The sequence below is a fragment of the Pseudomonas sp. 50_B genome, assembly GCF_017491625.1.
Lineage (GTDB): Bacteria > Pseudomonadota > Gammaproteobacteria > Pseudomonadales > Pseudomonadaceae > Aquipseudomonas > Aquipseudomonas danubii.
Genome location: NZ_JAFGYX010000002.1, coordinates 1 through 114,666 on the forward strand (window position 1 = coordinate 1; position 114,666 = coordinate 114,666).

At 63.5% G+C, this 114,666-nt stretch carries 97 protein-coding genes and 2 pseudogenes (1 of these 99 only partly in view); 57 read left to right on the forward strand and 42 right to left on the reverse strand.

Going from position 1 to position 114,666, the window contains the following annotated elements:
- Positions 1-351: 351 nt before the first annotated feature.
- Positions 352-1,239: a threonine/homoserine exporter RhtA gene (rhtA, locus tag J5M73_RS03075; RefSeq protein ID WP_102860986.1), complete on the forward strand. Its 888-nt coding sequence runs from the start codon at positions 352-354 to the stop codon at positions 1,237-1,239.
- Between the two features lie 158 nt (positions 1,240-1,397).
- Positions 1,398-1,679 (forward strand): hypothetical protein, encoded by a 282-nt coding sequence (locus tag J5M73_RS03080; protein WP_102880366.1) that lies wholly within the window; start codon positions 1,398-1,400, stop codon positions 1,677-1,679.
- 9 nt (positions 1,680-1,688) lie between these two features.
- On the opposite strand, the gene J5M73_RS03085 is transcribed toward J5M73_RS03080, so the two are convergent.
- Positions 1,689-2,258 carry a TetR/AcrR family transcriptional regulator gene (locus J5M73_RS03085; protein WP_102860984.1) on the reverse strand — a complete coding sequence of 190 codons (570 nt, stop codon included), beginning with the start codon at positions 2,256-2,258 and terminating at the stop codon, positions 1,689-1,691.
- 92 nt (positions 2,259-2,350) lie between these two features.
- On the opposite strand from J5M73_RS03085, the gene J5M73_RS03090 reads away from it, so the two are divergent.
- Together J5M73_RS03090 and J5M73_RS03095 are read left to right on the forward strand one after the other, a co-directional pair.
- Complete coding sequence (locus tag J5M73_RS03090) at positions 2,351-3,091, forward strand: SDR family oxidoreductase (RefSeq protein WP_102860983.1); 741 nt, start codon at positions 2,351-2,353, stop codon at positions 3,089-3,091.
- A 35-nt stretch (positions 3,092-3,126) separates the two neighbouring features.
- Positions 3,127-3,720, forward strand: coding sequence for a 2-hydroxychromene-2-carboxylate isomerase (locus J5M73_RS03095; protein ID WP_102860982.1), 594 nt, complete (start codon positions 3,127-3,129; stop codon positions 3,718-3,720).
- Positions 3,721-3,791: 71 nt separating this feature from the next.
- Here the strand turns inward: J5M73_RS03095 and J5M73_RS03100 are convergent, their stop codons facing one another.
- The 4 genes from J5M73_RS03100 to J5M73_RS03115 form a co-directional block, all read right to left on the reverse strand.
- On the reverse strand, positions 3,792-5,600 hold the full coding sequence (locus tag J5M73_RS03100; RefSeq protein ID WP_102860981.1) for an aminopeptidase P family protein: 1,809 nt from the start codon (positions 5,598-5,600) through the stop codon (positions 3,792-3,794).
- Positions 5,601-5,655: 55 nt separating this feature from the next.
- Complete coding sequence (locus J5M73_RS03105; RefSeq protein WP_207815012.1) at positions 5,656-6,825, reverse strand: aminotransferase class V-fold PLP-dependent enzyme; 1,170 nt, start codon at positions 6,823-6,825, stop codon at positions 5,656-5,658.
- Between the two features lie 210 nt (positions 6,826-7,035).
- Positions 7,036-7,650, reverse strand: a complete 615-nt coding sequence (locus J5M73_RS03110) for a LysE family translocator (protein ID WP_102860979.1) — start codon at positions 7,648-7,650, stop codon at positions 7,036-7,038.
- 103 nt (positions 7,651-7,753) lie between these two features.
- Positions 7,754-8,014: a hypothetical protein gene (locus tag J5M73_RS03115; protein ID WP_207815014.1), complete on the reverse strand. Its 261-nt coding sequence runs from the start codon at positions 8,012-8,014 to the stop codon at positions 7,754-7,756.
- Between the two features lie 399 nt (positions 8,015-8,413).
- Here J5M73_RS03115 and msuE point away from each other — a divergent pair, with 399 nt between their 5' ends.
- The 4 genes from msuE (at position 8,414) to J5M73_RS03135 (ending at position 12,573) form a co-directional block, all read left to right on the forward strand.
- On the forward strand, positions 8,414-8,977 hold the full coding sequence (msuE, locus tag J5M73_RS03120) for an FMN reductase (protein ID WP_102860977.1): 564 nt from the start codon (positions 8,414-8,416) through the stop codon (positions 8,975-8,977).
- A gap of 9 nt (positions 8,978-8,986) precedes the next feature.
- A complete protein-coding gene (gene ssuD / locus J5M73_RS03125; protein ID WP_102860976.1) occupies positions 8,987-10,126 on the forward strand; it encodes an FMNH2-dependent alkanesulfonate monooxygenase in 1,140 nt (379 codons plus the stop codon).
- Between the two features lie 134 nt (positions 10,127-10,260).
- On the forward strand, positions 10,261-11,448 hold the full coding sequence (locus J5M73_RS03130; protein ID WP_207815016.1) for an acyl-CoA dehydrogenase family protein: 1,188 nt from the start codon (positions 10,261-10,263) through the stop codon (positions 11,446-11,448).
- 24 nt (positions 11,449-11,472) lie between these two features.
- On the forward strand, positions 11,473-12,573 hold the full coding sequence (locus J5M73_RS03135; RefSeq protein WP_102860974.1) for a sigma-54 dependent transcriptional regulator: 1,101 nt from the start codon (positions 11,473-11,475) through the stop codon (positions 12,571-12,573).
- Here J5M73_RS03135 and J5M73_RS03140 read toward each other — a convergent pair.
- Positions 12,570-12,932 (reverse strand): antibiotic biosynthesis monooxygenase, encoded by a 363-nt coding sequence (locus J5M73_RS03140; RefSeq protein ID WP_102860973.1) that lies wholly within the window; start codon positions 12,930-12,932, stop codon positions 12,570-12,572. The two genes, J5M73_RS03135 and J5M73_RS03140, sit on opposite strands and share 4 nt — an antisense overlap.
- A 108-nt stretch (positions 12,933-13,040) precedes the next feature.
- Between J5M73_RS03140 and soxR the strand changes: the two genes are divergently transcribed.
- Positions 13,041-13,514, forward strand: coding sequence for a redox-sensitive transcriptional activator SoxR (gene soxR, locus J5M73_RS03145; protein WP_102860972.1), 474 nt, complete (start codon positions 13,041-13,043; stop codon positions 13,512-13,514).
- A gap of 90 nt (positions 13,515-13,604) precedes the next feature.
- Here soxR and J5M73_RS03150 read toward each other — a convergent pair whose 3' ends face one another.
- The 3 genes from J5M73_RS03150 to J5M73_RS03160 form a co-directional block, all read right to left on the reverse strand.
- Complete coding sequence (locus J5M73_RS03150) at positions 13,605-14,375, reverse strand: MetQ/NlpA family ABC transporter substrate-binding protein (protein ID WP_115580601.1); 771 nt, start codon at positions 14,373-14,375, stop codon at positions 13,605-13,607.
- An 82-nt stretch (positions 14,376-14,457) separates the two neighbouring features.
- Positions 14,458-15,123, reverse strand: coding sequence for a methionine ABC transporter permease (locus J5M73_RS03155; RefSeq protein WP_102860970.1), 666 nt, complete (start codon positions 15,121-15,123; stop codon positions 14,458-14,460).
- Positions 15,124-15,127: 4 nt separating this feature from the next.
- Positions 15,128-16,351: an SfnB family sulfur acquisition oxidoreductase gene (locus J5M73_RS03160; protein WP_207815024.1), complete on the reverse strand. Its 1,224-nt coding sequence runs from the start codon at positions 16,349-16,351 to the stop codon at positions 15,128-15,130.
- A gap of 282 nt (positions 16,352-16,633) precedes the next feature.
- Between J5M73_RS03160 and J5M73_RS03165 the strand changes: the two genes are divergently transcribed.
- From J5M73_RS03165 to J5M73_RS03210, 10 genes are all read left to right on the forward strand, one after another.
- Positions 16,634-17,101 (forward strand): VOC family protein, encoded by a 468-nt coding sequence (locus J5M73_RS03165; RefSeq protein ID WP_207166315.1) that lies wholly within the window; start codon positions 16,634-16,636, stop codon positions 17,099-17,101.
- A gap of 319 nt (positions 17,102-17,420) precedes the next feature.
- Positions 17,421-18,644 (forward strand): PepSY domain-containing protein, encoded by a 1,224-nt coding sequence (locus tag J5M73_RS03170; RefSeq protein ID WP_060840345.1) that lies wholly within the window; start codon positions 17,421-17,423, stop codon positions 18,642-18,644.
- Positions 18,641-19,180 carry a hypothetical protein gene (locus tag J5M73_RS03175; protein ID WP_060840346.1) on the forward strand — a complete coding sequence of 180 codons (540 nt, stop codon included), beginning with the start codon at positions 18,641-18,643 and terminating at the stop codon, positions 19,178-19,180. The genes J5M73_RS03170 and J5M73_RS03175 overlap by 4 nt, the downstream gene beginning before the upstream one ends.
- Entirely contained in the window at positions 19,180-19,518 is a 339-nt protein-coding gene (locus J5M73_RS03180) for a hypothetical protein (protein WP_102860965.1), read from the forward strand. The genes J5M73_RS03175 and J5M73_RS03180 overlap by 1 nt, the downstream gene beginning before the upstream one ends.
- The gene (locus J5M73_RS03185) at positions 19,515-20,087 is read left to right on the forward strand and encodes a DUF6162 family protein (protein ID WP_060844244.1); all 573 of its coding nucleotides are present in this window, start codon (positions 19,515-19,517) and stop codon (positions 20,085-20,087) included. The genes J5M73_RS03180 and J5M73_RS03185 overlap by 4 nt, the downstream gene beginning before the upstream one ends.
- A gap of 35 nt (positions 20,088-20,122) precedes the next feature.
- Positions 20,123-21,052 (forward strand): metal ABC transporter substrate-binding protein, encoded by a 930-nt coding sequence (locus J5M73_RS03190; protein ID WP_102860964.1) that lies wholly within the window; start codon positions 20,123-20,125, stop codon positions 21,050-21,052.
- Positions 21,049-21,792, forward strand: coding sequence for a metal ABC transporter ATP-binding protein (locus tag J5M73_RS03195; RefSeq protein ID WP_207166319.1), 744 nt, complete (start codon positions 21,049-21,051; stop codon positions 21,790-21,792). Before J5M73_RS03190 ends, J5M73_RS03195 begins: the two co-directional genes overlap by 4 nt.
- 13 nt (positions 21,793-21,805) lie before the next feature.
- Complete coding sequence (locus tag J5M73_RS03200; RefSeq protein ID WP_115580605.1) at positions 21,806-22,705, forward strand: metal ABC transporter permease; 900 nt, start codon at positions 21,806-21,808, stop codon at positions 22,703-22,705.
- Entirely contained in the window at positions 22,706-23,689 is a 984-nt protein-coding gene (locus J5M73_RS03205; RefSeq protein ID WP_207815033.1) for a zinc ABC transporter substrate-binding protein, read from the forward strand.
- 541 nt (positions 23,690-24,230) lie between these two features.
- Positions 24,231-25,058: a class I SAM-dependent methyltransferase gene (locus J5M73_RS03210; RefSeq protein WP_207166321.1), complete on the forward strand. Its 828-nt coding sequence runs from the start codon at positions 24,231-24,233 to the stop codon at positions 25,056-25,058.
- Positions 25,059-25,621: 563 nt separating this feature from the next.
- Here the strand turns inward: J5M73_RS03210 and J5M73_RS03215 are convergent.
- The 4 genes from J5M73_RS03215 to J5M73_RS03230 form a co-directional block, all read right to left on the reverse strand.
- Positions 25,622-25,846 carry an MbtH family protein gene (locus J5M73_RS03215; protein WP_016965112.1) on the reverse strand — a complete coding sequence of 75 codons (225 nt, stop codon included), beginning with the start codon at positions 25,844-25,846 and terminating at the stop codon, positions 25,622-25,624.
- An 82-nt stretch (positions 25,847-25,928) separates the two neighbouring features.
- Positions 25,929-27,341 (reverse strand): aspartate aminotransferase family protein, encoded by a 1,413-nt coding sequence (locus tag J5M73_RS03220; RefSeq protein WP_207815035.1) that lies wholly within the window; start codon positions 27,339-27,341, stop codon positions 25,929-25,931.
- A gap of 327 nt (positions 27,342-27,668) precedes the next feature.
- On the reverse strand, positions 27,669-28,994 hold the full coding sequence (locus tag J5M73_RS03225; RefSeq protein WP_115580608.1) for an ATP-binding protein: 1,326 nt from the start codon (positions 28,992-28,994) through the stop codon (positions 27,669-27,671).
- The gene (locus J5M73_RS03230) at positions 28,995-29,672 is read right to left on the reverse strand and encodes a response regulator (protein WP_016965114.1); all 678 of its coding nucleotides are present in this window, start codon (positions 29,670-29,672) and stop codon (positions 28,995-28,997) included.
- A gap of 154 nt (positions 29,673-29,826) precedes the next feature.
- On the opposite strand from J5M73_RS03230, the gene dsbD reads away from it, so the two are divergent.
- The 3 genes from dsbD to dsbG are packed head-to-tail and all read left to right on the forward strand — an operon-like array spanning position 29,827 to position 33,184.
- Positions 29,827-31,578: a protein-disulfide reductase DsbD gene (gene dsbD / locus J5M73_RS03235; protein ID WP_207815037.1), complete on the forward strand. Its 1,752-nt coding sequence runs from the start codon at positions 29,827-29,829 to the stop codon at positions 31,576-31,578.
- On the forward strand, positions 31,578-32,441 hold the full coding sequence (locus J5M73_RS03240) for a TlpA disulfide reductase family protein (RefSeq protein ID WP_115580610.1): 864 nt from the start codon (positions 31,578-31,580) through the stop codon (positions 32,439-32,441). Before dsbD ends, J5M73_RS03240 begins: the two co-directional genes overlap by 1 nt.
- Positions 32,417-33,184 carry a thiol:disulfide interchange protein DsbG gene (gene dsbG, locus J5M73_RS03245; protein WP_207815039.1) on the forward strand — a complete coding sequence of 256 codons (768 nt, stop codon included), beginning with the start codon at positions 32,417-32,419 and terminating at the stop codon, positions 33,182-33,184. Before J5M73_RS03240 ends, dsbG begins: the two co-directional genes overlap by 25 nt.
- A gap of 110 nt (positions 33,185-33,294) precedes the next feature.
- Here dsbG and J5M73_RS03250 read toward each other — a convergent pair whose 3' ends face one another.
- From J5M73_RS03250 to J5M73_RS03270, 5 genes are all read right to left on the reverse strand, one after another.
- Positions 33,295-34,107: an alpha/beta fold hydrolase gene (locus J5M73_RS03250; protein WP_207815041.1), complete on the reverse strand. Its 813-nt coding sequence runs from the start codon at positions 34,105-34,107 to the stop codon at positions 33,295-33,297.
- A gap of 108 nt (positions 34,108-34,215) precedes the next feature.
- Positions 34,216-34,572: a hypothetical protein gene (locus tag J5M73_RS03255; protein WP_207815043.1), complete on the reverse strand. Its 357-nt coding sequence runs from the start codon at positions 34,570-34,572 to the stop codon at positions 34,216-34,218.
- A gap of 886 nt (positions 34,573-35,458) precedes the next feature.
- Positions 35,459-36,508, reverse strand: a complete 1,050-nt coding sequence (locus J5M73_RS03260) for a hypothetical protein (RefSeq protein ID WP_108546040.1) — start codon at positions 36,506-36,508, stop codon at positions 35,459-35,461.
- A gap of 148 nt (positions 36,509-36,656) precedes the next feature.
- Positions 36,657-37,694 (reverse strand): ParB/Srx family N-terminal domain-containing protein, encoded by a 1,038-nt coding sequence (locus tag J5M73_RS03265; RefSeq protein ID WP_207815045.1) that lies wholly within the window; start codon positions 37,692-37,694, stop codon positions 36,657-36,659.
- A gap of 141 nt (positions 37,695-37,835) precedes the next feature.
- A complete protein-coding gene (locus J5M73_RS03270; protein ID WP_207815047.1) occupies positions 37,836-50,852 on the reverse strand; it encodes a non-ribosomal peptide synthetase in 13,017 nt (4,338 codons plus the stop codon).
- A 375-nt stretch (positions 50,853-51,227) separates the two neighbouring features.
- On the opposite strand from J5M73_RS03270, the gene J5M73_RS03275 reads away from it, so the two are divergent.
- Entirely contained in the window at positions 51,228-51,776 is a 549-nt protein-coding gene (locus tag J5M73_RS03275) for an RNA polymerase factor sigma-70 (protein ID WP_011062465.1), read from the forward strand.
- 40 nt (positions 51,777-51,816) lie between these two features.
- Here the strand turns inward: J5M73_RS03275 and J5M73_RS03280 are convergent, their stop codons facing one another.
- From J5M73_RS03280 to J5M73_RS03290, 3 genes are all read right to left on the reverse strand, one after another.
- Positions 51,817-52,170: a pyoverdine biosynthesis protein gene (locus J5M73_RS03280; RefSeq protein WP_102861009.1), complete on the reverse strand. Its 354-nt coding sequence runs from the start codon at positions 52,168-52,170 to the stop codon at positions 51,817-51,819.
- 95 nt (positions 52,171-52,265) lie between these two features.
- Positions 52,266-53,060: a transporter substrate-binding domain-containing protein gene (locus tag J5M73_RS03285; RefSeq protein ID WP_115580617.1), complete on the reverse strand. Its 795-nt coding sequence runs from the start codon at positions 53,058-53,060 to the stop codon at positions 52,266-52,268.
- 96 nt (positions 53,061-53,156) lie between these two features.
- Positions 53,157-53,780 (reverse strand): TetR/AcrR family transcriptional regulator, encoded by a 624-nt coding sequence (locus tag J5M73_RS03290; protein ID WP_102880406.1) that lies wholly within the window; start codon positions 53,778-53,780, stop codon positions 53,157-53,159.
- A gap of 178 nt (positions 53,781-53,958) precedes the next feature.
- On the opposite strand from J5M73_RS03290, the gene J5M73_RS03295 reads away from it, so the two are divergent.
- The 8 genes from J5M73_RS03295 (at position 53,959) to J5M73_RS03330 (ending at position 63,246) form a co-directional block, all read left to right on the forward strand.
- A complete protein-coding gene (locus tag J5M73_RS03295; protein ID WP_102860946.1) occupies positions 53,959-55,749 on the forward strand; it encodes an acyclic terpene utilization AtuA family protein in 1,791 nt (596 codons plus the stop codon).
- Between the two features lie 10 nt (positions 55,750-55,759).
- Positions 55,760-56,629 (forward strand): SDR family oxidoreductase, encoded by an 870-nt coding sequence (locus J5M73_RS03300; protein ID WP_102860945.1) that lies wholly within the window; start codon positions 55,760-55,762, stop codon positions 56,627-56,629.
- Between the two features lie 3 nt (positions 56,630-56,632).
- Entirely contained in the window at positions 56,633-58,249 is a 1,617-nt protein-coding gene (gene atuC / locus J5M73_RS03305) for a geranyl-CoA carboxylase subunit beta (protein WP_102860944.1), read from the forward strand.
- A 41-nt stretch (positions 58,250-58,290) separates the two neighbouring features.
- Positions 58,291-59,448 carry a citronellyl-CoA dehydrogenase gene (gene atuD, locus J5M73_RS03310; protein WP_102860943.1) on the forward strand — a complete coding sequence of 386 codons (1,158 nt, stop codon included), beginning with the start codon at positions 58,291-58,293 and terminating at the stop codon, positions 59,446-59,448.
- Positions 59,445-60,242, forward strand: coding sequence for an enoyl-CoA hydratase-related protein (locus J5M73_RS03315; RefSeq protein WP_102860942.1), 798 nt, complete (start codon positions 59,445-59,447; stop codon positions 60,240-60,242). Before atuD ends, J5M73_RS03315 begins: the two co-directional genes overlap by 4 nt.
- A gap of 57 nt (positions 60,243-60,299) precedes the next feature.
- Positions 60,300-62,285: an acetyl/propionyl/methylcrotonyl-CoA carboxylase subunit alpha gene (locus tag J5M73_RS03320; RefSeq protein ID WP_102860941.1), complete on the forward strand. Its 1,986-nt coding sequence runs from the start codon at positions 60,300-60,302 to the stop codon at positions 62,283-62,285.
- Positions 62,286-62,347: 62 nt separating this feature from the next.
- Positions 62,348-62,887: an exonuclease domain-containing protein gene (locus tag J5M73_RS03325; protein ID WP_102860940.1), complete on the forward strand. Its 540-nt coding sequence runs from the start codon at positions 62,348-62,350 to the stop codon at positions 62,885-62,887.
- Positions 62,888-62,961: 74 nt separating this feature from the next.
- Positions 62,962-63,246 (forward strand): pyrimidine/purine nucleoside phosphorylase, encoded by a 285-nt coding sequence (locus tag J5M73_RS03330; protein WP_102860939.1) that lies wholly within the window; start codon positions 62,962-62,964, stop codon positions 63,244-63,246.
- Between the two features lie 81 nt (positions 63,247-63,327).
- Here the strand turns inward: J5M73_RS03330 and J5M73_RS03335 are convergent, their stop codons facing one another.
- The gene (locus tag J5M73_RS03335; RefSeq protein WP_102860938.1) at positions 63,328-64,131 is read right to left on the reverse strand and encodes an MOSC domain-containing protein; all 804 of its coding nucleotides are present in this window, start codon (positions 64,129-64,131) and stop codon (positions 63,328-63,330) included.
- A gap of 94 nt (positions 64,132-64,225) precedes the next feature.
- The gene (locus J5M73_RS03340; RefSeq protein WP_102860937.1) at positions 64,226-65,161 is read right to left on the reverse strand and encodes a chemotaxis protein CheV; all 936 of its coding nucleotides are present in this window, start codon (positions 65,159-65,161) and stop codon (positions 64,226-64,228) included.
- Between the two features lie 563 nt (positions 65,162-65,724).
- On the opposite strand from J5M73_RS03340, the gene J5M73_RS03345 reads away from it, so the two are divergent.
- From J5M73_RS03345 to J5M73_RS03355, 3 genes are all read left to right on the forward strand, one after another.
- Entirely contained in the window at positions 65,725-66,162 is a 438-nt protein-coding gene (locus J5M73_RS03345) for a hypothetical protein (RefSeq protein WP_102860936.1), read from the forward strand.
- 534 nt (positions 66,163-66,696) lie between these two features.
- Positions 66,697-67,590 carry a sensor histidine kinase gene (locus J5M73_RS03350; RefSeq protein ID WP_102860935.1) on the forward strand — a complete coding sequence of 298 codons (894 nt, stop codon included), beginning with the start codon at positions 66,697-66,699 and terminating at the stop codon, positions 67,588-67,590.
- The gene (locus J5M73_RS03355; RefSeq protein WP_102860934.1) at positions 67,587-68,246 is read left to right on the forward strand and encodes a response regulator transcription factor; all 660 of its coding nucleotides are present in this window, start codon (positions 67,587-67,589) and stop codon (positions 68,244-68,246) included. The genes J5M73_RS03350 and J5M73_RS03355 overlap by 4 nt, the downstream gene beginning before the upstream one ends.
- A 1-nt stretch (position 68,247) precedes the next feature.
- On the opposite strand, the gene yegS is transcribed toward J5M73_RS03355, so the two are convergent.
- On the reverse strand, positions 68,248-69,147 hold the full coding sequence (gene yegS / locus J5M73_RS03360; RefSeq protein ID WP_102860933.1) for a lipid kinase YegS: 900 nt from the start codon (positions 69,145-69,147) through the stop codon (positions 68,248-68,250).
- Positions 69,148-69,374: 227 nt separating this feature from the next.
- Here yegS and J5M73_RS03365 point away from each other — a divergent pair.
- From J5M73_RS03365 to J5M73_RS03375, 3 genes and pseudogenes are all read left to right on the forward strand, one after another.
- Positions 69,375-69,542: pseudogene (locus J5M73_RS03365) on the forward strand (sugar transferase); the annotation flags it as partial.
- A complete protein-coding gene (locus J5M73_RS03370) occupies positions 69,543-71,000 on the forward strand; it encodes a mannose-1-phosphate guanylyltransferase/mannose-6-phosphate isomerase (RefSeq protein WP_102860932.1) in 1,458 nt (485 codons plus the stop codon). It abuts the pseudogene before it with no gap.
- A 245-nt stretch (positions 71,001-71,245) separates the two neighbouring features.
- Positions 71,246-71,500, forward strand: coding sequence for a hypothetical protein (locus J5M73_RS03375; protein WP_102860931.1), 255 nt, complete (start codon positions 71,246-71,248; stop codon positions 71,498-71,500).
- A gap of 54 nt (positions 71,501-71,554) precedes the next feature.
- On the opposite strand, the gene glp is transcribed toward J5M73_RS03375, so the two are convergent.
- A complete protein-coding gene (gene glp / locus J5M73_RS03380) occupies positions 71,555-72,781 on the reverse strand; it encodes a gephyrin-like molybdotransferase Glp (protein WP_102860930.1) in 1,227 nt (408 codons plus the stop codon).
- Positions 72,765-73,304 carry a molybdenum cofactor biosynthesis protein B gene (moaB, locus tag J5M73_RS03385; RefSeq protein ID WP_102860929.1) on the reverse strand — a complete coding sequence of 180 codons (540 nt, stop codon included), beginning with the start codon at positions 73,302-73,304 and terminating at the stop codon, positions 72,765-72,767. The genes glp and moaB overlap by 17 nt, the downstream gene beginning before the upstream one ends.
- Before the next feature lie 284 nt (positions 73,305-73,588).
- Between moaB and J5M73_RS03390 the strand changes: the two genes are divergently transcribed.
- The gene (locus tag J5M73_RS03390) at positions 73,589-73,810 is read left to right on the forward strand and encodes a YgdI/YgdR family lipoprotein (RefSeq protein ID WP_102860928.1); all 222 of its coding nucleotides are present in this window, start codon (positions 73,589-73,591) and stop codon (positions 73,808-73,810) included.
- Between the two features lie 72 nt (positions 73,811-73,882).
- Here the strand turns inward: J5M73_RS03390 and J5M73_RS03395 are convergent, their stop codons facing one another.
- The 4 genes from J5M73_RS03395 to J5M73_RS03410 form a co-directional block, all read right to left on the reverse strand.
- Positions 73,883-74,773, reverse strand: a complete 891-nt coding sequence (locus tag J5M73_RS03395) for a pseudouridine synthase (RefSeq protein WP_102860927.1) — start codon at positions 74,771-74,773, stop codon at positions 73,883-73,885.
- Between the two features lie 78 nt (positions 74,774-74,851).
- Positions 74,852-75,172 carry a transcriptional regulator gene (locus J5M73_RS03400; RefSeq protein ID WP_102860926.1) on the reverse strand — a complete coding sequence of 107 codons (321 nt, stop codon included), beginning with the start codon at positions 75,170-75,172 and terminating at the stop codon, positions 74,852-74,854.
- A 40-nt stretch (positions 75,173-75,212) separates the two neighbouring features.
- Positions 75,213-75,659, reverse strand: a complete 447-nt coding sequence (locus J5M73_RS03405) for a S24 family peptidase (protein ID WP_102860925.1) — start codon at positions 75,657-75,659, stop codon at positions 75,213-75,215.
- Positions 75,660-75,771: 112 nt separating this feature from the next.
- Entirely contained in the window at positions 75,772-76,008 is a 237-nt protein-coding gene (locus J5M73_RS03410; protein ID WP_102860924.1) for a glutaredoxin family protein, read from the reverse strand.
- Positions 76,009-76,307: 299 nt separating this feature from the next.
- On the opposite strand from J5M73_RS03410, the gene J5M73_RS03415 reads away from it, so the two are divergent.
- Positions 76,308-78,263, forward strand: a complete 1,956-nt coding sequence (locus J5M73_RS03415; RefSeq protein WP_102860923.1) for a monovalent cation:proton antiporter family protein — start codon at positions 76,308-76,310, stop codon at positions 78,261-78,263.
- Positions 78,264-78,313: 50 nt separating this feature from the next.
- Here J5M73_RS03415 and J5M73_RS03420 read toward each other — a convergent pair whose 3' ends face one another.
- A complete protein-coding gene (locus tag J5M73_RS03420) occupies positions 78,314-79,522 on the reverse strand; it encodes an ammonium transporter (RefSeq protein WP_102861007.1) in 1,209 nt (402 codons plus the stop codon).
- Between the two features lie 333 nt (positions 79,523-79,855).
- On the opposite strand from J5M73_RS03420, the gene J5M73_RS03425 reads away from it, so the two are divergent.
- The 10 genes from J5M73_RS03425 to J5M73_RS03470 all read left to right on the forward strand — a co-directional run bounded on the left by J5M73_RS03425 (position 79,856) and on the right by J5M73_RS03470 (position 97,071).
- Positions 79,856-80,170 (forward strand): YqjD family protein, encoded by a 315-nt coding sequence (locus J5M73_RS03425; protein ID WP_011062506.1) that lies wholly within the window; start codon positions 79,856-79,858, stop codon positions 80,168-80,170.
- Between the two features lies 1 nt (position 80,171).
- Positions 80,172-80,561, forward strand: coding sequence for a phage holin family protein (locus J5M73_RS03430; protein WP_102860922.1), 390 nt, complete (start codon positions 80,172-80,174; stop codon positions 80,559-80,561).
- Entirely contained in the window at positions 80,558-80,899 is a 342-nt protein-coding gene (locus J5M73_RS03435; protein WP_102860921.1) for a hypothetical protein, read from the forward strand. Before J5M73_RS03430 ends, J5M73_RS03435 begins: the two co-directional genes overlap by 4 nt.
- 212 nt (positions 80,900-81,111) lie before the next feature.
- A complete protein-coding gene (locus J5M73_RS03440; protein WP_102860920.1) occupies positions 81,112-82,275 on the forward strand; it encodes an EAL domain-containing protein in 1,164 nt (387 codons plus the stop codon).
- Between the two features lie 139 nt (positions 82,276-82,414).
- Positions 82,415-83,746, forward strand: coding sequence for a deoxyguanosinetriphosphate triphosphohydrolase (locus tag J5M73_RS03445; protein WP_102860919.1), 1,332 nt, complete (start codon positions 82,415-82,417; stop codon positions 83,744-83,746).
- An 822-nt stretch (positions 83,747-84,568) separates the two neighbouring features.
- The gene (locus tag J5M73_RS03450) at positions 84,569-86,236 is read left to right on the forward strand and encodes a ShlB/FhaC/HecB family hemolysin secretion/activation protein (RefSeq protein WP_242553952.1); all 1,668 of its coding nucleotides are present in this window, start codon (positions 84,569-84,571) and stop codon (positions 86,234-86,236) included.
- 101 nt (positions 86,237-86,337) lie between these two features.
- Positions 86,338-91,296, forward strand: a complete 4,959-nt coding sequence (locus J5M73_RS03455; protein ID WP_102860917.1) for a hemagglutinin repeat-containing protein — start codon at positions 86,338-86,340, stop codon at positions 91,294-91,296.
- Between the two features lie 249 nt (positions 91,297-91,545).
- On the forward strand, positions 91,546-92,172 hold the full coding sequence (locus J5M73_RS03460) for a response regulator transcription factor (protein ID WP_102860916.1): 627 nt from the start codon (positions 91,546-91,548) through the stop codon (positions 92,170-92,172).
- A 43-nt stretch (positions 92,173-92,215) separates the two neighbouring features.
- Entirely contained in the window at positions 92,216-93,937 is a 1,722-nt protein-coding gene (locus J5M73_RS03465; RefSeq protein WP_207815048.1) for a response regulator, read from the forward strand.
- Positions 93,938-94,122: 185 nt separating this feature from the next.
- Complete coding sequence (locus tag J5M73_RS03470; RefSeq protein WP_207166337.1) at positions 94,123-97,071, forward strand: HD domain-containing phosphohydrolase; 2,949 nt, start codon at positions 94,123-94,125, stop codon at positions 97,069-97,071.
- Between the two features lie 6 nt (positions 97,072-97,077).
- On the opposite strand, the gene J5M73_RS03475 is transcribed toward J5M73_RS03470, so the two are convergent.
- A complete protein-coding gene (locus J5M73_RS03475; RefSeq protein WP_207815050.1) occupies positions 97,078-97,560 on the reverse strand; it encodes a GAF domain-containing protein in 483 nt (160 codons plus the stop codon).
- Positions 97,557-98,447: an ATP-binding protein gene (locus J5M73_RS03480; RefSeq protein ID WP_102860913.1), complete on the reverse strand. Its 891-nt coding sequence runs from the start codon at positions 98,445-98,447 to the stop codon at positions 97,557-97,559. The genes J5M73_RS03475 and J5M73_RS03480 overlap by 4 nt, the downstream gene beginning before the upstream one ends.
- A 165-nt stretch (positions 98,448-98,612) precedes the next feature.
- On the opposite strand from J5M73_RS03480, the gene J5M73_RS03485 reads away from it, so the two are divergent.
- Positions 98,613-100,934 carry a response regulator gene (locus J5M73_RS03485; RefSeq protein ID WP_207815053.1) on the forward strand — a complete coding sequence of 774 codons (2,322 nt, stop codon included), beginning with the start codon at positions 98,613-98,615 and terminating at the stop codon, positions 100,932-100,934.
- Here J5M73_RS03485 and J5M73_RS03490 read toward each other — a convergent pair.
- From J5M73_RS03490 to msrB, 3 genes are all read right to left on the reverse strand, one after another.
- Positions 100,918-101,379, reverse strand: a complete 462-nt coding sequence (locus tag J5M73_RS03490; protein ID WP_115580629.1) for a MarR family transcriptional regulator — start codon at positions 101,377-101,379, stop codon at positions 100,918-100,920. The two genes, J5M73_RS03485 and J5M73_RS03490, sit on opposite strands and share 17 nt — an antisense overlap.
- On the reverse strand, positions 101,376-101,861 hold the full coding sequence (locus tag J5M73_RS03495) for a glutathione peroxidase (RefSeq protein WP_102860910.1): 486 nt from the start codon (positions 101,859-101,861) through the stop codon (positions 101,376-101,378). The genes J5M73_RS03490 and J5M73_RS03495 overlap by 4 nt, the downstream gene beginning before the upstream one ends.
- Positions 101,862-101,964: 103 nt before the next feature.
- On the reverse strand, positions 101,965-102,357 hold the full coding sequence (msrB, locus tag J5M73_RS03500; RefSeq protein WP_102860909.1) for a peptide-methionine (R)-S-oxide reductase MsrB: 393 nt from the start codon (positions 102,355-102,357) through the stop codon (positions 101,965-101,967).
- Positions 102,358-102,580: 223 nt separating this feature from the next.
- Between msrB and J5M73_RS03505 the strand changes: the two genes are divergently transcribed.
- On the forward strand, positions 102,581-103,792 hold the full coding sequence (locus J5M73_RS03505; protein ID WP_016965070.1) for a pyridoxal phosphate-dependent aminotransferase: 1,212 nt from the start codon (positions 102,581-102,583) through the stop codon (positions 103,790-103,792).
- 304 nt (positions 103,793-104,096) lie between these two features.
- Entirely contained in the window at positions 104,097-104,984 is an 888-nt protein-coding gene (htpX, locus tag J5M73_RS03510) for a protease HtpX (RefSeq protein WP_016965069.1), read from the forward strand.
- Positions 104,985-105,049: 65 nt separating this feature from the next.
- Here the strand turns inward: htpX and J5M73_RS03515 are convergent, their stop codons facing one another.
- Positions 105,050-105,718: a thiopurine S-methyltransferase gene (locus tag J5M73_RS03515; RefSeq protein ID WP_102860908.1), complete on the reverse strand. Its 669-nt coding sequence runs from the start codon at positions 105,716-105,718 to the stop codon at positions 105,050-105,052.
- A 101-nt stretch (positions 105,719-105,819) separates the two neighbouring features.
- Between J5M73_RS03515 and J5M73_RS03520 the strand changes: the two genes are divergently transcribed.
- Complete coding sequence (locus tag J5M73_RS03520) at positions 105,820-106,587, forward strand: class III extradiol ring-cleavage dioxygenase (RefSeq protein ID WP_207815055.1); 768 nt, start codon at positions 105,820-105,822, stop codon at positions 106,585-106,587.
- Between the two features lie 138 nt (positions 106,588-106,725).
- Here the strand turns inward: J5M73_RS03520 and J5M73_RS03525 are convergent.
- Positions 106,726-108,433, reverse strand: a pseudogene (locus J5M73_RS03525) (DEAD/DEAH box helicase).
- A gap of 76 nt (positions 108,434-108,509) precedes the next feature.
- Here J5M73_RS03525 and J5M73_RS03530 point away from each other — a divergent pair.
- Both J5M73_RS03530 and J5M73_RS03535 read left to right on the forward strand, forming a co-directional pair.
- Positions 108,510-108,725, forward strand: a complete 216-nt coding sequence (locus J5M73_RS03530; RefSeq protein ID WP_162884077.1) for a hypothetical protein — start codon at positions 108,510-108,512, stop codon at positions 108,723-108,725.
- A 95-nt stretch (positions 108,726-108,820) separates the two neighbouring features.
- Positions 108,821-109,612: a crotonase/enoyl-CoA hydratase family protein gene (locus tag J5M73_RS03535; protein WP_102860906.1), complete on the forward strand. Its 792-nt coding sequence runs from the start codon at positions 108,821-108,823 to the stop codon at positions 109,610-109,612.
- A gap of 52 nt (positions 109,613-109,664) precedes the next feature.
- On the opposite strand, the gene J5M73_RS03540 is transcribed toward J5M73_RS03535, so the two are convergent.
- Positions 109,665-110,420, reverse strand: coding sequence for a spermidine synthase (locus tag J5M73_RS03540; RefSeq protein WP_102860905.1), 756 nt, complete (start codon positions 110,418-110,420; stop codon positions 109,665-109,667).
- Between the two features lie 160 nt (positions 110,421-110,580).
- On the opposite strand from J5M73_RS03540, the gene J5M73_RS03545 reads away from it, so the two are divergent.
- Positions 110,581-111,927 (forward strand): 3-deoxy-7-phosphoheptulonate synthase class II, encoded by a 1,347-nt coding sequence (locus J5M73_RS03545; RefSeq protein ID WP_102860904.1) that lies wholly within the window; start codon positions 110,581-110,583, stop codon positions 111,925-111,927.
- Positions 111,928-111,994: 67 nt separating this feature from the next.
- Here the strand turns inward: J5M73_RS03545 and J5M73_RS03550 are convergent, their stop codons facing one another.
- A complete protein-coding gene (locus J5M73_RS03550) occupies positions 111,995-113,209 on the reverse strand; it encodes a winged helix-turn-helix domain-containing protein (protein ID WP_102860903.1) in 1,215 nt (404 codons plus the stop codon).
- Between the two features lie 65 nt (positions 113,210-113,274).
- Positions 113,275-113,496: a DUF1127 domain-containing protein gene (locus J5M73_RS03555; RefSeq protein ID WP_102861006.1), complete on the reverse strand. Its 222-nt coding sequence runs from the start codon at positions 113,494-113,496 to the stop codon at positions 113,275-113,277.
- Between the two features lie 97 nt (positions 113,497-113,593).
- Here J5M73_RS03555 and J5M73_RS03560 point away from each other — a divergent pair, with 97 nt between their 5' ends.
- Positions 113,594-114,448, forward strand: coding sequence for a LysR substrate-binding domain-containing protein (locus J5M73_RS03560; protein ID WP_102860902.1), 855 nt, complete (start codon positions 113,594-113,596; stop codon positions 114,446-114,448).
- Here the strand turns inward: J5M73_RS03560 and J5M73_RS03565 are convergent.
- Positions 114,438-114,666: the 3' portion of a sulfite exporter TauE/SafE family protein gene (locus tag J5M73_RS03565; protein WP_102860901.1), read on the reverse strand. Its footprint extends 521 nt past the window's final position; 229 of the gene's 750 nt are visible here — the last part of the coding sequence; its start codon lies off the right edge, out of view — the gene reads right to left on this strand; the stop codon is at positions 114,438-114,440. The genes J5M73_RS03560 and J5M73_RS03565 overlap by 11 nt on opposite strands.

The following is a 114,666-nucleotide window of genomic DNA, read 5'->3' on the forward strand; positions in this document are numbered from 1 at the left end:
AACCGCTTTCGACCGAGAGGATCGAATCGTTAATAAGGCGAAAACACACTGCCTTACCAACTGCTTCTGGCTTCGATGAACTGAAGCGCAACCGCTGCCGAAAACCGCGTAACTCGTTGAATCTCAAGGAGTTTTCCGTTTCGACTGCGCCGGAAGTGGGGCGAATTATAGACCTGTAGAATCTGCCGTCAACACTTAATTTGCATTTTCTATGATTCAACGCAAAAAGCCCTGCCGGCAGCGTCTATATAGAGGCGCAAAAAAGACTTTGCGCACTATATTGCTCATTGAGCATTAGTTAAGCATCATGACCCACGCGCTCCTCCCCTCAGACTCTGGATGACTCTCCGCATGAACGACCAACCGCGCAGCCTTGCCTCGACCTTGTTTCCGGTGGGGTTACTGCTCATTGCCATGGCCTCGATTCAATCAGGCGCCTCCCTGGCCAAGAGCATGTTCCCCGTCGTTGGCGCCCAAGGCACGACCACCCTGCGCCTGATCTTCGCCAGCATCATCATGCTGCTTCTATTAAGGCCCTGGCGCGCCAAGTTCACCGCCAACACGCTGCGCACCGTGATTGTCTACGGCATGGCCCTGGGCGGGATGAACTTCCTCTTCTATATGTCCCTGAGAAGCGTGCCCCTGGGAATCGCTGTCGCTCTGGAGTTCACCGGCCCATTGGCGGTGGCCATCTACGCCTCACGCAAGGCTATCGACTTCCTGTGGATCGCCCTGGCCATCGTCGGACTGCTACTGCTGATTCCCACTGGAGCTACCGAAACCGCCATCGACCTAGTGGGCGCAGGCTACGCACTCGGGGCTGGAGTCTGCTGGGCACTGTACATCCTGTTCGGGCAAAAGGCCGGGGCCGAAAACGGTATCCAGACCGCAGCCCTGGGAGTCATGATCGCGGCACTCTTCGTCGCTCCTATTGGCATCGTCCACGCCGGCGCCGCACTACTCACACCTTCCTTGATCCCCGTAGCCCTGGGCGTGGCCATCTTGTCTACCGCGCTTCCCTATAGTCTGGAGATGGTCGCCCTGACTCGCATGCCCGCGCGCACCTTTGGCACCCTGATGAGTATCGAACCCGCTTTCGGTGCACTTTCCGGCCTGCTATTCCTGCACGAATACCTTTCCCTCGCGCAATGGATGGCCATCGCCTGCATCATCCTTGCTTCCGTAGGGGCAACCCTGACCATGCGCCGCGAGTCCAAACCATTAGTTGCGGTTGATTGAGATTCAACTCTGGTAATTGCCGTTCAATTAGGCCATGTTTAGTCGGCTACTCAACGTCAGCCATGGAGTTGTCAGACAGGGATATCGCAAACGCAAAAGACCATAGCTAATGCAGTCACACTCGGGCGTTAGATCCGGGGCTAGCGATAAGGACGGGGATGAAACGATTTTTGATAATGTTGGCCGTACTTGCCATTGCAGGCTGCGCTGCGACCGCGAAAACTGAAGTCAAACGGGGTAAGAAAGGACTCCACATCAACTGCTCGGGTTTGTCTTCTTCCTGGGATAAGTGCTACACCAAGGCCACCCAGTCCTGCGGCCCCAAAGGCTACAAGGTGATCGCCAAATCTGGTGATGCCGTGGAGGACCCGGGGGATTACCCCTTCGGCCTGAACCCAGCCGGTTACACCAGCCGCAGCATGATCATCATCTGCAAATAGTGGCACCGTTCAATCTTCGGGCAGCCCTTCCAGCTGCCCAATGATCTGTTCATGGCTCGACGCCAGCACCTGCTGCTGGATACTCGGGCTCACCAGCATTCGCGCCACCACCAACGCGCCGACACACTGCGACAGAATCGACCAGGCCAGGCTGTCGCTACCTAAAGTCTGCGCCCAAGCCTGATGCAAACGGCAGATCCAGTCTTGCGCCTCCTGTCGGACTTCGACACTGCCCCGAGCAATCTCCGCACCCAACGCTGGCAACGCACAGCCCGCTCCCGGCTGCTGCAGATGCGCCACACTCAAATACTGCTTCAGACAGCGCCGCAGCTTTGCCTGATTCTGCCGCCCCTCACCGCCCAGGCGCTCCAGGCTCTGGCTCAACTCGCGCTCGACGATGGAACCGAACAACTCGTCCTTGGACGTGAAGTGCGTATAAAAAGCCCCGCCACTGAGGCCGATGGCCTTCATCAACGCATCCACACCGACAGTAGAAAAACCGTTGTTCTTGGCCTGGGTGGCACTGCTCTGCAGTAGGCGTTCACGGGTTTCCTGCTTATGGCCGACTGAATAACGCATTCCTGATGGACTCCCCTGCTCGCTTGACGACAGAAAAATCATAGCATAACGTTCGTTTAGTTAACGATCGTTTACCCAATAGCGAGCCTCCCATGACTACAGCCTCGAACAAGAACAAAGTCGTACTGGTGGTCGGTGCCGGTGATGCCACCGGTGGTGCCATTGCCAAGCGTTTCGCCGCAGAAGGCTTTACTGCCTGCGTGACCCGACGCAGCGCGGACAAACTGCAGCCGCTGGTGGAGGCCATCCAGCAAACCGGTAGCCAAGCCCATGGTTTTGCCTGCGATGCGCGTAAAGAAGAAGACGTGGTGGCACTGATCGAACAAATCGAAACCCAGATCGGTCCGATCGAAGCCTTCGTCTTCAACATCGGCGCCAACGTGCCCTGCAGCATCCTTGAGGAAACCGCACGCAAATACTTCAAGATCTGGGAGATGGCCTGTTTTTCGGGCTTCCTCAATGCCCGCGAGGTGGCCAAGCGCATGGTCACCCGCAAGCGCGGCACCATCCTGTTCACCGGCGCTACCGCCGGGGTCCGCGGCGCTGCGGGCTTTGCCGCCTTTGCCGGCGCCAAGCACGGTATCCGCGCCCTGGCCCAGAGCATGGCCCGGGAGCTGGGGCCCTTGAACATCCACGTCGGCCACATCATCGTCGACGGCGCCATCGACACCGACTTCATCCGCACCAGCTTTCCCGAGAAATATGCCCTCAAGGATCAGGACGGCATCCTCAACCCCGAGCATATCGCCGAGAACTACTGGTACCTGCACAGCCAGCCCCGTGATGCCTGGACCTTCGAACTGGACCTGCGTCCCTGGAACGAACGCTGGTAATCCCCTTCCATAACAACAATCAGGGAATCTGCATCATGAATAAAAAGGTGGAGTTCTTCTTCGACCTGGGCAGCCCGACTTCATACCTGGCCTACACCCAACTGCCGAAGATCTGTGCCCAGACCGGCAGCCAACTGGTGTACCAACCCATGCTGCTGGGCGGCGTCTTCAAGACCACCGGCAACGCATCCCCCATCAGCGTCCCCGCCAAAGGCCGCTACATGCTGCAGGACCTGGCGCGCTTCGCCCAGCGCTATCAGGTGGAGCTCAATTTCAACCCGCACTTCCCCATCAACACCCTGCTGCTGATGCGCGCCACGACCGGAGTGCAGATGCATTTACCGGAACGCTTCATCGATTTCATCGACTGCCTGTTCCGCGCACTCTGGGTCGACAAACGCAACCTCAACGACGCCGCCAGCGTCGCCCAGGTCCTGGAACAAGGCGGTTTCGACCCACAGCAGATCCTCGACCTGAGCAATGCCGAGGACGTCAAGACCGCTCTCAGGAACAACACCGAACAGGCCTTGCAGCGGGGAGTATTCGGTGCTCCCAGCATGTTCGTGGGTGAGGAATTGTTTTTCGGTCAGGATCGGCTCGACTTCGTCCGGGAAGCCTTGAGCAAGTGACCACCAGCATCTGCGGCGACGCTTGAGTCGCCGCAGCCACCTCACCCGCGTTGCGCGGGTGAGGCCTTGCATCAGATCGCCGCAGTGCGCGCCTGCAACCACTCCAGCGCCGCCCCTTGCAACAGCGGACTAAGGCGCCGGCGAACATCACCGTGATAAGCGTTGAGCCACTCGCGCTCATCCTGAGTCAGCAACGACGGTTCCAGGCAACGGCTGTCGATCGGGCACAACGTCAGGGTTTCAAACTTCAGGAACTCACCAAACTCGGTCGTACCTGCCTCACGGTTCAAGACCAGATTCTCGATCCGCACCCCCCAACGCCCGGGACGATAAGTCCCCGGTTCGATGGAAGTAATCATCCCCGGCTGCATCGCGGTTTGCGGCGCCGGTGCGGCCTGATAGGCAATCACCTGCGGCCCCTCATGCACATTCAGGAAGTAGCCGACACCATGCCCGGTGCCATGTCCGTAATCCACGCCTTCGGCCCAGATCGGCGCACGAGCGATGGCATCCAGCAGCGGCGAAAGAATGCCCCGAGGGAACTGCGCCCGGGACAAGGCGATAACCCCCTTGAGCACTCGGGTGCAATCGCGCTTCTGCTCGGCACTTGGTGTACCGATCGGCACCATGCGGGTGATATCGGTGGTGCCGCCCAGGTACTGGCCGCCGGAGTCGATCAGCAACAGGCCATCGCCCTCGATCACCGCGTGTTCTTCAGGCGTGGCGTGGTAATGAGGCATCGCCCCATTGGCATTGAATGCGGCAATGGTATTGAAACTCAGGGAGACATAACCCGGACGCCGCTCACGGGCGGCGGTCAGGTGTTCATCAATGGTCAGCTCGGTGACTCGTTCACGCCCCAGGGCACTCTCCAACCAGGCGAAGAACTCACAGAGGGCCGCGCCGTCCTGCTCCATGGCCTGACGAATGTGCTCGGCGTCCGCCAGGCTCTTGCGCGACTTGGACAAGGTAGTGGGATTGAGCCCTTCCAGCAGCTTCACCCCGGGAAGCAGATTGTCCAGCAGGCCGCTGGTGACCCGTGCCGGATCAATCTGCAAGGTCGCGTCTTCAGGCACTGCGCGCAGCGCCGCCGCCACTTCCGAATAGTCCCGCAGGCTCACGCCATCCGCCTCCAGCACCCCACGCAGCGGGTCATCGACCTTGCTCAAGGCCACGAACAAAGTGGCCTGCTGCTGGCTGATCAAGGCGAAGGACACAAACACCGGGTTGAACGAAACGTCCGCCCCCCGCAGGTTGAACAGCCAGGCGATATCGTCGAGGGTGGCGATGAAATGCCAATCCGCGCCACGCTCCTTCAGGGTTTCCCGCAGCTTGCCGAGCTTCTCCACCCGGCTCTGCGTCGCCTGCGGCGGCACGTGTTGATACACCGGCTGATCCGGCAACGCGGGACGATCACTCCACACTTCCTGAAGCAGATCGATGTCGGTCCGCAGACGGGCTCCGCGCTCCTGCAACTTGGCGCTCAGGGTGCGGGCCGAGGCCACAGCCATCACCGCGCCATCTACCGCCACCACCGCGCCTTGCGGAGTCTGCTCCGCCAGCCAGTCCAGGGGGCCAGGCTGGCCCGGCTGCAACTTCACCAGTTCGATACCACTGCCCTTGAGCTCCTTGCTGGCCTGTTCCCAGTAACGGCTGTCGGCCCAGACCCCGGCAAAATCCGCGGTCACGATCAGCGTGCCCACCGAGCCATGGAAGCCCGACAGCCACTGGCGCCCCTGCCAGTAACCCGGCAGGTATTCCGACAGATGCGGGTCGGCCGACGGCACCAACAAGGCATGAATGCCCTCGCGGCTCATCAACTGACGGACGTGCGCCAAGCGCTGGGGGACCACTCCCTGGGTCGAAGGCTGGGTACTCATTGTGTCTCCTTAACCGGCTTATTCATTGTTATGGAAGATCGAGATCACTCGACCTTCAAGACTGGGCTCCGGCCCAGAACGCCGGAGCAGTGGCGCATGACGCCTTGATCAATTGTGCGGCGCGATCCACATCCTCCTCGGTGGTAAAACGCCCGAGGCTCAAGCGAATGGTGCGACTGGCCTGCAATGCATCGTGCCCCAATGCCAGCAGCACATGGGAAGGCGCATTGCTTGCCGAATTGCAGGCCGAGGTCGCGGAAAACGCCAGGGACGCACTCAGAGCTGCCGAATCGAAGCCCCCCTCGCTGAAAGTCAGGCTCAAGGTATGGGGAATGCGCTGGCTGACACTGCCATTCAAGCGCAGGCCGGCAATGCCCGCCAGTTGCTCCAGCAGTCGCTGGCGCAGACGGACGATGGCCGCGGTTTCTTCCTCGAACAACTCACCCGCCAGGGCAAAGGCCGCGCCCATGGCGGCGATCTGATGGGTGGCCAGGGTCCCGGAACGCAATCCGCCTTCGTGACCGCCACCATGAATCTGCGCCAGCAGCCGCTGCTGCGCCCGCGGCCCGACATACAGCGCGCCGATGCCCTTGGGGCCATACACCTTGTGCGCGGAGAACGACATCAGGTCCACCGGCCAGCGCCCAAGATCAATCGCCACCTTGCCGGCACCCTGGGCCGCATCCACATGCAGCAGCGCACCTCGCTCACGCACCACCTGGCCAATCGCCGGGATGTCGTTGAGGGTGCCCAGTTCGTTGTTGACCAGCATCAACGACACCAGAAAAGTGTCGTCGCGCAAGGCTTCACTGACCGCCTGGGCGGTGATCAACCCGTCGGCGTCGGGCACCAGATAGGTCACCGCCACGCCGGCTTCCTGCAACTGGCGGGCGGTGTCGAGCACCGCCTTGTGTTCGATCTGGCTGGTGATGATGTGCCCACCGCTCAGGCCCCGAGCCTGCATCACGCCCTTGAGCGCCAGGTTGTTGGATTCGGTGGCGCCGGAAGTCCAGACGATCTGCTCCGGCTGCGCCCCCACCAACTGTGCGACTTGCTGCCGGGCGCGCTCGACACTGCGCCGCGCCTCCTGGCCAAAAGCATGGGAACTGGACGCCGGGTTGCCGAAATTGGCGTTGAAACCCAGACATTCCAGCATGACCTGGATGACCCGCTCATCCACCGGCGTGGTGGCGGCGTAGTCGAAATAAAGAGGACGCTTGTTCATGACTGAAGACCCGCAGAGCTTGTTCCAGGATCGGCATTGGCTCAGAGAAGATGATGCACAAGCGCGCCGTACAAGAACGGCGCGTCAACAGCGGGCACTGAGCAATACGCGATCGGATGCAGTTAAAGAAGAACACCTTCGTTTAAAAGTGCGTAGGAACGCTCCTGGGACGCAGCTTAACAGGCTCGGGGCAACGCGTTGAAGCGCCGCTTAACTGATGTTTTCCAGCAGCAAGGGCGCCAGGGAAATCACCAGCAATCCGGCCATTCCCAGATTGAACAGGCGCAGCCAGCGAGGGTTGCGCAGCACATTGCGCAGCAAGCTGCCGCACGCGGCCCAGAGGCTGACCGTAGGGGCGTTGATCAAAGCGAACACCGCCGCGATCACCAGCACATTGGTGAAATAACCCTGTAGCGGGGTGTAAGTGCTGATGGCCCCCACCGCCATCACCCAGGCCTTGGGATTGACCCACTGGAACGCCGCAGCCCCCCAATACCCCAAAGGTTGCCCCTGGCCCTGCTGCTCCTCGGACATGGGCCCGGAACGGGCGATCTTCCACGCCAGGTACAGCAGGTACGCCGCTCCGACATATCGCAGCACGCTGTACAGCAACGGATAAGCCTCGAACACCGCCCCCAGGCCCAGGCCAACCGCCAGCACCAGAACGAAAAAACCGCAGCTGATGCCCAGGATATGAGGAATGGAACGGTTGAAGCCGAAGTTCACCCCCGAGGCCAGCAACATGGTGTTGTTAGGGCCGGGCGTGATGGAAGTGACCAGGGCAAACAGGGCGAACGCCAACAGCAGGTCAACGGAAAGGGTCATGAATGCAAGGTCCTGGGCAAGGGCGATCAGGCCTCGACCCTAACTCAGGGCCTGCCTGAAACCCACGGACAGTTACGCAAAACTTCGACCCGTACAGTTCTCTTCAACTGGCCGGATGGTGTCGACTGATATTGCGCTGGGCGCTCATCTCGCCCTGGTGATCGAACGCCGCAGGACGGCCAAGCAGCTCGGCCTTTTTCTGCTGGTACTCATCGAACGACAAGCCGCGGCGATTCAAGGCTTCCAGCGCCAGTTCGCGGGTTTCCTCGGCCGTGTAGGGACGCAGCTCAGTAGTGCCCGGGCTGGCGCAGCCGGCCAGCACGCTAAAAACCAACATCGACAGAACAACGGAGGAAGCCTTCATGGCGAGCACCAGGAGCGGGTTGCGAACAATGAACAAAGGCTACTCCCGCACCGGCACTGGCAAAAATCATCCAGCTCGATAGTCGCTATTGACCGTTCCAAGGCCTTGGCAGCCACCCCTCATATTCCATAAAGACCTATAAATATGGAAACAAGCTCTTTTGAGGAATAACAGCAAGCCTTTATAACAGCTGCATTGCGTTGCCCAACTGTTGCCCTGGCAACTGTTCATCCGGCAACAGTCGATCAACAAAACAGTGCCTGCGCAACAGCAGCCAATCCGCACCGGATCGCCGGAAAGCCCCGTAATACAAGGCTTTAACGGGTTGGTACAGCTCTTGCTCCCGATCCAGGACACCTGCCATTGCTCGTAGAGCCACTGTTTAAAAAGGAACCGATCATGTCCCGTCCCTTGAACGTCGTTGCCCTCTCCGGTGGAACCTGGCGCCCGTCCCGCACCCTGGTGCTGACCCAGGCCCTGCTGGACGAACTGTCCGGGCACCTGCCGATCAACAGCCACCTCATCGAACTGGGCGATATTGCCCGTCCGCTAGGCGCAGCCCTGTCGCGCCAGGAACTGCCCGCCGAGGTCGAGGCCGAGCTCCAGGCCATCGAAAACGCCGACCTGTTGATCGTTGCCGCCCCGGTCTATCGCGGCTCCTACCCTGGCCTGCTCAAGCACCTGTTCGACCTCATCGACCTGAACGCCTTGATCGATACCCCGGTGCTGCTGGCCGCCACCGGAGGCAGCGAGCGCCACGCCCTAGTGCTGGATCACCAGTTGCGTCCGCTGTTCAGTTTCTTCCAGGCCCTGACCCTGCCGATCGGCGTGTACGCCACCGAAGCCGACTTCAGCCATTACCAGATCACCAGCGAACTGTTGAAAGCCCGCATCCAGCTGGCCGCCGAACGGGCCGCGCCGCTGTTTGGCGCTCACCCGAAAAACCTGCTGAAAATCGCTTAAGGACCTGTCATGGATGTGTTCTGGTTTCTTCCGACCCACGGCGACGGCCACTTCCTGGGCACTGCCCAGGGCGCCCGCCCGGTCACCCTCAACTACCTCAAGCAAGTGGCCCAGGCTGCGGACAGCCTGGGCTATCACGGCGTGCTGATTCCCACCGGACGCTCCTGCGAAGACTCCTGGGTCATCGCCTCGGCCCTGGTGCCGCTGACCGAGCGCCTGCGCTATCTGGTGGCGATTCGCCCGGGGATCATCTCCCCCACTGTTTCCGCGCGCATGGCCGCCACCCTGGACCGGCTGTCCAACGGCCGCCTGCTGATCAATGTGGTCACCGGTGGCGACCCGGACGAGAACCGTGGCGACGGCAGCTTCCTCAGCCACAGCGAACGCTACGAAGTGACTGACGAATTCCTGCAGATCTGGCGCCGGGTGCTGCAAGGCGAAGCCGTGGACTTCGAGGGCAAGCACCTGCATGTGCAGAACGCCAAGGCCCTGTATCCACCGGTGCAGAAACCCTATCCCCCGCTGTACTTCGGCGGCTCCTCCGAGGCCGCCCACGAATTGGCTGCCGATCAGGTGGACGTGTACCTGACCTGGGGCGAGCCTCCGGCGGCGGTAGCCCAAAAGCTGGCCGACGTGCGCGAACGCGCTGCGCGCAAGGGCCGCAAGGTGAAGTTCGGCATTCGCCTGCACGTGATCGTCCGCGAAACCGAGGACGAAGCCTGGAAAGCTGCGGACAAACTGATCGGACACATCAGTGACGACACCATCGCCGCCGCCCAGCAATCCTTCGCGCGCTTCGACTCCGAAGGCCAGCGGCGCATGGCCGCCTTGCACGGCGGTCGCCGCGATCAGTTGCAGATCGCGCCCAACCTCTGGGCCGGGGTCGGCCTGGTGCGTGGTGGCGCCGGCACCGCCCTGGTAGGCAACCCACAACAAGTGGCCGAGCGCATCAAGGAATACGCCGACCTGGGGATCGAGAGCTTCATCTTCTCCGGCTATCCGCACCTGGAAGAGGCCTACCGCTTCGCCGAACTGGTGTTCCCACTGCTGCCGGAACCCTATGCCAGCCTGGCCGGCCGCGGTCTGACCAACCTGACCGGGCCGTTCGGCGAAATGATCGCCAATGACGTGTTGCCCAACAGCCGCTGAAATCCCCAAAGCTGTTGTAGGAGCCGGGTTGCCGGCGAAGGCGATCTTCCGGCCCTCTTCGCTGGCAAGCCAGCTCCTGCAGCTCGCAGTACCTTTTCCCGGCCGCCGCAACGGCCACCCACGAGGAACACCGCGTGACTGCCAAACCGCAAAGCGCCCTGTTGTCCCCCTTGCAGACCGCTCGCCAACTGACCGCCGAGTTTGCCCTCACCGCCGTCGAACGCGATGAACGTGGCGGCACCCCCAAAGCCGAGCGTGATGCCCTGCGCCACAGTGGCCTGCTGGCCCTGAGCATCCCCACCCAGTTCGGCGGGCTCGGCGCGCCCTGGAGCGAAACCCTGAACATCGTCCGCGAGTTCGCTCGGGTCGACAGCTCCATCGCCCACGTCTTCGGCTTCCATCACCTGATGCTGGCCACCGTGCGCCTGTTCGCCAAGCCCGAACAATGGCAACCCTGGTTCGAACAGACCGCGCGCAAGAACTGGTTCTGGGGCAACGCCCTCAACCCGTTGGACACCCGCACCCTGGTCAAGAACCTCGGCGGCTGGCGCGAGTTCTCCGGCAAGAAGAGCTTCTGCTCCGGGGCCAGCGATTCGGAAATGCTCATCGCCTCGGCAGTGGATGAGAGCAACGGCGGCAAATTGCTGATCGCCGCCATCCCCAGCGGCCGCAGCGGCATCACCCTGCACAACGACTGGAACAACATGGGCCAGCGCCAGACCGACAGCGGCAGCGCCACCTTTGAACGGGTCAGGGTGGAAGAGTCGGAACTGCTGCTGGACCCGGGCCCGCTGAGCACCCCGTTCGCCTGCCTGCGCCCGATGATCGCTCAGCTGACCTTTACCCACATGTTCCTCGGCATTGCCGAAGGCGCCTTCGAGGAAGCCCGGCAATACACCCTGAGCGAGACCCGGGTCTGGCATAAGTCCAGCGCCCAGGACGTGCGCCAGGACCCTTACATCCTCAGCCACTACGGCGAATTCTGGGTGGCCCTGGAAGGCATCCGCCTGCTGGTGGAGCGGGCCGCCGGGCTGCTGGACCAGGCCTGGGCCAAAGGCCCGAACCTCAGTGCCGAGGAGCGCGGGCACCTGGCCACGGCGATCGCCACCGCCAAGGTCGCCGCCAGCCGCCAGGGCCTGGACCTGTGCAGCCGGCTGTTCGAAGTCACCGGCGCACGCTCGACCCACGCCTCCCTGCGCCTGGACCGCCATTGGCGCAACCTGCGCACCCAGACCCTGCACGACCCGCTGGATTACAAGCTTCACGAGCTGGGTGACTGGGCACTGAACCAGTCCCTGCCGACCCCGACTTTTTACTCCTAGCCCTATTGTTCACGGAGAGTGCCGATGCAGCTGCTGACCCTACCCCCTTCGCCCGCCCTGGCGACCTCGATCCGCGCCACCGCCCAGGTGTTCGAGGACCCGAAATCCCAGGCCCTGCTGGCGCACCTGCAACAGGTGGCACCCAGTGAAGCCAGCGTGCTGATCATCGGTGAAACCGGGACCGGCAAGGAGCTGGTGGCACGCCATATCCACAACCTCAGCGCCCGGCGCAACCGGCCGTTCGTGGCGGTGAACTGCGGAGCCTTCTCCGAATCCCTGGTGGAGGCCGAACTGTTCGGCCATGAAAAAGGCGCCTTCACCGGCGCCCTCAGCGCCAAGGCCGGCTGGTTCGAAGAGGCCGACGGCGGCACCCTGTTCCTCGACGAGATCGGCGATTTGCCCATGGCCATCCAGGTCAAGCTGCTGCGGGTGCTGCAGGAGCGCGAAGTGGTGCGCCTGGGCTCGCGCAAAAGCATCCCCATCGATGTGCGGGTCCTGGCCGCCACCAACGTGCAACTGGAAAAGGCCATCAACGCCGGGCACTTTCGCGAGGACCTGTATTACCGCCTGGACGTGGTCAGCCTGGAACTGAGCCCGCTGCGCGAGCGCCCCGGCGACATCCTGCCCCTGACCCGGCATTTCATCGAGGCCTACAGCCAGCGCCTGGGCTACGGCAGCATCAGCATCAGCAAAGAGGCTGAATACAAACTCAAGAGCTACAGCTGGCCGGGCAACATCCGCGAACTGGAAAACGTCATCCACCACACCCTGCTGATCTGCCGCAACGGCGTGATCGAGCGCGATGACCTGCGCCTGTCGAACATGCGCATCGAGCGTGCCGACGACAGCCATCCCAGCCACGACGACTCAGCCGAAGCGCTGCTGGACCGCGCCTTCCAGAAACTCTTCGCCGAACAGGCCGGCGCCTTGCATGAAAAGGTCGAGGACGCCCTGCTGCGGGCGGCCTATCGCTTCAGCCACTACAACCAGGTGCACACCGCCAACCTGTTGGGCCTGAGCCGCAACGTCACCCGCACCCGGCTGATCAAGATCGGCGAACTGGCGGTCAACAAGCGGCGCCCGGTGGACGCCCACAGCGAACGCACCCTGCAGTTGTCGATCTAGAGCAGTTTGCAGTGCAAGGCATTGTCCTGGCTGCGGGCAATACTGCTCAGCACCTGGAACGAACCGAAGGTCACGGTCTTGGCCTGATGGGTCAGGATCAACTGCCAGAAATCCTGCTCGCCGCTCTCGAAACGCTCGAAGGCCGCCTCGCCGGCTTCCCGGGATTGCCATTGCAGGTAATTGAGCACCCGCCGACCGTCGTCGCTGGCCTGCACACTGGCACTGAGAAAGCCGCCATAGCCCTGGGCCAGACGCTCGGTCTGCAAGGACAAGGCCGACACCAGAGCCTCCTGCTGGTGCGGTTCGATCTCGAACTCGATCAACTGGGTGAAACTGCGGTTTCTCTCAAATGCGGTCATGAACGGCTCCTTACAGCGATCGGACAGAATCTTGCGATTGAATGCGCTGCAGGGTAAAACCTCTAGTTAAGTCAAGGTCAAGCCTGTTTTTCATCCTGGTGCCCTTTAATGATCGAACCCGACGCCCTCCACAAAGAACTGACGGTGGGCCAGCTCTCGGCCCGCAGCGGCGTGGCCGTGACCGCGCTGCACTTCTACGAAAGCAAAGGACTGATCAAGAGCAACCGCAACGCCGGCAACCAGCGGCGCTATCCGCGCTCGGTGCTGCGTCGAGTGTCCTTGATCAAGGTGGCCCAGCGCCTGGGCATTCCCCTGGCAGAGATCGGCCAGGCCCTGGCGACCCTGCCCGCCGACCGCGCGCCCACGGCCGCGGACTGGCAGCGTCTGTCGGAACAGTGGAGCCGCGAACTGGACGAACGCATCCGCCAACTGAGCCTGCTGCGCGAGCGGCTGAACCAGTGCATTGGTTGCGGCTGCCTGTCCCTGGAAGGGTGTCCGTTGCGCAACCACGGAGATGCCCTGGGAGACGCCGGCCCGGGCGCCCGCCTGCTGGAGCCCGACGCCACCATCGACACCCCGTAGCCGGCCTCCCTCCAAGGAGCCGGCTTGCCGGCGAAGGCGGATTCACGGGCCTCTTGGCTGGCAAGCCAGCTCCACAAGGGGAGCAGGTACTCAGAAGCCGGGGGCGATCTGGCCTTTGTAGCGGGTCAGGATGAATTGGCGCACAGCGTCGGAGTTCAGCGCCTTGGCCAGTTTCTGAACCCGCGGGTCGTTGCGGTTGTCCGGGCGGGCCACCAGGAACTCGATGTACAGGTCCTTGCCCTTCTCTACGATCAAGGCGCTGTTGGTGTCGATCCCGGCTTCCAGGGCGTAGTTGGCGAATACGAACGCCAGGTCCACCTGGCTCACCGAGCGAGCCAGCAAGGCGCCTTCCAGTTCACGGATCTTCAGGTGCTTGGGGTTGTCGACGATGTCACGCGGGGTGGCCTGGGTGTTGCTCGGGTCCTTGAGCTTGATCAGCCCCGCCTCATGCAGCAGCACCAGGGCACGACCGGTGTTCACCGGGTCGTTGGGAATCGACACCGTGGCGCCGTCCTTGAGCTCGGCAATGTGCTTGATCCTGGTGGAATAGGCACCGAAGGGCTCGATGTGCACCCCCACCACCGGCACCAGGTCGGTGTGCCGGGTCTTGTTGAAGTCGTCGAGGAACGGCCGGTACTGGTAGTAGTTGGCGTCGAGGTTCTTCAACGCCAATTGCTGGTTGGGCTGGATGAAGTCGGTGAAGACCTTGATGTCCAGGTCCACGCCCTCCCTGGCCAACTCGGGTTTGACGAATTCGAGAATCTCGGCGTGGGGCACCGGGGTGGCGCCCACCACCAGTTTCTCGTTGGCATGCACGCTCAAGGACAGCACAGCGGCCAACATGGCCAGGGTCTTTTTCATGGAGTTGCTCCTAAGGCAGATACGGAGAGCCGTCGTGGGGCGCACGTGAGGCCGGTTTTTTTCAGGTTGTGAATACGTCGGGTCAACGTCGGCTGTAGCGCGCCACCAGGCGGTCGCCGGTCATCTGCAGGGCCTGCACCAGCACCAGCAGCAGGACCACGGTGACCAGCATCACGTCGGTCTGGAAACGCTGGTAGCCGTAGCGAATCGCCAGGTCCCCCAGCCCGCCAGCGCCGATCACCCCGGCCATGGCGGTGTAGTCCACCAGCACGATGGCGGTCACCGTGACCGCTGCCAGCAGGCCGCCTCGGGCTTCGGGCAACAACGTGTGGCGGATGATCTGCCAGGTGCTGCCGCCCATGGCCTGGGTCGCCTCCACCACTCCACGGTCCACCTCCCTCAGGGCGGTTTCCACCAGCCGGGCAAAGAACGGTGTACAGCCCACCACCAGCGGCGGGATGGTGCCCGGCACCCCGAGGGAGGTGCCCACCAGCAGGGTGGTCAGGGGAATCAGCACGATCAGCAGGATGATGAAGGGCAACGAACGCAGCACGTTGACCAGCACCGACAGCACTCGATAGATGCCCTGGGCTTCATGCAACTGGCGCTTGCTGGTGAGAAACAGCAGCACCCCCAGCGGCAGCCCCAATAGCACGGTAAAGCCCAGGGCCGCACCGAGCATGCTCAGGGTGTCGAGACAGGCCTGGGCGATATCGGCCCAATAAATGTTCTTGAACCACTCGGCCATGGCATCAGGACCAATCGTGGCGCGGTGGCTTGATGTCGTTGAGCAGCCAGTTGCCCACCACGTGGTACTTCCAGCGCACCGGGTCGTGCAGGGTGTGCACCCGGGCATTGCGCCAGTGGCGGTCGAAGTTGTGGCGCTTGAGGGTCGAGCGGGTGCCACCCAACTCGAACAGCTTGTTGCTGGCCTCGATGGCGATCTCGGTGGTCAGCACCTTGGCCTTGGCCACCGCCAGGGACGCCCGGGCGACATTGTTTTCATCAGGTGCCGGACGCGCCGCATCCAGGGCCAGGCCGGCCCGCTCCAGCAGGGCTTCGGCGGCCTCCAGGCGGATCTCCAGGGCCCCCACCTGGATGATGGTCAGTGGATCTTCACTGGCCTTTTCCACCCCGGCGTCGATCCACGGCCGGGCGTGCTGACGAACAAAGGCGATGGTGTCCCGTAACGCCGCCCGGGCGATGCCGGCGTCGATGGCCGCCGTGGTCAGTTGGGCGAAGGGCCCGGCCAGGGTCGGGCTTTCATAGGAGCGATAGGTGGGGAACAAGTTGAAGGCCGGCACCAGCAGGTTTTGCGCCAGCACCGTGCCGCTGGACGTGGTGCGCTGGCCGATGCTGTCCCAGTCATCGATCACCACCAGCCCTTCGCTGCCCCGGGGCACAAAGGCCAGTTGCCCGCGGCCCTGCTCGTCCAGGGCCAGCACCGCCAGCCAGTGGGCGTACAGCGAACCGGTGCAGTAACCCTTGCGGCCGTTGATCACATAACCCTCACCTGAGCGACGGATGCTGGCCTGAATGTCCTGAACGTTCTTGCCGCCGGTTTCCGACAGCGCATTGGCAAAACGGTGGCCTTGCAGGGCCAGGGCGAAAAAGTGCGCCTGCTGCTCCGGGGTGCCTTGCAGGCGGATGTCTTCCAGCAGGCAGTAGTGATTCTGCGGGATCTGCCCCAGGGACGGATCGGCGGCGGAAATGATGGCGATCACCTCGGCCAGCACCGCGTAGGACACCTGGGCACCGCCATATTCCCGGGGCACGCTGATGCCCCACAGGCCACTGTTGGAATACAGGTCGACCACCTGCGACGGCACCTCACGAGTGCGGTCGCGCTCGGCGTCCTGCTCCAGCAGGACGGCAGCCACGCGCCGGGCCACGATCAACGCTTCGGCGCCATCGCGGATCACATGGGCGGCCGGGGTATGCAGGGGATAAACGGCAGATTCAGGCAATGAAGACATACAGCGCTCTCGGGCGAATGAAGGTTCCACCCCGCCATTGCAGCTTCTGTGCCGAAAGATCAGCCCAGTGAATTCAAGGGCTTACAGCCCGTTCCTGGCGGTTGCCCAGCGGGCCGCCAGACAAATTGCTGGAGGGCTGTTGTTGGGCCAACAGTGAGTCGCTGTTGCCTGGACGACACCTCGTCAGCCCACACCGGCACCGAAGGTTCCCGGGTATAGAGTGAACGCTGCTCGATCCAGCGACGGACCCGTTTCCAACAACAACATCAAGGAGAAACCCAGATGAGCGTCAAACCCATTCCCGAAGGCTTCAACGGCGTCACTCCCTACTTGGGCATCAAGCGCGCCGCCGAGGCCATCGAGTTCTACAAGCAGGCCTTCGGCGCGGTGGAAACCATGCGCCTGGAGATGCCCGACGGCAGCGTGGGCCATGCCGAACTGCGCATCGGCGGCTCGGCCATCATGCTCGGCAGCCCCTGTGAAGAAACCCCGATGGAAAGCCCGGACAGCCACAAGACGTCGGTTGGACTGCATCTGTATGTGGAAGATGTCGATCGCAGCTTCGCCCGGGCATTGGCCGTCGGCGGCACCGAGGTGTCGGCGCTCAAGGACCAGTTTTACGGCGACCGCAGCGGCAGCCTGCGTGACCCGTTCGGCCATGTGTGGTTCCTGGCCAGCCGCAAGGAAGACCTGAGTACCGAGGAAATCAGCCGGCGGGCGCAGGAAATGTTCCAGCAACAACCCCATTGACCCGCCCTGGCGCCCAAGACCCTAGGAGCGGCTTGCCGGCGAAGGTGATCTCAGGCTCCCCTTCGCTGGCCAGCCAGCGCCTACACCGATCAGCCGCCCCTGATGCACAAACCCAAAGCCCAGGAAAAAACCCATTTTTACGGGGCTTCCCTGGCTTCGTAACATTTACTTTCATATCGCCTTTCAGGATTTACGATTCTCATTCGTCTTAATTAGATGCAGCAGGCCGCGTTGGCCAAGGCTATGCCCGGCACCTTTGCGCCGGGCTCGGCCCAGGGTTCCAGTGCCGCTCCATTCCTCGAATCAAGACGCCCACTCCATGTCGAAGAAGTCCCGTTCAAAAATCTGGTTTCTGGTGCACAGCTGGCTGGCCCTGCCCATCTGGTTCTTTGTGCTGATCGTCTGTGTCACCGGCACCCTGGCGGTGGTCAGCCAGGAGATCGTATGGCTGGCCAATCCGGATATCCGAGCCAGTAAACCCAGCGATGATGCCCAGCCGCTCAATTACGACCAGATCGTGGCGGCCATCAAGCAGGCCGACCCCAGCACCCGCATCGATACCATCGTGACCCCGGACGAAAGCCATTTCGCCCTGAGTGTCAGCGTCAGCTACCCGGACGGCCGGTCCCCAACGCTGTACGTCAACCCCTACACCGGGGCGATCCAGGGCACCAGCCCAGTGTTCGACTTCCAGGGCTTCACCCGGGCCCTGCATGGCTGGTGGCTGGTGCCCTTCACCAACGGCTACAGCTGGGGTTGGTACCTGGTGTCGTTCCTCGGCCTGCCGCTGCTGATTTCGTTGATCACCGGGCTGGTGGTCTACAAGAAGTTCTGGAAGGGCTTTCTCAAGCCGACCCTGCGCCTGCGCCATGGGGCACGGATCTTCTGGGGCGACTTCCACCGCCTGAGCGGCATCTGGTCCATCTGGTTTATCACGGTGATCTCGATCACCGGCATCTGGTTCCTGATCGAGGCCGTGCTCGCCGACAACCACATCAGCATTTCCAGCCAACCCATTGTTCCGGTCATCGCCCGGGAGCAGGTGCCGACCACCACCGATGGCAGCCCCGCGCCGATGATCGGCCTGGACCAGGCCATCGGCATCGCCACCCAGAAGATCCCCGGTTTCGACATCAGCTTCGTCAGCCTGCCAAGCAATGCCTACAGCCACCTGTACGTAGGCGGTCGTGGCTGGTACCCGCTGATGTACCAGACCGCCAACATCAACCCCTACACCGGCTCCCTGGACACCTCTCACCTGCTGGGGGACCGCAACACCCTGGAGTTCGTCACCGAGTCCATGCGCCCGCTGCACACCGGAGATTTTGGCGGGATCTGGGTCAAGCTGATCTGGTTCTTCTTCGGCCTGGTGCTGAGCATGATGGTCCTCAGCGGGCTGTTGATCTGGACCAAGCGCACCGCCCTGGCCACCGCCAACGCCCTCAAGCGTGAGGAGAAGGCCGCCCGGGCGCGTCCCGCGAGCAAACCCGTGCCGACGCCCACCCCGGCCATGAGCATCGAAACTTCGGAGAGCCACCCGTGAGCCAGACCCACAGCGCAACCGCGCCTTCGCAGCTGAGCCGGCTTTGGCATAAATGGCGCTTTCACCTGAACATCCTGCTGTTGCTGATCCCCCTGGGCTTCATGCCCAAGTACCTCGCCGATGCCTCGTTGTTTCGCGGCGACAGCGGCCTGGGGGAACGGGAGATCGGTGAAATCCAGGTCGGCCCCTGGAGCCTGCGTCTGGCCGAGATGCGCAACGAAGCGCCCCGCAGCGATGGCCCCGCCGGCTACCTGAAAAGCTTCAACGCTGCCCTGTGCCAGGCCTGCATCGAACCGGTCAAGGCGACCTACCTGCGCATCGGCAAACCTCGCAGCCTGCGGGCCGCCGGGGTGATCTTCTTCGGCAGCCCGTACCGCATGGGGGCCAGCCTGCCGATTCCGGAAAAGACCAAAGCCGACGCTGAGCTGTGGATCACCCTGGAAGGCTGGGACGGCAGCATGCACCAGGCATCCATTCCCCTGAGCCAGGCGTCCCCCGCCACCGTGGCCTGGCTCGAAAAACAAGGAGGCAAATGATGATTCGCGCAGTATCCACCCGGCGCCTCGGCGCCGCTGCCCTGTTGCTGCTGGGCGCAGCCTTCAGCCACAGCGCCCTGGCCCACAACCCGATGTGCGAATGCAAGGCCATCGACGCCGAGCAGATCCGCTGCACCGGCGGTTTTTCCGACGGCAGCGGCGCGCCGGGAGTGACCCTGGACGTGATCGGCTACGACGAAACCATCCTCGTGCCGGGCAAGCTCGGCAGCGATTCGACCCTGACCTTCAAGAAGCCTTCCAGCGAGTTCTACGTGCTGTTCGATGCAGGCCCCGGCCACGTGGTCGAGATCGACCAAGCGGATATCGAGACCCCATGACTCCTGCCACCACCCAGGTCGTGCGCCCCGCCGGCGCCGGTCACGAAACCCTCTACGTCCTGTTGCTGTGCCTGCTGATTCTGTGTGTCGCCGGCAGCGTGGTGCTGTGGCGCGGCGAAACAGTCGAAACCGCCAGCGTCGCCAGCCACCAGCTCGACGCCCGCCGCGATCTGAGCGCCGGCGAACAGGGCATCTACGCCGACCTGCGAGTGACCCTCGACGAGATCCATCTGCTGCAGGCCGAAAGCCAGACGCTGCCGAGCCCGGAGCAACTGGCCGAGGAAGGCTTCGCCCCCTTCGCCCAGGACGCCAGCTCGGTGAGTCGCGGCGGCCATGCCTGGCAATTGCAGGACCAGGCCTACCTGGGCCTGAGCCAGAACCCGCAAGTGGCCGGCTCCTTCCTGATGCGCCTGGACACCGAGAATCAGGCCAAGGTGGACATCTGGCTCAACCGCGCCCCATCCGTCGCCGTGCCGGTCGATCTCAGCGACGCGACGCTGGCCGCCGCCGGCTGGCAACAGGTGGTCGCGCAATTCGATGCCGGGGTGACTCGCCAGCATCGTCACTGATCTTTTTGCATTCACCCGAGAGAAGAACGCTAGCCATGCCCATTTCATCGCAACGCCGCCCATTCCTGCGGGTGCTGCTGGTCAGCCTGCTGGCCCTGGTGCTCAGCCCCCTGGTCAGCGCCGACCCGGCCAAGCGCCTGCGCATCGGTATCACCCTGCACCCTTATTACAGCTACGTAGCGAACATTGTCGGCGACAAGGCCGAGGTGGTGCCGCTGATTCCCGCCGGCTTCAACCCCCACGCCTACGAGCCCCGGGCCGAGGACATCAAGCGCATCGGCAGCCTGGACGTGATCGTGCTCAACGGCGTGGGCCACGATGACTTCGCCGACCGCATGATCGCCGCCAGCGAGCGCCCGGACATCCCGGTGATCGAAGCCAACGAGAACGTGCCGCTGCTGGCCGCCACCGGCGTCGCCGCCCGGGGCGCCGGCAAAGTGGTCAACCCGCACACCTTCCTGTCCATCAGCGCCTCCATCGCCCAGGTCAACAACATCGCCCGGGAGCTGGGCAAGATGGACCCGGCCAACGCCAAGACCTACACCCAGAACGCCCGGGCCTACGGCAAGCGCCTGCGGCAGATGCGCGCCGACGCCCTGGCCAAGCTGACCCAGGCGCCCAACGCCGACCTGCGGGTGGCCACGGTACACGCGGCCTACGACTACCTGCTGCGTGAGTTCGGCCTGCAAGTCACCGCGGTGGTGGAACCGGCCCACGGCATCGAGCCCAGCCCCAGCCAGTTGAAGAAGACCATCGACCAACTGCGGGAACTGGACGTCAAGGTGATCTTCTCGGAGATGGACTTCCCCTCCACCTACGTCGAGACCATCCAGCGCGAATCCGGGGTCAAGCTCTACCCTCTGTCGCACATTTCCTACGGCGACTACAGCGCCGACAAATACGAGAAGGAAATGAAAGGCAACCTCGACACCGTGGTCCGGGCCATCCAGGAGGCCGGGGCATGACCGCCATCGAAACCCTGCTGCGCGGCCCTGCCATCGAGTTCGACCAGGTCAGCCTGACCCTGGGCCGCACCACCATCCTCGACCGCGTGACCTTCCAGGTGCAGCCCGGCAGCGTGCACGCACTGGTGGGGCCCAACGGCGGCGGCAAGAGTTCGCTGATCAAGACCCTGCTGGGGCAGATGCCGCACCAGGGCCAACTGCGCCTGCAATGGCCCGGCGCCCCCGGCACCATCGGCTACGTGCCCCAGGCCCTGGAGTTCGACCGTGGCCTGCCGATGACCGTGGACGATTTCATGGCCGCCATGTGCCAGCGGCGCCCGGCCTTCCTTGGCCTGAGCCGGCATTACGCCCAGGCGATTGGCGAAGCCCTGGAACGGGTCGGCATGCAGGACAAGCGCAAACGGCGCATGGGCGCCCTGTCCGGGGGTGAACGCCAGCGCGTGCTGCTGGCCCAGGGGCTGATCCCGGCCCCGCAACTGCTGGTGCTGGACGAACCGATGTCGGCCCTGGACGAAGCCGGGATCCAGGTCTTCGAACGCCTGCTCCGCGATTGGCGCCAGAGCGGCATCACCCTGCTGTGGATCGAGCACGACCTTGAGGCGGTGGGTCGCCTGGCGGACCGAGTCACCGGCCTCAACCGCCGGGTGCTGTTCGACGGTCCGGCGCAACAGACCCTGACCCCGGAGCGCCTGCTCAGTCTGTTCTCCACCCATCCGCGAGCCGGCGCTGCCGTTGTCTGAGGAGTACCGCCTGATGACTTATGAAACTTTTCGCCTGATGGTCCAGGGCTGGGCCTCGGCCGGCTACCTGCCCGAAGCCCTGGCCTACGGCTTTGTGGTCAATGCGCTGCTGGCCGGCCTGCTGATCGGCCCGGTGCTCGGCGGCCTGGGCACGCTGGTGGTGGTCAAGCGCTTCGCCTTCTTCTCTGAAGCCGTGGGCCATGCGGCGCTGACCGGTGTGGCCATCGGCATCCTGCTGGGCGAACCCTACACCGGCCCCTACGGCAGCCTGTTCGGCTATTGCCTGCTGTTCGGCATCCTCCTCAACTACCTGCGCAACCGCACCGGGCTGGCTCCGGACACCCTGATCGGGGTGTTTCTCTCGGTGTCTCTGGCCCTGGGCGCCAGCCTGCTGCTGATCCTGGCCGGCAAGATCAACGTGCACATCCTGGAGAACGTGCTGTTCGGCTCGGTGCTCACGGTCAACGGCAACGACCTCTTGGTGCTGTTGATCGTCGGCGCCCTGGTGCTGGGCCTGAGCCTGCCGCTGTACAACCGCATCATGCTGGCCAGCTTCAACCCGCAGCTGGCGGCGGTGCGCGGGGTGGCGGTGAAGACCCTGGACTACCTGTTCGTGATCCTGGTGACCCTGATCACCGTGGCCGCGGTCAAGGTCATCGGCGCGATCCTGGTGGGCGCGCTGCTGGTGATTCCGGCCGCAGCGGCCCGCCTGCTCAGCCAGTCGCTCAAGGGCTTTTTCTGGATCTCGGTGAGCATCGCCACCGTCAGCACCCTGTGCGGCATCTTGCTGCCCATCGTCTTCGACCTGCCGGTGCCTTCCGGCGCGGCCATCATCCTGGTAGCCGGCGTGGCCTTCGCCCTGGCCGCCATCGCCCGCGGCACCGTCCCCAGCCTGAAAGGGAATATCGGATAAATGCACAGTTCACTGCGTCACTTGTCACTGCCTCAACTGAGCCTGGCCCTGATCCTCGGCGGCCTGATCAGCAGCCCGGCCCTGGCCGAGCGCGACCACTTCGAACCGATGCGCGTGGTGGCCAGCCACGGCATGGGCAATACCGCGCTGCACAACGCCGCCTCGCAAAAACCGCTGACGGTGCTGGCCTCGCTGCCAGTGACCTTCGGCCTGGGGCAGATCCTGCTGCAGGGCACCCACGTCAAGTTGGAACGGGCGGCCCCGGCCAATCTTCCCGGCTCGCGGCAGACCGCCTATTTCACCGGGCGCGGTGCCCCGGCCCTGAGCAAGCTGGCGCTGGATGCCGACGCGGTGATCGGTCTGCGCTCGATCTGGCCGGACGACCCGCTGTACCCCAACGCCCGGCGCAGCAATATCCGCATCGTCGAGATCGATGCCGCCCGCCCGGTGGATGGCGCCCTGCCCGGGGTGGCCCTGCAACCGGGCCAGAGCGACGGGCTCAATGCCCAGCCCTGGCTGTCCAGCAACAACCTGGGGCGCATGGCGGATGTGCTCGCCGCCGACCTGGCACGCCTGGCCCCCGAAGCCAAGCCGCAGATCGAGCGCAACCTGGCGGGAATCAAACAACGCCTGCTCAAACTCAGCGCCGACAGCGAAGCGCGCCTGGCCGAGGCCGACAACCTCAGCGTGCTGAGCCTCTCCGAGCACTTTGGCTATCTGGTCAGCGGCCTGAACCTGGAGCTGGTGGAAGTCGACGCCCGCGCCGACAACGACTGGACGCCCGAAGCCTTGCAGAAGCTGCAAGCCCGGCTCAAGGACAACGACGTGGCCCTGGTCCTGCACCACCGCCAGCCGTCCGAGGCACTGAAAGCCGCCATCAGCGCCGGTGGCAGCCAGTTGCTGGTCCTTGAAACCGACGGCGCCGACCCGCTCGACGAACTGGAAGGCAACCTGCAAAAAGTCACCCAGGCCCTGGCCTTGTAACCGCTGCCGCAGGCTGCGAACGGCCTGGGCGGCACTCCGGCGCAGGGACGCGGTGCTCGACAGACAATCGCCAAGCAAGGTCCTGCGGACCTTTGCGCAGCTTCGCCATGGCTCAGCAGCGGCTACAGCCCCCACCTCGATCCGGGCTTTTGTAGCCGCTGCCGCAGGCTGCGAAGGCCTGGACGGCACTCCGGCGCAGGGACGCGGTGTTCGACAGACAATCGCCAAGCAAGGTCCTGCGGACCTTTGCGCAGCTTCGCCATGGCTCAGCAGCGGCTACAGCACCCATCTCGATCCGGAATTTTGTAGCCGCTGCCGCAGGCTGCGAAGGCCTGGGCGGCACTCCGGCGCAGGGACGCGGCGCTCGACAGACAATCGCCAAGCAAGGTCCTGCGGACCTTTGCGCAGCTTCGCCATGGCTCAGCAGCGGCTACAGTCGGGGTCAGGGGAACGGTGCCGCTTACATATTTGCTCAAGATTGCGGTCATTTCCCGGTGCTAGTCTGCGCGTCGCAACAATGCCCAGACAGGAAGACCAGGCCATGAGCGAATACCTGACACTCAATAAGACCAATTGGGACGAACGCGCGCCCTTGCACGCCGCCTCGGCGGATTACGCGGTGCAGCGCTTTGTCGATGACCCGCAGTTTCTCTCCGACGTGGTGCAGTTCGACCGTCCTCTCTTGGGCGACATCCAGGGCCTGCGCGGCGTGCATCTGCAATGCCATATCGGCACCGACACCCTGTCCCTGGCCCGCCTTGGCGCGCAGATGAGCGGGTTGGATTTTTCCTCGGCGTCCCTGGCTGAAGCCCGGACCCTGGCCCAGCGCTGCCATACACCCATCGACTACCACGAATCGGACGTGTTCCTGGCCGCCGAGGTGCTGCCCAAGGGCAGCTTCGATCTGGTCTATACCGGCATCGGCGCGCTGTGCTGGCTGCCGAGCATCGAGCGCTGGGCACAGACCGTCGGCGCCCTGCTCAAGCCCGGTGGCCGGCTGTTTATCCGCGAGGGGCATCCAATGCTCTGGGCCCTGGATGAGGGTCACAGCGACTCGCTGCAAGTGGCGTTTCCCTACTTCGAACGCAGCGAGCCACTGGTCTGGGACGATGACGCCACGTACGTGGAAACCGACAGCAGCCTCAAGGCCACGGTGACCCACGAGTGGAATCACGGCCTGGGGGAAATCATCAGCGCCTTGCTGGCCCAAGGCCTGGAAATCACCGGGCTGGTGGAACACCAGAGCATTCCCTGGGAGGCCCTGCCCGGGCAGATGGTGGTGGATGAACGCGGCGAATGGCGACTCAAGGAAGCGCCATGGCGCCTGCCACTGAGCTACACCCTGCAGGCCGTCAAGCGCCTGGCCTGATCGCCCGGCATGAAAAACCACCAAGCTCAAGACGCCAGCGCCTTTGTAGCCGCTGCCGCAGGCTGCGAACGGCTCCGCAGGAGGCGCTGCTCTTGAGAACGCTGAAGGGCCTGCGGTCCTTTGCGCAGCTTCGCCGTGGCTCAGCAGCGGCTACACAACAATCTCGATTCGGTTTTTTGTAGCCGCTGCCGCAGGCTGCGAACGACTCCGCAGGAGGCGCTGTTCTTGAGAACGCAAAAGGGCCTGCGGCCCTTGGCGCAGCTTCGCCGTGGCTCAGCAGCGGCTACACAACAATCTCGATTCGGTTTTTTGTAGCCGCTGCCGCAGGCTGCGAACGACTCCACAGGAGGCGCTGCTCTTGAGATCGCTGAAGGGCCTGCGGCCCTTGGCGCAGCTTCGCCGTGGCTCAGCAGCGGCTACACAACAATCTCGATCCGGTTTTTTGTAGCCGCTGCCGCAGGCTGCGAACGGCTCCGCAGGAGGCGCTGTTCTTGAGATCGCTGAAGGGCCTGCGGCCCTTGGCGCAGCTTCGCAGGCTCAGCAGCGGCTACAGGCCTTGCAGATCAGCCGGCCACGGCCTGCTGGTCCATCTTCTGGCGCAGGCTCAGGGGCCGCATGTCGGTCCAGACTTCTTCGATGTAGGCCAGGCACTCTTTCTTGAAGCCGCTCTTGCCCACAGTGCGCCAGCCCTGGGGCACGGCCTTGTAGTCGGGCCAGATCGAGTATTGCTCTTCGTGGTTGACCACCACCTGGAACAGGATGTCCTCACGGTCGAATACTGAAGTCATTGCTTGTCTCCGTCGTTAATAAGGTGTGCCGCGCCCCAGGCGTGGCAGTTGTGTAGAAGGAACGAACCAGGGCCGAGAAAAATTAGAGGCTGGCCACCGCGGCAGCCACTGCCTTGCTGAAGATGTCCGCCACCTGATCGATCTGCGCCGCGCTGATGATCAGCGGCGGCAGGAAGCGCACCACGCTGCCATGGCGCCCGCCCAGTTCGAGGATCAGGCCGCGCTTGAGGCATTCACGCTGCACCAGCGGCGCCAGGCGCAAATGTTGCGGCGGATGGCCCTGGGCATCCGGGGCGCCGGCCGGGTCCACCAGCTCGACGCCAAGCATCAGGCCACGGCCACGGACATCCCCCAGTTGCGGGAAGTCCCGCTGCAGGATCAGCAGGTGCTCGCGCAAGCGCTCGCCCATGGCCGCCGCGTGCTCGGGCAGACGGTGCTGCTTGAGGTAGCGCATCACCGCGGAACCGGTGGCCATGGCCATCTGATTGCCACGGAAGGTCCCGGCGTGTGCCCCCGGCTGCCAGGTGTCGAGCCAGTCGCGATAGACCATCACCGCCAGCGGCAGGCTGCCGCCGATGGCCTTGGACATCACCACCACATCGGGAATGATCCCGGCGTGCTCGAAGGCGAACATCTTGCCGGTGCGACCGAAGCCGCTCTGGATTTCATCGACGATCAGCGCCACCCCGGCCTGCTCGGTGATGCGCCGCAACCCTCGCAGCCAGTCCAGGTCCGCCGGGATCACCCCGCCCTCGCCCTGCACCGCCTCGACGATGACCGCCGCCGGCAGGGCCACGCCCGCTTCAGGATCGCTCAGCAGGTTTTCCAGGTAATGCAGGTTGACCTTGACCCCCTCGACGCCCCCCAGTCCGAACGGGCAGCGGTAGTCATAGGGAAAGGGCAGGAACTGCACACCGTTGTTCAAGAGTCCCGCCAACGCACGCTTGGGCCCCAGGCTGCCCATCAGGCTCAGCGCGCCCTGGCTCATGCCGTGGTACCCGCCCTGGAACGACAGCACGGTGCTGCGTCCGGTGGCGGTGCGCACCAGCTTCAGCGCGGCTTCCACGGCATCAGTGCCGGTGGGGCCGCAGAACTGGATCTTGGCTTCGGCGGCCAAGGCCTCGGGCAACAGGCCGAACAGGTCCTGGACGAACTGGTCCTTGACCGGGGTGGTCAGGTCCAGGGTCAACAGCGGCAGTTCATCGGCCAGCACCTGCTGGATCGCGGCGATCACCTCCGGGTGGTTGTGGCCCAGGGCCAGGGTCCCGGCCCCGGCCAGGCAATCGATGAAACGCCGGCCTTCGACATCCTCGACATGAATGCCACTGGCCCGCTTCAGGGCCAGGGGAATGCGCCGCGGATAGCTGCGGGCATTGGATTCCTGACGGCTCTGACGGGCCAGCAGGGGCGACTCCTCGAACTGGTAAAGCGCCTCGGCCGGGGCGGGAGCAAGGCCCACCGGCTGATCGTCCATAAGGCTGGTAACGGCTGACATGTCTCGAACCCTCGCGCTGCAATTTGAGCAAAACGACCACCGGCCGGATGCGCAGCCCAAGCGCGGGTGCGCACTGACAGGTTTTCCTGTTCTAAAAACGCATCAGCGCGGTCGGGATTTACACCCCAGGACGAGGAAATTGCATATACCGCCCCGTAGGAGCCAACTTGCTGGCGAAGGCGATCTCAGGGGCCTCTTCGCTGGCAAGCCAGCTCCTGCGTCGGGCAGGCGGAACGTACAAGGCACTGTAGGAGCCCGCTTGCTGGCGAAGGCGGTCTCAAGGCCCCCTTCGCTGGCAAGCCAGCGCCTGCGGCGGGCGGTGATGGGTCAGGCGGGGTGGGCAGGCAGGGTCAGTTCGACCCGCAGGCCGTCAGGACGGCTGTCGAAGTTCAGCTCGCAGCCGCAGCGCTGGACGATGGCCTGGACAATCGCCAGGCCCAGTCCGCACCCCGTGCTCTGGCTGTTGCGCCAGAAGCGCTGGGTCAGGTGCTGCAGGTCTTCCTGGGCAATCCCCGGGCCATGGTCACGCACCTGGAAACGCAGGCGACCGGCCACCAGCTCCAGGTTCAACTCCACCGGGCAGTCTTGCGGGGTGTGGCGCAGGGCGTTGTCCAACAGGTTGCGCAAGGCGGCAATCGCCAGGGTCGAGGGCATGGCCACCGGGGCCTCGGCGGCGTGCTCTCCCAGGTGCACCTTGACCCGCTGCCGGGCGCCCACGGCGGCATCCTGGATTGCCAGGCGAACCACTTGCTCGGCATTGCAGTGCACGCCGTCATCAAACGACAGGCTGCCCTCGACCCGAGCCAGCAACAGCAGTTGTTCCAGGGTCCGATGCAGGCGGTCGGCGCCCTCCTCGGCCCGGGCCAGGGATTGATCCCGGGCCGCACCGTCGGTCATGCGCGCCACCTGCAGGTGGGTCTTGATCGCGGTCAGCGGGCTGCGCAATTCATGGGCGGCATCACCAGTCAGGCGGCGTTCGCGTTCGATGGTCTTGGCGATGCGCTGGAACAGCTGGTTCTGGGTGTCCACCAGCGGCCGCAATTCGCTGGGCATGGGCCGGATCTGCAACGGTTCCAGGGAATCGGCGCTACGGCGCATCAGCGCGTCGCGAATCCGGTTCAGCGGCGCCAGGCTCTGGCCGATGCCCAGCCACAACAGCCACAGACAGCCCAGCAAGGCCACCCCCACCGGCACCGAAGCGGCCAGCAGCACCGACATGTTCAGGGCTTCGCGTTCCACCTGGCGGTCAGCGGTGGTGATGCGCAGATCACCGCGCACCAGGGTGAAGGTGCGCCAGGGCGCGCCGTCGATCATCTGGTCATGAAAGCCCAGTTTCTCGGCTTCCAGGGTGTGTTCAGGCGTGCTGTGGCTGCGGGCCAGGACCTGCCCGCGCAGGGAGCTGACCTGACAGGCCATGCCCCCGGGAATGGTCAAGGCCGCGCTGGCAATGGGATGGGCGTGGGTGTCGGAAGGCAGCGCCGGCATCTGTTCCAGCAGGCCCGCCACCATGCGCGCCGAGGCCACCAGGCGTTGGTCCAGGGAAAACATCATCTGATTGCGCAGATCGCTGAGCATCCAGGCCGCGGCCAGGGTCCAGATCAGAATGAAGGCGGCGCCCAGGGTCACGCTCAGGCGCAGGCGCAGGCTCCTCACTTAGGACTTCTCCTGGCCATCGGCCGGCCCCAGGCGATAGCCCAGGCCGCGCACCGTCTCGACGATGCCGTTGCCCAGTTTGCGTCGCAGGTGGTGGATGTGCACGTTGAGGGCGTTGCTTTCCAGTTCGTCGTTGAACCCGTAGACGCTGTCCTTGAGCTGTTCGCTGGACAGCACCCGGCCGCGATTGTGCAGCAGGGCCTGGAGCAGCGCCTGTTCGCGCCGGGACAGGTCCACCGGTTCGCCGCCCAGGCGGGTTTCCCGGGTGCTGGGGTCGTAGGTCAGGCGCCCGTGCTCGATCAGGTTGACGCTGCGCCCCGCCACCCGGCGCAACAGGGTGTGCAGGCGCGCCGCCAGTTCCCGCAGGTCGAAGGGCTTGAGCAGGTAATCGTCGGCCCCGGCCTGCAGGCCGTCGACCCGGTCGGTCACCGAGTCGCGGGCGGTGAGGATCAGCACCGGAATCTCCAGGCCCTGCTGGCGCTGTTGCTTGAGCAACTTCAAACCATCTTCATCCGGCAGGCCCAAGTCCAGTACCATCACGTCGAAATCGGCCACGCCGAGCATGGCCCGCGCCGCCGAGGCAGAGGCCACATGCTCGACCGTCAGGCCCTGGGCCGTGAGGCCGGCGACTATTCCGCTGGCAATCAGCTCATCATCTTCACAGACAAGTACGTGCATGGTCGGTCCTGTAACAAAGGCGTTGATTAGACAGGCGGCGGATTAAGCGGACATTATGCCCGCCACTGCCGTGCAACAACCCAAGTATGGTTAATCATCGGTTAATCAGGACCCGCCATTGTGCATCCCACTTGCACCGGTTTAAGGCTTGACCATGCGTCGATTGCTCATTTTGCTGTTTATGCTGTTCACCACCCTGGCAGAAGCCAGCAACAATCCGTTCGAGGTCAAGCCCGACTTCCTGCCGGTGGACAAGGCCTTCACCTTCACCTCCGAGCGCCTGCCTTCTGGGGAAACCCAGCTGTTCTGGCAGATTGCCGACGGCTACTACCTGTACCAGAAACGCCTGAAGTTCGACGGCCTGGCCCAGGACCATCAGCCGGCCCTGCCGGACGGCGAACACCACAGCGACGAGTTCTTCGGCGAACAGACGGTGTATCGCCAGGGCCTGGAAGTGAAGCTGCCGGCAGCCGCCAGCGGCAAGGTCAAGCTGGGCTGGCAGGGCTGCGCCGATGCCGGCCTGTGCTACCCGCCACAGACCCTGGAAGTCAACCTGGGGGGCGCCCCCGCCGTTGCCGCCGGCAACAGCGCCGCAACCGGCAACGGCACGGCCCAGGACCAACTGCTGGCCAACGACCTGCAACAAAAATCCTGGGGCCTGGGCCTGCTGGCCTTCTTCGGCTTCGGCCTGCTGCTGGCCTTCGCCCCTTGCTCACTGCCGATGCTGCCGATCCTCGCGGGGATCGTGGTCGGCAGCGGCGCCAGCCCGCGTCGGGGCCTGGCCCTGGCCTCCAGCTACGTGCTGTGCATGGCCCTGGTGTATGCCGGCATGGGGGTGATCGCCGCCCTGCTGGGCAGCAACCTGCAGGCCTGGTTGCAACAGCCCTGGGTGCTGGGCAGCTTTGCCGCGCTGTTCATGCTGCTGGCGCTGCCGATGTTCGGCTTCTTTGAACTGCAAATGCCGGCGTTTCTGCGCGACCGCCTGGAGGGCGCCAGCCGCCAGCGCCAGGGCGGCAGCCTGATCGGCTGTGGCGCTCTCGGCGCGCTGTCGGCGCTGTTGGTGGGCCCGTGCATGACCGCGCCCCTGGCCGGCGGCCTGCTGTACATCGCCCAGACCGGCAATGCCCTGTTTGGCGGCCTGGCGCTGTTCGCCCTGGGCCTGGGCATCGGCCTGCCGCTGCTGTTGCTAGTGACCCTGGGCAACCGCTTCCTGCCCAAGCCGGGGCCCTGGATGAACCTGCTCAAGGGCGTGTTCGGCTTCCTGTTCCTGGGCACCGCTATCTATATGTTGCGCCCGGTGCTCGACACCAGCCTGTGGATCGGTCTGTGGGGCGCCCTGGCCCTGGTACTGGCCTATTGCGCCTGGCAGCAACGGGCCATCGCCGGGCGCCTGCTGCACCTGTTCGGCGCCGCCGCCGTGCTGTCTGGCCTGTGGGGCAGCGTGCTGCTGGTGGGCGCCGCCGGTGGCAGCGATGACCTGTGGCGACCGCTGAAGGTCTACAGCGGTGGCAGCGTGGCCAGCAGCGCCACCGCCCACGATGCCTTCACCACCGTCAAGTCGCCCGCGGAATTGCAACGTGCCCTGGACAGCGCCCAGGCCCAGGGCCAATGGGTGCTGCTGGACTACTACGCCGACTGGTGCGTGTCCTGCAAGATCATGGAGAAAACCGTGTTCGGCCAGCCCCAAGTCCTCGACGCCCTGAAGGACGTGCGCCTGCTGCGCCTGGACGTCACCCATGACAACGCCGACGGCCGCGAACTGCTCAGCCGCTACAAAGTGCCCGGCCCACCCAGCTTCCTGTGGATCGGCCCGGATGGCAGCGAGCGCCGCAGCCAGCGCATCACCGGCGAAGTGGATGCCACGGCCTTCCTGCAACGCTGGACCCAGACCCGGGAAGCCCGTTGATGCTGACCTTTACCATCGGCACCTTCGCCATCGCCCTCAACCACCTGCTGCTGATCAGTGCCCTGGCCCTGGCCACCCTGGTGGGCTGGCGGGTGGCCAAGCGCGGCGGCGACAACCCGGAATCGGTGCTGTTCATGCTGTTCCTGCTGGGCATGCTCGCGGCGCGGATCTGCTTCGTCATCGCTTACTGGAAGCACTACCAGCACAACCTGTGGCTGATCATCGACCTGCGCGACGGCGGCTTCCTGGCCTGGCCGGGGGTCATCTTCATGCTCCTGGCAGCCCTGGCCTGGGGCTGGAAACGCCCACCGCTGCGCCGCCCGCTGGGCGCCGGTATCGCCAGCGGCCTGGCCTTCTGGCTGCTGGCCAGCCTGTCCCTGACGCTCTACGACCAGGGCACCCGCCTGCCGGAAATGCCCCTGCGCAATGCCACAGGCGACACCGTGCAGCTCACCGACTACCAGGGTGGGCCACTGGTGATCAACCTCTGGGCCACCTGGTGCCCGCCGTGCCGGCGAGAAATGCCGGTCCTGGAGCGCGCCCAGCAGCAACGTCCGGACCTGACCTTCCTGTTCGTCAACCAGGGCGAAAGCATGCAAAGCGTGGCCACCTTCCTCGCCACCCAGGAACTGAACCTGAACAACGTGCTGTTCGACAGCGGCGGCCGCCTGGGCCAGGCCGTGGGCTCCATGGCCCTGCCCACTACACTGTTCTACAGCGCCGACGGCCGTCTGCTGAGCAGTCACCTGGGTGAACTCTCGGAAGCCAGCCTGGCCCGTGCCCTGGAGAACTTCGACGACGCCCATCCGACCCCGGTCGCCCCTGCAAGGAAACTGCCATGCCCTTCATCCGCCACCTGCTGAGCCTGTCCTTGGGCGCAGCCCTGCTCAACGCGCCGCTGCTGCACGCCGAAGAACTGCCCGCACCGATCCGCAAGATCGAAGAAAAAGGCGCCAAGATCCTCGGCAGCTTCGATGCCCCGGATGGCCTCAAGGGCTACGCCGCGCAGTACCAGAACCGTGGCATGACCCTGTACCTGACCCCGGACGGCAAGCACGTGCTGCTGGGCAACCTGTACGACGCCGACGGCAAGGACCTGAGCGCCGAACCCTTGCAGAAACTGGTCTACGCACCGATGGCCAAGGAAGTCTGGAACAACCTGGACAAGAGCAACTGGATCGCCGACGGCAAGGCCGATGCGCCGCGCATCGTCTACCTGTTCAGCGACCCCAACTGCCCCTACTGCAACATGTTCTGGCAACAGGCGCGGCCCTGGGTGAACGCCGGCAAGGTGCAATTGCGGCACATCATGGTGGGCATCATCCGCGAAGACAGCCCGGGCAAATCCGCCGCCCTGCTGGCCGCCAAGGACCCGCAACAGGCCCTGCAGGACCACGAGAAAGCCGGCAAGGCCAGCGCCCTGAAACCCCTGGCGAGCATTCCAGCGGCGGTGCAGGCCAAGCTCGACGCCAACATGAAGCTGATGGAGGAACTGGAGCTGTCGGCGACCCCGGCGATCTTCTACCTCGACGACAAGGGCGAACTGCAACAACAGCAAGGCGCCCCGGCCCCGGGCAAGCTGACGCAGATTTTCGGCCCGAAATAACCCCGCCCCCCGTAGGAGCCTGCTTGCCGGCGAAAGCGTCCGTCAGGCTGGCGTCCGGCTTGCGGGCCCCTTCGCTGGCAAGCCAGCTCCTGCAACGGAAGAATCGGGCTTCAACCGTGGCGCTGTAAAAACGCCAGCAAGGCCCGGGTCACGAACTCCAGGTTCTCACGGCTGGAGATATGCCCGGCCTCGGGCACCAGCTGGTAAGGGCAGCCGATGCGTTCGGCCATCTCGACGGTTTCCGCCGGTGGCCGCGGCTGGTCCTGGTCGCCACACAGCAGCAAGGTGTTCGGCCCATCCAGGTGCTGCAACTGATCCAGCACATCCGCCCGGCTGAAGGTGATGCGCCCCATGGGAATCACGCTCGCGCGCAAACGCTCGGCCGGCAGTGCCGCGAGGCTGGCGCGAAAATCCTGATACAGCGCCGACTGCCGATCGATACCCGGGCGGAAGAAGATCGGCACCACGATATCCAGCAGCGCTTCGGCGATCAGGCCGCTGTCCTCGATCTGCTGGAACAGGGAAAAGTAGTATTGCCGGGTCGGCTCCGGCTCGGCCCCCAGGTAGGTGTCCATCAGCACCAGACCGTCGATGCGCTGCGGCGCCGCCAGGGCCAGACGTGCACCCCACATGCCGCCCACCGACAAGCCCACCAACGTCACCCGCTCGATGTGCAAATGATCGAGCAAGGCCAGCATCTGCCGCGCCACATCGTCCAGCGACGCGGTGCCTGCCGGCAGCGCCCCGGACTGGCCGTGGCCCCACAGGTCCACCGCAATCACCCGGTACTGCGCCGACAACGCCTCGATCTGCGGCGCCCACATGCTGGTGTCCCACAAATAACTGCCGGCCAGGAACACCACCGGCCCCTGGCCCTGGTCAAGGTAGTGCAACGGTTGTCCATCGATGGTCGCGAAAGGCATCGGCTAGCTCCTGAAGGGAATGACGAAAAAGGTCCGACAGACTGTGCCGTGAACCAGGCTCAGTCAATCGGACCGGGGCGACAAAAACGTATCAGGAAATGCCCGGATTCACGGCCCGCGCTGGCCGTCGAGCAAGGCCTCCACCACCGCGCGGGCCATCTCCACCGAATGCACCATGGACCAGATCAGCCCGCGCTCCAGGCCGCTGCCCTGCTGGGTGATTTCATCGCAGACCTCTTCGGCACATTTGAGCAACAACGCCACATGCACCAGGGCCTCTTCGGCGCTGACGCCTTCGCGCACGCTGAACAGCGAGTCGGGGGAAACGGCTTTGGCTTGGGTCGTGAGCTGGAACAGCGCGGGGTCCAACGGTTGCTGAGCCAGGGCCACGCGCAGGGTGGCGTTGGCGGCCTTGAGTTCGGGATCGCGATAGGACGTGGGGGGATCGGGGACGAGCTTTTTCATGGTCAAACTCCTGGTAATGACAAGGAGCTGACACCGTTCGCTTGCACACGAATAAGGTGGCAGCCGTGCGCGGGTGTGCAAGACCGAGTTACCAGAACCCCGGCAGATCCAAAGATCTCCCGCGCACGGCCGCCATAACACGGCGAACATGAAATCGCTCAGGCATGACTGAGCGCTTATGCGTCTGGTAACGGTCGGACTTGCACATCCGAGCCATCGATTGGGCGATGGCTCCGGAACCCTAGCCCGCCCACCAGGCGCATTCAAGCGGCCCGCAGTTTCTCGGATTTGCCTTACAAAAGAAAGCGACTAAACACCGTTCCAGCGACCTTCCAGCCCGTTTCCGAAACCACCTTACCCCGATCGGCATTGGCCTATGGACCTATGAAATTGTTGCCCTGTAGCCGCTGCTGAGCCTTGGCGAAGCTGCGAAAAGGCCCGCAGGACCCTGCTTGGCGATCTCCCGTCAAAGACCTGAGGCGGCCTTGAAATCGCCGCGTCTGCCTGCGCAGCCGTACGCAGCCTGCGGCAGCGGCTACAGGGTCGCCAGGGGGTACTGTAGCCGCTGTCGAGCCTTGGCGAGGCTGCGAAAAGGTCCGCAGGACCTTGCTTGGCGATCTCCCGTCAAAGACCGCTGGCGGCCTTGAAATCGCCGCGTCTGCTGCGCAGCCGTACGCAGCCTGCGGCAGCGGCTACAGGGTCGCCAGGGGGTACTGTAGCCGCTGTCGAGCCTTGGCGAGGCTGCGAAAAGGTCCGCAGGACCTTGCTTGGCGATCTCCCGTCAAAGAACGCTGGCGGCCTTGAAATCGCCGCGTCTGCTGCGCAGCCGTACGCAGCCTGCGGCAGCGGCTACAAAAAACCGATTGGCATCAGCCGCAAGCATGACTCAGCGGTATTCTTCCGGCGCCTCGCGTTCGAGGATTTCCTCCAGATCGCTCAGGCCTCCGCGCGCCTTGAGGATGCCGCTGACCTGGTCGATCCACTCCTGCTCCGAAGCGATCCCCGCCCACGACTGGCTGCCGAAGCCGTGATACGGCCGATCGTCGAAGGTGCTGATCAGCAACTGGTTGAAGCGCCTGGTGTCCAGGTTGTTGCGCTGGACCTGCACTTGCAGCGCCCCCAGCACTTTCTGCTGCTCTTGCGGGTTGGGGCGATAGTGGTAGAGCCGCGGCGTGCTGAGCACCAGGAACTCCGGTGGCAGGTTTTCATCGATGGCCGCCTGCAGGCGGTAATGACCGTCGAGGATCAGGTGGCAGTTCAGGCCGCTGACGTACCACAGCAGGATCGGCGGCAAGCTGCCTTCGCGGGCTTTTTTGCGCCACCATTTCAAGCGTCCGGAATGGGGGTCCACGGCATGCAGGCCGACCACCGCCCCGCCGCCCTCGTACAACTCGACCCAGCGCGCCGAGCCGGGCTGCTGGTTGTCGAGGATGTTGCGGCCGTAGATCGCCCACTGCGGCATATGGCTCTGGGCGTCTTCGCCGCCCTTGAAGTACCAGGCTTCGGTGCCGCTGAGCAGCGGCCGCATGGGTTTCTGGGACGCCGGGCGCAAGGCCCGCACCAGCCAGGAGCCGGGGTAGAAGAAGTCCGGCTGGTGCTGCATCAGTTGCTCGACGAAGAAGCGGCTCCAGGCCTTGAGGCGCAGGGCCGGGTCGAGGCGCGCCTGTTGTTCAACCTGAGGCGAGTCGATGGGGCCCACCAGGGTTTGCGGCAGTTGCTCCGGCAGGTCATTGCGCACCAGCCACACGCCATAGCGGCAGTGCGACATGGTGCCCCAGAGCAGGGTCTGGTCCCCCAGCACCAGCTGCATGCGGCGGTTGTCGCCACTGAGCAGGCACAGGTTGGGCTTGCCACTGGCCGGGCGTTTGACGTCCACGCCGAGGCCGTTCCACTGGCCGGCCAAATCCTCGATGTCACGCCAGAAAAGCTGTTCCACGATTGTCCCTAATCCTTTATCAATGACCGGCCCTGCGGCGGGCGGGCGCGAATATAGCAGAGTGTTTGGGGACCTGTTCGCCGGCAAGCCAGCTCCTACGAGCAGCCCCCCTGTAGGAGCCGGCTTGCCAGCGAACACGGCCAGCGCCCTATCCACGCCGGGCAATCACCGCCTCCATCTGGTCTTCCAGCCCTTGCCCGCTCAGGCACTGGCGCACCTCGTCGCACCACTGCGATTGCGGCTCGTTGCCGGCCCAGGCCGGGGTAGCGCTGCGGTATTGCGGCCGGTCATCGAACGCCTGGATCAGCACCCGGTTGAGGTGCTCGGTGCTCAGGGCCGGGTTGCGCGGCACCGCGTCGCCGCGCTTGCGCAGTGAATCCATGACCCGCTGCTGATGCTCCAGGCTCGGCGTGAAGTCGCGCTCGCGGGTGGCGCTGAGAACGATGAATGATGGCGCGAGGTTTTCCGCGATGGCCGCCTGCAAGCGGTAATGCCCATCGATGACCACATAGGAGGCCAGCCCGCCGACGTACCACAGCAGAATCGGCGGCAGGCTGCCTTCCCGGGCCTTCTTGCGCCACCATTTCAAGCGCCCCGCCTCGGGGTCGACCCGGTGCAGGCCGATGAGCTTGCCGCCGCCGTGCCACCAGTCGATCCACTCCAGGGTCTGGGGTTGCAGGTTGTCGAGAAAATCCTCGCCGTACAGGTGCCAGCTGGGCACGTGGGTCAAAGGATCGATCACCGAGGTGAAGCGCCAGTGGTCCAGGCCGTTCGCGGTGCTGGAGGGCTCCGGCAGCAGGCCCTGGGCCAGCCAGTAACCGGGGGTGAGGAAGTGCCGGGCGCTTTCGCTGAGGCGGCTGACGAAATAGCGGCTCCAGGCCTTGATCCGTAGCTCAGGCGCCAGGGCTGCGTACTGTTGGACTGTGGGTGAATCGATGGGGGCCAGCATTCGGCATTCGGCGCCTTCCGCCAGCGGGTTGCGCACCAGCCAGACGCCGCCGTGATCCCAGGCGAAGGTGGCCCAGAACAATGGCGTGTCGTGGTGCATCAACTTGATCCGGGCATTGGCGCCGGTGCGCAGGTACAGCGGCGGTTTGTCCGTGGCATTTGGCTGCACTTCGACACCCAGACCGCTCCAGTTGCCCATCGTATCTTCGATGTCGTGCCAGTAAAGCGGCTCTGCCATGGTTCCGGTCCTTGAATGAAAACGCCCGGCGCAGGTGCTTGGACCTGGGCCGGGCGCGATCATAACAGAGGGTCCAAGGGCCTATGTACCATCAACCCGACTCCTGTAGGAGCTGGCTTGCCAGCGAAGCCGACACCTTGGTTACAAGCCCTCCAGCTCGGCCATCAGATCACTCAGCCGGTCGACCTTCTCCTCGCTGATTGCATTGGCGCCCAGTCCTTCGATGTACGCGGCCAACTCCTGCACCGTGCTGCATTCGAACATGGCCCGCAGCGGTACGTTGCGTTGCAGGGTTTTCTGTACCCGCGAGGCAATCTGCGTGGCCAGCAGGGAATGCCCGCCCAACTCGAAGAAGTTGTCGCGCACGCCCACCCGTTCGACCTTGAGCACCTCGGCCCAGATGTACGCCAGGGTCTGCTCCAGCTCGCTGCCCGGGGCTTGGTAGTCCTGGCTCTGCAACTGGCCGATCTCCAGGGCCGGCAGGGCCTTGCGATCAAGCTTGCCGTTGGCGTTGAGGGGCAGGCGCGCAAGCCACAGCCAGTGCAGCGGCACCATGTATTCCGGCAGTTCGGCGCGCAAGCGCGGTTTGATCCGCTCCAGGCATTCGCTCGGGCTCAGGCTTGAGTCACTGGCCACCAGGTAGCCCACCAGGTGCTTGCCGTTGGCCCCTTCCTGCACCGCCACGGCGGCGTCGCGGATTTCCGGCTGTTCGTGCAGGCGCGCTTCGATCTCCCCCAGCTCGATGCGGTAGCCGCGGATCTTCACCTGATGGTCGATCCGGCCGACGTATTCCAGTACGCCGTCGCTGCGCCGGCGTGCCAGGTCGCCGGTGCGGTACAGGCGTTCGCCCGCCGCACCGAACGGATGGGGCACGAAGGCCAGCGCGGTGCGCAACGGGTCGCTGACGTAACCGCGGCCAACACCAGTGCCGGCCACGCACAGCTCGCCGACCGCGCCCAGGGGCACCAGCGCCAGGGCATCGTCCATCAGGTACAGCTGGTTATTGTCGGTGGGCGTGCCGATGGGCAGGTAGGCGCCCCGGGTCGAAGCCAGGTCCACCCGGAAGAAGGCCACGTCATCGGAACATTCCGCCGGACCGTAGGCGTTGACCAAACCGATCTGTGGATAACGCAGCAGCCATTGGTGCGCCAGTTCCGGCGGCATGGCCTCGCCGGTGGGCAGCATCCAGCGCAGGCCATCCAGGGCAATGGCGTCCTGGGCGAGCATGCCCTGGATCAGCGACGGCACGCTCTCCAGCACGGTGATGCCCTGCTCCTGGACGTGAGCCAACAGGCCCTGGGGATCGTGGGCGATGGCGTTGGGCACGATGTCGACCCGGGCGCCGAACAGCGGCGCAGCAAGGAACTGCCAAACCGAAATGTCGAAGCTCTGGGACGCGGTCTGGGCGATCACGTCAGCCTCGCTCAAGTGCAGGTACGGCACCTTGCTCAGCTGGTTGTTGAGCATGCCGCGCTGCTCCACCATCACGCCCTTGGGCAGGCCGGTGGAACCGGAGGTGTAGATCACGTAGGCCAGGTTGTCCGGCGCGCTGTAGCGCCCCGGGTTGCTTTCGGCATGCCCGGCGGCTTGCAGCTCTTCCCAGACCAGCAACCGTGGCCGTGCGGCACAGGCGAACTCGTCCAGCAGGGCCTGGGCCTGTTCGCGGCAAGCCGCGGTGCAGACCAGGATCGGCGTGCGGCTGAGCTCGATGATGCGCCCCAGGCGCTGGCTTGGCAGGCCCGGGTCCAGGGGCAGGTAGCCGGCCCCGGCCTTGAAGCTGCCGATGATCATGCCCAAGAGTTCCAGGCCGCGCTCGGCCAGCAAGGCCACTGGCTGATCAAAGCCCACGCCGTTGGCGATCAAGGCATGACCCAAGCGGTTGCTGTAGCGGTTCAACTCGGCATAGCTGTAGCGCTGGTCCAGGCAACTGGCGGCGATGCGCTGCGGATGGGCCGCCACCTGGGCCTCGAACAGCTCCACGTAGCTGCGCTCCAGCGGGTACTCACGCTGGCTCTGGTTGCAGCCGGCCAGCAGGAAATCCTGCTCCTCTTCACCCAGCAGCGGCAGGTCGGCCATGTCGCCATGCAAGCCCTGCATCAGCGCCAGCAGCAGGCGCTTGAACTCGCCGAGCAGGCGCTCGATGGTCGCCTGTTCGAAGTAGCGCTGGTCGTAGGACAGGTGCAGGCCCAGGTCATCCCCCGGGTAGCACACGGCGGTGATCGGGAAGTTGGTGTGGGTACGGCCGGAATCCGAACTGGCGTTCAGGCTCTGGGCGCGGTCCAGCACCGAGACTTCCACCGGGGCGTTTTCGAACACGAACAGGCTGTCGAACAGCGGTTGGCCCTTGGGCAGCTCGCTGCACTCCTGAATCGCCACCAGCGGCAGGTATTCGTATTCACGCAGTTGCATGTTGCGGTCGAGCAGGTCGCCGAGCCACTGGCGCACGCTGCAACGCTGCCCCTCCTCGGGCAGCTTGACCCGCAGCGCGATGCTGTTGATGAACAGGCCGACGGTGCGTTGCATCTCCGGCATGTCCACCGGGCGCCCGGCCACGGTGACCCCGAACAATACGTCGCGATCGCCACTCATGCGCCGCAGCACCAGGGCCCAGGCCGCCTGGGCGAAAGTGTTGACGGTCAGCTGATGCTGCTGCGCCAGCTCGCGCAGTTGCGCGCCGTCCCGGGCATCCAGGCGGGTGTAGCAGTCGCCGACGATCATGCCGCCGCTGTCACCGGCGTGTTCGCGCAGGAACGGCCGGTCGCTGGGGATCGGCGTGGTGCGTTCAAAACCTTCAAGGTTCTGCCGCCACCACTGCCGCGCCTCGGACAGGCTCTGGTGTTGCAGCCAGCCGATGTAATCGCGGTAGCGCGGTGGCACCGCCAGTTGCGCCTCGCGGCCTTCGCCCAGGGCGGTGTAGATCTCGAAGAAGTCGTTCATCAACAGCGAGCGGCACCAGGCATCGATGAGGATGTGGTGGTTGCTCATCATGAACCAGTAGCGCGCGGCGCCGACGCGGATCAGCCGCAGGTGGAACGGCGCCTGGTTGAGCAGATCGAAACCGGCCTCGCGCTCGGCTTTATGCAGGGCCTGGAGCTTGGGTTCCTGCTCGGCCTCGGGCACCGTGCTCCAGTCGAGAAACTCGATCGGGGTGCGGCCCGGTTTGTGGATAACTTGCAGCATGTCTTCGCCGACGTTCCAGCAGAACGACGCGCGCAGCGCTTCGTGGCGCGCCACCACCGCCTGCCAGGCCTGGGCGAAACGCTCCGGGTCCAGCTCGCTGTTGATGCGGTAGCGGTCCTGCATGTAATACAAGCCGGTGCCCGGCTCCAGCAGGGTGTGCAGCAGCATGCCTTCCTGCATCGGGGTCAGCGGGTAGACGTCTTCGATCTGCACAGCCGGCACCGGCAGGCCATCGAGCTGGGCCTGGGTCAGGCGCGCCAGGGGGAAGTCCGACGGCGTCAGGCCACCGGCATCGTCGCGCAGGCAATGGGCAATCAGACTCTGCAGCTCACCCAGGTAGGCGTCCGCCAGTTCGCCGATCAGTTCGGCGGCGAAGCGTTCGCCGCTGTAAGTCCAGCGCAGTACCAGCTCGCCGCCATAGACCTGGCTGTCGATGCTCAGCTCGTTGGGCAACGGTGCTTCAGGTGCATGGGTCGGACCGACGGATTCATCCAGCGGACGCAGCAATGCGTCGGCGCCAAAACTCTGGTCGAACTGCCCCAGGTAGTTGAAGGTCACCGGCGCCAGCGGCAGCGCCGCCAGGGCCTCGCGGCAGGCGTCATCGGCCAGGTAGCGCAGCACGCCGTAACCCAGGCCCTTGTGCGGCACGGCCCGCAGTTGTTCCTTGATGGCCTTGATCGAGGCGCCCTGCCCGGCCGCTTCTTCCACTTGCAACGGGGTCAGGCGCAGCGGATAGGCGCTGGTGAACCAGCCGACGCTGCGGGTCAGGTCGATCTCGTCGAACAGCGCCTCGCGGCCGTGGCCTTCCAGTTGCACCAGGGCCGAAGGCTGCCCGCTCCAGCGGCACAGCACCCGGGCCAGGGCGGTCAGCAGCAGGTCGTTGACCTGGGTACGGTAGGCCGCCGGGGCCTGTTGCAGCAGTTGGCGGGTGCGCTCGGCATCCAGGGTCACGCTGTGGCTGCGGGCCTGCTGATGCTGCTGGCGGCCAGTGGCGTTGAGCCCCGGCAGTTGCGCGGCCGGGCCGGCCAGTTGCCGCTGCCACCAGCCGAGTTCTTCACGCAGGGATTCGCTGCCGGCATAGGCCAGCAGGCGGCTCGACCAGTCCCGCAGGGCACTGGTCTTGGCCGGCAGGCTCAGGCTCTGTCCGGCTTGCAACTGGCGATAAGCGTTCTGCAGATCCTCCAACAGCACGCGCCAGGACACGCCATCCACCACCAAATGGTGGATCGCCAGCAGCAGGCGTTGCTCGCCTTCCGGCCCGTCCACCAACACCGCCCGCAACAGCGGCCCGTGTTCCAGGTCGAGGCTGCGCTGGGCATCGGCGAACAGTGCCTCGCAGGTGGCCATGGACGGCACCCGCACTTGCCACAGCACAGGCGCGTCGGACAGCGGCAGGTACTCGGCGCGCCACTGCCCATCCACCGGTTTGAAACGCAGGCGCAGGGCGTCGTGCTGCTCCAGCACCGCCAGCAGCGCCTGTTCCAGCGTCTGGGCATCGAGCAGGCCCAGCGGCTCCAGCAGCAATGCCTGGTTCCAGTGCTGTGGCTGGGGAATGCGGCTGTCGAAGAACCAGTGCTGGATCGGCGTCAGCGGCGCTTCGCCACTGAGCTGGCCCTGCTCGGCGCTGACGCGCTGAGTGTGGCTGGCGACCCGGGCCAGGGTTTGCACGGTCTGGTGCTGGAACAGGTCCCGCGGGGTGAAGTGCAGCCCCAGCTGGCGGGCGCGGCTGACCACCTGGATCGACAGGATCGAGTCGCCCCCCAGTTCGAAGAAGTTGTCGTTGAGGCCCACTTGCCGCACGTTCAGCACTTCGCCCCAGACCTTGGCCAGGGTCTGTTCCAGCTCGTTGCTCGGCGCCACGTACTGCTGGCGGTTGAGCTCCGGGTCCGGCATCGGCAGGGCCCGGCGGTCGAGCTTGCCGTTGGCGGTCAGCGGCATGCTGTCGAGCAGGATCAGGTGGGTCGGCACCATGTAGTCCGGCAGCTGGGTTTTCAGCTGCTGCTTGAGGGCTTCACGCAGGTTGGCCTGCTGCGCCTCGTTGTGCTCGGCCACCTCGCTCACCAGATAGGCGGCCAGCTGTTTGCCCGCCGGGGTGTCGAGAGCCAGCACCACCGCTTCACGCACGGCCGGATGATCCAGCAGACGGGTTTCGATCTCTCCCAGCTCGATGCGGAAACCGCGAATCTTCACCTGATGGTCGACCCGGCCGATGTACTCCAGCTGACCGTCGGCGCACTGGCGCACCAGATCACCGGTGCGGTACAGGCGCCCGCCATCGCCGGAGAACGGATCGGCCACGAAACGCTCGGCGCTCATCCCCGGACGACGGTGATAACCCTGGGCCAGCCCGGCGCCGCCGACATACAGCTCACCGGTCGCCCCTTGGGGCACCAGCGCCAGATCAGCGTCGAGAATGTAAGCCACCCGCGCCCCGACGATGCGGCCGATGGGCACGCTGGCCACGCCTTCGGCCAAGTGCTCCGGCGCCAGGCTGGCCAGGGGCATGACCACGGTTTCGGTGGGGCCGTAGGCGTTGAAGAACAGGCTCGGCTGGAACGCCGCGCGGATGCGTTGCAGGTGTTCGCCGGTCAGGGCCTCGCCGCCAGTGATGCACATGCGCACCGGCAGGGTCTGCTGCTGGGTCGCCAGATGTTGGGCCAACTGGCTGCCGTAGCTGGGGGTAAAGCCGAGGATGCTGATGCGATGCTGGCGAATCAGCTGGCAGATCTCTTCGGCATCCCACTGGCCCTGGGCCCGCAGCACCACCTGGGCGCCGCTGAGCAGCGGCACCAGCAAACGCTCGGTGGCGGCGTCGAAGTTGATGGAATAGAAGTGCAACTCGCAGTCGTCCGGGCGCATGCCGAAACGGCGGATCACCGCCTGGCAGTGCATGGCGATTTCCCCGTGGGACACCACCACGCCCTTGGGCTGGCCGGTGGAGCCGGAGGTGTAGATCAGGTACGCCTGATGCTGGGGCAGGCTGATGAACGGCAGCTCGCTGGCCGGGTAGTCGGCCAGCAACGCGCCGTCCTCCTCCAGGCACCAACGACCAACACTCGCCGGCAACTCACCCAGGGCGGCGAACATACGTGCATCGCTGAGCAGCAGGCCGAGGCCGCTGTCTTCGATCATGTAGTGCAGGCGGTCCAGGGGGTATTCCGGGTCCAGGGGCACGTAGGCGCCACCGGCCTTGAGGATCGCCAGCAGGCCAACAACCATTTCCAGGGAACGCTCCAGGGCCAGGCCGACCCGCACTTGTGGGCCTACGCCACGCTCGCGCAGCATCCAGGCCAGACGGTTGGCGCGGCTGTCCAGTTCGCTGTAGCTCAGGGTCTGTCCGGCGAAGGTCAGGGCCGGGGCGTCGCGACGGGCCAGGGCCTGTTCGCTGAACAGGTGGTGGATGCACTGGTCCAGACGTTGCTCGCCGGGCTCGACGCTCAGGCTGTCCAGCAGCTGTTGCTGTTCCTCGACGTGCAGCAGCGGCAGTTCGCACAGGCGCCGCTGCGGATCGTCGATCAGGGCCCGCAGCAGGTTGCGCCAATGGGCGGCCATGCGCGCAATGCGCGGTTCATCGAACAGGTCGGTGCTGTAGGTCAGGCAGCAACCCAGGCGCTGATCCAGGTCGGTGACTTCCAGGTTGAGGTCGAACTTGGTGGCCCGGGCATCGTTGACCAGGTAGTCCACGGTCATGCCCGCCAGTTGCCGGCTTTGCTGGAACTCCCAGCGCTGGACGTTGCACATCACCTGGAACAGCGGGTTGTAGGCGGTGCTGCGCGGAGGTTGCAAGGCTTCCACCAGATGGTCGAACGGCAGGTCCTGGTGCGACTGGCCCTCGATCACGGTGTGGCGCACCTGCTCCAGCAACTGGCCGACGCTCATCTGCCCGTCGAGCTGGCAACGCAGCACCTGGGTGTTGAGGAAGGCGCCAATCAGCCCTTCGCTTTCCGGGCGGATGCGGTTGGCCACCGGCGCGCCGATGCGCAGGTCGGTCTGGCCGCTGTAGCGATAGAGCAGCACCGACAGGGCCGCGGTCATGGTCATGAACAGGGTCAGGCCGTGTTCGGCATTGAAAGCCCGCACCCGAGCCGCCAGCTCGTCGCTCAGGTCGAAGCGGTACAGCTCGCCCTGGTGGCTTTGCACCGCGGGCCGTGGCCGGTCGCTGGGCAGTTCCAGCAATGGGTGTTCGCGGCCCAGTTGCCCGGTCCAGTAGTCCAGCTGGCGCTGGCGCTCGCCGGATTCCAGCCACTGGCGCTGCCACACGCTGTAGTCCAGGTACTGCACCGGCAAGGGTTCCAGGGGCGATTCGCGGTCGTCGAGGAAGGCTTCGTACAGCGCGCTCAGTTCGCGGGCAAAGATGTCCATGGCCCAGCCTTCGGTGACGATGTGGTGCAGGGTCAGGACGAAGTAGTGCTCCTGCTCCCCGGCCTTGACCAGGCAGGCGCGCAGCAAGGGGCCGGTTTCCAGGTCGAAGGGCTGGTGCGCTTCGCTGTCCGCCAGTTGTTGCAGGCGTTGTTGCCGGGCATCCGGAGCCAGGGCCGAGAAATCCTTCCAGGCCATGCGCAGGCCGGTGTCGGCATGCACCTGCTGGTGGGCCACGCCATTAACGCTGGGGAAGGTGGTGCGCAGGGTTTCGTGGCGCAGGATCAACGCCTGCAACGCGGCCTCGAAGCGGCCCACGTCCAGCACCCCGGACAGCCGCGCCATGCCGCCGACGTTGTAGGCCGGGCTGTCGGGTTCCATCTGCCAGAGGAACCACATGCGCTGCTGGGAATAGGACAGCGGCACCGGCTGGCTGCGGTCGACCCGGGCAATCGGCGGCTGCTGGTTGCGCGCGCCGGACTGCTGGATCAGCAGCACCTGTTCGGCAAAGTCTCCCAGCTCGCTGGCTTCGAACAGCGCCCGCAGCGGCAACTCGACATCGCAGGCCTGACGGGTACGGGAAATGATCTGGGTGGCCAGCAGCGAATGCCCGCCCAGGGCGAAGAAGTCGTCCTTGAGGCCGATCCGGGGCTGGCCCAGCACGTCGCGCCAGATCTGGGCGATCTGCCGTTCCAGATCGGTGCTCGGTTCGACGTGCTCGCGCACCTGCCATTGCGGTTCCGGCAGGGCCCGGCGATCCAGCTTGCCGCTGGGGCTCAGGGGCATGGCCTCCAGGCGCAGCAGTTGCGCCGGCACCATGTACTCCGGCAGTTCGGCGGCCAGGGCGGTGGTCAGCCGAGCGCGTTGCTCGGTTTCATCTTCGTCGCTGGCAGGGGCGGTGTAGTAGCCGATCAACTGCGGGCCGGCGACGCTGTCGCGCACCAGCACCGCGGCCTGGGCCACGCCGTCCTGGGCCAGCAGCCGCGCTTCGATTTCCTGCGGCTCGACCCGAAAGCCCCGCAGCTTGACCTGCTGATCGAGACGGCCGAGGTATTCCAGCACGCCGTCGGCGCACCAGCGCACCCGATCGCCGGTGCGGTACAGGCGCGCGCCCTCCTCACTCAGGGGGTCGACCACAAAGCGTTCGGCGGTCAGCGCCGGGCGTCCCAGGTAACCCCGGGCCAGGCCCTGGCCGCTGATGCACAGCTCGCCCGGAACCCCGGCCGGCAGCAGGTTGAGCTCGGCATCCAGCACCCGGCACAGCACATTGCCCAGCGGCCGGCCAATGGGCGAGCGCTCGCCGTCATCCACCGAACACTGCCAGTGGGTGACGTTGATCGCGGTTTCGGTCGGGCCGTAACGGTTGTGCAGTTGCGCGTTCGGCAACTGCTGCAGCAGGCGGTTGCGCAGCTCGGCGGACAAGGCTTCGCCACCGGAGAACACCCGGCGCAGGCTGTGGCATTCGGCGCTCAGCGGTTCATCGACAAACAGCTGCAACAGCGGCGGCACGAAGTGCAGCGTGGTCACGCCATACTCCTGAACCAGCTGGGCGATGCGATGCGGGTCGCGGTGCTCGCCGGGGGCGGCAAGCAGCAGGCGGCAACCGCTGATCAGCGGCCAGAAGCACTCCCACACCGACACGTCGAAGCTGATGGGGGCCTTCTGCATCAGCACATCGTCGGCTTGCAGCTGGTAGCTGTCCTGCATCCATTGCAGGCGCTCCATCAGGGCGCGATGGGTGTTGCCCACGCCCTTGGGCTGGCCGGTGGAGCCGGAGGTGTAGATCACATAGGCCAGGTGCTCGCCGTCCAAGTGCAGGCCCGGGGCCTGGCTCGGCCAGCTGTCGAGCTTGAGGCTGTCCATGGCGATGGTGCTGACGCCTGGGGCCTCGGGCATCTGGCCGAGCAAATGGGTTTGGGTCAGGAGCAGTTGCACGCCGCTGTCTTCGAGCATGTAGGCCAGGCGCTCGGCGGGATAATCCGGGTCCAGGGGCACGTAGGCGCCACCGGCCTTGATGATCGCCAACAGGCCGATCAGCAGTTGTGGCGAACGCTCGGCGGCGATGGCCACGCACACGTCCGGGCCGACGCCCTTGTCCCGCAGGTAATGGGCCAGGCGGTTGGCCTGGGCATGGAGTTCGGCAAAGCTCAGATGGCCGCCGTTCCAGATCAGCGCGGTGCGCTCCGGGGTCTGCTGCAGTTGCTCATGCAGGCGTTCCGGCAGCCAGCGTTCAGCGCTCGCGCAAGGCGCCACGCTCCATTGTTGCAGTTGCGCCGCTTCGACCTTACCGAGCAACGGCAAGTCGCCCAGGGCGCTGTCCGGTTGCTGGCAGGCCTGCTCCAGCAGGCTGATGAAGTGCCCGGCCAGACGCTCGATGGTCGCCGCGTCGAACAGCTCGTCAGCGTAGTCGAAGGCCAGGCTCAGGCGGCCGTTGCGGTCTTCCTCGCTGTGCAGTTGCAGGTCGAACTTGGCCTCGCGGCTGTGCCACGGCAGTTCTTCGGCCAGCAGACCGGGCAGACGGCGCAAGGCGCTGAGGTCGCGCTGCTGGTGGTTGAACATGACTTGGAACAGGCCTTGCTCGCGGGCGTCGGGGAAGGCTTCGAGCAACTGTTCGAAGGGCAGGTCCTGATGCGCCTGGGCTTCAAGGGCGATGCGGCGGGTCTGCTGCAGCAGCTCGGCAAAGGTCTGGCGCGCATCCAGCTGGCCGCGCAGTACCTGGGTGTTGATGAAGAAGCCCAGCAGGCCCTGGGTTTCCAGGCGTGGACGGTTGGCGTTGGGCACGCCGATGCGGATGTCGGTCTGCCCGCTGTAGCGGTGCAACAGGGTCTGGAAGGTGGCCAGCAACAGCATGAACGGCGTCACTTGCTGGGCCTGGGCAGTCTGGCGGATCGCCTCACTGAGGGTCACGCTCAAGCGCTGGCTGTGGCGTGCGGCGCTGTGGCGGACCTGGGCCGAACGCGGGTGGTCGGTGGCCAGGCTGAGTACCGGGGCCTCATCGGCCAGTTGCTGCTTCCAGTAGTCCAGCTGACGCTGGCCTTCGCCCTGGGCCAGCCATTGGCGCTGCCAGCTGCCGTAGTCGGCGTACTGCAAGCTCAGGGGCGCCAGCTCCAGGCGCTGGCCCTGGGCCGCAGCGGCGTAGAGCCGGGAGAACTCGTCGATCAGCACAGTCAGCGACCAGCCGTCGGCGATGATGTGGTGCAGGGTCAACAGCAGTTGGTGCTCTTCATCATCCAGGCGGATCAGGGTCGCCCAGTACAACGGGCCCTTTTCCAGGTCGAACTGGGTGCGCGCCTCGTCTTCGCGAATCTGCTGCGCCCGGGCTTCGCGATCGGTTGGCGGCAGGTCGCTGATGTCGATCACCTGCAGATTGAACTCACCGGCCGCGTCCACCTGTTGCAGGGCCTGGCCGTCGCGCTCGAAGAACCGCGTGCGCAGCGCTTCGTGGCGCTGGAGCAGGTGCTGGAAGCTGCTGCGCAGGGCGTCTTCGTCCAGTTCGCCACGCAGGCGCAGGCCGCCGGGAATGTTGTAGGCGCTGCTGTGGGGGTCCAGTTGCCAGGTGATCCACAGGCGGTTCTGCGCCAGGGATTGGGGCAGCGGCTGCTGGCGCGACAGGGCCTGGATGCTGCCCTGGGCCACGCCGCCGTCCTGTTGCAGACGTGCCACGGCGGCGGTGAAGGCGCCCAGGGTCGGCGCTTCGAACAACAGGCGCAGGCTCAACTCCAGGCCCAGTTCCTGACCCAGGCGGGCCATGACCTGGGTGGCCGCGATGGAGTTGCCCCCCAGGAGGAAGAAGTGATCGTCGGCGGCCACTGCCGCGCATTGCAGCTGTTCCTGCCAGATTCGCCCGATCAGGTTTTGCAGTTCATCATCAGAACCTTCACCGACGCGGGCGGGTTCGCTGCCGGCCTGCGGGAACAGCGCGTAGTAATCCAGGCTGCCATCGGCCAACCGGGTGCGACAGGCGGAGCGCTGCAACTTGCCGCTGGAGGTTTTCGGCAGGGCCCCGGGGTTGAGCAACACCACCACGCTGGGCGCTTCCTGGCAGGCTTCGGCCACGGCCTGGCGGATGGCCTTGATCAGTGCCTCGGGGGGCAGGATCTTCTGCACGCTGCGGCTGATTTCCGCAGCGATGCCGATGCCTTCCTGGCCCTGGTCGCTGACCGCAAACGCCGCCACCCGACCCTTGCGCACCACTTCCACTTCGCGCTCGATGGTCTTTTCGATGTCCTGGGGATACAGGTTGTGCCCGCGCACGATCAGCAGGTCCTTCAGGCGCCCGGTGATGAACAGCTCGCCGTCACGCATGAAACCCAGGTCGCCGGTGCGCAGCCAAGTGCGGCCGGCATGCTGGACGAAGGTCTTGGCGCTGGCTTCGGGATTGCGCCAGTAGCCGTGGGCGATGCTCGGCCCGGCGGCCCAGACTTCGCCGATGCGGTTGTCAGGCAGTTCGCTGAGCTGCTGTGGGTCCATCACCAGCACGGCGTGCTCCGGCTGGCTGAAACCGCAGCTCATCATGGCGCTGCCCTGCCCCGGCTCGGCACGGTTCTGCGCCAGGGCCTGGTCGTCCAGGCGCAAGGCCGGGATGCCCTGGCCGCGCACGCCGCCGGCGACGAACAGGGTGGCTTCGGCCAGGCCGTAGGAAGCCAGGAAGTTGTCGCGACAAAAACCGCTGGCGCTGAACTTTTCGGCAAAGCCTTCCAGGGTGTCGAGGCGGATCGGCTCGGAACCGGAATAGGCCACGCGCCAGCGGCTGAGGTCGAGGCGCTCCAGGGCCGATTCGCTGATCCGCTCGCTGCACAGGCGGTAGGCGAAATCCGGGCCACCGCTGATGGTGCCGCCGTATTCGCTGATCGCTTCCAGCCAGCGCACGGGGCGGGCCAGGAAGTAGGCCGGCGACATCAGCACGCAGGGCACGCCGCTGAAGATCGGCTGCAGCAGGCCGCCGATCAGGCCCATGTCGTGGTACAGCGGCAGCCAGCTGACGATCACATCGTCCGGGTTGAGGTCGATGCCGAAGCCGCGGCGGATCAACAGCTCGTTGGCCACCAGGTTGCCGTGGCTGACCTGCACGCCCTTGGGCAGCGCGGTGGAACCGGAGGTGTATTGCAGGAAGGCGATGTCGTGGTCCTCAAGCTCAACGGCCTGCCAGTCTTCGGCCAGCCCGGCGTCCAGGGTGTCCACGCACAGCAGTTGCGGCGCGCCGGTGGCCTTGAGTTCGTCCATCTGCAACAGCGAATCGCGCAGCCCGGCGCTGGTCAGCAGCAGCCGCGGCTCGGCGTCGGCGAGGATCGAGATCAGGCGCTCCTGGTGATGACGACGGGTCGATTCCGGCGGGTAGGCCGGCACCGCGATCACCCCGGCATACAGGCAACCGAAAAATGCCGCGACGTAGTCCGGACCACTGGGGAATAGCAGGACCGCCCGATCCCCCTGCCGGGCATTGGCTTGCAGGGCGGCCGCAATGGTCCGCGCGCGAAGGTCCAGATCCCGATAACTGAGGACCACGCTCTGTGCCTGCTCTTCGGCGAGGAAACGCAACGCCACTTGATCAGGTGCCAGGACTGCCCGGCGTTGAAGGGCTTGGGCCAGGGTACTGGGGAGTTCGAACGCGTCCGTCATGGGGTTTCCTGCCAGGATTATGCTTGCAATGGAGATCGGGCCCTGCTCTGCCATAACCTAAAAAAACTATCTATAAATCAAATAGTTATAAGTAAATCATGGGCATCCGGAAGGCGCCGTGGCCGGGCTTGCTGCCCGGAATCTTTCTCCAATGAGAACGGATGACGTCTTGAAATAATTAGTCCGCATGCTGCCCTTCAAGGCCCTGATCCACCCCATGAACGAGCAGCCGTTCTCAATCTTCACCGGCAGAGAGCATTAGTTCTTTTTCTCAATTGACAATCATTATCATTCAGCCTAATTTGTCGCTCGATGTGTAGGACAGGTCGGATTTTTCTGACGTCCCACTTACCTCTTTGCAACAAGGTGATTTCCATGACGGAACAAGTATCCACAAGCAGGTGCGATTCACCGTTACTCCAGGCTTTTGTCGACAACCGTCTGATCCTGGTCAAGATCGCAGCCCGTATTACCGGCTGCCGATCCCGGGCTGAAGATGTGGTCCAGGATGCCTTTTTCCGCCTGCAGTCGGCGCCGCAAATCACCTCTTCGTTCAAGGCCCAGCTCAGCTACCTGTTCCAGATCGTGCGCAACCTGGCCATCGATCACTACCGCAAGCAGGCTTTGGAGCAGAAGTATTCAGGCACTGAAGAGGAAGGCTTGAATGTGGTCATTCATGGCGCCTCACCTGAAACCTCCCACATGAACTTTTCCACCCTGGAAAACATCGCCGAAGCCCTGACCGAACTGCCCAGCCGCACGCGCTACGCCTTCGAGATGTACCGCCTGCATGGCGTTCCGCAAAAGGACATCGCCAAGGAGCTGGGTGTCTCGCCGACCCTGGTGAACTTCATGATTCGCGATGCCCTGGTGCATTGCCGCAAAGTCTCGGGCAACCGACCCGACACCTTCGCCCGCCGCTGACCTGCGACCGGCACCCTGCAGCACCTGGCTTGAACCGTGTTCACACCTCAAGCAGGCCACTCTGGCCAAGCACCAGCAATGCCGCACGTTTGTGCAACAGATCGAACTCCTGCTGGCAGTACCGACAACGGTTATGCCCGGCACAGGCGGGGGCGTGGGCGAATGCCGGGGGCGCTTGCGTACCCGGCGGGTCCAGGTACAGCGCGTGCACCTGCGCCGACAGCCAGAATGCCAGCCGGTCCTGCCGGGCCACTTCGACGGACTGGGCATCGATGGGCGCCGCCCCTCGGGCACAGATCCATTCGAACAGCCGCTGCCGGCCGGCAACTTCGTCGATCACCGGCGCCCTGCCGGCGGACACAGCCTCGACACTCAGCGGATTCACAAGGGACATGGCAAGGCTCACCGTCATTGGGCATTCAACCAAGTGACGTGGGCCGCGAGGAGAAATTTAGGCGCACTCGCCGCAGAAGCGGGAAAACCCGGGCCTCAGGCGTGGGGCACGGGCATCACGACGATGCGGTAGGGATCGAAGATTTTGCGCATCTGGCCGTTGTCCCGCAGTTTTTGCAGGAACCCGGCAAAGTCTTCGGCGCTGATGGGCGCCTTGGGCCGGATCAGGGTGTAGTGGTGGTAGACCTGATCGATGCGCTGGGACACCAGCAATTGGCCACTGCTCTGGGCATTGCGGGCCAGGAAGTCGCTGAGGTAGGAACGGGTCACCAGGGCAATGTCCGCCCTGCCCCGCAGCACCATCAGCAGGTTGCTGTCATGGGAATAGGTAAGCGTGGCGTTGTAGCTGTCGGCCAGGTACTTGGGGTCGGCATTGAACTGGGCGAAGGCGTAGTGATAGCCGCTGAACAGTGCCAGGCGCTTGCCCTTGAGCTCGGCAAAATACTCCTGGCCGCGGCCGGGCTCGCGCTGGGCAACGAAAATCTCCGCATCTTCCAGGCCCATGTCGACACTGGTATGGGCAACGCTCTGCCAGCCCCAGGCCGGATTCTCGAAGATCGCCAGGTCCACCCGACCTTGTTCGAAGTCTCGGAAGCGCCGGGGAATCGACGTGGGAACCAGGACGAACTGGTAGTCGTTCTGGGACTGGTTGAGCGCTTCCACCAATTGCGGCAGCAAACCGGTATCGGCACCGGTTTCAGGACGGACGGTATAGGGCGGAAAATGCGCCGCCGCGACCCGCACCAGCTGCGCCGAGAAGGCCGGACAGACCCAAAGTGTTGCCAGCGCCAGCAAGAGCATTCGCAAGGCTGACCGCAGCGGCAAGGACATCAAGGCAACACACCTCGGAGAAAAGAAAAGGAATGCCGTAAAGCTAGGCGTTTTCAGGCGCTTCGACAATCTCGCGGCAGAGAATAAATCAGCGCCTCAATGATCCTTGAGCACCAACAGCAAGGCTTCCTGGGCCAATTGCTCCAGCGTCATGCTGCCCTGGGCGCGAAACCAGGTAGTGGTCCAGGACAAGGCGCCGGTGAGGAAGCGCCGGGTAATGAACACATCGCCCTTGATGAATCCGGCGTCCTTGGCCTCGCCCAGCACCTGCAGCCAGATCTGTTCGTAGATGTCCCGCAATGCCAGGACCGCGGCCTGGCCTTCCGGGGACAGCGAACGCCACTCATAGACCAGCACCGCCATGGCTTCGCCGCTGCCGCCCATGATCGATTGCAGTTCGCAGCGGATCAGCGCCAGCACCCGCTCGCGCACGCTGCCGGCCTCGGCCAGTTCGGCGCGCATCAAGGCGGTGTTGTAGTGGATGGTTTCCTGCATCACCGCGCGCAGGATGTCGTCCTTGCTCTTGAAGTGGTGGAAGATGCTGCCGGATTGAATACCCACCGCGCCGGCCAGATCGCGCACCGTGGTGCGTTCGTAACCCTTGTTGCGAAACAGGTGCGCGGCAGTCTGCAACAGCTTGCCCCGGGCGCTCTCGGGATCGGTCACTTGTCCGCTGGCGATCAGCTCGCGCACTACCTGCAAGGCTTTTTGCTCATCCACCGGTGTTCTCCTACCGTCACTTCGTCAAAAGCTCAGCCGGAAACCGGCTGTAGCGCGCGCAATTTAAGCCCCTCACAGCTACCAAGCAAGCGCTTGGGTCGAAGAATCCACTCGCCCATTTACAAACCAAGCGCTTGCTTGGTAGCCTCCTCGCAGTTCTTTTCTCGAGAGCCCTGCCATGACCAAGACCGTACGAATCGGCTGCGCCAGCGCCTTCTGGGGCGATACCAGCAGCGCCGCCGCGCAACTGGTGGAAGGTGGACGCCTGGATTACCTGGTGTTCGATTACCTGGCGGAGATCACCCTGTCGATCATGGCCGGGGCCCGCATGAAAGACCCGGACACGGGTTACGCCACGGATTTTGTCGAGGTGCTCAAGCCGCTGCTGGCGTCGATCCATGAACAGCAGATCCGCGTGATCAGCAATGCCGGCGGGGTCAATCCCCACGCCTGCGCCAGTGCCTTGCGCAGCGCCTGCGAGCAGGCCGGGGTGCCACTGAAGATCGCCGTGCTGCTGGGGGACGACCTGCAACCGCAGTTCAAGCAACTGGCCGGCGCCGGAATCAAGGAAATGTTCAGTGACGCCCCCTTGCCACCGATGTGCGTCTCCACCAATGCCTATCTCGGCGCCCCGGGCATCGTCGAGGCCCTGCGCCTGGGAGCGGATATCGTGATCACCGGTCGCGGCGTCGACAGCGCGGTAGTCAGCGGCGCCCTGGTCCACGAATTCGCCTGGTCCTGGCGGGACTACGACCGCCTGGCCCAGGCGGCCCTCGCCGGACACATCATCGAGTGTGGCGCCCAGTGCAGTGGCGGCAACTTCACCGATTGGCGCGAGGTGCCGGACTACGAGCACATCGGCTTTCCCATCGTCGAGGTCGACGCCGACGGCGGGTTCGTGGTCAGCAAGGCTCCGGGTACCGGTGGGCTCATCAGTCCGCTGACAGTCGGTGAGCAGTTGCTGTACGAAATAGGCAATCCACGGGCTTATCTGCTTCCCGATGTGGTGTGCGATTTCTCCCAGGTGCAGGTGCAGCAGTCGGCACCGAATGAAGTCCGGGTCCAGGGCGCCAAGGGTCTGCCCCCGAGCCACCAGTACAAGGTCAGCGCCACCTACCCGGACGGCTTCCGTTGCACCGCCAGTTGCCTGATGGCCGGGATCGACGCGGTGGCCAAGGCTCGCCGGGTCAGCCAGGCGATCATCGACAAGACCCGCGAAATGTTCAGCCAGCGCGGCTGGCCGGACTACAGCGAAGTCAACATTGAACTGTTGGGCAGCGAAGCCACCTACGGCCCCCATGGCCGTCGCCAGGACAGCCGCGAAGTGGTGATCAAGCTGGCGGTGCGCCATCCGCACAAGGCGGCGCTGGTGCTGTTCTCCAGGGAGATTGCCCAGGCCGCCACCGGCATGGCTCCAGGGCTGACCGGCATCGTCGGTGGACGACCCACGGTGTATCCAGTGATCCGGCTGTTTTCTTTCCTGCTGGACAAGGACGCCTGCCACCTGGAAATCGACCTCGCCGGCCAGCGCCATCCCTGCGCCCTGCCCGAAGTCGACCGCCTGGACGCCAGCGCCCTGCCCGCCCCGCATTCACTGCCCAAGCCCCAAGGCCGTCCCGATGCCAGCGTGCCCCTGGTCAAGTTGGCGGTGGCGCGCTCGGGCGACAAGGGCAACCACAGCAATATCGGTGTGCTGGCGCGCCATCCCGACTATCTGCCATGGATCGCCGAAGCCCTGACCCCCGAAGTGCTGGTGGACTGGATGGGGCATGTGCTGGACCCGGTCCACGGCCGGGTCCAGCGCTGGTACCTGCCGGGCATTCATGGCCTCAACTTCCTGCTGGAAAACGCCCTGGGCGGCGGCGGTGTCGCCAGCCTGCGCATCGACCCGCAAGGCAAGGCCTTCGCCCAGCAGTTGCTGGAAATCCAGATCCCGGTGCCGCAGAGCATTGCCGATGCCGTCAATTAAAGGAGCTGCCGTGGTGTACGACTCGATTTTCAAAGCGCAACTGTTTACCGGCCAGACCATCATCGTCACCGGCGGTGGCAGCGGCATTGGTCGTTGCACCGCCCATGAGCTGGCGGCCCTGGGGGCCCAGGTGCTGCTGGTGGGGCGCAAGGCGGAAAAACTGCAGAAGGTTGCCGGGGAGATTGCCGAGGACGGCGGCCAGGCCCACTGGCAGGCCTGCGACATTCGCGACGAGGAAGCGGTCAAGGCCCTGGTAGGGCAGTTGGTGGAGCGCTTTGGTCCGATCCATGGCCTGGTGAACAATGCCGGTGGCCAATATCCGGCGCCCCTGGCTTCGATCAACCAGAAAGGTTTCGAAACCGTGCTGCGCACCAATCTGGTGGGCGGCTTCCTGATGGCCCGGGAAGTCTTCAACCAATCCATGAGCCGCCACGGCGGCAGCATCGTCAACATGCTCGCCGACATGTGGGGCGGCATGCCCGGCATGGGGCACTCCGGCGCGGCCCGCTCGGGGATGGACAACTTCACCAAGACCGCTGCCTACGAATGGGGCCACGCCGGGGTCCGGGTCAACGCCGTGGCCCCGGGCTGGATCGCCTCCAGTGGCATGGACACCTACGAAGGCGCGTTCAAGGCAATCATTCCCACCCTGCGCGAGCACGTGCCGCTCAAACGCATCGGTACGGAATCGGAAGTCAGCGCGGCCATCGTCTTTCTGCTCAGCCCCGGTGCGGCCTTTGTCAGCGGCAGCACCTTGCGCATCGACGGCGCCGCCAGCCTCGGCAGCCGCGCCTGGCCGTTGGCCAAGGCGCGCAACAGTGAGTCGTACAACGGTTTTCATCGGGCCTACCTGCCCGATGTGCTCAAAGGCGAGGACTGAGCCATGCCGGTGATCCAATCCCAGCTCGATCCCCACAGCCCGCAGTTCGCGCAGAACCGCGAGGCGATGCTGGCGGGCCTGCAACAGTTGCAGACCCTGCAGCAAAACCTGCTGAACAAGGCGGCCGAGGCCAAGGCCAAATTCGACAAGCGCGGCCAGTTGCTGCCCCGGGAACGCCTCAACCTGCTGCTGGACCCCGGCGCGCCCTTTCTTGAACTGGCCAGCCTCGCCGGCTACAAGCTGCACGACGACAAGGACGGCAGCCAGGCCGGCGGCGGCCTGATCGCCGGCATCGGCTACGTGTGCGGGGTGCGCATGCTGGTGGTGGCCAACAACAGTGCGATCAAGGGCGGGACCATTTCCCCCAGTGGCCTGAAGAAGTCCCTGCGCCTGCAACAGATCGCCATGGAGAACAAGCTGCCGGTGGTAACCCTGGCGGAAAGCGGGGGCGCCAACCTCAACTACGCGGCGGAGATCTTCGTCGAGGGCGCGCGCAGTTTCGCCAATCAGGCGCGGATGTCGGCCATGGGCCTGCCCCAGATCACCGTGGTCCACGGCTCGGCCACCGCCGGTGGCGCCTACCAGCCCGGGCTCTCGGATTACGTGGTGGTGGTACGCGGCAAGGCCAAGCTGTTTCTCGCCGGACCACCACTGCTCAAGGCCGCCACCGGCGAGGTGGCCACCGATGAACAACTGGGGGGCGCCGAGATGCACGCCCAGGTCGCCGGTACCGCCGAGTACCTGGCGCAGAACGACGCCGACGGCATCCGCATCGTCCGCGAGATCGTCAGCCTGTTGCCATGGAATGCTCAACTGCCGGTACAGCCCGCCAGAACCTGGAGCGAGCCGCTGTATCCCATCGACGAACTGCTCGGACTGATTCCCTTTGATCCGAAAAAGCCCTATGACGCCCGGGAAATCATCGCCCGCCTGGCGGACGGCTCGCAGTTCCTGGAATTCAAGGGCGAGTTCGATGCCCAGACCCTGTGCGGCCACCTGCAGATCCAGGGCCGGCCCTGCGGTTTTATCGGCAACAACGGCCCGATCACGCCCCAGGGCGCGAGCAAGGCGGCGCAGTTTATCCAGCTCTGCGACCAGAGCCGCACCCCGCTGCTGTTTTTCCACAACACCACCGGCTTCATGGTGGGCACCGAGTCGGAACAGCAAGGGGTGATCAAGCATGGGGCGAAGATGATCCAGGCGGTGACCAATGCCCGGGTGCCGAAGCTGACCATCGTCGTCGGCGGCTCCTACGGCGCCGGCAACTATGCGATGTGTGGCCGTGGCCTGGACCCGCGTTTCATCTTCGCCTGGCCCAACAGCCGTACCGCGGTGATGGGCGGCGCCCAGGCCGGCAAGGTGCTGCGCATCGTCACCGAGGCCAAGCATGCGAAGAACGGCCAGGAAGCCGACCCGAAGATGCTCGACATGCTGGAGCAGGTCACCGCGCAGAAGCTCGACAGCCAGTCCACAGCCTTGTACGGCAGCGCCAACCTGTGGGACGACGGCCTGATCGACCCCCGGGATACCCGCACGCTGCTGGGCTATCTGCTGGACATCTGCCATGAGGCAGAGGCCCGGGTCTTGCAGCCCAACAGTTTCGGTGTGGCACGGTTTTGATAGGCCATTTCGCGGTCTGACCCCACTTGAGGAGAACAACAATGATCTTCACCCAGGAACACGAAGAACTGCGGCGCACGGTGCGCCAATTTGTCGACCGCGAAATCAACCCCCATGTGGAGGAATGGGAGAAAGCCGGGCGCTTTCCCATCCACGAGATTTTCCGCAAGGCCGGCGAGCTGGGGCTGCTGGGCATCTCCAAGCCGGAAAAATTCGGCGGCATGGGCCTGGACTACAGCTATTCCATCGTCGCCGCCGAAGAGTTCGGCACCATCCATTGCGGCGGCATCCCCATGTCCATCGGCGTACAGACCGACATGTGCACCCCGGCCCTGGCGCGCTTCGGTTCCGATGAGCTGCGCGACGAGTTTCTGCGCCCGGCCATCACGGGCGAGCAGGTAGGCTGCATCGGCGTCTCCGAAGTCGGCGCCGGTTCCGATGTGGCCGGGCTCAAGACCCACGCCCACAAGGACGGCGACGACTACGTGATCAACGGCAGCAAGATGTGGATCACCAATTCACCCAGCGCCGACTTCATCTGTCTGCTGGCCAATACCTCGGACGACAAGCCGCACATCAACAAGTCGCTGATCATGGTGCCGATGAACACCCCGGGAATCAGCCTCAGTTCGCATCTGGACAAGCTCGGCATGCGCAGTTCGGAAACCGCCCAGGTGTTCTTTGACGATGTGCGGGTGCCCCAGCGCAATCGAATCGGTCATGAAGGCGCCGGTTTCATGATGCAGATGCTGCAGTTCCAGGAGGAACGGCTGTTCGGCGCGGCGAACATGATCAAGGGCCTGGAGTACTGCGTCGACAGCACCATCGAGTACTGCAAGGAGCGCCGCACCTTCGGCAACCCGCTGATCGACAATCAGGTGATCCACTTCCGCCTGGCCGAACTGTCCACCGAGATCGAGTGCCTGCGGGCCCTGGTCTACCAGGCTACCGAGCAGTATGTGCGCGGCCAGGACGTGACCCGCCTGGCCTCCATGGCCAAGCTCAAGGCCGGGCGCCTGGGCCGTGAGGTCAGCGACAGCTGCCTGCAGTACTGGGGCGGCATGGGCTTCATGTGGGACAACCCGGTGGCCCGCGCCTATCGCGATGTGCGCCTGGTTTCCATTGGCGGTGGCGCCGACGAAATCATGTTGGGGATCATCTGCAAACTCATGGGCATCCTGCCGGGGAAAAAGAAATGAGCCCGCTCCCGACCTGCCAGACCCTGCTGCTGGAGCCACGCCACGGCGTGCTGTTCATTACTCTCAACCGCCCCGAGAGCCGCAACGCCATGAGCCTGCAGATGGTGGCGGAACTGCGTACCGTGCTCGCCGCTGTGCGAGATCGGCGGAGCATCCGCGCCTTGGTCCTGCGGGGCGCCGGTGGCCATTTCTGTGCCGGTGGCGACCTCAAGGACATGGCCGGCGCCCGCACCCGAGGCAGCGCTGCCTACCGTGAACTGAACCGGGCCTTCGGTGCACTGCTGGAAGAAGCCCAGCAGACGCCCCAGGTGCTGGTCTGCGTGCTGCAAGGAGCGGTGTTGGGTGGCGGCTTCGGCCTGGCGTGTGTCAGCGATATCGCCATCGCCGAACACAGTGCGCAGTTCGGCATGCCGGAAACCGGCCTCGGGCTGCTGCCAGCGCAGATCGCCCCCTTCGTGGTGCGGCGCATCGGCCTGACCCAGGCCCGACGCCTGACCCTGACCGCCGCCCGCTTCGACGGTGCCGAGGCCCTGCAGCTGGGCCTGGTGCACTTTGTCGAAGCTGATCCCCGGGCCCTGGAAGAACGCCTTGAACAGCAGTTGTCACAGATCCTGCGCTGCGCGCCAGGGGCCAACGCTGCGACCAAGGCCCTGCTCCTGGCCAGCGTCGACCAGCCTCTGGGCCCCCTGCTGGATCAGGCCGCCGAAGACTTCGCCCAGGCCGTCACCGGCGCCGAAGGCCTCGAAGGCACCCTGGCCTTTGTGCAGAAACGCAAACCGGCCTGGGCCAGCTGAGCCCTTGTAGGAGCCGGCTTGCCGGCGAATGCCCCCCACCGATTCCCGGGAGCCTGTATGCCCACCTTCAGCAAGATCCTGATCGCCAACCGTGGCGAAATCGCCTGCCGCATCCAGCGCACCGCCCAGGCCCTGGGCTATCGCACCGTGGCCGTGTTCAGCGATGCCGACGCCGAGGCCCTGCATGTGCACATGGCCGACGAAGCCATCCACATCGGCCCGTCCCCGGTGCAGCAGTCCTACCTCAACAGCGAGGCGATCCTCGACGCTGCCCGGCGCAGCGGTGCCGACGCCATTCATCCGGGCTACGGCTTCCTCTCGGAAAACCCCGAGTTCGCCGCGGCCTGTGCCGCCGCCGGTATCACCTTCATCGGCCCCAGTGCCGCCGCCATCGAACTGATGGGCAGCAAGCGCCGCTCGAAGATCGCCATGCTCGAAGCCGGCGTGCCTTGCATCCAGGGTTACCAGGGCGAGGAGCAGGACGACGCCACCTTGCAGCGCGAGGCCCAGCGCATCGGTTATCCGCTGATGATCAAGGCCAGCGCCGGCGGTGGCGGACGCGGCATGCGTCTGGTACAGCAGCACGAAGACCTGCTGGAGCAGATCCGTACCGCACGCTCGGAAGCCCTGCATGCCTTCGGCAGCGACGAGCTGATTCTGGAGCAGGCGCTGATCGAGCCGCGGCACGTGGAAATGCAGGTCTTCGGCGACCAGCACGGTCACTTGATCTATCTGGGTGAACGGGACTGCTCGATTCAGCGCCGCCATCAGAAGGTCATAGAAGAGGCACCCTGCCCGGTGATGACCGAGGAACTGCGCCGAGCCATGGGCGAAGCGGCGCTCAAGGCCGGGCGCGCGGTGAACTATGTCGGCGCCGGCACTGTGGAGTTCCTGCTGGACGCCCGCGGTCAGTTCTACTTCCTGGAAATGAACACCCGTCTGCAGGTCGAGCATCCCGTCACGGAACTGGTCACCGGCCTGGATCTGGTGGCCCTGCAGTTGCAAGTCGCTGCCGGCGAGCCCCTGCCCTTGACCCAGGAGCAGGTGCAGCTCAACGGCCATGCCATCGAAGTTCGCCTTTACGCCGAGGACCCGGCGCAGAACTTTCTGCCCCAGACCGGCCAGGTCCTGCGTTGGCAGCCGGCACCGGGGATACGCACCGACCACGGCTTGCAGGAGGGCCAATGGGTCAGCCCCTTCTATGATCCGATGCTGGGCAAGCTGATCGCCCACGGTGCCTCCCGCGAGGAAGCCCGGCGCAAGCTGTTGCGCGGGGTCGAGGACTGCGTGCTGCTGGGGTTTGAGAGCAATCGCCGGCTGCTGGCCGGTCTGCTCAGGCACCCGGTATTTGCCAGCGGTCGGTTCAGCACCGCCTTCATCGCCGAACATTTTGCCGAGGACCTGAGCCTGCAACCGCAGCGCCCCAGCCTTGAGGAACTGGCCATTGCCGCTGCGCTCTTCTATCACCACAGCGCCAGCGCACACCGCTCAAACCTGAGTGCCTGGAGCAACAACGCCAGTGTGCCCCTGGGCTACCGCATTGGTCTGGATGACAGTCAATGGTCGCTGGAACTGAGCCCCTCGGCATCGGGCCTGTTGCACGTGCGGCAGGGGGATGGCGTGTGGGCAATCAAGGTCATGGCCGCCGATGGCCGCCGGGCCACGCTGGAGGTCGCGGGCATTCGCCGGCACTACATCTATCAACTGCACGACGGCGAACTCTGGCTGAGCAGCCGCCAGGGCAGCCTGCATCTGCAGGACCGCACCCATGCGCCGGCACAGGGCCAACTGAGCACCGATTCCGGCACCCTCAAGGCGCCCATGGACGGGGCCATAGTCGACGTACTGGTCAGCGAGGGCATGAGTGTCAGCAAGGGCCAACTGCTGCTGGTGCTGGAGGCGATGAAGATGGAACACCCGCTCAAGGCCGGGATCGACGGAGTGATCACCCGGGTCCAGGTCAACCTCGGGGACCAGGTGAAGAACCGGCAGATTCTGCTGGAGGTGGAGCAAGCCGCCCCCGCCGCGGAAATGGAGCACTAGGCGGATGCCTCAGCTTTGGCTACGCTCAAGCCTCATCAGGAGCTTGAAGGCTGGAAATAGCGATGCCCCACTGGCTGGTAATAGATCTGGAAGCCACGACGGATGAAGGGGGCTGGCCGGTAAGCGAGATGGAAATCATCGAAATCGGAGCCACCCTGGTCAACCGTCAGGGTCGGGAACAGGACCATTTCCAGCGTTTCGTCCGCCCCTTGCGACGTCCCAGGCTGACGCCGTTCTGTCGCGAGCTGACCCATATCACCCAGGCCAATATCGACAGCGCCGCACCGTTGGGCGAAGTCTGGACCCTGTTCGAACGCTGGCTGGGCCAGCATCAGTCGCGCCTGGAGGGCTGGGCCAGTTGGGGCGACTATGACCGCAAGCAACTGCAACTGGAGTGGCACAACCAGCAACTGCACAGCCTGTTGAATGACGTCCCCCACATGAACCTCAAGCAGCGCTTTGCCAAGGCCAGGCGTCTGGAGCGCCCCCTGGGCCTGAATGCAGCCTTGCAACTGGCCGGCATGCAGTTCAACGGCCAGCAGCATCGAGCCCTGGAAGATGCACGCAATACCGCGCGCTTATTGCCGCTGATTCTTCCATGATGGCGGCAGGTGACGGCCTTTGAGGCCTTGTGCATACTGGCCGACCTTTTTGACCCTTTCTTGAGGAATCGCCCATGTTTAAAGTCAACGAGTACTTCGACGGCACCGTCAAGTCGATTGCCTTCGGCACGGCCGAAGGTCCAGCCACCATTGGCGTCATGGCCCCGGGCGAATACGAGTTCGGTACGGCGCAACGGGAAATCATGCACGTGGTGTCCGGCGCCCTGACCGTGCGCCTGCCCGACAGCGCCGACTGGGAAACCTTTCCTGCCGGCAGCCAGTTCAACGTACCGGCCAACAGCAAGTTCCAACTGAAAGTCGCCGTGGAAACCGCCTACCTGTGCGAATACCGCGGTTGATTCACCTGTCACGGCTGTCGCGCTGACAAAAAATGCCCGTCTCCTATAAGAGACGGGCATTTTTCATGGGGCCAAGAAACGCTATTCGAGGACGGTCACTGGCATCCCCACCTGCAAGCGACCATTGCCGTCGTTGACCAGATTCTGCCCGAACATCGCCCCGTCAGCCTGGGCGCGATATTTCTGCAAAGTGGCCAGGGGTTCGCGGTCGGCGCTGCGTTCGCCAGTCTGTGGGTCAATGGTGGTCAGGATGCAGCGCGAGCACGGCTTGACCACACGAAACTCGACATCGCCAATCCGTATGCGCCGCCACTGGTCCTCGGCAAAGGGCTCGCTGCCTTCGATCACCAGATTGGGTCGAAAACGCAGCATCTCCAGAGGCCGCCCGACGCGACCGGCCAGGTCCTCCAGGGATGCCTGGCCAATCAACAAGAGTGGAAAACCATCGGCGAACGCCACTTGATCATCGTCCCTGCCGTAACCGGCGGCGGTGCTTCGCGCCCGTTCCGCGGGTACCTGCACCAGGCGGGTGGGCTTGCCGATGAAGTCACTTACCCAGGCGCCCGCTTCGTCACCGGCATCAGGCACCCGCAGGCTGTCATGCCAGATGGTCACGCCGCGCAGTGCGGCATCGGCCGCTGGCAGGGGCACGTCAAGGGTGGAAAACCCTGGAGCGCTGAGGGTCAGGCCACCCTGGTCATTGCACAACGCCGAGAGCTGACTCATGCGGCCCACGGCACGCTGGGTGAGGAAGCGCCCACTGGCCTCGTCCACCAGCATCCAGCGGCGATCCCCCTCCAGGCCGAGCTTGTCCAGGCCGATCTGTTGCAGGGTTTCGCCCTTTGCGGATTTCAACGGGTATCGATAAAGCGCGCTAAGACGCATGTCCAGCTCCCTGTGTGGGCAAAAAGCCTCACCCTATACCAGCGCTTCGACGAAACAAAGGTGCAAGGGAAAAGCAGCCGGACATCCTCATGAATCAGACGCTGACTTCATCCAGCATCAAACGCTGACGGACCACGTCCACCAGTTTGTCCGGCTGAAACTTGGAGAGGAAGTTGTCGCAACCGACCTTCTTCACCATCGATTCGTTGAAACTGCCGGACAAGGATGTGTGCAGGACCACATACAGCCCACGCAGGCGTGGGTCGTTGCGGATCTCGGTAGTCAGGCGATAGCCGTCCATCTCAGGCATTTCCGCATCGGTGAATACCATCAACAACTTGTCGGTCATGTCGACCCCGGTGTCGGCCCAGGCCTTGAGCATGTTCAGAGCCTTGAGGCCATCGCTGGCGATGTGCATCTTCACCCCCAACTGGCCGAGGGTGTCGCGCAGTTGCGAAAGCGCCACGTTGGAGTCATCCACCAGCAGCACTTCACGGCCGCGAGCACGTTCGAGCACAGGATCTTCCAGCTTGTCCCGGGAAACCTTGGCGTTGTAGGGCACGATTTCCGCCAGGACCTTCTCGACGTCGATGATTTCCACCAGTTGCTCGTCAACCTTGCTGATGGCCGTCAGGTAATGCTGGCGCCCGGCGCTGGTGGGCGGCGGCATGATGGCTTCCCAGTTCATGTTGACGATGCGGTCCACGCCGCCCACCAGGAACGCCTGCACCGAACGGTTGTACTCGGTGACGATGATGGTGCTGTTGGGCCCCGGAACCAGCGGGCGCATGCCGATGGCCTGGGACAGGTCGATGACCGGCAAGGTCTGGCCACGCAGGTTGACCACACCGCAAACGAACGGGTGGCGCTGCGGCATCAGGGTCAGCTTGGGCAGCTGCAGGACTTCCTGGACCTTGAAGACGTTGATCGCGAACAGCTGCCGACCGGCCAGGCGAAACATGAGGATTTCCAGGCGATTCTCACCCACCAGCTGCGTGCGTTGATCTACCGTGTCGAGAATGCCGGCCATTAATGACTCCTGGGCTTGTTCTGATGAATTCACTAAAGACAGATATCGGCGGGATCCGCCGGATCTTGACCCGCATGCAAATTGCCACATGAAAGCCATTGATGTCACATTAACATCATGCTTTACTGAGCCGGTCAATTCATCAGCACGACTCTCCGACGGCGCGACCTCCTTCGCGGCGTGAAGTTCCCGCGCCTAAGGGTTTCCCCTAGCAACAATCAGGACCATCCTGATATTCGCAATATCCAATAGCCATTAATGTGACGCCATTCTCATTGCATGAACGGAGTCAGGCTTTTGTTTGTGATCGCAGAAAGGTGGCCCAGCACCCTTTCAAGCCTCAGCACCCACGCCCATCAAGCCCCAGCGCAAGTGCGCCGCATTGCTGTGGCCGGCATTCGGGCTGCTTGCAAAAGCGATGAACAACCACTATCACAGCCGCTCGCGCCACCTGAAAAAAAATCAGATATATCTGATATGCAAACGCAAAAAACGCGTCATACCTTAAAACCGTTCAGCCAAGGCCCTATCCCGCCATCGGACTCGAAGTCATGGAGATAAGCATGCTAAAGGACGGCCATGAGTGCGCTCCCCCCCTGCCTGAGTTCCTGCTTGAAGCTCAGGCTCTACTGGCTAAATCGGAAGATTGCCTGAGCCATCTGCACTTGATCAGGAATGACGAAGAAGCGATCAACTGCCTGCTCGCCAGCCTGCTGTGCCTGGCCCAGACGGCAGCACGCCATTCCATCAGCCCGCTGGCCGAATTCGCCTTGCACATTCATGGCGTGTTGAAACGTACAGCACATCCAGTGGACCTCAACGATCCGATCCTCGACGCCTTGAAAAGCTGCCTGACCCTGATGGCCTGGCAACTGGAATTGATCGACCCGCACAACGGCCAACTCAATCTGGATGACAGCGAACAGGCCCTGCTGATCAACGAACTGACCGATCAAGTGGCGCAAAACTGTACCTGCGCTTATCCATCCTGCACCCATTGAAGTTGCACTTGTGCCGCTGGCTGGCAGATAAAACCCGCAGTTACAATAGCCAACCCGAAATATCACTAGAACTTCAGACTCAGGGTCAACTATCTGGTCGTTATTGAGTATTTCATACCCAAGAGCGACATTATCGATTCACCAACTCCAACTAGCGCCAGCCCCGGGACTTACTGTTCAGAGCCCTGTATGGGCCCGCAACATCGCCCATATCCCGCGCTTTCATTACCCCTCCCGAAGTCCATGGAGGAAATGGAACAAACGTACAGCAGATCCATATTCCTGACTTTCAGGACATATATAACTGTGCGTATAAACGCGACCAACGGTATCTTCGGTGGTATTATGTCGCCCATAAACGGACACAGTAATGGCACTTTGATTCCAATGTCGGCAGTCACTACTCGGCTTGTACAAGACAAACAGACAACGTTGATTGAAACCGAGTATTCAAATAACACCGTTTCTCAAACAAGCCTCGTCATCCACTTCTGACAGGGCTCTCGCAGCGAACATTCATTGGCTCCATCCGCTATGTACGCCAGCCTCAAGTCTCTCTTCTCTTGGCCCCTCTCTCTAGATCATCTGCGCTGGCTCAGCCTGTTGCTGTGTTCCTGCTCGACCCTGGGCAACGCACTGATCTATTGCCTGGACCGGCCCTTGCCGCTGATCTTGCTGCTGCTCAACATCGCGGCGCTGACCTGTATCTGGGTGCAATACGGCTATTCGCGAAAGTCCATCCGCTTTCAGCCCCAGGAGCTCGCCGAACGCCTGCTAGAGGTCAAGGAAAATGAGCGACACCGCCTCAGCCGTGAACTGCACGATGACATCGGCCAGTTGCTGACAGCGGCAAAACTGCAGACCGATTGGCTCAAGCGTCGCCTGCCGGACGACCTGCAGGACTCCTGCGCGGTGCTCGGCACCACTCTGGAAGAGACCCTGGCCAAAGTGCGTGACGTGTCCGCAATCCTCAATCCCCGGCAGTTGGCCAGCCTGGGACTGGAGGCCAGCCTGCGCGCCCACCTGCTCAAGACCCTGGAAAACACCTCGGTGCACTGGAGCCTGGAATGCCGCCAGCGCCTGTCGGGAATCCCGGAGGAGATGGCCGTCGCAGCGTTCCGCATCACCCAGGAAGCGGTCACCAACATGCTGCGCCACGCCCAGGCGAAAAACCTGTTGGTACGAATACAGCGACTGCCGGAAGGCCTTTCGCTGTTCATCAGCGATGATGGCCAGGGGTTCGCCCCGGCCAGCGATCCCGGCGCCCTGGGCCAGCGCGGCATGGCCGGGATGCAGGAACGAATCAGCCAGTTGGGCGGCCTGTTACAGATCACCAGCGAGCTCGACCAAGGCACCCAGATCGAAGCACTCTTTCCCTGGGCCCCTCGCACCCTGGAGCGGGCCAGCACGAATAAGGTTTCACATTGACCTGTAATTTACTCTTGGTGGATGACCACTCGCTTATCCGGGCTGGCGTGCGTGCCCTGGTCACGGACATTCCCGGATACGCGGTGATCGGTGAAGCCGATGACGGCGCGCAACTGCTGGAAATGGTCGAGAAACTGCATCCGGACATCGTCCTGCTGGACCTGTCGATGAAACGCATCGGCGGCCTGGACGCCCTGCGCCGGCTCAAGGCAATGCGGCCCCAGAGCAAAGTCCTGATTCTGTCGATGCATACCGACCCCTCCCTGATCATGCAGGCCCTGGAATCCGGCGCCCACGGCTATCTGCTCAAGGACACCACCGCCACCGAACTCGAACACGCCCTGGAAGCCTTGCGCAACAACGAGCGCTACCTGAGTCCGGCCATTGCTCATACCGTGATCAACCAGGCGCTGACCCGAGCCCAGAAGCACCAGCCCCAGCCTGCGGAAAACCACAACCTGACGGCTCGCCAGCTGGAAATACTGCGGCTGATCGTGCGGGGCAAGTCCACCCGGGAGATCGCTCTGGGCCTGGGTTTAAGCATCAAGACCGTGGAAACCCATCGCTCGCAGATCATGAAACGCCTGCAGATCTTCGACGTCGCCGGGCTGGTGCTGTTCGCCGTGCGCGAGCGCATCATCAGCCTCGACGACTGACTCAGCGAGCGGCGCCGAGCAACGGCGAATCCGCCGGCAAATGCACCTGCAAGGCCGCAGGACGGGCGGTAAACCGCAAAGTGTCGCCCTGCAGCGGTTCGCCATCAAGATTGATGTCCAGGCCTCTTGAGGCCTTGATCTCGACCCAGGGCAGACGCGCGCGGACAAACATATTGTCGATCCCCAAGCCACCGGCCAGCAGACTCTTCAGAGTGCCCACCAGCTCCTGAGGCGCCGGCAGAATGCTGATATCCAGCAAGCCGTCGTCGGCCATGGCTCCCGGGCAAAGCTCGTGCCCGCCTCCCGCCTGCCGGCCGTTGCCGATGCCCAGGGCCAGCAACTCACCACGCCAATGGAAATCCGGCCCCTGCAACTCGCCATAAGCCGCACTCAACTCGGCAAAGCGCGACAGCCCGGTGAACAGATAAGCGGCACCGCCAAGGACTTTCTTCAAGTCTTCAGAGGTATTGGCGGTGACCTGGCTACCAAAGCCGCCGGTGGCCATATTGAGGAAAATCTGCCCGCCAACCTCCCCCAGGTCGATCGTCCGGGCCGGGACGTCCAGCAGCTCCAGGGCCGCCGCCGGATCAAGGGGAACACCGGCAGCCCGGGCAAAGTCATTGGCCGTGCCCAATGGCAGCAGCGCCAGACTGGCCTGGGTCGACGCGTTGGCCAGGGCCTCGGCGATATCGCGCAGCGTACCGTCGCCGCCTCCGGCAATCAGCCGGGTATGCCCGGCGTCCAGCGCCTCGCTCACCAGACGCTGGGCATCTCCCGCCTCCCAGGTCAGACGCACCGAAACCTCCCAGCCGGCAGCACGCTTGGCCTCAACCGCAGCGCGCACCTCATCGTTGAGGGCCTGCTTGCCGTGCAGTATCAACAGTGCCTTGCGCTCATTCATCAACCATGACTCCGGTTATGGGTTCCTTGAGGGATGTTGACCTCGGGCACAGCAAAATAAGTCTGTCCCATCGATTATTTTTTTGCCCAAGCCAGCCTGGCTCGTACCTCACCACTCATGACCCAGGTTAGCCTGCCAACGAGGAAAATCTTTCATAGCTAGTACGCCGAGTCGCTCTTCGACAACCGGCTGCGCTTGCAACTGATCCTGCGCAATCTGCCGCTGCCGGGCTGGCGCCGGTCAATAACTACCGTGACGAGCCTCATACCCTGGAAAAAATCGAAAAACGTGTCGAATTCGACCTGGAATACATCGAAAATTGGTCAGCCTGGCTTGAACTGCACATTCTGTTCCGCACCATCGCGTCCGTCATCATGATCCACGAGGCCTTCTAAATGAGCCCGCTCATTCCCTGCATCATTGCTGGCGGCGCCGGCACCCGCCTGTGGCCGGTGTCCCGCGAGGCGATGCCCAAACCCTTCATGCGCCTGCCAGACGGCGAGAGCCTGCTGCAGAAGACCTTCGTGCGCGCCACGGCCCTGAAAGACGTCGGCCGGTTGCTGACGGTGACCAACCGTGAAGTGCTCTTTCGCACCCTGGATGACTACCGCCCGCTGAACAAGACTCAGCTTGAACTGGATTTCATCCTCGAACCCTTCGGCCGCAATACCGCGCCGGCCATTGCCGCCGCAGCGCTGCACGTCAACCAGCACTACGGCGCTGACGCACAACTGCTGGTGCTGCCCGCCGATCATCTGATCAATGACCTCCAGGCATTCGCCACCGCGGTGGCGCGCGCCCGGCAGTTGGCCGAGCAAGGCTGGCTGGTGACCTTCGGTATCGAGCCGAGCCATGCCGAAAGCGGTTTCGGCTATATCGAGAAAGGCCTGGGCTTGCACGGTGAAAGCTTCCAGGTCAGCCGTTTCGTCGAAAAGCCCGATGCTGCCACTGCCCAGTGTTACGTCGACGGCGGCCAGCACCTGTGGAACGCCGGCATGTTCTGCATGCGCGCTGATGTGATCCTCCGTGAGTTGCGCAAATTCGCGCCGCAGGTGGTCAATGCCGTCGAGCGCTGCCTGGAACTGAGCCACCACAGGCAAGGCCAACGCGAAGTGCAAGTGGAGCTGGACCGCGACAGCTTCGCCCTGGCGCCGGACATCTCCATCGACTACGCGGTGATGGAGCGATCGAAGGAGGTCGCCGTGGTGCCCTGCCAGCTCGGCTGGAGCGATATCGGCTCCTGGCAAGCAGTGCGCGAGCTGAGCCCGGCGGACGTACACGGCAACCAGTGCAACGGCGAGACCGTGCTGCATGATGTCCGCAACTGCTACATCGATTCACGCCAGCGCCTGGTGGGCGGTATCGGCCTGGACAACCTGATCATCATCGACACCCCGGACGCCCTGCTGATCGCCGACGGCAAGCGCAGCCAGGAGGTCAAATTGATCGCCCAGGAGCTCAAGCGCCTGGGCCACGACGCCTACCGCCTGCACCGCACCGTGAACCGCCCCTGGGGCACCTATACCGTGCTTGAGGAAGGACCGCGCTTCAAGATCAAGCGTATCGAAGTCAAACCCGGCGCCTCGCTGTCGCTGCAAAGGCACCACCACCGCAGTGAGCACTGGATCGTGGTCAGCGGCATGGCCCGGGTGACCAACGGAGAAGACGAGTTTCTGCTCGACACCAATGAGTCGACCTTTATCAAGCCCGGTCGCCCTCATCGACTGTGCAATCCCGGGGTGATCGACCTGGTAATGATCGAAGTGCAAAGCGGGGAGTACCTGGGCGAAGACGACATCGTGCGCTTCAACGACATTTATGGCCGAGCTCCCGCCGCCCCCGGTAGCACTTGAAACAGCGTTGGCCCCGTGAATTTGCCACAACGGCAAGTGACGAAGCTGCTCGTCAGGCAACTCGCCCGATAAATAAACCCAGGCCCAGGCGTCGGGCAGCCTCAGTACAGGCGCCTGAAACGAGACGTAGGACTCAAAGTGAATTTTCTGACCGAAGAATGAGATTTGCCTGAATTGACCCTGCGGAGCCAATCAGTGACTGTGCATGCCAGGCGCTGACGCCTCATACAAGGAAGTGCACCGTCATGAACGACAAGGGGTTTTATCCACAAGGGCATTCAACGCTCAATCGCATCAACGACAGCTCCTGGCTGGCGGCTCCTCCACTTCGGGAGTTCGATGTGCCACTCTCGTCCGAAGCACATCCGCCTCATTCCAGGCCGCTATCGATAATCAAACGCCTGGCCTGGTTGACATTTGCGGCCTCGATAATGGCAGGGCTGGTGACCTGGGGTTTCCACAGCCGTTTCGGACTGCTGCTGTTATTGCTGCTGCGCTGAAGCAAAGCACGGACCCGGCGCAGAACCGGGCCCGTGGCCGATCAATCCAACACTTCACTCCAGCACTTCACTCAAGGGAATGAAATTGACCACGTCACCTTCCTCCAGGGTCCGACCTTCCAGCACCTCTACCAGACCTTCCGCCCAGGCAGCGCTGCGCAGTACGCCAGAGCTCTGATTGCGATAGATGATCGCTCGCCCATTCTCCAGGCGGCCACGCAAGTATTCGCGACGATTGCCGGGCTTGGGCCAGACAAAGCCTGCCGGCACCTGGAAACTCAATGGTTGCACCTGCTGCACGCCCTGGCGCCGCAGTAGATAAGGCCGCGCCAGCAGGGCGAAAGTCACCAGGGTCGATGCCGGATTGCCCGGCAAGCCAATCACCGGTACCCCACGAAAATGTCCGAAGGTCAGGGGTTTGCCAGGCTTGATCGCCAGTTTCCACAGGGCCAGTTCACCAGCTTCCCGCAGGGCGATACCGAGAAAGTCCGCCTCCCCCACAGAGACACCGCCGGTGGAAAGAATCAGGTCCACATCCCCCAACTCCGCCAGGCGCTGACGGGTCGCGGGAAGATCGTCGGGAAGGATTCCCGCATCCAGCACCTCACAACCCAGACGCTTCAACCAACTGCACAGCAGCACTCGATTGCTGTTGTAGATCTGCCCCGGACCAAGAGGCTGACCAGGCTCCACCAGTTCGTCGCCGGTGGACAACACCGCCACACGGACTCGACGCAGCACCTCAAGCTCGGCACATCCCAAGGACGCTGCCAGGCCCTGCTCGATGGGCCCCAAGCGCGTACCGGCAGCCAAGACCTGCTCGCCTATGGTGGTTTCCTGGCCCTGGGGACGGATGTTCTGGCCGACCTTCAATGGCTCGGTAAAACGTACGCGCTGATCATCCTGAACCTGGGTGTTTTCCTGCATCTCGACGCAATCCGCACCCGCCGGTACCGGAGCGCCAGTGAAGATCCGCGCACAGGTTCCCGGCTGCAAGGGCTCGGGGGACTGCCCGGCGAAAATCCGCTGGCTGACCGGCAAGGGCTCGCCCTTCCAGTCCTCCACGCGCAAGGCGTATCCATCCATGGCGCTGTTGGGCCAAGGCGGCAGATCCAGGCTGGATACCAGCGCCTCAGCCAGGACCCGGCCCTCAGTGGCTGCCAATGGCAGCCGTTCACGCTCGACAATGGGCGCAGCCTCGGCCATGGCCAACAGGCGCGCCAATGCCTGCTCCACCGGCATCAAGGCCCCCTGCTTGCCCGGCTTACCCACGGGATTCACAAGGCGCCGCCTGTTTCAGGTGAGGGACGAAGTTGCACGGCCGATGCCGCGAATCCAACTGCTCGGCCAGTATTGCGTCCCAGCCGGTACGTACCGCATTGGTGGAACCCGGCAGGCAGCACACCAGGGTGCCGTTGGCCAGCCCGGCCAAGGCACGGGACTGCACAGTGGAAGTACCTATATCCGCCACCGATATCTGCCGGAACAGCTCGCCAAAACCATCGACCTGCTTGTCCAACAGGCAGGCCACAGCTTCCGGAGTACTGTCGCGACCAGTAAAACCGGTGCCGCCGGTGATCAACACCACCTGCACCACGTCATCAGCGATCCAGGTAGCGACCTGGGCGCGGATCTTGTACAGATCGTCCTTGAGCAACACCCGCGCCGCCAATCGATGGCCCGCGGCGCCCAGGCGCTCGACGAAGACCTGGCCGGAGGTATCGGTTTCCAGGGTGCGGGTGTCACTGACGGTCAGCACCGCAATATTCAGGGGAGCAAAAGGTACATCAGCCTTGGCTTTCATAGGCTCGATCCAGAGGTAGGAGACACAGCCCGGTGTTATATCACAGCGCTTTGATCCGGCGCCGCTGCGGGGTCGGCCTTCACCTTGCCCCGGACTGCCAGCACACGCAGTCCGGCCGTCGAGAAAGCCAGACCGCGGACAAACAGGCGCTGTGAGCTAAGCTGCAGCCGCCAACGCCTGCGATCCGCCCGGCAACGTGACAGAATGTCCCTGGCCAAGGAACTTGCAGACGTTGTATACGTCTGAAGACCAGCACTCAAAAGTACTCATTTCGGAGACACACAATGACTCAACGGACCCTCGCCACTCTCATGCTCGCACTGGGCCTGGCCACTCTCGCCGGTTGCGCCTCGCCGACAGTGATCACCCTGAATGACGGTCGCGAAATCCAGGCCGTCGATACCCCTGAATACGACAAGGATTCCGGCTTCTACGAGTTTGAACAGCTGGACGGCAAACACACTCGCATCAACAAGGATCAGGTTCGTACCGTCAAGGAGCTGTAAGTCCGACGGTGGTTGCTCTGATGTTATAAAACCCGCTTGCTGCGGGTTTTATTGTTTCTGCGAGACGGTTTTTCACCACTGCAGACTGATACGGCTTTCGAAATCGCGCTCCTGCCCAGTCAGCGGATCGATAAAGCGCAGGCCCTGAGCCAGCAGCTTCAGTGGATTGTCATAGTCATCCTCGGCGTCCTTGAGCACCTCGGGGTAGAACGGGTCATTGCAGATCGCCGCTCCAAGGGCACTCATGTGTACCCGCAACTGATGCTTCTTGCCGGTCACCGGGTACAAGGCATAGCGCCACAGATCGCCGTGCCTTTCCCTGACGTCGATGGCGGTTTCGGTATTGCTCGCCCCCTCGCCTTCCTGCATGCGGAAGAAGGGCTCCCCGTCCACCAATCGGCTTTTGTGCACCAGGGGAAAACTCAGGTGTGGCAAGGCGCCAGCAATGGCTTCATAGCGTTTCTCGATCTGCCGGGTAGGGAACAACGCTTGATAGGCCGAGCGGCTGCCGGGATGGGCAGAAAACAGCACCAGCCCTGCCGTATGCCGGTCAATGCGATGCAGGGGCACCAGATTCGGGTTGTCCAGGCGGCGGATAAGGCGACGCAGCAAAGTCTGCTCGACGTACTCGCCCGCAGGGGTGACCGGAAGAAAATGCGGTTTGTCCGCCACCACCAGATGCTCGTCGGCATAGAGGATGGTCTCCTGCACCGGGATCACCTTCTCATCCGGCACCTCGCGAAAATAATGAATCCGCAAGCCTTCGCGATAGGCCAGGTCCAGACTGATGGGCTGGCCCTGCCCGTCCAGCACTCGGCCGCGGGCGATACGATCCAGCCATTGTTCACGACTGATGGCCTTGAAGTGATCACACAGGCAATCCAGCACCGTCGGCCAGGAGCCAGGGGGCAGATACAAGGTACTGGCCTGATGCTGTGCAGCGGAAAAGCTCGCGGTGGACATACAAAAGCTCGAAAGATCAATGCAAGGCGGCATTATCCAACAGCGCCCCTCAGGAACCTAGAAGCAGTTTGCCCGACCTCAGGCACACGAGTGCTTGGCCTGGGCCGCTGCCTCGGTGAACTCCTTAAGCCAGCGCAGCACGTCCACAGCCTCCCAGCGACCCGGATCATAGAGGGCATAGAGCAGCCCCTGATAACCCACCACATCCAGTTGCCGGTGGTACCCCGCTCGCTGGAACAGGGCTTCGATCTCGGCAAAGCAGGTATTGAAGTGCAGCTTGTTGAAGGGGGTCTTGCCCTCGGTGACCAACCCATCCAGGCGTAACTCAAGCACCGCCTCACGGAGCACATCAGTGGACATGCTGTTCACGCTGTTTTTCAGTTGTTCGACATTGACCATCATTTATTCCTTTAACCGTTTGAAGCGTCCGCCATATCCATCAGGGCTGCTTGCGTCCCACATAACTGACCACCCACAACACCACACCCCAGATCTCGATCGAGCCTAGGTCATCCAGCACCAAGGAAGGGATTGAAGGGCGCGCCGCCTTGAGCAAAAGACCGCCACGAGGATCGGGAGCCAGCAGGCGCAGCGAGTATTCATGGGCGCCTTGGGGACGTACCACCAGGTACTGGTCCACCACCGGATTGGCTGAGCGATCGACGATCAGCCGATCCCCGGGGTAGATGCCGAACCCCAGCAGGTTGTCGTCGTCCACCAACAGGCCGTGGATCTGGGGAGACCCCAGACCCAGGGTCCGATCCAGGGAAAAGCCGCTACCGGTGGGCTCATTGGCAACGGCAGCGCAGCCGCTATCACCCAGTTCCAGAAAACAGGTTGGCAACGGCTGCGAGCGTTCGGTACCGGTCAGGAAAGTGAGAGACATGGCGAGACTCCTCGATAGCTGTATATGCATACAGTAAACCAATCGACAGATCTCGCCAATGAATTCTGAGCACGGGCGACAGGCGGAAGCCTCGGATGTTCCAAGCCAAGTGTCAGCGCAGGAACGCCACCACCTGCTCGGCGTCGAAGGGCCAGCCGAGCTCGGCGCCATTGTCCACCCGGCGCAACACCGGGATACGCAGGCCATAGCTTTCGAACAGTTCCTGACTCTCGGCGATGTCCACCAGCTCGACCATCAGGCCGTGCTCCACTAGCGGCATCAACTCGGCCTCGGCCAGTTCGCACAGGTGGCAACCAAGGGTGCCGAACAATTGGCATTCAGGGGGCATGACAGGGCAACCGTGTGAAGAACGGGTGCTTATTTTAGGCCCGAGCGCGAAAGCCGTCGACCCGCCTCTGTCCAGATATGCCCAGGCCCCCTGCCCCTCTGCGGCCCTGCGCAGAGAATGCTCCGACAGGCGTACAGCACCTCGATAGACACTTTATGAGCCTGGCCAAGGCTCGCGAATATGCGAAATTCTCAACAAAAAATGACATGAGTCAGCATTATTTACCGCCAACCGGGCGATCCTCGCGGCCTTTTTGCCTCTAGGCTTTGCCCTGCCCGCCCCTTGTCCGGAGATGCCCGTTGTTTGCCAATCTGCTGATCATTCTCGCTTCATCACTGGTGGTCATTGCGCTGTTCCGGCGCCTGAGCCTGCCACCGGTCCTGGGCTATCTGTCAGTGGGGCTGATGGTCGGACCCACCGCCCTGGACTGGGTCAATGACAGCGAGGACCTGCCGGACCTGGCGGAACTGGGGGTGGTCTTCCTGCTGTTTTCCCTGGGCCTGGAATTCTCCCTGTCGAAGATGCTCGCCCTGCGCCGCGTGGTGTTTGGCCTGGGCAGCCTGCAAGTGCTGTGCAGTGGCCTGATCCTCGGCGTGCTCCTGGCCTTGTTCGGCATGCCCCTGACCTCGGCGCTGATGCTCGGCACCGGCCTGGCCCTGTCGTCCACCGCCATCGTCAGCAAGGAGCTGACCAGCCTCGGCGAGATCTTCAGCAGCCACGGACAGAATGCCATCGGCGTGCTGCTGTTCCAGGACGTGGTGGCGGTGCTGTTGCTGACCCTGGTGCCGGTCTTCGCCGGCCACAGCGACCAGGCCTGGTACTGGGCCCTGCCTGTCACCCTGGGCAAGACCCTGGTGCTGTTCTTCGGCCTGCTGCTGGCCAGCCGCTGGCTGCTGCCCCGGCTGTTCCACGAAGTCGCCGCCTCCCACTCTGCCGAGCTGTTCGTACTGCTGGCACTGGTGATTGTGCTGCTGACCGCCTGGCTCACCCATTTGCTGGGCCTGTCGCCGGCCCTGGGGGCCTTCCTTGCCGGCATGCTGCTGGGAGAAAGCCACTACCGGCACCAGATCGAAGCCGATATCCGTCCGTTCCGCGACATTCTCCTGGGGTTGTTCTTCGTCAGCATCGGCATGCTCATCGACCTGCAACTGTTCATCGACCACAGCCTGTTGATCCTCGGCCTGACCCTGGCCCTGCTACTGATCAAGGGCTCGGTAGTGGCCGCCTTGCTCAAGCTGCGCGGCAGTGACGGCGAAACCGCCTGGCGCAGCGGCCTGGCCCTGGCCCAGGGTGGTGAATTCTGCTTCGCCCTCATGGCGCAGATGCAACTGAGCCAGATGATCCCGCCGCAGATCAGCAGCCTGCTGCTGGCCGCCACCTTCTGCTCCATGCTGCTGACCCCGCTGCTGCTGCGCGCCGCCCCGCTGATCACTGCCCGCCTACACCGCAAGCCCAACCAGGCCGCTCAACTGGAGGAAATCAGCGCGCAGAACGCCCAGTTACAGGGCCACGTACTGATCTGCGGTTACGGCCGGGTCGGCCAATCCATCGGGCGCTTCCTGCACCATGAGCAACTGCGCTATATCGCCCTGGACGATGACCCGGTGCGGGTCCAGGAAGCCTCGGCGGCGGAAAGCTGCGTGCATTACGGCGACTGCCGGCGCAGCGACCTGCTGGCGGCGGTAGGCCTGGAGCGGGCGCGACTGCTGGTGATCGCGGTGGATAAAACCGATATAGCGCTAACTGTACTCAAGGCAGCGCGACGCCTGGACCGCAACGTGCCGATCCTGGTACGGACCCGGGATGACAGCCAGTTGGCGGAACTCAAGGCCGCCGGCGCCAATGAAGTGGTGCCAGAGCTTTTAGAGTCGAGCCTGATGCTGGCTTCCCACGCCCTGATCATGCTTGGCCTGCCGGAGCAACGGGTACAACGCACCGTGGACGAGGTGCGTCACAGCCGCTATCGCCTGCTGCACGGTTTCTACCATGGGGCGCAAAGCAGCACCCAGGACAATCACGAGCCACCCGCGGTGCAGATGCACGCGGTCAACCTCGACGCCGACGCCCACGCCTGCAACCGACTGCTGCAAGAGCTGGGACTGGAAGCACTGGGCGTGGATGTGCAAGGCGTGCAACGCAATGGCAGCGAGCTGCCGCTCAATCCGGCCCCGCGCCTGCGAGCCGGAGACCGGATACTGGTGTCCGGTTCCCAGGCCGCGATCGAGGCCTGCGAAGCACGCCTGCAGGGCGGTTGAGGCCGTCCCGCCGCGGCCCTGAGCAGTTCGCTGCCTGGGCCCGTGGCCCCTCAGTCCTGACTCACCGCACCGATCTTGTGCAGCGACAGGTCGGCGCCGTAATACTCCTGCTCCTGGGTCAGGCGCAGCCCGCAGACGGCCTTGATCACGCCATACACGGCGAATCCGCCCAGCAGCGCCACCAGTACCCCAAGGCCGGTGCCAATCAACTGGCTGGCCAGGCTGACACCGCCCAACCCACCCAATGCACGCTGGCCGAAGATCCCGCAGGCAATCCCGCCCCACACACCGCACAGGCCATGCAGCGGCCAGACTCCGAGCACATCGTCGATCTTCCAGCGGCTCTGGGCGGCCATGAAGCACCAGACGAACAAGGCCCCGGCCATCGCCCCGGTGACCAAGGCGCCCACCGGATGCATCAGGTCGGAGCCGGCGCAGATCGCCACCAACCCGGCCAGCGGCCCGTTGTGCAGGAAGCCCGGGTCGTTGCGCCCGACGATCAACGCCGCCACGGTGCCGCCAACCATGGCCATCAGCGAGTTCACCGCCACCAGCCCACTCACCCCTTGCAGGGTCTGGGCGCTCATCACGTTGAAGCCGAACCAGCCGACAATCAGGATCCACGAGCCCAACGCCAGGAAGGGAATGCTCGACGGCGCGAACGCCACCAGCTTGCCGTCGCGGTAACGGCCGTTGCGCGGCCCCAGCAACAGCACCGCTGCCAGCGCCAGCCAGCCGCCCATGGCGTGCACCACCACGGACCCGGCAAAATCATGGAAGCCGGCGCCAAAACGCTGCTGCAACCAGGCTTGCACCCCCAAGTTGCCGTTCCACACCAGCCCCTCGAAGAATGGATAGACGAACGCCACGATCAGCACCGTGGCGCACAATTGCGGTACAAAACGCGCACGCTCGGCGATGCCGCCGGAGATAATCGCCGGAATCGCTGCGGCGAAGGTCAGCAGGAAAAAGAACTTCACCAGACCGTAGCCGTGGTCGGCACTGATCACCGCCGCCGGTTGCAGGAAGCTCACGCCGTAGGAGATCCAATAGCCTATAAAGAAATAGGCCAGGGTCGAGACGGCGAAGTCGCTGAGGATTTTCGACAGCGCATTGACCTGATTCTTCTGCCGGACCGTGCCCACTTCGAGGAAGGCAAAACCGGCGTGCATGGCCAGGACCATGACCGCCCCGATCAGAATGAACAGGGTGTTGGAACCGTGGACCAGGGTGTCCACAGCGCTTTGCAGATTTTCCATGGAGTAGGCAGATCCGAAATCGGCCATCATCTCCCCGGCTCCACGGCCGGCCTTGCACCAAATTGGCTCCGGGACACGCCATCACGCGTAATCGGTGAACCGTTTTGGCGCGCCAGGGGCCGCACGCGAAACCACGGGAAGGAGATTGACCTGAGGTTGTGATTTTTTTGCCCAGGGTTGACGCGGGCTAGAGCGCCACCCTTGCTCGTTTTCGGCGCAAGCGTCACGCCTTGCGCACCAGGACAAAGCAAAAGCTGTACCAGACAATTACAGTGAACCTTCACTCGGGGCTCACACTCATAGCTCACACACGCAATCAACGGAGAAACAACCATGGCCAGCAAAACGGCGAAGACGGCTCAAGAAGTACTGATGGCGGATTTTCAGGCACTGGTCAGTGACACGGAGCGTCTGCTGGAACACACCGCGACCCTGGCCGGCGACCAGGCCGATGAACTGCGCGAGCAGATCCACGACAGCCTGCTCAAGGCCCGGGAAACCCTGCAACTGACCGAGGACTCCCTGCGCCAGCGTGGCCAGGCTGCAGTCACGGCTGCTGAAGACTATGTACAGAGCAACCCTTGGCAGTCCGTCGGGATTGCTGCCGGCGTCGGCTTTCTCATCGGCCTGCTGGCGACGCGGCGCTGATATGGCTATCGGCGAATCCACTTCGTCCGGCAGCGGTCCAAGCGCGTCCTCGCGGCGCCTGGGGGCCGCTGTCCTGGGCCTGTTGCACAGCCACGTCGAATTGTTCGGCATCGAGTTACAGGAACAGAAAGCCCGCACCGTCAGCCTGCTGCTGTTTGCCGGCCTGGCTCTGGTGTTTGCCCTGCTGTTGCTGGTGGGGTTGTCGGCGCTGGTGCTGATCCTGCTGTGGGACAGCTATCGCCTGGCCGGGATCATCGGCCTGTGCGTGTTCTACACCCTGGCGGCAGTGTTCTGCGGCCTGCGCCTGAAGTCGGCGATCTTTGATGAATCTTCGCCCTTCCACGCCACGCTCGAAGAGCTGGCCAATGATCGGGAGCGCCTGCTGCCATGAAGTTGCCGGACATTCCGCAGAACACCTCACGCCGGGAAATGCGCAAGGTACTGATCCGCCTGCGCATGGAAATGCACCGCCAGGAAATCCGTCACGAGTCCCAGCAATTGCTGCAACCCCTGCAACGGGTTCGCGGCCTTGGGCAAAGCTGGCAGGAAGGCTTTGGCATCAAGCACGCCCCACTCTGGGGCGTGGCGGCGGTGACCCTGCTGGGGTTCATCACCGGCAAGGGTGCCAAGAGCGGCGGCACCAGCAGCCTCACCCGCCTGATACGCCTGGGCACCAGCCTGTTGCCTCTGATCAGACTGGCGCTGCAAGGCGCCTCGCGCAAACCCTGAGCGAGCATCGGCAAGCGCCTGCAACAGGCAACGGCTGATCTGGCTGCATTCTTGCTAAGCAACCCGGATCGGCCCCTTAACCAAGGGGTCGACCCAGGGTGGGTGAAAACGCCGTATTGTCGAACGCGGCAATGTTCACCCAGCCTGGACGCCTGTCTGTCTACCCGACAGCCACAGCCCCCCCTACCAACAAGACTCTATAAGGAGGCCCTGTGATCGACGGGCAACCGCTCGCCTGCTTCCAGCCATTCATCGATACCGCTACCGGGCGCATCGCCGGAGTCGAAGCTCTGGGCCGCCTGCGCCAGGGCAATGGGCAACTGGCGTCGGTGGGGCCGCTGTTCGCCGATCCCCGCACCCCTTCCAGCGCCTTGCGCCGTCTTGATCGCCTGGTCCGCGACGATGCCTTGCGCCGCCTGCACGAAGCCCCGGCGGACTGGTTCCTGAGCCTGAACATTTCCCCACGCTGGATCAGTCGATTGCGGCCAGGACAGCCGTTGCCCAGCCTCAAGCAGTTGCAGCAAAACGAGGTCGATCCGCGGCGCATCGTCTTCGAGATCACCGAGCTGGGGGGCAACAGCCAGCGCCTGACCGAGGTGGTGGCGCGCTATCGCCAGGCGGGGGCGCGAATCGCCATCGACGATTTCGGCGCCGGCTACTCGCAACTGGACCGGGTGCTGGCGCTGCAACCGGACATCCTCAAGCTCGACATGCGCCTGTTCCAGGCCGCAGCCCGGGGCGGGCCCAGCAGCGATGTGGTCAAGGCCCTGGCACAGATGGCGGAAAAAACCGGCTGCTGGATCATCGCCGAAGGGGTGGAAACCGAAGCCGAACTGGATTTCGCCCTGGAGTGCGGCTCGCGTTACGTACAGGGCTTCCTGTTTGCCCGGGCCGAGGAACAGCTGTTCGCCAGCGATGCCTTCGTCCAGCCCTTCGCCCGCCTGCGCGAGCGCTATGTGCGGCACAAGCTGGCCGAACGCAACCGCCTGATGCGCATGCGCCAGCAACTGGCAGAGCTGATGAACCTGTTGCAGGCCTGGGCCCAGGCTCAGGCTCCCATCAGTCAACTGCCCGCCGTGGAGGCCTTTCCCTGGCTGCTGCGTTTCTACCAGTGCGACCGCCACGGCACCCAACTGACCCCGAACCTGGAATGGCGGCATGACCACTGGCAGGCCGACAGCAGCTACGTCGGCCACAACTGGTCGTGGCGCCCGTACTTCTATCACCTGCTGGCCGAAGGCTGGGAGGAGCGCCGCCTGACCCTGTCCAACACCTACCGCGACGCCACCAGCAACCAGTACTGCCTGACTGCCGGCCAGTTCTTCGACAACGGCCAGCGCCTGCTGCTGATCGATATCGACGCCGCCGGCCTGTAGCCCTCGCCTTGTTTCCAGCCGGCTTGCCGACGAACGCGGCGACGCGATGGATACACGAGCGCAGGCCACGCCCCTCTTGCGGCCACGCCCAGGAACCCGGAAGCTCTGCCCTTCAGTTTTTTTTCGGAGAGACCCCGCCTTGGATTGGCAGACCCTGCTCAACCGCGAACGCCTCGGAAAGCCAGTGCACAGCCCGGAAGAACTCGGCCGTAGCCCTTTCCATAAAGACCATGACCGCATCATCTTCTCCGGCGCCTTCCGCCGCCTGGGGCGCAAGACCCAGGTGCACCCGGTGTCCAGCAACGACCATATCCACACTCGCCTGACCCACTCCCTGGAAGTCAGTTGCGTCGGGCGCTCCCTGGGCATGCGCGTCGGCGAGACCCTGCGCGGCGCCCTGCCCGACTGGTGCGACCCCAGCGACCTGGGGATGATCGTGCAGTCGGCCTGCCTGGCTCACGACATCGGCAACCCGCCCTTCGGCCATTCTGGCGAAGACGCCATCCGCCACTGGTTCCAGCAGGCCGCCGGGCGTGGCTGGCTGGACGCGATGAGCGAGGCCGAACGCCAGGACTTCCTCAATTTCGAAGGCAATGCCCAGGGTTTCCGGGTCCTGACCCAGCTTGAATATCATCAGTTCGATGGCGGCACCCGGCTGACCTACGCCACCCTCGGCACCTACCTCAAGTACCCCTGGACCGCGCGCCACGCCGATTCCCTGGGCTACAAGAAGCACAAGTTCGGCTGCTACCAGAGCGAATTGCCGCTGCTGGAACAGATCGCCCACAAGCTGGGCCTGCCGCAGCTGGAGGAACAGCGCTGGGCCCGGCATCCGCTGGTGTATCTGATGGAAGCGGCGGACGACATCTGCTACGCCCTGATCGACCTGGAAGACGGCCTGGAGATGGACCTATTGGAGTACGCCGAAGTCGAGTCCCTGCTGTTGGGGCTGGTGGGCGACGACCTGCCGGAAACCTATCGCCAGCTGGGCCCGGGGGATTCGCGCCGGCGGCGCCTGGCGATCCTGCGGGGCAAGGCCATCGAGCACCTGACCAACGCCGCCGCCCGGGCCTTTGTCGAACAGCAGGACGCCCTGCTGGCCGGCACCCTGCACGGCGATCTGGTGGAGCACATGCATGGCCCGGCCAAGCGTTGTGTGCTCAATGCCAAGGACGTGGCGCGGCGCAAGATCTTCCAGGACAAGCGCAAGACCCTGCACGAGATCGGCGCCTACACCACCCTGGAAATTCTCCTGAACTCGTTTTGCGGTGCGGCATTGGAGCAGCACGGCGGCAAGACCCCGTCGTTCAAGAACCGGCGGATTCTCGATCTGCTGGGCAATAACGCACCGGACCCGAACTGGCCGCTGCACACCTCGTTCCTGCGCATGATCGATTTCATCGCCGGCATGACCGACAGCTACGCCAGTGAAATGGCTCGGGAAATGACCGGACGCTCAAGTCCGCAATGACCCTCGTTCATCAAGTGCCTGGCCGCTGCGCCAGGCACTTGATATGACCTGCAACATCCAATCAACAACTAAGGGATTCCCCTAGCCCGGCCGCCGCAACAGCAGCCGACAAACTCCGGATATACGCCAGTACAAGGGGAAAAACACTCGGCGCTACGGGCATTTCATTCAAGAGTCCGACTCTAAGGCATTCCCCGACCAACATGACTTCAATTAACGAACAACACGATTAGAGCAACTACTCAGATAGAAAGAGCAACTAGCCGTAAACACTTGGTGTGCGGGGCGCAGATATTGCGCTGCTTTCACAAATTCGAACACCTGTTCTTGATTCAACCAAACATCCTACCTTTGCAGATTCTCACGAACTCCCTGAACCCCTTGCCAATCAAGGCCGCCAGGAATTTTTGTTAGCCTTCTATGCATTTACAATTTACGTACAAATCGAGTTTTTAGTTTCGGATAGTCTCGATTTCAACAAGATATTTCCCCGCTGACCGCCCTCGGAAAAATTAATTTCACACTGCGCTGTAACGTTTGCACTGCAACTCACTCAACCCTTTTGTCATACCTGATTTTAGATTGAAGCACCCGGCTCTCACTCAGGAATTGTCACTCGCGAGCACTTGAACATAGGCCAACGATATAGCAATCGACGGCACCTCATATTCACCGTGCAGAACTTAAAGCGACGTCACTAGTTGAGCCTCAACGATCGGCTTTTCTGTTGTTCGTCACTTGGTCTTTTTACAGTAAGGATGCCAAGTGCCCTATTCATCACGCACCGACCGCTCCCTTCTTGCCCACTCCGGCAGCTGGTGCCTGGGACTGGTACTGGGTCTGAGTTGCCTGGCCCCGGCCTTGGCCGACGATCTGCAACCGGGTCAGGAAGCCCTGCGCCTGCAGCAGCAACAGCAACGGGACCTGCAACAGTTGCAACTGGAGCAGCGCCAGCGGCAGATGCAGCGCGGCAGCTTCAGCAGCACCCCGGCCACGCCCAACCTGCCGGAGCAGACCGCCAGCGACAGCCGCTGCTGGCCCTTAAGCGGCACCCGCATCGGCGGTGTCAGCCTGTTCGGCAAAACCCGGCTCAACGACGCCATCAAGCCGTACGTAGCGCCGTGCATGGGGGTCAATCAGATCAACCAGTTGCTGGCGGCCATCACTCGCCTCTATGTCGAGGCCGGCTACATTGCCAGCCGCCCGTACCTGGCCAGCACCCCGGCCGCCGGGCACAGCCTGGATATCCTGGTGGAGGAAGGCTACGTCGAAGCCATCGAACTGGCCGACCAGAGCCTGCCGGTGTCCCTGGGCGGGGCCTTCCCCGGCATGCTCGGCAAGCCGCTGAACCTGCGGGACCTGGAACAGGGCCTGGACCAGTTGAACCGCCTGCGCTCCCTGGACCTGACTGCCGACATCGCCCCCGGCAGCCAGCCCGGCGCCTCGCGGATCATCCTGCGTTCGCGCAGCAGCGCCGCGCGCTGGGGCCTCGGCCTGGGTGTGGATAACCTCGGCAGCGCCGGCACCGGGCGTGACCGCCAGTCGATCAACCTCAACCTCGACAGCCCGTTGCAGATCAACGACGCGCTGAACCTGAACTACAGCGACACCCTCAACCACGGCCCGCGCTACAGCCGCAGCAGCAGCCTGTTCTACTCGGTGCCCTACGGTTACTGGACCTACAGCCTGTTCGCCAGCCACGCCGAATACCGCGCCCCGCTGAAGCTGGCCCGCACCACCCTGTACAACAGCGGCCGCACCGACATGGTCAGCGGCCGCGCCGACCGGGTGCTGTGGCGCGATCAGAGCCACCAGCTCAGCGCCAACCTGCAACTGGCCTACAAGGACGTGGACAGCTACCTGCAAAAAGCCCACCTGCAGATCCAGAGCCCGACCCTGACCGTGGCCGAGGCCGGGCTCAACCTGTTCTGGCTCAACAGCGCGGTATGGAACCTGGATGTCAATTACGCCCAGGGCCTGACCTGGTTCGGCGCCGACCGTGACTCGCAGCAGGTGCAACGCAACCTGCCCCAGGCGCAGTTCCGCAAGTACCGCGCCGGCCTCAGCCAGTGGCGCAACGGCCAGCTGGGCGAGCAGCGCTGGCAGTGGCAGAGCCAGCTCTCGGCCCAATACAGCCCGGACCCGCTGCCGGCCATCGAACAACTGCTGGGCACCGATGACTCGGCCGTGCGCGGCTACCGCGTCAACAGTGCCTCCGGCGCCATCGGCGCGGTGTGGCGCAACACGCTGCGTCTGCCGCTCAACAGCGACCTGCCGGTCAAGATCACCCCACGCCTGGGCCTGGACAACGGCTGGATCAAGGCTGAGCACGGCGCCCAGAGCCGCCATCTCGGCGGTGCCAGCCTGGGCCTCAACCTGGCCTGGAAAAACCTCCAGGTCGACCTGGATTACCAACGCAGCCTCACCAACCCGCAGGGCTTTCGCACAGAACCGGAAGTCTGGCTGGCCAGGTTCAGCCTGCAGATTTGATCAACCGCCGATTAGCCTGAAACACCCGATGAACCTGAGCACAACGCGCCGTTGCACCCAAGAAAGCAACGCCCGGCTCACCCACTCTGCACGAGGTTCTCATGCCTGACAACACTCATAGATTCAACCTTTCACCCCAAGGCACATTGCGCTGGACCATCGCCGGCCTGCTGCTGGTGTCCCATCTGCCCCTGGCCCTGGCCGGCGGAATCACCGTGGTCGAAGGCCCCGGCGGCACCCCGCAACTGCAAAACCAGGGCGGCGTGCCCATCGTCAACATCGTCGCGCCCAATGCCGGAGGCCTGTCCCATAACCAGTTCCTGGACTACAACGTCGGGCAACAAGGCGTGGTCTTGAACAACGCCCTGCAGGCCGGGCAGTCGCAACTGGCCGGACAACTGGCGGCCAACGCGCAACTCCAGGGCCAGGCGGCCAGCGTGATCCTCAACGAGGTGATCAGCCGCAACGCCTCGCAACTCAATGGCGCCCAGGAAATCTTCGGCCGCGCCGCCGACTTCGTGCTGGCCAACCCCAACGGCATCTCGGTCAATGGTGGCAGCTTCATCAACACCCCCAATGCCAGCCTGGTGGTGGGTCGCCCGGAACTCCAGGACGGCAAGCTGCAGGGACTCAACACCCAGGACGCTCGGGGCCAGTTGGATATCCACGGCGGCGGTCTGCGCAATGCCGAAGGCTCGATCAACCTGATCGCCCCACGCATCGACAGCAAGGGCAGCCTCGCCGCCCGGGACCAGTTGAACGTGACCGTGGGCCGCAATCAGCTCGACTACCCCAGCGGCAAGGTGCTGAAGGTCGACCCGAGCAGCCACACCCAGGACCAGCGCATCGATGCCAGCCTGTTCGGTGCCATGCAGGCCGGGCGGATCAACATCGTCAGCACCGCTGAAGGTGCCGGAGTCCGGGTGGGCGCCGTCCAGGTGGATGGCCGCGACGGAGTCAAGCTGAGCTCCGCCGGTGATCTGGACATCCGCGGCGAGGCCGTGGCCAACAGCCTCGACGCCACGCGCGCCGGCGTCCGCAGCCAGGGCGATATCGAACTCCACGGTGCCAAGGACCTGACCCTGGCCGCCACCGACGTCAGCGGCCGCAACGTCAAGCTCGATGCCGGGCGCAACCTGACCCTGAGCAGCATCGAAAGCCGCAAGCTCCAGGAAAAACGCCAACAGTGGGACAAGAGCACCATCGGCATCACCTGGGAGACCTACGACGCTACCCAGACCGATAGCGAAACACGCCAGCACGGTAACAAGGTGCTGGCCCAGCATGACGCCGAGCTGAAATCCGGCGCCAATACCCGGATCCAGGGCAGCAGCGTCGAAGCCGGCAATCGCCTGAGTGCCCGCAGCGGCGGCGACCTGCAACTGACTGCCGCCACCGAAACCCAGACCCAGCGCGACCAGGGCCAGCACCGCAAGCACCTGTGGAAAGAAAACTGGGACAACGCCAGCAGCCAGCAGCGCAGCGTCACCAGCCAGCTCAAGAGCGGCAAGCAACTGCAACTCGACAGCCAGCAGAATCTGCGCCTTGAGGGCGCCGAACTGCACAGCCAGGGCGACATCCAACTGGCCGCCAAGGACGTCGACATCAACAGCGCCAGCCGCCGGCAGAGCCAAAGCAACCAGCATTACTCCGGTGACCTGGTGGGCGGTGGTTTCTTCGGCAAGAACGCCGACGGCGACCAGGGCAAGACCGAGAACCAGGGCAGCAAGGTCATCGCCGACGGCAAGCTGATCGTGCGCGCCGACAGCGTACGCATCAGCGGCAGCCAGGCCCGGGGCGGCACCCAGGCCAGCGTTATCAGCGACAAGGGTTCATTGACCATCGACGGCGTGCAGGACACTTCTCACCGCAACAGCCACAGCAAGGACAGCAAGTTCTTCGGCATCACCAAGGATGAGAGCCGTCAGCAGCACAAGGACAGCACCACCGTCAGCAGCCAGGTGCGCTCGGACAGCAACCTCAAGTTGCAAAGTGCCGAGGACCTGACCATCAGCGGCTCCCAGGTGACCGCTGCGGGAGCACTGGACGCCAGCGCCAAGGGCACCGTCAAGGTCGCGGCCGCCGCAGACACCCAGCACGACAGCAGCAGCACCCAGAAGCGCGGCTTCGACGCCTACGCCAAGGAAAACGCCCCGGGCACCAGCCAGTACCGGGCCGGGGTGCGCTACCAGGATGAGCAGCGCAACGACAGCAGCGACAGCACCCGGCAACAGGCCTCCAGCCTCACTGGCGGCACCCTGGCGGTCACCGCCGGCGAGGACCTCAAGGTGCAAGGCAGCGACCTTGCGGCCACGGCCGGCGATGCCAGCCTGAGCGGCAAGAATGTGCAGTTGCTGGCGGCGGACAACACCACCGACAAGCACAGCGACAGCACCACCACCGGTGGCGGCTTCTACTACACCGGCGGCCTCGACCGCGCCGGCAATGGCCTGGAAGTGGCCCACACCAGCAGCCAGGACAGCAGCAGCAAGAGCACTGCCCAGACCAGCAACATCGCCGCCAGCGGCAACCTGACCATCAATGCCGGCAACCGCCTCACCACCGAAGGCGCCCAGGTCAAGGCCGGCGGTGCATTGCAGGTCAATGCAGCCGAGATCGACAACCAGGCCGCACACAACCGCGAAAGCAGCAGCCACAAGGAGAACAACTGGGCGGTGGATGTCGGCGCCAACGTCGAATACAAGGGCGTCACCCGCCCCATCGAAAAAGCCATCCAGGGTGTGGCCCAGCGCAAGTTCCACCAGCCTGGGGTACTCGATGCCCTGGAACAGCCCAATGTCGGGCTCGATGTGGATGTCAGCCACCAGAACCGCCAACGCAGCGAAAACGCCAGCACCGCCGTGGTCAGCCAGTTGAGCGGCGCCCAGGTCGCGGTCAAGGCCGATGGGCAACTCAAGGACCAGGGCACCCAGTACCGCGCCACCGACGGCGCCGTGCAGATCAGCGCCGGCAGCCTGGTGGCCAGTGCCGCCAGCGATACCCACAGCAGCAGCGAACAGGCCGTGGACGCCAAGGCCGGCGTACGGGTCTACACCAACACCGGTGAAGACCTGAACATCCGTGGCAGCGGTGCCGGTGGCAGCAGCAACGTCACCAGCAGCTCCGAGAAGGCCCAGGTCGGCAGCTACGCCGGCAGCCAGGGCGTGGACATCAAGGTCGGTGGCGATGCCAGCTTCGAAGGCAGCCAGTTCAATGGCGGCCTGGGCGGCGTCAACATCAAGACTGACGGCAAGCTGGCACTCAATCAGGCCAATGATCGCCAGAGCAGCAGCAACTCCAGCCTGCGTGGCGATGCCTCCCTGACCCTGGGCACCACTCCAGGTAGCAGCGGCACCAACCTCAACGTCGGCGCCGGATTGCAACTGGATCACAAGAGCCTCGAGCAGCAGGACAGCCAGGCGCGGGTCGCCAGCATCCAGGGCCAGGGGCCGGTCAACCTCAAGAGTGCAAGCGACCTGACGCTGCAAGGCACACAGATCGGCAACGCCGCGCGTCCGGCCGGCGATATCACCCTGGACGCTGGCGGCAAGCTCGACCTGCAAGCCGCGGTGGACACCCACCACAGCCAGGGCAGCAACCTCGGTGGCGGCCTCACGGCCGGTGGCAGCAAGACCAGCAGCGAGCAGAGCAGCGGCAAGAGCGTCAACCTCAGCGCCAACTTCAACATCGGCCGGGTCAATGAAAACGACCAGAGCCAGCGCGGCGCCCAGCTCTACAGCCAGGGCCAGGTACGCCTGGCCAGCGCAGCCGAGGGCGACAGCGCCATTCACCTGCAAGGCACGCGCATCGACGCCGCCAAGGTGGTGCTGGATGCGGCCCAGGGCGGCATCTACCAGGAGTCGGCGCAGTCCACCCAGGCCCACAACAACTGGGGCCTGACCCTGGGCGCCGGTGGCAGCATGGGCAAGACCACCCTGGCCGACGCCAGTGAGCACGACTCGCCGAAAGTCGATCGCGGGATCAATGCCCGGGCCAAGATCGACGTCGATCAGCGCCAGAACACGACTCAGCACAACAGCCTGATCAAGGCCGATCAGGTGACCCTCAACAGTGCCGGCAACGTGCATCTGGCCGGCGCCAACATCGACGCGCAACGCCTCGACGGTGCCATCGGTGGCAACCTCGACATCGAAAGCCGCCAGGATCGGCTGCGCAGCACCCAGGTCAATATCGACGCCAAGCTGGAAGTGGCGAAGAACCAGCCGGGGCTGGTGGACAAGCTGGCCAAGCCGGCCGGTCCGCTCAAGGACGACCTGAAGGCCAAGGCCGAGAAAGGTTTCGACAAACACCGCGAGAAGCTGGAAAACGCCGTCGACAAAGGGGTGGAAAAGGTCAGCTCGGCCAAGGACAGCGTGGTCGCCAAGGCCAGCGAAGCCAAGGAGCGCCTGGGGGAGAAACTCAGCCGCAGTGGCAGCTACGACGTCAACCCCGAACCACGCGGCGCTATTGGCAACGGCGTGGACAAGGCCAAGAACTACCTGGCCGACAAGGCCGACGCCGTGGGCAATCGTCTCTCCAGCCTGAAAGAGCGCTTCTGGCCAAAAACCAGCGACAGCTATTCGGTCAGCGAGAAGAACACCGCCGGCAGCAAAGTGGCCAATACCGCTGAAGGCGTGCTGTTTGGCGACAAGAGCGGTCAGACCTCCTATACCCCGACCTTGAACCTGAACGTCAGCCACGAGAGCAAGAACCGCGTGGAACAGGCCTCGGGGATCAGTACCCAGCAGGGCGTCAACCTGAAGGTCAGCGGCGAAACCCAGCTCACCGGTGCGCGCATCGGGGCCAGCGAGGGTCGCGTCGAACTGGGAGGTTCCAAGGTCAGCAAAACCGACCTGGCCGGCTCGGAACTGCGCGTGGACGTCGGCGCCAACCTGTCCAAGTCACCGGTCAACATTGCCACGGGCAGCGTGGCCGAATTGACCCGCAAACAGGATGACGCCACCCAGAAGGACCAGTTGTTCAACCTCGGCCCGCTGCGTGTCGGCGCCCACAGTGACAGCCAGCTGCTGCAAGCCGGTATCGATCAGAAAGCGCCATGAGGCTCAGGCCGCCCTCCTCCCGGGGGGCGGCCTGCGATGGCATTCGCCAGCGACTTTTTACCGCCGTAGCCGGCGGCCCGATGCAGGTCAATCCCGCTTTAACTTCCCTTCTATGCCAACTGGCTGTAATACCTCCCCTTATTCGCTGTAGGACCCGTCTTAGATTGGGTTTTTCCACACTTTCACAGCTACTTCCATTCCATCAGCTGGGCTACTGTTCGAACTTCCATTTATCGGTAGGAGACCAGTATGGGCACAGTACTTATCGTTGATGATCACCCTGTCATACGCATGGCCATTCGTATTCTGCTGGAACACGAGGGTTATAGAGTCTTCGGGGAAACCGATAATGGAGTCGATGCCTTGCAAATGGTTCGTGAAGGCGAACCGGACCTGGTCATACTCGATATCTGCATCCCAAAACTCGACGGGTTGGAGCTGCTGGAACGCTTGAGCAACATGCCCAGGCCCTTGCGAATCCTGGTCCTCACCGCCCAGTCGGCGGCCTTGTTCGCCAATCGCTGCATGCGCGCCGGGGCCAGCGGCTATGTCTGCAAACAGGAAGACCTGAGTGAATTGCTCAGCGCCATCAAGGCCATCTGCAGTGGCTACAACTACTTTCCCAGCCAGGCGCTGCAAGTTGATCGAAGTGCTCTTGGTGAAACTTTGGAGTTGGCGCAATTCAACTCGTTGAATGATCGGGAGTTGATGGTTCTGAAGCTTTTTGCAATGGGCCAAACCAATAAGGAAATTGCCACGGGCATGTTTCTCAGCAACAAGACTGTCAGTACTTACAAGAAGCGCATCATGCAAAAACTCGCCACCACCTCCATGAATGAACTGGTGGACATGGCCAAGCGCAATGAACTGATATGAAGCGCCAGCTCCTCATGCCCTGGCCCCGTCGAGCGCCGCGGCGATGATCGAGGTCCTGCTCTCGCCATCCGGCGTTATCACGCTGCTGGTCCTGCTGCTGGCGTCATGGCTGAACCAGGCGCGACTCTACCGACAACGGCACAGTCTTCGGCAGCAATCCGGGAGGCTGGAACAATCGGTGGCGGCACTGGAAACCGGCAAGCGCCAAGCCGAAGAAGCCAACCGGTGCAAAATCCAGTTCCTGGGCTGCATGAGCCATGAAATCCGTACTCCGCTGAACGCCTTCATCGGCCTGCTGGAACTGATCCTGCAACGAACCAGGGACCATCCACAAAACCACGCCTCCCTGGAACTGGCCCTGGGCGCCGCCAGGGATTTGCGCGAGTTGCTCGGGGACCTGCTGGACATCAGCCGGCTCGAATCCGGCCACCTGCAACTGAACCCGACTTGGAGCAACCTGCGGGGCAGCGTCGACGGGGTGATGGGGGTGTTCCAGGCGTTGGCCCGGCAGAAGAACCTGGACCTCAGCCTTGAGTTCAAGGCCCCTGAGCCAGAGCCCCTGGTGCTGCTTGACACCCTGCGTTTCAAGCAGGTGCTGGCAAATCTGCTGAGCAACGCAATCAAGTTCACCCACCAGGGTACGGTCCTGGTCAGATTGCAACTGCAACCCACGATGCGTAAGGGGCACTACAAGCTGCTACTGCAGGTGCTGGACACCGGCATAGGCATGCCCCGGGAGGAGCGGCAACGACTGTTGCAACCCTTTGCCCAGGTTGACCCGCACAGCCAGTCGCCACGGGACAGTACCGGGCTCGGGCTGCCCATCAGCCATCAGCTGTGCCAGCAGATGGGGGGCAAGCTGAGCCTGCACGGGCGCCGCGGCCCCGGCAGCGAAGTCCGGGTGGAGTTGCCCCTGGCCGGGCGGGAGGGGGCAGCCCGGGCCAGCCCGGCCCCTGTACCCCAGGCCAACCGCCTGCCTCTGGACATCCTGCTGGCGGACGACCACCGCGCCAGCCTGACACTGCTGCAGGAACAACTGGAGTACCTCGGGCACCGGGTCACCTGCGTGGGGGATGGGGTGCAGGCCTACGAGCAATGGCAAGAAGGTGATTTCGACTTGCTGATCGTCGATTGCAACATGCCCTTGATGAACGGCTATCAACTGGCCGAGACCATCCGCCGACATGAAGCGCTGCAGCAACGGCCGCCGGTGACACTCCTCGGTTGCAGCGCCAGCGACGATACCCAGACGATCCAGCGCTGCATGAATGCCGGCATGCACGACTGCCTGCTCAAACCCCTGGATCTGAACCTGCTGAGCCAGACACTGGAGACACTCAAGGCGCTGCCCAGGGCGGACAGCTTCAGCATATCGACCCTGCGCACCCTGACCCGCAACCAGCCACTGCTTGCCCTGCGCATGCTCAAGGCCCTCCTGCAGTGCTGTCGCGAGGACCGCCTCGCCCTGGGACTGATTCCGGCCGGCGATTCCCAAGCGTTGGCAGCCTTGGCACACAAGATCAAGGGTTCGGCGAAAATGCTCGGTGCTACCTCTTTGCTGGCCTGTTGCGAAGCCCTGGAGCGGGTCTGTCAGGACAACGCCGGGATCGAGGCCTGTCGCGCCGCAAGCAACGCCCTGGACCGGGCCCTGCTGCGCTTTACCCAATCCCTGCTGCAGCATCTGGACCAGCACCGGCAACGGACACCGACTGCCACCTGCCCCGCCGTGGCCCCGGAGGCTTCGGACCTTGCGGATCACCGATGATCAAGCCTCTTGCCAGGTATATATCAAAAGGCCAGTATTTCAGCGCAGTAGTCCACCTCCATGGGGTCCATGCCCATGGACTTCCCGACATCCTCAATCCCCAGGCAAAGCCAAGGCAGAGAATACCGGCCTTAACTATGCTTGGTTCCTGAGCCATGCCTGATGTGCCCTTGGAGAGAATTGGAATGCCGAGCACGCCACAACCGACACAACGCCGCTTTCCTCTTCATATCCATATCAGCGTGATGTTCACCCTGCTGCTGCTCCTGACTGGCGTGGTACTGGGCATCTACAACTACCAACAGACCACCCGCATCATCCTGGGCAGCAGTGAAAAACTCTTCCAGCGCATCGAACAGGATGTGCGCAGCGACCTGAAATCCACCTATGACCCCATACGCCACCTGCTCAGCCTGCTGGCGGACAACCCGGCAGCCCAGGCTTCCAACCTGGAACAGCGTCTGGCGCTGCTCAAGCCGTTCAGCCAGTCGTTGCAGGACAACCCGAACCTGGCCTCGCTGTACCTGGGATATGCCAATGGCGACTTCTTCATGGTGCGTCCGCTGCGCAACGCCGAGATCAAGGACAAGCGCCATGCCCCGCCGGACAGCGCCTACGAAATCTGGAGCATCGAGCGCAATGCCAGCAACGGCCAGGTTCACTCACAGTCGCTGTTCTATGACGCCGGGTTGTCCCTGATCGACCGTCGGCACCACGCCGACGAGCGCTACGACCCAAGAACCCGTGACTGGTTCTCCAGCGCCCGGGGCGATGCCGACCAGATCACCACCCGGCCCTATGTGTTTTATTCCACCCTCAACGTCGGCACCACCCTGGCCCGGCGCAGCGGCAGAATGGCAGTGATCGGTGCCGATCTGACCCTCGAACAACTGTCATCGACCCTGGCCAAGAACCGGGTCACACCGGCCACCGAGGTGGCACTGCTGGATGACCAGGGCAACGTCGTGGCCTACCCCGACAGCCACAAGCTGCTGCTGGAACAGCGCAGCGCGCGCCTGATCAAGGGCAATGACCTGAACCCGATGCTCGATGCCCTGTTGCAGGGACAGACCGTTGACGGTCACTTGCAGGCCCTGGGACGCAACTGGATAGTCGCCAGCAGCCATATCGCCGAAGGCGGGCCCGGCGGACTGCGACTGGCATTGCTGGTGCCCGAGGACGAACTGCTGGTCGATGCCTACCGCCTGCGCTGGCAAGGGGCCTTGATCACGCTGACCACCCTGCTGCTGTGCCTGCCCCTGGGCTGGCTGATCTCGCGCATTCTGGTGCGGCCACTGCACGCTCTGGTGCAGGAAGCGGACGCCATCCGCAGCTTCAATTTCGATTACCCGGTGTCGCGGCGCTCACCTGTGCTGGAGGTGGACCAACTGAGCCTGTCCATGGCCCGGATGAAAGATACCCTGGCCAGTTTTTTCGAGATCAACGCCAGCCTGTCCGCCGAAACCCGCTTCGATCCCCTGCTGCAACGGGTGCTGTTCGAGACCGTGAAGATCGCCCAGGCCCAGGCCGGGCTGATCTACCTCACGGAAAGCAAGGGTTCGCGCCTGCAACCCTATGGCCTGATCATCGATGGACAACTCCAGGACCTGCAGCGCTTCGATATCGCCACCAAAGACCTGACGGACCCGAGGCTCCCGGACTGGCTGCATCAATTGACCGACAACGACAACGTGGTCACTACCCTGGGCTTCGAACAGGCCGGCAGCCTGCAAAGCGTACTGCTGGCCCTGGACAGTCCCAGCTCCCATCTGGTGGGCATCCGCTTGCGCAATCGGCACAACGAAACGGTGGGCATGCTCCTACTGTTTCTGGTGGACAGCGGCACCGAGGCAGACCTGGAAAAACTCAGCCCGGACCGTATCGCCTTTATCCAGGCGGTGTCCGCCACTGCCGCGCTGTGCATCGAGAGCCAGCGCCTGCAGAACAAGCAAAAGCATCTGCTGGACGCCTTTATCCAGTTGCTGGCCGGGGCCATCGATGCCAAGAGTCCCTACACCGGCGGCCACTGCCAGCGCGTGCCGGCCCTGACCCTGATGCTGGCCGAAGCCGCTGCCGCCAGCCAGGACCCGAGGTTCGCCGCCTATCAACCCAGCGACGACGAGTGGGAAGCCTTGCATATCGCCGCCTGGCTGCATGACTGCGGCAAGGTCACGACCCCGGAATACGTGGTGGACAAAGCCACCAAGCTGGAAACCCTGAATGACCGGATTCATGAAATCCGCACCCGCTTCGAAGTGCTCAAGCGCGATGCCTGGATCGACTACTGGCGGGCCGTGGCCGAAGGGGCCGAGGCCACCGCCCAGGCCGCCGAGCGCGACGAGCACCTGCGGGCCCTGGACGAGGATTTCGCTTTTGTCGCGCACTGCAATCTGGGGGCCGAGTTCATGGCCGAGGCCGACCAGCAGCGCCTGCAGATCATCGCCCAGCGCACCTGGAGCCGGACCCTGGACGATCGCCTGGGGGTTTCCTGGGAAGAGCTGCAGCGTCAGAACCGCACCCCGGCGCCCAGCCTGCCGGTGCAGGAGCATCTGCTGGCGGACAAGCCGGAACACCTGCTGGAACGCAGCGCCGTGGAGATCATGACCGCGGACAATCCCTGGGGCTTCAAGCTCCAGGTGCCAGCTCACAAGTACAACCGTGGCGAGCTGTACAACCTGAGCATCCCCCGAGGCACACTGACCGCCGAGGAGCGCTATGTGATCAATCACCACATCGTGCAGACCATCATCATGCTCAACCACCTGCCCTTTCCCAGCCACTTGCAGAACGTGGCGGAGATCGCCGGCGGCCATCACGAGAAAATGGACGGCAGCGGCTACCCCAAACAGCTCAAGCGTGAACAGATGAGCCTGCCGGCGCGGATGATGGCGATTGCCGATATCTTCGAGGCACTGACCGCGGCAGACCGCCCCTACAAGAAGGGCAAGACCCTCAGCGAAGCGCTGAACATCATGGCCATGATGTGCCGCGACGCCCACATCGATCCCGAATTGTTCGAGCTGTTTCTTCAGGAGCAGATCTATCAGCGCTACGCCGAGCGCTTCCTGGTGCCACAGCAGATCGATGCCGTGGATCGTGACGCTCTGTTGAAAAAGGCAGGGTTGACCGCCTGATGGCGGTCAGCAGTCACTCAGGCGCAGGAAGATCGCCGCCAGTTGTTCGATCCCGGCCTGGTCCGCCGGGCTGAAGCGGGCCAGCTTCGGGCTGTCCAGGTCGAGCACGCCGATCAACCGGCCGTCCTTGACCAGGGGCACCACCAGCTCGCTGTTGGACGCGCTGTCACAGGCGATGTGTCCGGCAAAGGCATGCACATCCTCTACCCGTTGAGTCTGCAGGGTGGCCGCGGCGGTGCCGCAAACGCCACGACCGAAGGGTATCCGCACGCAGGCGATCTGGCCCTGGAACGGGCCGAGCACCAATTCCTGGTTGCGATTGAGGTAGAAGCCGGCCCAGTTCAGGTCATCGAGCTGGCTGAACAGGAACGCCGAGAACTGCGCGGCATTGGCGATGAAGTCACGCTCATCGGCCAACAGCGACTCCATCTGGGCACACAGCAGCCCGTAGCCATCCAGGCCTTGGCCGGCACTTTGCAAATCGATCATGCTTTTTGCTCCAACAACTGCAAGCCCACCCAATAGCGGGCAAATTGATAGGCACATCGGCCGTTGCGGTTGCCCCGGCCCGTGGCCCAGCGTACCGCCAGAATGTCCAGCTCTTCAGTGCGCTGCCAGCTCAAGCCGGCCTTGCGCGCCAGTTCGCCGATCCAGTGTTCCACCACATTGAGAAAGTGTTCCTGAGTGAAGGGATAGAACGAGAGCCACAGGCCGAAGCGGTCCGACAGGGCGATCTTGTCTTCCACCGCTTCGCTGGGGTGCAGCTCGCCGTCGACGCGCTTCCAGTTCTCGTTGTCACTTTCCTTTTCCGGCACCAGGTGCCGGCGGTTCGAGGTGGCGTACAACAGCACGTTTTCCGGAGCCTGCTCCAGGGAACCGTCGAGTACGCTCTTGAGCACCCGGTAGTCGCCCTCGCCGGCCTCGAACGACAGGTCGTCGCAGAACAGCACGAAACGCTGGGGCAGCTTGACCAGTTGCTCCACCACCCGTGGCAGGTCCGCCAGGTGATCACGCTCGATCTCGATCAACCGCAGGCCGCCCTTGGCGTGCTCGGCCAGCAAGGCTCGCACCAGGGAGGATTTACCGGTGCCACGCGAGCCCCAGAGCAAGGCATGGTTGGCCGGCAGGCCGTCAAGAAACTGCTGGGTATTGCGCGCCAACTGCTCGCGCTGCTTGTCGACCCCGATCAGATCGCTCAGGCGCATGTCCAGGCTGACTTCCAGGGGCAGCAGGAAGCCACCGCGGCCTTCACGCTGCCAGCGGGCTGCCAGGCACTGATTCCAGTCGATGCTCTGGCGCAAGGCAGGTAGCAGCGGTTCGATTCGGGCCAGGACGGCATCGGCACGTTCAAGAAATGCATTCAATCGGGCATCCACGACTTTTCCTCAGGCACGTTCAAGGTAATGATGCGTCACACAGACCAAACGCCGTCCTGATCAAAGGGTCTATTGCCTTATCAGCTGCTGCCAGGCCAGGCCGGCAACCAAAGATGATCAGCTATGCTTGCGCAGCGAAGGGAAACGAAAGTGGTTCAGCCCCCCATGGATATCAAGTTCACCAATCGCCTGTCCTATAAACAGGCCCGGCTCACCGTGCTGGTGGGTTTCATTCTGGGGACCGCGCTCAGTCTGCTGCAAATCGGCATCGATTATGCCAGCGAAGATGCCTCCATCAATCGTGAAATTCAGTCACTGCTGGAAATCAGTCACAACCCGGCCTCACGCATTGCCTACAACATCGACTCCGAACTGGCCCAGGAACTGACCCTGGGCCTGCTGCGTTCCCCGGCGATCATTCGTGCGCAGCTCATCGACAACAACAATACCCTGCTGGCCAACGTCGAACGGCCCGCGCAACAGAGCCCCTACCGGGCCCTCAGCGACTTCCTGTTCGGTGCTGACCGGCAGTTCGAAAATCGCCTGTACCTCAGCCACCTGCCCGAGGAGTCCCTCGGCACGCTGCATCTGGACGTCGACACCTATGCCTTCGGCAGCCGCTTCCTGCGCCGCGCCGAGGTCACCCTGATCAACGGCTTCGCCCGTAGCCTGATCCTCACCGGGATTCTCCTGGCACTGTTCTATGTGATGCTGACCAAGCCTCTGGTGGGGGTGATCCGCGAGCTCAGCAGCCGTGACCCGCGCAGCCCGCAACAGACCAAACTGGAGTTTCCCCATGGCCACGAGAACGATGAAGTCGGGGTATTGGTCAAGGTGGCCAACCAGCAATTCGAGATCATGGCCACCGAGATCCAGCAACGACGCAATGCCGAGAACCGTCTGACCGAATACCTCGGGCAGCTGGAAAACATGGTCTCGGCACGCACCACCGAGCTCAAGGCCAGCAACGCCCGGCTCAGCCAGTCCAACGAGGAGCTGGAGATCGCCCGGCGCACTGCCCTGGACATGGCCCAGGCCCGAGCCGCATTCCTGGCCAACATGAGCCACGAGATCCGCACCCCGCTCAACGGCCTGCTGGGGATGATCGCCCTGTCCCTGGACAGCCCGCTGACCCCCGAACAGCGCCAGCAACTGTCTATCGCCCACGACTCCGGCAAAGTCCTGGTGGAGCTGCTCAACGATATTCTCGACATGTCCAAGTTCGACGCCGGGCAGTTGGAGCTGGAGCGCATCCCCTTCGACCTCGGGGTGCTGGTGGAAGACACCGCCAACCTGTTGTCGCAGAACGCGGCAGCCAGCGTGGAACTGGCCTGCCTGATCGCCCCGGACTTTCCGGCCCTGGTGCTAGGGGACCCGATGCGGGTACGACAGATCGTCAGCAACCTGCTGTCCAATGCCCTCAAGTTCACCCGCTTCGGCCGCGTCGATGTGCGCCTGAGCACCCAGGGCGACGGGGTGCGTATCGAAATCTGCGACACCGGGATCGGCATCGCCCAGGAAGCCCAGGTGCGGATCTTCCAGCCCTACACCCAGGCGGGCGCCGGTATCACCCGCCAATACGGCGGCACGGGGCTGGGGCTGGCCCTGACCTACAACCTCTGCGAGGCCATGAACGGGCGCTTGAGCATCAGCTCGGAAGTGGGCTTCGGCAGTCAGTTCTGCGCCGATCTGCCGCTGCCCTGCCACACCCCGGCCATTGCGCCGCCGGCGCTGTCCGGCAAGATCATCGCCATCACCGACGCCGGCAGCGGCCTGGCTGAACTGCTGGGTTCCCTGCTGCCGACCTGGGGGCTCGACTACCAGCGTTACGACATCGAGGACTCGCTGGCCGGGCGTGACCCCGACCTGCTGATCACGGATTGCCCGGAATGCCTGTTCGGCCTGCGCCCGGCCATTACCGCGCCGATCCTGCTGGTGACCGCCTATGGCAGCTTCCTGCCCAGCGAAGAGGCCAGCGCCCTGGCACCGCTGCAGCAACAGGCTCGCCCCCTGGCGCGCAATGCCTTGTATCAGACCCTGCGCCGCTCGTTGCTGGCGGAAACCATTACCCTCAATGACGCCCAACTGGAAATGCCGGCGCAGATCCGCCGGGCAGACATTCTGCTGGTGGAAGACAACCCGGTGAATCAACTGGTGGCCAAAGGCATGCTCAGCAAGCTCGGGTGTGCCGTGACCGTGGCCGTCCATGGCGCCGAGGCCCTCAACCAGCTGGAGCACAACCGCTTCGACCTGGTGCTGATGGACTGCAACATGCCGGTCATGGACGGTTATGAAGCCAGCCGACAGATCCGCCGCAGTGGGCGCTGGCCGGACTTGCCGATCATTGCCCTGACCGCCAACGCCATGCCCGAGGAGCGCGAACGCTGCCGAGCGGCGGGCATGAGCGACTACCTGGCCAAGCCATTTCGCCGCGAGGAACTGATCACCCTGCTGGATCTGTGGGTGCCCACTACGACAAGGCTCTGATCTGCTGCAGCAGGTGATCGAGGCCGTCGCGCAACTGGTCCAGGCTGTTGAGGTCAACGCCGCTCTCGCACAATAGCGCCGCTTTGAGCGGCGGCACCTGATCGCGCAGCGCCAGGCCCGTTTCACTCAAGCTCAGGTGCACTTCCCGCTCATCACGCCCTGAGCGTTGGCGCTGCACCAGTTGCAGTTGTTCAAGACGCTTGAGCAATGGGGTCAGGGTGCCGGAGTCCAGGGACAGACGCTCCCCCAGCGCCTTCACCGTCGGCTGCGGCACAGGCACCGCATGCCACTCCCACAGCACCAGCATCACCAGGTACTGCGGATAGGTCAGGCCCAGGCGGTCGAGCATCGGCTTGTAGCCACGAACCACCGCCCGCGAGGCAGCGTACAGCTTGAAACACAGCTGGGAATCGAGTTTCAGTGAATCAGCCGACAGGTCGTTCATTTGAGCAGGGCTTCAATCTCGCGGCCGAGGTCCTGGGGCTTGGTGGTCGGCGCAAAACGCTTGACCAGCTTGCCGTCCTGGCCAATCAGGAACTTGGTGAAATTCCATTTGATGCCCTGGGAACCCAGGACCCCAGGCGCACGCTTCTTCAACTGGACGAACAACGGGTGAGCGGCGGCGCCATTGACTTCGATCTTCTTGAACAGCGGGAAGCTGACACCGTAGTTCAGCTCGCAGAACTCGGAAATCGCCCCTTCGTCACCCGGTTCCTGCTTGCCGAACTGGTTGCACGGAAACCCCAGTACCACCAGGCCCTGGTCCTTGTAGGTCTGCCACAACTCCTCCAATCCCTTGTACTGGGGCGTGAAGCCACATTTGCTGGCGGTGTTGACCACCAGCACGGCCTTGCCGGAGAAGTCTGCCAGGGTCTTGTGTTCACCCTTGATGGTGGTGCAGGGAATAGTCAGCAGCGAATCGGTCATGGCAGCAATTCCATTCAAGATAAGAGGCGGTAAAAATAGCGCTCAATTAAATTGCACGCAATTTAATTGAACAAAGGGCGACTCCAAAGAATCGCCCTGGTGCTTAGCGCGGAACCAGATCCAGGCAAACCGAATTGATGCAATAACGCAAGCCGGTGGGCGGCGGGCCGTCCGGGAAAACATGGCCAAGGTGCGCGTCGCATCTGGCACAGACCACTTCGGTCCGGATCATGCCATGGCTCACGTCCCGAATCTCGACCATGGCACTGTCGGCAATGGGTTCAAAGAAACTCGGCCAGCCGCACCCGGAGTCGAATTTGGCCTTGGAGTCGAACAACGGCTCATTGCAGCAGATGCAATGATAGATCCCATCGGTCTTGGTGCCGTTGTACTTGCCCGAGAAGGGCCGTTCGGTGCCTTTGAGCCGGCAGACGTTGTACTGCTCCGGATCGAGCATCGCCCGCCACTCTTCCAGGGTTTTTTCCAGCTTTTCCATGGTCCTTCCTCTGCAACGGAAAAAGCCCGATCTGTGTCTTTTCCACGGATCGGGCGGCACGTATGATTGCGCCTCGTCAGACGCCAGTCTGGCAGCCGCGTTACACCCATTCAAACGGATTTTGCCGCGCCGGTGCGGGCTACAGGCCGGTGTGACACGGCAGGATTCCCAGTACGGTAGTTCATCCTCCGCCTGGATCGTTCATTTTCGGGAACACATCGCCATGCAGGTCAGCAAATCGAACAAGCTCGCCAACGTCTGTTATGACATTCGCGGCCCAGTGCTCAAGCACGCCAAGCGTCTGGAAGAGGAAGGCCATCGCATCCTCAAGCTGAACATCGGCAACCCGGCGCCCTTTGGTTTCGAAGCGCCGGACGAGATTCTCCAAGACGTGATCCGCAACCTGCCCACCGCCCAGGGCTACAGCGATTCCAAGGGCCTGTTCAGTGCGCGCAAGGCGGTGATGCAGTACTACCAGCAAAAGCAGGTAGAAGGTATCGGCATTGAAGACATCTACCTGGGCAACGGTGTTTCCGAGCTGATCGTGATGGCCATGCAGGCCCTGCTCAACAACGGCGACGAAGTGCTGGTGCCGGCCCCGGACTATCCGCTGTGGACCGCCGCGGTGAGCCTGGCTGGCGGCAACCCGGTGCACTACCTGTGCGACGAGCAGGCCAACTGGTGGCCGGACCTGGCCGACATCAAGGCCAAGATCACCCCGAACACCAAGGCCCTGGTGATCATCAACCCGAACAACCCCACCGGCGCCGTGTACCCCAAGGAAGTGCTGCTGGGCATGCTGGAACTGGCCCGCCAGCACAACCTGGTGGTGTTCTCGGACGAGATCTACGACAAGATCCTCTACGATGACGCCGTGCACATCTGCACCGCTTCCCTGGCGCCGGACCTGCTGTGCCTGACCTTCAACGGCCTGTCCAAGTCCTATCGGGTGGCGGGCTTCCGTTCCGGCTGGGTAGCCATTTCCGGTCCCAAGCAGCATGCCCTGAGCTATATCGAAGGCATCGACATGCTGGCCAACATGCGCCTGTGCGCCAACGTGCCCAGCCAGCACGCGATCCAGACCGCCCTGGGCGGCTACCAGAGCATCAATGACCTGGTGCTGCCGCCCGGCCGCCTGCTGGAACAGCGCAACCGTACCTGGGAGCTGCTCAACGACATTCCCGGGGTCAGCTGCGTGAAACCCATGGGCGCGCTGTATGCCTTCCCCCGGATCGACCCGAAAGTCTGCCCGATCCATAACGATGAGAAGTTCGTTCTCGATCTGCTGCTTTCGGAAAAACTCCTAGTGGTCCAGGGCACCGCCTTCAACTGGCCTTGGCCGGATCACTTCCGCGTGGTCACCCTGCCGCGGGTCGATGACCTGGAACAGGCCATTGGGCGGATCGGAAGTTTCCTCAAGTCCTACCGCCAGTAATCCGAATCACGCAGTGCGATCCTTACCCGGTCGCACTGCGATTAATTCAGCAACACATCTTCGCTGCCCTGCACCACGCCCCTTCTATAAGCTTGCACTTTCCGTCCGGCCCATTGTCACAAATCCTGCACCGCAGCCGGTTGATTGCCCCATCCGACAATCGCCCGCGCCGCGTCAATGCAAGCGTCTAACCCCGGGGCTAGACGACACAGTTTGAAATAGAAGCCGTATTGAATAGGCCGTTGCCGCACCTTATATACCCCGCAGTACGCTACATCTTTAGCTTGAGGAGATTTCTACAACCATGATGCGAATCCTGCTGTTTTTGGCCACTAACCTTGCGGTCGTGCTGATTGCCAGCATCACCCTGAGCCTTTTCGGCTTCAACGGGTTCATGGCGGCCAATGGGGTTGATCTCAACCTCAATCAGCTGCTGATTTTCTGTGCCGTCTTTGGTTTTGCCGGTTCGCTGTTCTCGCTGTTCATCTCCAAGTGGATGGCGAAGATGAGCACCAGCACGCAGATCATCACTCAACCGCGCACCCGCCATGAGCAATGGTTGTTGCAAACCGTTGAGCAACTGTCCCGCGAAGCCGGGATCAAGATGCCCGAAGTGGGTATTTTCCCGGCCTACGAGGCCAACGCCTTCGCCACCGGCTGGAACAAGAACGACGCCCTGGTGGCGGTCAGCCAGGGCCTGCTGGAACGCTTCTCGCCCGATGAAGTGAAAGCCGTACTGGCCCACGAGATCGGTCACGTTGCCAACGGCGACATGGTGACCCTGGCGCTGATCCAGGGCGTGGTGAACACCTTCGTGATGTTCTTCGCGCGGATCATCGGCAACTTCGTCGACAAGGTGATCTTCAAGAACGAAGAGGGCCAGGGCATTGCCTACTACGTGGCGACCATCTTCGCCGAGCTGGTCCTGGGTTTCCTGGCCAGCGCCATCGTCATGTGGTTCTCGCGCAAGCGTGAATACCGTGCCGACGAAGCCGGTGCCCGCCTGGCCGGCACCAACGCCATGATCGGCGCCCTGCAGCGCCTGCGTTCGGAACAGGGCCTGCCGGTGCATATGCCCGACACCCTGAACGCCTTCGGCATCAATGGCGGCATCAAACAGGGTCTGGCTCGCATGTTCATGAGCCACCCGCCGCTGGAAGAGCGTATCGACGCCCTGCGTCGTCGCGGCTGATCCGCTGCAAGGCCATACCCAAAAGGGCGACGCGAGTCGCCCTTTTGCATGGCCGCCAATAAAGCCTATTCACGGACACCTTGCTTGTTCAGGCGATAGACCCGCTCCACCAGCCGGGTCACGCCACCCTGGAGAAACTTCCAGCTCTCTCCCAGAATGTCGCGCTCCGTTTCGACCTGCAGCTGCCAGACATCCCCCAGGCCCTGGCGAACTTCATCGTCGAGCACCGCGAATGGCGGCCCGTCCAGTTGCTCCTGGGCGTAGTCCATGGTTATCAGCAGCCCCTGGCTGCCCTCCGGCAACAGGCCATTGAGGTGGGCGGTGTAGCGCTGCCGCATCGGCGGGGGCAAGGCAATCATGGCCGCACGGTCGTACAGGGCTGTGCAACCAGCCGTGTCCTCGGCAGTCAGGGCAAAGAAATCGCCGCACCAGAGCTGGATCGGACCCTGGGCATAGACCTTGAACTCTCCGTGCTGGCTGATCTGCGGCTGCAACTGATGCTCACGGAAGAAATCCTCCACCGCCTTTTCCGCCAGCTCGATGCCCAGCACCTCGAAGCCCTGGTCGGCGAGCCAGATCAGGTCCAGGCTCTTGCCGCACAACGGCACCAGCACACGGGTTTGTGCCGCCAGCCCCAGAGCCGGCCAGTACTGCTGCAGGTAGGGGTTGACCTCTGCCAGGTGAAAGCCGATCTGATCCCGCTCCCAACGCTTGTGCCAAAAGTCCGCTTGCATGAGAAGTCCTTAAAATTCGATCAAAAAGCCCTAAAACTTATATTAGATTTAGATCAATGATCTGATTGAAGATGGCGCATCTTAACCTTCAGGACCTTCTCATGCTCCCCAGCCTGTTTATCTCCCACGGTTCTCCCATGCTGGCCCTGGAGCCCGGTGCCAGCGGTCCTGCCCTGGCCAACCTGGCGGCACAGCTGCCACGCCCCAAGGCGATCCTGGTGGTTTCAGCCCATTGGGAAAGCCAGGATCTGCGAGTCAGCGCCCACCCTCATCCGGAAACCTGGCATGACTTCGGCGGCTTTCCCGCTGCACTGTTTGCCGTGCAATACCCGGCTCCCGGCGATCCTGAACTGGCGGCACAAGTGGTGGAGCTGCTCAAGGCCGACGGCCTGCCGGCGCAGCTGGACAACCAGCGCCCCTTCGACCACGGCGCCTGGGTGCCGCTGTCGCTGATGTACCCGCAAGCGGACATCCCGGTGATCCAGCTATCGCTGCCCACTCGTCTGGGCCCGGCCCTGCAGACCCGCATCGGCCACGCCCTGGCAGGCCTGCGGCAACAGGGCGTGTTGCTGATCGGCTCCGGCAGCATCACCCACAACCTGCGGGAGCTGGACTGGCACGCCGGCCCGGAAAGCGTCGAACCCTGGGCCAAGGCCTTTCGTGACTGGATGATCGAAAAACTGGCGGCCAATGATGAAACGGCCCTGCATGATTACCGGCAGCAGGCACCGCATGCCGTGCGCAGCCATCCCAGCGATGAACACCTGCTGCCGCTGTACTTCGCCCGAGGTGCCGGTGGCGAATTCAGCGTGGCCCACCAGGGCTTCACCCTGGGCGCGCTGGGCATGGACATCTACCGCTTTGGCTGAAGCCTCAACGGCAGGGCTGCTACACAACCCCGCAGGAACCGGCTTGCCGGCGAACAGTCCCGGCCCGAACTCCAGGCAAAAAAAATCCCCGAACCAGTCGGGGATTTTTTATGCCTGATCAATCAGCCCGAGGGCGGATCAATCTTCGCGGTAGCGACGCAGCTTCAGCTGCTTGCCAGCCACGCGAGTGTCCTTGAGCTTGGTCAGCAGACGGTCAAGACCGTCTTCCGGCAGCTCGACCAGACTGAAGCTGTCACGCACCTGGATGCGACCGATGGCTTCACGGGCCAGGCCACCTTCGTTGAGGATCGCGCCCAAGAGGTTCTTGGCAGCGATACCGTCACGGGCACCCAGCGCGGTACGGCAGCGAGCACGGCCTTCGCCCAGAGGCATTGGCGCGCGACGCTCACGATCACCACGATCAGGACGATCGCCGGAACGCTCAGGACGATCACCACGTGGCGCGCTGTTGGGCACCAGTGGACGCTCTTTCTCGATGGCTGCCAGGTTCAGCGCTTGACCATTGGTGGCCTTGCGCAGCAGGGCCGCGGCCAGGGCGCGCGGGCTGCAACCGATATCGGCAGTCAGGCGATCCAGCAGCTCACCGTGGGTGGCTTCAGCATCAGCTACCAGCGGCGACAGGCTGTTGGTCAGTTTCTTGATGCGTGCATCAAGAACAGCTTGGGCGTCCGGCAGGCGAACTTCGGCAACCTTCTGACCGGTCACACGCTCGATCACTTGCAGCATGCGGCGCTCACGCGGAGTCACCAGCAGCAGCGCACGACCTTCGCGACCGGCACGGCCGGTACGGCCGATACGGTGCACGTAGGATTCCGGGTCGTACGGCATGTCCACGTTGAATACGTGGGTGATACGCGGTACGTCCAGACCACGAGCGGCGACGTCGGTGGCCACAACGATGTCCAGACGGCCATCCTTGAGGGAGTCGATCACGCGCTCACGCTGGTTCTGGGCGATGTCACCGTTCAGCGCAGCGGCTTTGTAGCCTTTGGCTTCCAGGGCACTGGCCAGGTCCAGGGTCGCTTGCTTGGTGCGCACGAACATGATCAGGGCGTCGAAATCTTCAACTTCCAGCAGGCTCAGAACAGCAGAGGTCTTCTGGTCAGCGTGAACCAGCAGGTGAGCCTGCTCGATCGCGGTGACGGTCTGGGTCTTGCTCTGGATCTTGACGTGCTTCGGGTCCTTCAGGTGACGCTCGGCAATGGCCCGGATCGACTGCGGCAGAGTGGCCGAGAACAGTACGGTCTGGCGGGACTCAGGCATGGCCTTGAAGATGACTTCCAGGTCATCCATGAAGCCCAGCTTGAGCATTTCGTCGGCTTCGTCGAGAACCAGGTGGTTCACGGTGGCCAACACTTTTTCGTCGCGACGCAGGTGGTCGCACAGACGGCCCGGAGTGGCGACAACGATCTGTGCGCCATTACGGATTGCTTTCAGTTGTGGGCCCATCGGCGCACCGCCGTAGACGGCCACAACAGTCACGCCCGGCATTTGCTTGGCGTAGGTTTCGAAAGCGGTTGCAACTTGCAGCGCCAACTCACGGGTTGGGGCCAGGATCAGAGCTTGCGGCTCGCGCTTGGACGGATCAATGCGGTGCAGGATAGGCAGGGCAAAGGCAGCGGTTTTACCGGTACCGGTTTGCGCCTGACCAATCATATCGTGACCGGCAAGGATGATCGGGATCGACTGCTGCTGAATAGCCGAAGGCTCTTCATAGCCGGTAGCGACTACTGCAGCGACAATATTGGGATGAAGTTCAAGAGCGGCGAAGCCGCCGATTTCCTGGGTCATGGGTCTGCCTCTAAGTGCATCCGCAAAGACCCATGCTCCAAAGCTGCGCATGCCGTGTAAGACTCAAGAGTCACCCTGGCAGCTTTGTCGGCGGGGATTTGCGAAAACGATTGGATGAATGGATCGTCAAGGATAGTCCGCGCAGCGGACAAGCAGCCGAAGCTGACTTCGGGGAATTGCATTACCTAAACGTGGCCCGGCTAAAGGCCGGCGCGCACTATACCGGAATTACTCAAAAAAGGGAGTTTTTTTTATCGGAAAAATCCGCTGAACGCCCGATGGTCACGGGCTTTGCGCAGACTCGAAGGGCGCGCTATTTTGCTTGAGCCCGCCGTTGTTGGTCGCCACCGCTAAAACGATTCACCCTGGTGCTTGAAAGCCGTCTCGCCCATTCCCTCTTTCCCCCTTGAGGATCGCGCCCATGAATCAGCCCAGTGCCAGCCGTGTCAGCCGCGAACTGCGCGGTCATCTATTCCTGATCGGCCTGGACCGGGTCGCCAAGCGCAATGCCTTCGATCTGGAGCTGCTCAACCAACTGAGCCTGGCCTATGGCGAGTTCGAAGCCAGCAGCCAAGCGCGGATCGCCGTGGTGTTCGGCCACGGCGAACACTTTACCGCAGGGCTGGACCTGGCCAATGTCGGCGCTGCCCTGGCTCAGGGCTGGCAGGCACCGCCCGGCGGCTGCGACCCCTGGGGCGTGTTCGCCGGACCACGGGTAAGCAAGCCGGTGATAGTCGCCGTACAGGGTTACTGCCTGACCATCGGCATCGAGTTGATGCTGGCGGCGGACATCAACCTCTGCGCCAGCAATACGCGCTTTGCCCAGATGGAAGTGCAGCGCGGCATCTTTCCCTTCGGCGGCGCAACCCTGCGCCTGCATCAACTGGCCGGCTGGGGCAATGCCATGCGCTGGTTACTGACCGGTGACGAGTTCGATGCCCATGAAGCCCTGCGCCTGGGGCTGGTCCAGGAAGTGATGGCCAGTGAGGACCTGCTGCCCCGGGCCATTGAACTGGCCGAGCGGATTGCCCGACAGGCGCCGCTGGGGGTGCAGGCGACGCTGATGTCGGCGCGCCAGGCCAGGCTCGAAGGCGAGACGCTGGCCGCTCAGGGCTTGCCACCGCTGATACACAAACTGATGAACAGTGAGGACGCCAAGGAAGGCGTGCGGGCGATGATCGAGAAGCGACCGGGGGTGTTCAAGGGTTGCTGAACCAGGTGGCCGGCAGATCGTCCTCGCCGACAAACCGGCTCCTGCGCAAGTATCAGGTGGCGGGACGAATGGCCTTGATCAGCGACTGCAGGGAATAGCCCAGGCGCGGGGCCAGGGCTTCAGCCCGGGCGGTCAGGCTCGGCAGGTCCAGGTCCTGCTCCAGGTCGGATGGCACGATCAGAATCACATTGCCCTCCTTCACCGGCAGCTCCCAGTAGTGGCGGTGATAAAGGCCACGCAACAAGGCTGCGCCCAGAGGCTTGCCGTCATCGGTTGCCCACTGGTTGATCACCAGCCAACCTCCAGGATTGAGGCGCTTCTGGCAGTTTTCCAGGAAGCCCCAGGCCAGATGACCGACGCCCGGGCCGACATCGGTGTACAGGTCGACGAAGATCAGATCAGCGGATTCGGCACTGTCCAGCAACTCCAGGGCGTCACCGACTCTTATATAAAGACGCGGATCATCGTCCAGGCCCAGGTACTCGATGGCCAGGCGTGGAACATCCGGGCGCAGTTCGATGGCTTCGACGTCTTCCAGGGGCAGGAACTTCAGGCAGGCCTGGGTCAGGGTCCCGGCGCCCAGGCCGAGAAACAGTGCGCTCTCCGGCGCCTCATGACACAGGGCACCGATCAGCATGGCCCGGGTGTAGTCGTACTCCAGCCAGCTGGGGTCGGCGGTGAACACGCAGCTTTGCTCGATGGCGTCGCCAAATTCGAGGAAGCGGTAGTCCGCCACTTCCAATACCCGAATCATGCCGAACTGGTCATGAACCTCGGCGAGCACACGCTCGACGCGCTCCTCAGTCATTTCATCTCCTAGTCGCGGGGCTCGCAATCGAGCCGGCGCGATAAACCAACCGCTCGGCAGCGAGCGGGAAAGGCGCGATTGTCGGCCAAGCGAGAGGAGCAGGTCACGCACTAATTTGCTGCTAACATGCCCCTCCCACCGTAACGCACTCGAGTCCGCGATGAGCCAACCCTGGAGCCCCGACAGCTGGCGCGCCTTGCCGATCCAGCAACAACCCCAGTACCCCGACGCTGCGCATCTGCTGCAGGTCGAGCAAACCCTGGCCAGTTATCCACCGCTGGTGTTTGCCGGTGAAGCCCGGGAGTTGCGCCGCCAGTTTGCCGAAGTGACCCAGGGCCGCGCCTTCCTGCTGCAGGGCGGCGACTGCGCCGAAAGCTTTGCCGAATTCTCCGCCGCGAAGATCCGCGACACCTTCAAGGTGCTGCTGCAGATGGCCATTGTCATGACTTTTGCCGCCGGCTGCCCGGTGGTCAAGGTCGGACGCATGGCCGGCCAGTTCGCCAAGCCGCGCTCGGCCAACGACGAAACCATCAATGGCGTGACCTTGCCGGCCTATCGCGGCGACATCGTCAACGGCATCGGCTTTGATGCAAAAAGCCGGATACCGGACCCGGACCGCCTGCTGCAGTCCTACCACCAGGCCACGGCCACCCTGAACCTGTTGCGGGCCTTCGCCCAGGGCGGCTTTGCCGACCTGCACCAGGTGCACAAGTGGAACCTGGACTTCATCGCCAACTCGGCTCTGGCCGAGAAATACAGCCAGCTCGCGGACCGCATCGATGAAACCCTGGCCTTCATGCGTGCCTGCGGCATGGACAGCTCGCCGCAACTGCGCGAGACCAGCTTCTTCACCGCCCATGAAGCGCTGCTGCTCAATTACGAAGAGGCCTTTGTCCGCCGCGACAGCCTGACCAACGACTATTACGATTGCTCGGCGCACATGCTGTGGATCGGCGACCGCACTCGCCAGCTCGACGGTGCCCACGTCGAGTTCCTACGGGGCGTGAACAACCCGATCGGGGTCAAGGTCGGCCCGAGCATGAACACCGAGGAACTGATCCGCTTGATCGACATCCTCAACCCGGACAACGATCCCGGGCGCCTCAACCTGATCGTGCGCATGGGCGCCCACAAGGTCGGCGACCATCTGCCGCAACTGATCCGTGCGGTAGAAAGCGAAGGCAAGCAGGTGCTCTGGAGTTCGGACCCGATGCACGGCAACACCATCAAGGCCAGCAGCGGCTACAAGACCCGGGATTTCGCGCAGATCCTCACCGAGGTCAAGGAGTTCTTCCAGGTGCACCAGGCCGAAGGCAGCTATGCCGGCGGCATCCATATCGAGATGACCGGTCAGAACGTCACCGAGTGCATCGGCGGCGCACGGCCTATTACCGAAGACGGCCTATCGGATCGCTATCACACCCATTGCGATCCACGGATGAACGCCGACCAGTCGCTGGAACTGGCCTTCCTGATTGCCGAGACCTTGAAGCAGGTCAAACGCTAAAAGCGCTGTCGCGGACAAACCCGCTCCTGCAAGGCCACTGTAGGAACGGGCTTGCCCGCGAAGCGCTTCACTCCAGCACCTCACGCAGATGTCGCGCAGCATCACGCTGGCAATTGAGCTGAATCTGCTCCAACCCCAGCCAATCGGCCATCTTGCGCAATTGCACGGCCAATGCCCGGATGCCCTCTTCGTCCAGACCGGGCTGCTCTTCATGCACCCCATGCACCGCCAAACGCCCCTGAGCTCGCTCCGCCCGCAAATCGACCCGAGCGACGATCCGCTCGTTGTGCAAGAACGGCAGCACGTAATAGCCATAGACCCGCTTGTGTCGGGGCGTATAGATCTCCAGCCGATAGCGGAAATCGAACAGTCGCTCAGTGCGGCTGCGCTCCCAGATCAGTGAATCGAACGGTGACAACAGCGCACTGGCCTCGACCTTGCGCGGCACCTTGACCTGCGGCAGGCAATAGGCCGGCTGACGCCAACCCTGAACCTCGCAGGCCAGCAACTCACCGGACTCCACCAGTTCGGCGAGTCGTGCACGGCTGTCGCCTGGATCGAGACGAAAATAATCCCGAAGGTCCTTTTCCGTGGCCACACCCAGAGCGGTTGCGCCATGCAGCATCAGGCGACGCTGGGCCTGAGCCTCATCCAGCAGCGGTTGCCGAAGGATCTGCGGCGCGATCACCCGCTCTGGCAAATCGTACAGGCGCTCGAAGCCGCGGCGCCCCGCCACCGTTACCTCACCGGCCGCGAACAGCCATTCCAACGCATGCTTTTCATCGCTCCAATCCCACCAGGGCCCGGCACGCTCCTCACGGGTGGACAGGCTGCCGGCGCCTAGCGCGCCCTGCTCTTGAACCGCGGCCATTACCCGACGGACAGTGGCCTGGCGCTCCTGACCAAAGCGCGTCAACTGGGAGTAGATACCCTGCCCTTGTTTTGCCCGCTGCATCCGCCAGCGCATCAGCGGGTACATGGACATGGGTAGCAACGACGCCTCATGCCCCCAGTATTCAAACAACGTGCGTTGCCGGCCCTGACTCCAGGCGGCCTGATCGAGCAACGCCTGTGGATAACTGCCCAGGCGGGAAAACAGCGGCAGGTAATGGGCCCGCACCAAGGCGTTGACCGAATCGATCTGCAACAGGCCCAGGCGTTCTATTTGCAGATTGAGGCGTGCGGCCTTGATCGTTGCCGACGGCTGGCGCCCGCCGAAACCCTGGGCGGCCAGCGCCAGTCGGCGAGCCTGTTTAAGAGAGAAAGAGCATTGTGCAGGCATGGGAGTTCTCCTTGTCTGCCCGCACGCTAGCGCACCGGGAAGCGGCTTGTGTAGCACCCTTGCCGCTATTTATGCATCGGGTCGTCCCAGAACGGGCGGACCCGCTCATGCTCGACATCGGCCCGCGTCAGGCCCAGGTCCTTCAACGCCTCATCGCTCAGCCCGGCGAGCATCCGGCGCTCACGCCCAAGCTCATACCAGCGCATGACCCTGCGCCATAAGCCGCTCAATGACAGCGCCTGAAATGACAGCTTGTGGACCAGCACATAACCCTTTTGACCTTTCATCATCTTGCCCTCCAGTGGGGATGACGCCAGTCTCTGCTTAGGATTAAGATCAATCCAACGAATGCTTCTTATGTCATTCATCTCAGGATTTGATGGAATGTCCCAGTTCCCCAGCATCGACACCGAAGTCCTGCGCACCTTTGTCGCCATCGCCGATGAAGGCGGTTTTACCCGGGCCGGCGAACGGGTCAATCGCACCCAGTCGGCGGTGAGCATGCAGATGAAACGCCTGGAAGAAGATGTGCTGCAACGCCAGTTGTTCCAGCGCGACGGGCGCCAGGTCAAGCTCACCGCCGAGGGCCAGGTGCTGCTGGGCTACGCCCGACGCATCCTGAAACTGCACAGCGAGGTGTTCAACACCCTGCGCGAGCCGCACATGGTGGGCCTGGTTCGCATCGGCACTCCGGATGATTATGTGATGCGCTTTCTACCGGGAATCCTGTCGCGCTTTGCCCAAAGCTACCCGCTGATCCAGATCGAGGTGCATTGCGAATCCAGCAAACAGTTGCTGCAACGCCAGGACCTGGACCTGTCCATCGTCACCCGCGAGCCGGGTAGCGAGATCGGCCAACTGCTGCGCAAGGAGCGCTTCGTCTGGGCCGTGGCCCAGGGCTTCAATCCCCACGAGCAATCGCCATTGCCCCTGGCGATGTTCAACAGCGACTGCTTTTGCAGACTCTGGGCCTGCAACGCCCTGGACGCCGCCGGACTCGACTACCGGATTGCCTACAACAGCTCGAGCCTGGCGGCGTTGATGGCCGTGGTCAGTGCCGGGCTGGCAATCACCGCGCAACTGGAAAGCCTGATCACACCGGACATGCGCATTCTCGGCGAGGCACAGGGCCTGCCCCAATTGCCGGAGGCGAGCATCATGCTGCTGCGCAACCTCAATACGCCCTCCCCCATCACCGAATGCCTGGCGGAGCACATTGTCGAAGGCTTCAAACTTTGAAGGCCAGCATCACCGCGCACACCACCAGGAAACCGCAGAACAGCGCCCGCAGCAGGCGCTCGGGCAAAGCATGAGCCACCTTCACTCCCCAACTGATGCTCAACAGGCCGCCGACCGCCAACGGCAGACCAATCATCCAGTCCACTTGGTGATGGACGCCGTAGGTCACCAGAGTCACCCCGGTGCTCGGCAACGCCAGAGCCAGGGACAGCCCTTGT

Excerpts from the sequence above, each read along its gene's own strand:
- rhtA (WP_102860986.1), top strand. The coding sequence starts at position 352 with ATGAACGACCAACCGCGCAGCCTTGCCTCGACCTTGTTTCCGGTGGGG.
- J5M73_RS03080 (WP_102880366.1), top strand. The coding sequence starts at position 1,398 with ATGAAACGATTTTTGATAATGTTGGCCGTACTTGCCATTGCAGGCTGC.
- J5M73_RS03085 (WP_102860984.1), bottom strand. The coding sequence starts at position 2,258 with ATGCGTTATTCAGTCGGCCATAAGCAGGAAACCCGTGAACGCCTACTG.
- J5M73_RS03090 (WP_102860983.1), top strand. The coding sequence starts at position 2,351 with ATGACTACAGCCTCGAACAAGAACAAAGTCGTACTGGTGGTCGGTGCC.
- J5M73_RS03095 (WP_102860982.1), top strand. The coding sequence starts at position 3,127 with ATGAATAAAAAGGTGGAGTTCTTCTTCGACCTGGGCAGCCCGACTTCA.
- J5M73_RS03100 (WP_102860981.1), bottom strand. The coding sequence starts at position 5,600 with ATGAGTACCCAGCCTTCGACCCAGGGAGTGGTCCCCCAGCGCTTGGCG.
- J5M73_RS03105 (WP_207815012.1), bottom strand. The coding sequence starts at position 6,825 with ATGAACAAGCGTCCTCTTTATTTCGACTACGCCGCCACCACGCCGGTG.
- J5M73_RS03110 (WP_102860979.1), bottom strand. The coding sequence starts at position 7,650 with ATGACCCTTTCCGTTGACCTGCTGTTGGCGTTCGCCCTGTTTGCCCTG.
- J5M73_RS03115 (WP_207815014.1), bottom strand. The coding sequence starts at position 8,014 with ATGAAGGCTTCCTCCGTTGTTCTGTCGATGTTGGTTTTTAGCGTGCTG.
- msuE (WP_102860977.1), top strand. The coding sequence starts at position 8,414 with ATGTCCCGTCCCTTGAACGTCGTTGCCCTCTCCGGTGGAACCTGGCGC.
- ssuD (WP_102860976.1), top strand. The coding sequence starts at position 8,987 with ATGGATGTGTTCTGGTTTCTTCCGACCCACGGCGACGGCCACTTCCTG.
- J5M73_RS03135 (WP_102860974.1), top strand. The coding sequence starts at position 11,473 with ATGCAGCTGCTGACCCTACCCCCTTCGCCCGCCCTGGCGACCTCGATC.
- J5M73_RS03140 (WP_102860973.1), bottom strand. The coding sequence starts at position 12,932 with ATGACCGCATTTGAGAGAAACCGCAGTTTCACCCAGTTGATCGAGTTC.
- soxR (WP_102860972.1), top strand. The coding sequence starts at position 13,041 with ATGATCGAACCCGACGCCCTCCACAAAGAACTGACGGTGGGCCAGCTC.
- J5M73_RS03150 (WP_115580601.1), bottom strand. The coding sequence starts at position 14,375 with ATGAAAAAGACCCTGGCCATGTTGGCCGCTGTGCTGTCCTTGAGCGTG.
- J5M73_RS03155 (WP_102860970.1), bottom strand. The coding sequence starts at position 15,123 with ATGGCCGAGTGGTTCAAGAACATTTATTGGGCCGATATCGCCCAGGCC.
- J5M73_RS03160 (WP_207815024.1), bottom strand. The coding sequence starts at position 16,351 with ATGTCTTCATTGCCTGAATCTGCCGTTTATCCCCTGCATACCCCGGCC.
- J5M73_RS03165 (WP_207166315.1), top strand. The coding sequence starts at position 16,634 with ATGAGCGTCAAACCCATTCCCGAAGGCTTCAACGGCGTCACTCCCTAC.
- J5M73_RS03170 (WP_060840345.1), top strand. The coding sequence starts at position 17,421 with ATGTCGAAGAAGTCCCGTTCAAAAATCTGGTTTCTGGTGCACAGCTGG.
- J5M73_RS03180 (WP_102860965.1), top strand. The coding sequence starts at position 19,180 with ATGATTCGCGCAGTATCCACCCGGCGCCTCGGCGCCGCTGCCCTGTTG.
- J5M73_RS03185 (WP_060844244.1), top strand. The coding sequence starts at position 19,515 with ATGACTCCTGCCACCACCCAGGTCGTGCGCCCCGCCGGCGCCGGTCAC.
- J5M73_RS03190 (WP_102860964.1), top strand. The coding sequence starts at position 20,123 with ATGCCCATTTCATCGCAACGCCGCCCATTCCTGCGGGTGCTGCTGGTC.
- J5M73_RS03195 (WP_207166319.1), top strand. The coding sequence starts at position 21,049 with ATGACCGCCATCGAAACCCTGCTGCGCGGCCCTGCCATCGAGTTCGAC.
- J5M73_RS03200 (WP_115580605.1), top strand. The coding sequence starts at position 21,806 with ATGACTTATGAAACTTTTCGCCTGATGGTCCAGGGCTGGGCCTCGGCC.
- J5M73_RS03205 (WP_207815033.1), top strand. The coding sequence starts at position 22,706 with ATGCACAGTTCACTGCGTCACTTGTCACTGCCTCAACTGAGCCTGGCC.
- J5M73_RS03210 (WP_207166321.1), top strand. The coding sequence starts at position 24,231 with ATGAGCGAATACCTGACACTCAATAAGACCAATTGGGACGAACGCGCG.
- J5M73_RS03215 (WP_016965112.1), bottom strand. The coding sequence starts at position 25,846 with ATGACTTCAGTATTCGACCGTGAGGACATCCTGTTCCAGGTGGTGGTC.
- J5M73_RS03220 (WP_207815035.1), bottom strand. The coding sequence starts at position 27,341 with ATGTCAGCCGTTACCAGCCTTATGGACGATCAGCCGGTGGGCCTTGCT.
- J5M73_RS03230 (WP_016965114.1), bottom strand. The coding sequence starts at position 29,672 with ATGCACGTACTTGTCTGTGAAGATGATGAGCTGATTGCCAGCGGAATA.
- dsbD (WP_207815037.1), top strand. The coding sequence starts at position 29,827 with ATGCGTCGATTGCTCATTTTGCTGTTTATGCTGTTCACCACCCTGGCA.
- J5M73_RS03240 (WP_115580610.1), top strand. The coding sequence starts at position 31,578 with ATGCTGACCTTTACCATCGGCACCTTCGCCATCGCCCTCAACCACCTG.
- dsbG (WP_207815039.1), top strand. The coding sequence starts at position 32,417 with ATGCCCTTCATCCGCCACCTGCTGAGCCTGTCCTTGGGCGCAGCCCTG.
- J5M73_RS03250 (WP_207815041.1), bottom strand. The coding sequence starts at position 34,107 with ATGCCTTTCGCGACCATCGATGGACAACCGTTGCACTACCTTGACCAG.
- J5M73_RS03255 (WP_207815043.1), bottom strand. The coding sequence starts at position 34,572 with ATGAAAAAGCTCGTCCCCGATCCCCCCACGTCCTATCGCGATCCCGAA.
- J5M73_RS03265 (WP_207815045.1), bottom strand. The coding sequence starts at position 37,694 with ATGGCAGAGCCGCTTTACTGGCACGACATCGAAGATACGATGGGCAAC.
- J5M73_RS03270 (WP_207815047.1), bottom strand. The coding sequence starts at position 50,852 with ATGACGGACGCGTTCGAACTCCCCAGTACCCTGGCCCAAGCCCTTCAA.
- J5M73_RS03275 (WP_011062465.1), top strand. The coding sequence starts at position 51,228 with ATGACGGAACAAGTATCCACAAGCAGGTGCGATTCACCGTTACTCCAG.
- J5M73_RS03280 (WP_102861009.1), bottom strand. The coding sequence starts at position 52,170 with ATGTCCCTTGTGAATCCGCTGAGTGTCGAGGCTGTGTCCGCCGGCAGG.
- J5M73_RS03285 (WP_115580617.1), bottom strand. The coding sequence starts at position 53,060 with ATGTCCTTGCCGCTGCGGTCAGCCTTGCGAATGCTCTTGCTGGCGCTG.
- J5M73_RS03295 (WP_102860946.1), top strand. The coding sequence starts at position 53,959 with ATGACCAAGACCGTACGAATCGGCTGCGCCAGCGCCTTCTGGGGCGAT.
- atuC (WP_102860944.1), top strand. The coding sequence starts at position 56,633 with ATGCCGGTGATCCAATCCCAGCTCGATCCCCACAGCCCGCAGTTCGCG.
- atuD (WP_102860943.1), top strand. The coding sequence starts at position 58,291 with ATGATCTTCACCCAGGAACACGAAGAACTGCGGCGCACGGTGCGCCAA.
- J5M73_RS03315 (WP_102860942.1), top strand. The coding sequence starts at position 59,445 with ATGAGCCCGCTCCCGACCTGCCAGACCCTGCTGCTGGAGCCACGCCAC.
- J5M73_RS03320 (WP_102860941.1), top strand. The coding sequence starts at position 60,300 with ATGCCCACCTTCAGCAAGATCCTGATCGCCAACCGTGGCGAAATCGCC.
- J5M73_RS03325 (WP_102860940.1), top strand. The coding sequence starts at position 62,348 with ATGCCCCACTGGCTGGTAATAGATCTGGAAGCCACGACGGATGAAGGG.
- J5M73_RS03330 (WP_102860939.1), top strand. The coding sequence starts at position 62,962 with ATGTTTAAAGTCAACGAGTACTTCGACGGCACCGTCAAGTCGATTGCC.
- J5M73_RS03335 (WP_102860938.1), bottom strand. The coding sequence starts at position 64,131 with ATGCGTCTTAGCGCGCTTTATCGATACCCGTTGAAATCCGCAAAGGGC.
- J5M73_RS03340 (WP_102860937.1), bottom strand. The coding sequence starts at position 65,161 with ATGGCCGGCATTCTCGACACGGTAGATCAACGCACGCAGCTGGTGGGT.
- J5M73_RS03345 (WP_102860936.1), top strand. The coding sequence starts at position 65,725 with ATGCTAAAGGACGGCCATGAGTGCGCTCCCCCCCTGCCTGAGTTCCTG.
- J5M73_RS03350 (WP_102860935.1), top strand. The coding sequence starts at position 66,697 with ATGTACGCCAGCCTCAAGTCTCTCTTCTCTTGGCCCCTCTCTCTAGAT.
- yegS (WP_102860933.1), bottom strand. The coding sequence starts at position 69,147 with ATGAATGAGCGCAAGGCACTGTTGATACTGCACGGCAAGCAGGCCCTC.
- J5M73_RS03370 (WP_102860932.1), top strand. The coding sequence starts at position 69,543 with ATGAGCCCGCTCATTCCCTGCATCATTGCTGGCGGCGCCGGCACCCGC.
- J5M73_RS03375 (WP_102860931.1), top strand. The coding sequence starts at position 71,246 with ATGAACGACAAGGGGTTTTATCCACAAGGGCATTCAACGCTCAATCGC.
- moaB (WP_102860929.1), bottom strand. The coding sequence starts at position 73,304 with ATGAAAGCCAAGGCTGATGTACCTTTTGCTCCCCTGAATATTGCGGTG.
- J5M73_RS03390 (WP_102860928.1), top strand. The coding sequence starts at position 73,589 with ATGACTCAACGGACCCTCGCCACTCTCATGCTCGCACTGGGCCTGGCC.
- J5M73_RS03395 (WP_102860927.1), bottom strand. The coding sequence starts at position 74,773 with ATGTCCACCGCGAGCTTTTCCGCTGCACAGCATCAGGCCAGTACCTTG.
- J5M73_RS03400 (WP_102860926.1), bottom strand. The coding sequence starts at position 75,172 with ATGGTCAATGTCGAACAACTGAAAAACAGCGTGAACAGCATGTCCACT.
- J5M73_RS03405 (WP_102860925.1), bottom strand. The coding sequence starts at position 75,659 with ATGTCTCTCACTTTCCTGACCGGTACCGAACGCTCGCAGCCGTTGCCA.
- J5M73_RS03410 (WP_102860924.1), bottom strand. The coding sequence starts at position 76,008 with ATGCCCCCTGAATGCCAATTGTTCGGCACCCTTGGTTGCCACCTGTGC.
- J5M73_RS03420 (WP_102861007.1), bottom strand. The coding sequence starts at position 79,522 with ATGGAAAATCTGCAAAGCGCTGTGGACACCCTGGTCCACGGTTCCAAC.
- J5M73_RS03425 (WP_011062506.1), top strand. The coding sequence starts at position 79,856 with ATGGCCAGCAAAACGGCGAAGACGGCTCAAGAAGTACTGATGGCGGAT.
- J5M73_RS03430 (WP_102860922.1), top strand. The coding sequence starts at position 80,172 with ATGGCTATCGGCGAATCCACTTCGTCCGGCAGCGGTCCAAGCGCGTCC.
- J5M73_RS03435 (WP_102860921.1), top strand. The coding sequence starts at position 80,558 with ATGAAGTTGCCGGACATTCCGCAGAACACCTCACGCCGGGAAATGCGC.
- J5M73_RS03455 (WP_102860917.1), top strand. The coding sequence starts at position 86,338 with ATGCCTGACAACACTCATAGATTCAACCTTTCACCCCAAGGCACATTG.
- J5M73_RS03460 (WP_102860916.1), top strand. The coding sequence starts at position 91,546 with ATGGGCACAGTACTTATCGTTGATGATCACCCTGTCATACGCATGGCC.
- J5M73_RS03465 (WP_207815048.1), top strand. The coding sequence starts at position 92,216 with ATGATCGAGGTCCTGCTCTCGCCATCCGGCGTTATCACGCTGCTGGTC.
- J5M73_RS03470 (WP_207166337.1), top strand. The coding sequence starts at position 94,123 with ATGCCGAGCACGCCACAACCGACACAACGCCGCTTTCCTCTTCATATC.
- J5M73_RS03475 (WP_207815050.1), bottom strand. The coding sequence starts at position 97,560 with ATGATCGATTTGCAAAGTGCCGGCCAAGGCCTGGATGGCTACGGGCTG.
- J5M73_RS03485 (WP_207815053.1), top strand. The coding sequence starts at position 98,613 with ATGGATATCAAGTTCACCAATCGCCTGTCCTATAAACAGGCCCGGCTC.
- J5M73_RS03490 (WP_115580629.1), bottom strand. The coding sequence starts at position 101,379 with ATGAACGACCTGTCGGCTGATTCACTGAAACTCGATTCCCAGCTGTGT.
- J5M73_RS03495 (WP_102860910.1), bottom strand. The coding sequence starts at position 101,861 with ATGACCGATTCGCTGCTGACTATTCCCTGCACCACCATCAAGGGTGAA.
- msrB (WP_102860909.1), bottom strand. The coding sequence starts at position 102,357 with ATGGAAAAGCTGGAAAAAACCCTGGAAGAGTGGCGGGCGATGCTCGAT.
- J5M73_RS03505 (WP_016965070.1), top strand. The coding sequence starts at position 102,581 with ATGCAGGTCAGCAAATCGAACAAGCTCGCCAACGTCTGTTATGACATT.
- htpX (WP_016965069.1), top strand. The coding sequence starts at position 104,097 with ATGATGCGAATCCTGCTGTTTTTGGCCACTAACCTTGCGGTCGTGCTG.
- J5M73_RS03515 (WP_102860908.1), bottom strand. The coding sequence starts at position 105,718 with ATGCAAGCGGACTTTTGGCACAAGCGTTGGGAGCGGGATCAGATCGGC.
- J5M73_RS03520 (WP_207815055.1), top strand. The coding sequence starts at position 105,820 with ATGCTCCCCAGCCTGTTTATCTCCCACGGTTCTCCCATGCTGGCCCTG.
- J5M73_RS03535 (WP_102860906.1), top strand. The coding sequence starts at position 108,821 with ATGAATCAGCCCAGTGCCAGCCGTGTCAGCCGCGAACTGCGCGGTCAT.
- J5M73_RS03540 (WP_102860905.1), bottom strand. The coding sequence starts at position 110,420 with ATGACTGAGGAGCGCGTCGAGCGTGTGCTCGCCGAGGTTCATGACCAG.
- J5M73_RS03545 (WP_102860904.1), top strand. The coding sequence starts at position 110,581 with ATGAGCCAACCCTGGAGCCCCGACAGCTGGCGCGCCTTGCCGATCCAG.
- J5M73_RS03550 (WP_102860903.1), bottom strand. The coding sequence starts at position 113,209 with ATGCCTGCACAATGCTCTTTCTCTCTTAAACAGGCTCGCCGACTGGCG.
- J5M73_RS03555 (WP_102861006.1), bottom strand. The coding sequence starts at position 113,496 with ATGAAAGGTCAAAAGGGTTATGTGCTGGTCCACAAGCTGTCATTTCAG.
- J5M73_RS03560 (WP_102860902.1), top strand. The coding sequence starts at position 113,594 with ATGTCCCAGTTCCCCAGCATCGACACCGAAGTCCTGCGCACCTTTGTC.